This is a genomic window from Sodalis sp. RH24, from assembly GCF_047324145.1.
In the GTDB taxonomy this organism is placed as follows: Bacteria; Pseudomonadota; Gammaproteobacteria; order Enterobacterales; family Enterobacteriaceae; genus Acerihabitans.
Genome location: NZ_CP178729.1, coordinates 3675411 through 3790753, shown reverse-complemented (window position 1 = coordinate 3790753; position 115343 = coordinate 3675411). Strand labels below are relative to the sequence as shown.

Annotated in this window: 95 protein-coding genes and 1 tRNA gene (2 of these 96 cut by a window edge); 46 read left to right on the top strand and 50 right to left on the bottom strand. The window is 56.4% G+C overall.

What is annotated here, in order from left to right; genetic code table 11:
* Positions 1-291, bottom strand: the beginning of a protein-coding gene (locus ACL2XG_RS17170; RefSeq protein ID WP_413723511.1) for an ATP-binding protein. The gene continues 2325 nt to the left of window position 1, outside the view; 291 of the gene's 2616 nt are visible here — the first part of the coding sequence; its start codon is at positions 289-291; its stop codon lies beyond the left edge, outside the window.
* Between the two features lie 152 nt (positions 292-443).
* Between ACL2XG_RS17170 and ACL2XG_RS17165 the strand changes: the two genes are divergently transcribed.
* The 4 genes from ACL2XG_RS17165 (at position 444) to ACL2XG_RS17150 (ending at position 4710) form a co-directional block, all read left to right on the top strand.
* Positions 444-1955, top strand: a complete 1512-nt coding sequence (locus tag ACL2XG_RS17165) for a sugar ABC transporter ATP-binding protein (protein ID WP_413721667.1) — start codon at positions 444-446, stop codon at positions 1953-1955.
* Between the two features lie 9 nt (positions 1956-1964).
* A complete protein-coding gene (locus ACL2XG_RS17160) occupies positions 1965-2954 on the top strand; it encodes an ABC transporter permease subunit (RefSeq protein ID WP_410013036.1) in 990 nt (329 codons plus the stop codon).
* Positions 2955-2973: 19 nt separating this feature from the next.
* Positions 2974-3915: an ABC transporter substrate-binding protein gene (locus ACL2XG_RS17155; protein WP_413721668.1), complete on the top strand. Its 942-nt coding sequence runs from the start codon at positions 2974-2976 to the stop codon at positions 3913-3915.
* A gap of 108 nt (positions 3916-4023) precedes the next feature.
* A complete protein-coding gene (locus ACL2XG_RS17150) occupies positions 4024-4710 on the top strand; it encodes a D-lyxose/D-mannose family sugar isomerase (protein ID WP_410013034.1) in 687 nt (228 codons plus the stop codon).
* A 5-nt stretch (positions 4711-4715) separates the two neighbouring features.
* On the opposite strand, the gene ACL2XG_RS17145 is transcribed toward ACL2XG_RS17150, so the two are convergent.
* Positions 4716-5462, bottom strand: coding sequence for a response regulator (locus ACL2XG_RS17145; RefSeq protein ID WP_410013033.1), 747 nt, complete (start codon positions 5460-5462; stop codon positions 4716-4718).
* A 148-nt stretch (positions 5463-5610) separates the two neighbouring features.
* Between ACL2XG_RS17145 and mak the strand changes: the two genes are divergently transcribed.
* The 4 genes from mak (at position 5611) to ACL2XG_RS17125 (ending at position 10268) form a co-directional block, all read left to right on the top strand.
* Positions 5611-6516 carry a fructokinase gene (mak, locus tag ACL2XG_RS17140; RefSeq protein WP_410013032.1) on the top strand — a complete coding sequence of 302 codons (906 nt, stop codon included), beginning with the start codon at positions 5611-5613 and terminating at the stop codon, positions 6514-6516.
* Between the two features lie 80 nt (positions 6517-6596).
* The gene (yhjD, locus tag ACL2XG_RS17135) at positions 6597-7793 is read left to right on the top strand and encodes an inner membrane protein YhjD (protein ID WP_413721669.1); all 1197 of its coding nucleotides are present in this window, start codon (positions 6597-6599) and stop codon (positions 7791-7793) included.
* 267 nt (positions 7794-8060) lie between these two features.
* Positions 8061-9383, top strand: a complete 1323-nt coding sequence (locus ACL2XG_RS17130; RefSeq protein ID WP_410013031.1) for an MFS transporter — start codon at positions 8061-8063, stop codon at positions 9381-9383.
* Positions 9384-9509: 126 nt separating this feature from the next.
* Positions 9510-10268 (top strand): CDP-diacylglycerol diphosphatase, encoded by a 759-nt coding sequence (locus ACL2XG_RS17125; protein ID WP_413723512.1) that lies wholly within the window; start codon positions 9510-9512, stop codon positions 10266-10268.
* A 1810-nt stretch (positions 10269-12078) separates the two neighbouring features.
* Here the strand turns inward: ACL2XG_RS17125 and ACL2XG_RS17120 are convergent.
* Positions 12079-14442 carry an AsmA family protein gene (locus ACL2XG_RS17120; RefSeq protein ID WP_413721670.1) on the bottom strand — a complete coding sequence of 788 codons (2364 nt, stop codon included), beginning with the start codon at positions 14440-14442 and terminating at the stop codon, positions 12079-12081.
* A gap of 252 nt (positions 14443-14694) precedes the next feature.
* Between ACL2XG_RS17120 and ACL2XG_RS17115 the strand changes: the two genes are divergently transcribed.
* Positions 14695-15636, top strand: a complete 942-nt coding sequence (locus ACL2XG_RS17115) for a sugar kinase (protein WP_413721671.1) — start codon at positions 14695-14697, stop codon at positions 15634-15636.
* Positions 15637-15731: 95 nt separating this feature from the next.
* Here the strand turns inward: ACL2XG_RS17115 and ACL2XG_RS17110 are convergent, their stop codons facing one another.
* From ACL2XG_RS17110 to hmsP, 3 genes are all read right to left on the bottom strand, one after another.
* The gene (locus tag ACL2XG_RS17110) at positions 15732-17216 is read right to left on the bottom strand and encodes a M16 family metallopeptidase (RefSeq protein ID WP_413721672.1); all 1485 of its coding nucleotides are present in this window, start codon (positions 17214-17216) and stop codon (positions 15732-15734) included.
* A 273-nt stretch (positions 17217-17489) separates the two neighbouring features.
* On the bottom strand, positions 17490-18764 hold the full coding sequence (locus ACL2XG_RS17105; protein WP_410013027.1) for a dicarboxylate/amino acid:cation symporter: 1275 nt from the start codon (positions 18762-18764) through the stop codon (positions 17490-17492).
* A gap of 220 nt (positions 18765-18984) precedes the next feature.
* Entirely contained in the window at positions 18985-20991 is a 2007-nt protein-coding gene (gene hmsP / locus ACL2XG_RS17100) for a biofilm formation regulator HmsP (RefSeq protein ID WP_410013026.1), read from the bottom strand.
* A gap of 805 nt (positions 20992-21796) precedes the next feature.
* Between hmsP and ACL2XG_RS17095 the strand changes: the two genes are divergently transcribed.
* Genes ACL2XG_RS17095 through ACL2XG_RS17065 form a run of 7 tightly spaced genes read left to right on the top strand, consistent with a single transcriptional unit; the run spans position 21797 to position 33582 of the window.
* Positions 21797-22639, top strand: a complete 843-nt coding sequence (locus ACL2XG_RS17095; protein WP_410013025.1) for a hypothetical protein — start codon at positions 21797-21799, stop codon at positions 22637-22639.
* Positions 22630-23433: a cellulose biosynthesis protein BcsQ gene (gene bcsQ / locus ACL2XG_RS17090; RefSeq protein ID WP_410013024.1), complete on the top strand. Its 804-nt coding sequence runs from the start codon at positions 22630-22632 to the stop codon at positions 23431-23433. Before ACL2XG_RS17095 ends, bcsQ begins: the two co-directional genes overlap by 10 nt.
* A 17-nt stretch (positions 23434-23450) precedes the next feature.
* Complete coding sequence (gene bcsA, locus ACL2XG_RS17085; RefSeq protein WP_413721673.1) at positions 23451-25550, top strand: UDP-forming cellulose synthase catalytic subunit; 2100 nt, start codon at positions 23451-23453, stop codon at positions 25548-25550.
* A gap of 20 nt (positions 25551-25570) precedes the next feature.
* Positions 25571-28099, top strand: coding sequence for a cellulose biosynthesis cyclic di-GMP-binding regulatory protein BcsB (gene bcsB / locus ACL2XG_RS17080; RefSeq protein WP_413721674.1), 2529 nt, complete (start codon positions 25571-25573; stop codon positions 28097-28099).
* Between the two features lie 49 nt (positions 28100-28148).
* Positions 28149-32084 carry a cellulose synthase subunit BcsC-related outer membrane protein gene (locus tag ACL2XG_RS17075; RefSeq protein ID WP_413721675.1) on the top strand — a complete coding sequence of 1312 codons (3936 nt, stop codon included), beginning with the start codon at positions 28149-28151 and terminating at the stop codon, positions 32082-32084.
* Between the two features lie 2 nt (positions 32085-32086).
* Positions 32087-32566, top strand: coding sequence for a cellulose biosynthesis protein BcsD (gene bcsD / locus ACL2XG_RS17070; protein WP_410013020.1), 480 nt, complete (start codon positions 32087-32089; stop codon positions 32564-32566).
* A gap of 14 nt (positions 32567-32580) precedes the next feature.
* A complete protein-coding gene (locus tag ACL2XG_RS17065; protein WP_410013019.1) occupies positions 32581-33582 on the top strand; it encodes a glycosyl hydrolase family 8 in 1002 nt (333 codons plus the stop codon).
* Between the two features lie 61 nt (positions 33583-33643).
* Here the strand turns inward: ACL2XG_RS17065 and ACL2XG_RS17060 are convergent, their stop codons facing one another.
* Both ACL2XG_RS17060 and ACL2XG_RS17055 read right to left on the bottom strand, forming a co-directional pair.
* On the bottom strand, positions 33644-34360 hold the full coding sequence (locus ACL2XG_RS17060; RefSeq protein WP_410013018.1) for a VUT family protein: 717 nt from the start codon (positions 34358-34360) through the stop codon (positions 33644-33646).
* A 464-nt stretch (positions 34361-34824) separates the two neighbouring features.
* Positions 34825-35460: a hypothetical protein gene (locus ACL2XG_RS17055; RefSeq protein ID WP_410013017.1), complete on the bottom strand. Its 636-nt coding sequence runs from the start codon at positions 35458-35460 to the stop codon at positions 34825-34827.
* Positions 35461-35820: 360 nt separating this feature from the next.
* On the opposite strand from ACL2XG_RS17055, the gene ACL2XG_RS17050 reads away from it, so the two are divergent.
* Positions 35821-36474, top strand: a complete 654-nt coding sequence (locus ACL2XG_RS17050) for a S24 family peptidase (protein WP_410013016.1) — start codon at positions 35821-35823, stop codon at positions 36472-36474.
* A gap of 1398 nt (positions 36475-37872) precedes the next feature.
* On the opposite strand, the gene dppF is transcribed toward ACL2XG_RS17050, so the two are convergent.
* The 7 genes from dppF to ACL2XG_RS17015 all read right to left on the bottom strand — a co-directional run bounded on the left by dppF (position 37873) and on the right by ACL2XG_RS17015 (position 47274).
* Complete coding sequence (dppF, locus tag ACL2XG_RS17045) at positions 37873-38883, bottom strand: dipeptide ABC transporter ATP-binding subunit DppF (RefSeq protein WP_410013014.1); 1011 nt, start codon at positions 38881-38883, stop codon at positions 37873-37875.
* Positions 38880-39860, bottom strand: a complete 981-nt coding sequence (gene dppD, locus ACL2XG_RS17040; protein WP_410013013.1) for a dipeptide ABC transporter ATP-binding protein — start codon at positions 39858-39860, stop codon at positions 38880-38882. Before dppD ends, dppF begins: the two co-directional genes overlap by 4 nt.
* 10 nt (positions 39861-39870) lie before the next feature.
* A complete protein-coding gene (gene dppC, locus ACL2XG_RS17035; RefSeq protein WP_410013012.1) occupies positions 39871-40773 on the bottom strand; it encodes a dipeptide ABC transporter permease DppC in 903 nt (300 codons plus the stop codon).
* Positions 40774-40784: 11 nt separating this feature from the next.
* Entirely contained in the window at positions 40785-41804 is a 1020-nt protein-coding gene (gene dppB / locus ACL2XG_RS17030) for a dipeptide ABC transporter permease DppB (RefSeq protein WP_410013011.1), read from the bottom strand.
* A gap of 195 nt (positions 41805-41999) precedes the next feature.
* The gene (gene dppA, locus ACL2XG_RS17025) at positions 42000-43607 is read right to left on the bottom strand and encodes a dipeptide ABC transporter periplasmic-binding protein DppA (RefSeq protein WP_410016688.1); all 1608 of its coding nucleotides are present in this window, start codon (positions 43605-43607) and stop codon (positions 42000-42002) included.
* A gap of 894 nt (positions 43608-44501) precedes the next feature.
* Complete coding sequence (locus ACL2XG_RS17020; RefSeq protein WP_413721676.1) at positions 44502-45659, bottom strand: sigma 54-interacting transcriptional regulator; 1158 nt, start codon at positions 45657-45659, stop codon at positions 44502-44504.
* Position 45660: 1 nt separating this feature from the next.
* Entirely contained in the window at positions 45661-47274 is a 1614-nt protein-coding gene (locus tag ACL2XG_RS17015; RefSeq protein ID WP_410013009.1) for a sigma 54-interacting transcriptional regulator, read from the bottom strand.
* A gap of 1039 nt (positions 47275-48313) precedes the next feature.
* Between ACL2XG_RS17015 and ACL2XG_RS17010 the strand changes: the two genes are divergently transcribed.
* Together ACL2XG_RS17010 and ACL2XG_RS17005 are read left to right on the top strand one after the other, a co-directional pair.
* Positions 48314-50257 (top strand): hypothetical protein, encoded by a 1944-nt coding sequence (locus ACL2XG_RS17010; RefSeq protein WP_413721677.1) that lies wholly within the window; start codon positions 48314-48316, stop codon positions 50255-50257.
* Positions 50254-50754 carry an immunity 42 family protein gene (locus tag ACL2XG_RS17005; protein WP_413721678.1) on the top strand — a complete coding sequence of 167 codons (501 nt, stop codon included), beginning with the start codon at positions 50254-50256 and terminating at the stop codon, positions 50752-50754. Before ACL2XG_RS17010 ends, ACL2XG_RS17005 begins: the two co-directional genes overlap by 4 nt.
* Positions 50755-50941: 187 nt before the next feature.
* Here the strand turns inward: ACL2XG_RS17005 and ACL2XG_RS17000 are convergent, their stop codons facing one another.
* On the bottom strand, positions 50942-51298 hold the full coding sequence (locus tag ACL2XG_RS17000; RefSeq protein WP_413721679.1) for a Fe-only nitrogenase accessory AnfO family protein: 357 nt from the start codon (positions 51296-51298) through the stop codon (positions 50942-50944).
* 195 nt (positions 51299-51493) lie between these two features.
* On the opposite strand from ACL2XG_RS17000, the gene ACL2XG_RS16995 reads away from it, so the two are divergent.
* From ACL2XG_RS16995 to ACL2XG_RS16985, 3 genes are all read left to right on the top strand, one after another.
* Positions 51494-52117 (top strand): hypothetical protein, encoded by a 624-nt coding sequence (locus ACL2XG_RS16995; RefSeq protein ID WP_413721680.1) that lies wholly within the window; start codon positions 51494-51496, stop codon positions 52115-52117.
* Between the two features lie 6 nt (positions 52118-52123).
* Positions 52124-52501 (top strand): hypothetical protein, encoded by a 378-nt coding sequence (locus ACL2XG_RS16990; RefSeq protein ID WP_413721681.1) that lies wholly within the window; start codon positions 52124-52126, stop codon positions 52499-52501.
* A 526-nt stretch (positions 52502-53027) separates the two neighbouring features.
* On the top strand, positions 53028-53228 hold the full coding sequence (locus tag ACL2XG_RS16985; RefSeq protein WP_413723513.1) for a hypothetical protein: 201 nt from the start codon (positions 53028-53030) through the stop codon (positions 53226-53228).
* A gap of 213 nt (positions 53229-53441) precedes the next feature.
* On the opposite strand, the gene anfO is transcribed toward ACL2XG_RS16985, so the two are convergent.
* The 7 genes from anfO to nifH form a co-directional block, all read right to left on the bottom strand.
* Complete coding sequence (gene anfO, locus ACL2XG_RS16980) at positions 53442-54062, bottom strand: Fe-only nitrogenase accessory protein AnfO (protein WP_413721682.1); 621 nt, start codon at positions 54060-54062, stop codon at positions 53442-53444.
* 10 nt (positions 54063-54072) lie between these two features.
* Complete coding sequence (locus ACL2XG_RS16975; protein ID WP_410013005.1) at positions 54073-54579, bottom strand: pyridoxamine 5'-phosphate oxidase family protein; 507 nt, start codon at positions 54577-54579, stop codon at positions 54073-54075.
* A 15-nt stretch (positions 54580-54594) separates the two neighbouring features.
* Complete coding sequence (locus ACL2XG_RS16970; RefSeq protein ID WP_410013004.1) at positions 54595-55014, bottom strand: hypothetical protein; 420 nt, start codon at positions 55012-55014, stop codon at positions 54595-54597.
* Positions 55015-55049: 35 nt separating this feature from the next.
* The gene (anfK, locus tag ACL2XG_RS16965) at positions 55050-56438 is read right to left on the bottom strand and encodes a Fe-only nitrogenase subunit beta (RefSeq protein WP_410013003.1); all 1389 of its coding nucleotides are present in this window, start codon (positions 56436-56438) and stop codon (positions 55050-55052) included.
* 11 nt (positions 56439-56449) lie between these two features.
* Entirely contained in the window at positions 56450-56800 is a 351-nt protein-coding gene (gene anfG / locus ACL2XG_RS16960) for a Fe-only nitrogenase subunit delta (RefSeq protein WP_410013002.1), read from the bottom strand.
* A 12-nt stretch (positions 56801-56812) separates the two neighbouring features.
* Positions 56813-58378 (bottom strand): nitrogenase iron-iron protein, alpha chain, encoded by a 1566-nt coding sequence (anfD, locus tag ACL2XG_RS16955; RefSeq protein WP_413721683.1) that lies wholly within the window; start codon positions 58376-58378, stop codon positions 56813-56815.
* 78 nt (positions 58379-58456) lie between these two features.
* Positions 58457-59284 carry a nitrogenase iron protein gene (nifH, locus tag ACL2XG_RS16950; protein ID WP_410013000.1) on the bottom strand — a complete coding sequence of 276 codons (828 nt, stop codon included), beginning with the start codon at positions 59282-59284 and terminating at the stop codon, positions 58457-58459.
* A 421-nt stretch (positions 59285-59705) separates the two neighbouring features.
* On the opposite strand from nifH, the gene modD reads away from it, so the two are divergent.
* Complete coding sequence (gene modD / locus ACL2XG_RS16945) at positions 59706-60554, top strand: ModD protein (protein ID WP_413721684.1); 849 nt, start codon at positions 59706-59708, stop codon at positions 60552-60554.
* Positions 60555-60601: 47 nt separating this feature from the next.
* On the opposite strand, the gene ACL2XG_RS16940 is transcribed toward modD, so the two are convergent.
* Positions 60602-61057, bottom strand: coding sequence for a TOBE domain-containing protein (locus tag ACL2XG_RS16940; RefSeq protein ID WP_413721685.1), 456 nt, complete (start codon positions 61055-61057; stop codon positions 60602-60604).
* Between the two features lie 428 nt (positions 61058-61485).
* Between ACL2XG_RS16940 and ACL2XG_RS16935 the strand changes: the two genes are divergently transcribed.
* Genes ACL2XG_RS16935 through ACL2XG_RS16915 form a run of 5 tightly spaced genes read left to right on the top strand, consistent with a single transcriptional unit; the run spans position 61486 to position 66729 of the window.
* Positions 61486-62052, top strand: coding sequence for a spore coat U domain-containing protein (locus ACL2XG_RS16935; protein ID WP_410012997.1), 567 nt, complete (start codon positions 61486-61488; stop codon positions 62050-62052).
* An 18-nt stretch (positions 62053-62070) separates the two neighbouring features.
* Entirely contained in the window at positions 62071-62601 is a 531-nt protein-coding gene (locus ACL2XG_RS16930) for a spore coat U domain-containing protein (RefSeq protein ID WP_410012996.1), read from the top strand.
* Positions 62602-62621: 20 nt separating this feature from the next.
* Positions 62622-63347, top strand: a complete 726-nt coding sequence (locus ACL2XG_RS16925; RefSeq protein ID WP_413721686.1) for a molecular chaperone — start codon at positions 62622-62624, stop codon at positions 63345-63347.
* Between the two features lie 3 nt (positions 63348-63350).
* The gene (locus ACL2XG_RS16920; RefSeq protein ID WP_413721687.1) at positions 63351-65741 is read left to right on the top strand and encodes a fimbria/pilus outer membrane usher protein; all 2391 of its coding nucleotides are present in this window, start codon (positions 63351-63353) and stop codon (positions 65739-65741) included.
* 10 nt (positions 65742-65751) lie between these two features.
* Entirely contained in the window at positions 65752-66729 is a 978-nt protein-coding gene (locus tag ACL2XG_RS16915) for a spore coat protein U domain-containing protein (RefSeq protein ID WP_413721688.1), read from the top strand.
* A 135-nt stretch (positions 66730-66864) separates the two neighbouring features.
* On the opposite strand, the gene ACL2XG_RS16910 is transcribed toward ACL2XG_RS16915, so the two are convergent.
* The 5 genes from ACL2XG_RS16910 to ACL2XG_RS16890 form a co-directional block, all read right to left on the bottom strand.
* Positions 66865-67149 carry a hypothetical protein gene (locus ACL2XG_RS16910; protein ID WP_410012992.1) on the bottom strand — a complete coding sequence of 95 codons (285 nt, stop codon included), beginning with the start codon at positions 67147-67149 and terminating at the stop codon, positions 66865-66867.
* A gap of 704 nt (positions 67150-67853) precedes the next feature.
* A tRNA-Pro gene (locus tag ACL2XG_RS16905) sits at positions 67854-67930 on the bottom strand.
* A gap of 100 nt (positions 67931-68030) precedes the next feature.
* Positions 68031-69719, bottom strand: coding sequence for a kdo(2)-lipid A phosphoethanolamine 7''-transferase (eptB, locus tag ACL2XG_RS16900; protein ID WP_413723514.1), 1689 nt, complete (start codon positions 69717-69719; stop codon positions 68031-68033).
* A gap of 291 nt (positions 69720-70010) precedes the next feature.
* Positions 70011-70439 (bottom strand): organic hydroperoxide resistance protein, encoded by a 429-nt coding sequence (locus ACL2XG_RS16895; RefSeq protein WP_410012991.1) that lies wholly within the window; start codon positions 70437-70439, stop codon positions 70011-70013.
* Positions 70440-70599: 160 nt separating this feature from the next.
* Positions 70600-71061 carry a MarR family winged helix-turn-helix transcriptional regulator gene (locus ACL2XG_RS16890; protein WP_410012990.1) on the bottom strand — a complete coding sequence of 154 codons (462 nt, stop codon included), beginning with the start codon at positions 71059-71061 and terminating at the stop codon, positions 70600-70602.
* Between the two features lie 195 nt (positions 71062-71256).
* Here ACL2XG_RS16890 and ACL2XG_RS16885 point away from each other — a divergent pair, with 195 nt between their 5' ends.
* Positions 71257-72453, top strand: a complete 1197-nt coding sequence (locus ACL2XG_RS16885) for a multidrug efflux MFS transporter (RefSeq protein WP_410012989.1) — start codon at positions 71257-71259, stop codon at positions 72451-72453.
* A 324-nt stretch (positions 72454-72777) separates the two neighbouring features.
* Here the strand turns inward: ACL2XG_RS16885 and ACL2XG_RS16880 are convergent, their stop codons facing one another.
* Positions 72778-73377 carry a nitroreductase family protein gene (locus ACL2XG_RS16880; protein ID WP_410012988.1) on the bottom strand — a complete coding sequence of 200 codons (600 nt, stop codon included), beginning with the start codon at positions 73375-73377 and terminating at the stop codon, positions 72778-72780.
* A gap of 194 nt (positions 73378-73571) precedes the next feature.
* Between ACL2XG_RS16880 and ACL2XG_RS16875 the strand changes: the two genes are divergently transcribed.
* From ACL2XG_RS16875 to ACL2XG_RS16850, 6 genes are all read left to right on the top strand, one after another.
* Positions 73572-74090 (top strand): cupin, encoded by a 519-nt coding sequence (locus ACL2XG_RS16875; RefSeq protein WP_413721689.1) that lies wholly within the window; start codon positions 73572-73574, stop codon positions 74088-74090.
* Between the two features lie 24 nt (positions 74091-74114).
* Positions 74115-74516, top strand: a complete 402-nt coding sequence (locus ACL2XG_RS16870) for a VOC family protein (RefSeq protein ID WP_413721690.1) — start codon at positions 74115-74117, stop codon at positions 74514-74516.
* Positions 74517-74602: 86 nt separating this feature from the next.
* Positions 74603-74959 (top strand): VOC family protein, encoded by a 357-nt coding sequence (locus ACL2XG_RS16865; RefSeq protein WP_410012985.1) that lies wholly within the window; start codon positions 74603-74605, stop codon positions 74957-74959.
* Between the two features lie 117 nt (positions 74960-75076).
* Positions 75077-75676 carry a DJ-1/PfpI family protein gene (locus ACL2XG_RS16860; RefSeq protein WP_410012984.1) on the top strand — a complete coding sequence of 200 codons (600 nt, stop codon included), beginning with the start codon at positions 75077-75079 and terminating at the stop codon, positions 75674-75676.
* Between the two features lie 82 nt (positions 75677-75758).
* Complete coding sequence (locus tag ACL2XG_RS16855) at positions 75759-76307, top strand: isochorismatase family protein (RefSeq protein WP_410012983.1); 549 nt, start codon at positions 75759-75761, stop codon at positions 76305-76307.
* Positions 76304-77221, top strand: a complete 918-nt coding sequence (locus ACL2XG_RS16850) for a GlxA family transcriptional regulator (protein WP_410012982.1) — start codon at positions 76304-76306, stop codon at positions 77219-77221. The genes ACL2XG_RS16855 and ACL2XG_RS16850 overlap by 4 nt, the downstream gene beginning before the upstream one ends.
* Positions 77222-77256: 35 nt before the next feature.
* On the opposite strand, the gene ACL2XG_RS16845 is transcribed toward ACL2XG_RS16850, so the two are convergent.
* Complete coding sequence (locus ACL2XG_RS16845; protein ID WP_413721691.1) at positions 77257-78258, bottom strand: acyltransferase; 1002 nt, start codon at positions 78256-78258, stop codon at positions 77257-77259.
* A gap of 229 nt (positions 78259-78487) precedes the next feature.
* On the opposite strand from ACL2XG_RS16845, the gene ACL2XG_RS16840 reads away from it, so the two are divergent.
* On the top strand, positions 78488-79732 hold the full coding sequence (locus ACL2XG_RS16840; RefSeq protein WP_410012980.1) for an MFS transporter: 1245 nt from the start codon (positions 78488-78490) through the stop codon (positions 79730-79732).
* Positions 79733-79781: 49 nt separating this feature from the next.
* Here the strand turns inward: ACL2XG_RS16840 and ACL2XG_RS16835 are convergent, their stop codons facing one another.
* From ACL2XG_RS16835 to ACL2XG_RS16825, 3 genes are all read right to left on the bottom strand, one after another.
* The gene (locus tag ACL2XG_RS16835; protein ID WP_413721692.1) at positions 79782-81320 is read right to left on the bottom strand and encodes an aldehyde dehydrogenase family protein; all 1539 of its coding nucleotides are present in this window, start codon (positions 81318-81320) and stop codon (positions 79782-79784) included.
* 140 nt (positions 81321-81460) lie between these two features.
* The gene (locus tag ACL2XG_RS16830; protein WP_413721693.1) at positions 81461-82096 is read right to left on the bottom strand and encodes a glutathione S-transferase; all 636 of its coding nucleotides are present in this window, start codon (positions 82094-82096) and stop codon (positions 81461-81463) included.
* A 77-nt stretch (positions 82097-82173) separates the two neighbouring features.
* Positions 82174-82776, bottom strand: coding sequence for a hypothetical protein (locus tag ACL2XG_RS16825; RefSeq protein ID WP_413721694.1), 603 nt, complete (start codon positions 82774-82776; stop codon positions 82174-82176).
* 237 nt (positions 82777-83013) lie between these two features.
* Between ACL2XG_RS16825 and fdhD the strand changes: the two genes are divergently transcribed.
* Together fdhD and sodA are read left to right on the top strand one after the other, a co-directional pair.
* Positions 83014-83799 carry a formate dehydrogenase accessory sulfurtransferase FdhD gene (gene fdhD, locus ACL2XG_RS16820; protein ID WP_413723515.1) on the top strand — a complete coding sequence of 262 codons (786 nt, stop codon included), beginning with the start codon at positions 83014-83016 and terminating at the stop codon, positions 83797-83799.
* Between the two features lie 125 nt (positions 83800-83924).
* Positions 83925-84545, top strand: coding sequence for a superoxide dismutase [Mn] (gene sodA, locus ACL2XG_RS16815; RefSeq protein WP_413721695.1), 621 nt, complete (start codon positions 83925-83927; stop codon positions 84543-84545).
* 115 nt (positions 84546-84660) lie between these two features.
* Here the strand turns inward: sodA and ACL2XG_RS16810 are convergent, their stop codons facing one another.
* The 8 genes from ACL2XG_RS16810 to glyQ form a co-directional block, all read right to left on the bottom strand.
* A complete protein-coding gene (locus tag ACL2XG_RS16810; RefSeq protein ID WP_410012975.1) occupies positions 84661-85209 on the bottom strand; it encodes an MltR family transcriptional regulator in 549 nt (182 codons plus the stop codon).
* Positions 85210-85267: 58 nt separating this feature from the next.
* Positions 85268-86416, bottom strand: a complete 1149-nt coding sequence (locus ACL2XG_RS16805) for a mannitol-1-phosphate 5-dehydrogenase (RefSeq protein ID WP_413721696.1) — start codon at positions 86414-86416, stop codon at positions 85268-85270.
* A gap of 86 nt (positions 86417-86502) precedes the next feature.
* The gene (locus ACL2XG_RS16800) at positions 86503-88425 is read right to left on the bottom strand and encodes a PTS mannitol transporter subunit IICBA (protein WP_413721697.1); all 1923 of its coding nucleotides are present in this window, start codon (positions 88423-88425) and stop codon (positions 86503-86505) included.
* Positions 88426-88949: 524 nt separating this feature from the next.
* Complete coding sequence (locus tag ACL2XG_RS16795; protein WP_410016685.1) at positions 88950-89666, bottom strand: DUF3053 domain-containing protein; 717 nt, start codon at positions 89664-89666, stop codon at positions 88950-88952.
* A 567-nt stretch (positions 89667-90233) separates the two neighbouring features.
* Positions 90234-94793 carry an RHS repeat-associated core domain-containing protein gene (locus ACL2XG_RS16790; protein ID WP_413721698.1) on the bottom strand — a complete coding sequence of 1520 codons (4560 nt, stop codon included), beginning with the start codon at positions 94791-94793 and terminating at the stop codon, positions 90234-90236.
* Positions 94794-95163: 370 nt separating this feature from the next.
* Complete coding sequence (locus ACL2XG_RS16785) at positions 95164-96492, bottom strand: hypothetical protein (RefSeq protein WP_413721699.1); 1329 nt, start codon at positions 96490-96492, stop codon at positions 95164-95166.
* A gap of 582 nt (positions 96493-97074) precedes the next feature.
* Positions 97075-99144: a glycine--tRNA ligase subunit beta gene (gene glyS / locus ACL2XG_RS16780; RefSeq protein ID WP_413721700.1), complete on the bottom strand. Its 2070-nt coding sequence runs from the start codon at positions 99142-99144 to the stop codon at positions 97075-97077.
* Between the two features lie 10 nt (positions 99145-99154).
* Positions 99155-100069, bottom strand: coding sequence for a glycine--tRNA ligase subunit alpha (gene glyQ, locus ACL2XG_RS16775; RefSeq protein ID WP_410012968.1), 915 nt, complete (start codon positions 100067-100069; stop codon positions 99155-99157).
* Between the two features lie 93 nt (positions 100070-100162).
* Between glyQ and ACL2XG_RS16770 the strand changes: the two genes are divergently transcribed.
* The 7 genes from ACL2XG_RS16770 to ACL2XG_RS16740 all read left to right on the top strand — a co-directional run bounded on the left by ACL2XG_RS16770 (position 100163) and on the right by ACL2XG_RS16740 (position 107981).
* The gene (locus ACL2XG_RS16770) at positions 100163-100594 is read left to right on the top strand and encodes an N-acetyltransferase (protein ID WP_413721701.1); all 432 of its coding nucleotides are present in this window, start codon (positions 100163-100165) and stop codon (positions 100592-100594) included.
* A gap of 236 nt (positions 100595-100830) precedes the next feature.
* Positions 100831-101865, top strand: coding sequence for a LacI family DNA-binding transcriptional regulator (locus ACL2XG_RS16765; RefSeq protein ID WP_410012966.1), 1035 nt, complete (start codon positions 100831-100833; stop codon positions 101863-101865).
* Positions 101866-102101: 236 nt separating this feature from the next.
* Positions 102102-102845, top strand: coding sequence for a sugar phosphate isomerase/epimerase family protein (locus tag ACL2XG_RS16760; protein ID WP_413721702.1), 744 nt, complete (start codon positions 102102-102104; stop codon positions 102843-102845).
* A gap of 295 nt (positions 102846-103140) precedes the next feature.
* A complete protein-coding gene (locus tag ACL2XG_RS16755) occupies positions 103141-104406 on the top strand; it encodes an MFS transporter (RefSeq protein ID WP_413721703.1) in 1266 nt (421 codons plus the stop codon).
* Between the two features lie 86 nt (positions 104407-104492).
* Entirely contained in the window at positions 104493-105467 is a 975-nt protein-coding gene (gene ghrB, locus ACL2XG_RS16750; protein WP_413723516.1) for a glyoxylate/hydroxypyruvate reductase GhrB, read from the top strand.
* A gap of 158 nt (positions 105468-105625) precedes the next feature.
* The gene (locus ACL2XG_RS16745; protein WP_410012963.1) at positions 105626-106624 is read left to right on the top strand and encodes an AI-2E family transporter; all 999 of its coding nucleotides are present in this window, start codon (positions 105626-105628) and stop codon (positions 106622-106624) included.
* An 88-nt stretch (positions 106625-106712) separates the two neighbouring features.
* Positions 106713-107981 carry a valine--pyruvate transaminase gene (locus ACL2XG_RS16740; protein WP_410012959.1) on the top strand — a complete coding sequence of 423 codons (1269 nt, stop codon included), beginning with the start codon at positions 106713-106715 and terminating at the stop codon, positions 107979-107981.
* A 77-nt stretch (positions 107982-108058) separates the two neighbouring features.
* On the opposite strand, the gene ibpB is transcribed toward ACL2XG_RS16740, so the two are convergent.
* Both ibpB and ibpA read right to left on the bottom strand, forming a co-directional pair.
* Entirely contained in the window at positions 108059-108520 is a 462-nt protein-coding gene (ibpB, locus tag ACL2XG_RS16735) for a small heat shock chaperone IbpB (protein ID WP_410012958.1), read from the bottom strand.
* A gap of 114 nt (positions 108521-108634) precedes the next feature.
* Positions 108635-109048 carry a small heat shock chaperone IbpA gene (gene ibpA / locus ACL2XG_RS16730; protein WP_410012957.1) on the bottom strand — a complete coding sequence of 138 codons (414 nt, stop codon included), beginning with the start codon at positions 109046-109048 and terminating at the stop codon, positions 108635-108637.
* Between the two features lie 288 nt (positions 109049-109336).
* Between ibpA and ACL2XG_RS16725 the strand changes: the two genes are divergently transcribed.
* On the top strand, positions 109337-109687 hold the full coding sequence (locus ACL2XG_RS16725) for a YceK/YidQ family lipoprotein (protein ID WP_413721704.1): 351 nt from the start codon (positions 109337-109339) through the stop codon (positions 109685-109687).
* 26 nt (positions 109688-109713) lie between these two features.
* On the opposite strand, the gene ACL2XG_RS16720 is transcribed toward ACL2XG_RS16725, so the two are convergent.
* From ACL2XG_RS16720 to ACL2XG_RS16695, 6 genes are all read right to left on the bottom strand, one after another.
* The gene (locus ACL2XG_RS16720; protein ID WP_413721705.1) at positions 109714-110763 is read right to left on the bottom strand and encodes a LacI family DNA-binding transcriptional regulator; all 1050 of its coding nucleotides are present in this window, start codon (positions 110761-110763) and stop codon (positions 109714-109716) included.
* A 152-nt stretch (positions 110764-110915) separates the two neighbouring features.
* Positions 110916-111071: a hypothetical protein gene (locus ACL2XG_RS16715; RefSeq protein ID WP_413721706.1), complete on the bottom strand. Its 156-nt coding sequence runs from the start codon at positions 111069-111071 to the stop codon at positions 110916-110918.
* A gap of 11 nt (positions 111072-111082) precedes the next feature.
* Entirely contained in the window at positions 111083-112429 is a 1347-nt protein-coding gene (locus tag ACL2XG_RS16710; protein WP_410012954.1) for an MFS transporter, read from the bottom strand.
* A gap of 377 nt (positions 112430-112806) precedes the next feature.
* Entirely contained in the window at positions 112807-114156 is a 1350-nt protein-coding gene (locus ACL2XG_RS16705) for an MFS transporter (protein WP_410012953.1), read from the bottom strand.
* Positions 114157-114279: 123 nt separating this feature from the next.
* Positions 114280-115224, bottom strand: a complete 945-nt coding sequence (locus ACL2XG_RS16700) for a dihydrodipicolinate synthase family protein (RefSeq protein WP_410012952.1) — start codon at positions 115222-115224, stop codon at positions 114280-114282.
* Positions 115221-115343, bottom strand: partial view of a signal transduction protein gene (locus ACL2XG_RS16695; RefSeq protein WP_413721707.1) — the 3' end only. 1539 nt of this gene lie beyond the right edge of the window; 123 of the gene's 1662 nt are visible here — the last part of the coding sequence; its start codon lies beyond the right edge, outside the window; it ends in the stop codon at positions 115221-115223. Before ACL2XG_RS16695 ends, ACL2XG_RS16700 begins: the two co-directional genes overlap by 4 nt.

Below are 115343 nucleotides of genomic sequence, written 5' to 3'. Positions count from 1 at the left end.
CGCCAGCTGCGTTTGCGCCAGTCGCATAGCCTCGCTCTGGTATTCCAGCGCGCCCACCACCTGGGACAGGCGGATGGCGGCAATGGCCACGTTGGCGGTATCGCGTCCCAGCTCCATGCTGCCGGTCATTTCACTGAGGGTACGGGCCTGCATTTGTTCCTGCAGGTTGCCGGCATGGCGGAACCCCACGATCGCCACCACGCTGACCATCAGCGTCACCGCCACCACCAGCAGGTTAAACATCAGCAGGCGGCCCCGGGCGCCTGCCAGGATCGGCCTTGGGGAGAACAACGACGTCATATCAGGGCTCCGCGACGGGCAGGGCGCCAGTATAAAACCCATGCCGTGGCTAATTATGACAAACATGAACGACCGCTGACATTTTGCATTTATCTGCGCCTGCTTTACTGCGCCTATGACGGCTTAACGAAGGCGCCAACCGGATGACAGCTACCCCGATTCTCGAAATGCGCGATATCGGCAAACGTTTCGGCCATTTCCATGCCCTGAAGTCGGTCAACCTCAAAGTCTGGCTGGGCGAAATCCATGCCTTGATGGGGGAAAACGGCGCGGGCAAAAGCACCTTGATGAAAATCCTGGCCGGCGCTTACACCGCCACCAGCGGCGAGATCGTCATCGACGGCGAGCCCAGGCCGATTAAAAGCCCGAAAGACGCCCTGGCGGCGGGCATTACGCTTATCTACCAGGAAATGAATCTGGCGCCCAACCTGACGGTGGCGGAAAACATCTTCCTCGGCAGTGAGCTGGCGCGCGGCGGCCTGGTGCAGCGCGGCAAAATGGTCCAGGAGGCCCAGCAGGTTATCGATCGCCTGGGCGCCCAGTTTCACGCCACCGACCTGGTCATGTCGCTGACCATCGCTGAACAGCAGCAGGTGGAAATCGGCCGCGCGCTGCACCGCAACAGCCGCATCCTGGTGATGGACGAACCCACCGCCGCGCTTTCGTCCCGCGAAACGCAGCGCCTGTTCGAGCTGATAAAACGGCTGCGCCAGGAAGGGATGGCCATTATCTATATCAGCCATCGCATGGCGGAAGTCTATGAGCTGTCCGATCGGGTCAGCGTGCTGCGCGACGGCCAGTATGTCGGCAGCCTGACGCGCGAGCAGCTTTCCGCCGCCGAGCTGGTGCGCATGATGGTCGGGCGGCCGCTAAGCGATCTGTTTAATAAGGACGTCCATATCCCGGTGGGCGATGTGCGCCTGGAGCTGCGGGACCTTACCGACGGCAAAAAGGTCAAGCCCGTCAGCCTGACGGTGCGTTCCGGCGAGATCGTCGCGCTGTCCGGACTGGTGGGCGCCGGCCGATCCGAGCTGGCGCAGCTGGTGTTCGGCGTCCATAAACCCACCGGCGGCGTCGTGCGTGTGGACGGCAATCCCGTCGCCATCCGCTCGCCGCGCGACGCCATTGCGCTGGGCATCGGCTTTTTGCCCGAGAACCGTAAGGAACAGGGGCTGTTCCTGGATATGGCCGCCCATGAAAATATCGTTATGCCGATCCTGGAGCGCGACGCGCGCTTCGGCCTGCTTAACCGGCGCAAGGGACTGTCGATTTCGTCCGAGGCCATCCGCGCGCTCAATATCCGCGTGCCCCACGCTCAGGTGCGCGCCGGCGGGCTGTCCGGCGGCAACCAGCAAAAGCTGCTGGTGTCGCGCTGGGTGGCGATCCATCCGCGCATCCTGATCCTTGACGAGCCGACGCGCGGGGTGGACGTGGGCGCCAAAAGCGAGATCTATCGCATGATGGGACAAATGGCGCAGCAGGGCGTAGCCATTTTAATGATCTCCAGCGAACTGCCTGAGGTGGTCGGGATGAGCGATCGCGTATACGTGATGTGTGAGGGCCGACTGGCAGGGGAGCTCAGCCGCGGCGAGATTTCGCAGGAAAATATCATGACGCTGGCCACCGGCGTCGCACTGACACCGACGTCCGTTTAAGGAGCCGCCATGGCCACCAATTCCGCTACCCCCGACGCCACGCCGGCCGCCGCCAAACGGCCCTGGCTGAACGACCTGATGCAAACTGTCGGCATCCTGCCGATACTGGTGCTGATCGTGGCGATTTTCGGCTTTGTCGCGCCCAATTTCTTCACCGACAGCAACCTGCTGAATATCGCCCGCCAGGCTTCCATAAACATCGTCCTGGCGGCCGGGATGACCTTTATTATCCTGACCGGCGGCATCGATCTGTCGGTGGGGTCAATGCTTGGCGCCACGGCGGTGGTGGCCATGGTGGTCTCGCTCAATCCGGCGCTGGCCTGGCTGTCGATTCCGCTGGCGCTGCTGGCGGGGCTGGGCATGGGGCTGTTCAACGGCATCCTGGTGGCCTACGCCGGCCTGCCGCCGTTTATCGTCACCCTCGGCACCTATACCGCGCTGCGCGGCGCCGCCTACCTGCTGGCGGACGGCACCACGGTGATCAATTCCTATATCAATTTCGAATGGATCGGCAATTCCTACCTGGGGCCGGTGCCCTGGCTGATTATCATTGCCCTGGCGGTGATTGCGGTGTGCTGGTTTATCCTCAGGCGCACCACCCTCGGCGTGCATATCTACGCGGTGGGCGGCAATATGCAGGCGGCGCGCCTGACCGGCATCCGGGTCAGCTTTGTGCTGCTGTTCGTCTATGCCGCCAGCGGCCTGCTTTCCGGCCTGGGCGGATTGATGAGCGCCTCCAGGCTCTACAGCGCCAACGGCAACCTGGGCATGGGGTATGAGCTGGACGCCATTGCCGCGGTGATCCTCGGCGGCACCAGCTTTGTCGGCGGCATCGGCACCATCACCGGCACGCTGGTGGGGGCGCTGATTATCGCCACGCTTAACAACGGCATGACGCTGATGGGCGTCTCCTATTTCTGGCAGCTGGTGATCAAAGGGGCGGTGATCATCATAGCGGTGCTGATTGACAAATACCGTACCCGACATCATCAGGCATAACCCATACCGGAGAGAAACCATGCGATTTAATCCTGTTTATACCGCGTTGCTGACGGCGGCCATGCTGACCGTCGCCCCCCTGGCGCAGGCCAAGGATCTGAAGGCCATCGGCGTAACGGTGGGCGATCTCGCCAACCCGTTTTTTGTCCAGATAACCAAAGGGGCGGAAATGAAAGCCCGGGAACTGGCCGGCGATAAAGTTAACGTGACGCTGGTGTCCAGCGGCTACGATCTGGGCCAGCAGGTGGGGCAAATCGATAATTTCATCGCCGCCAAGGTCGATATGATTATCCTGAACGCGGCGGATTCCAAAGGCATAGGTCCGGCGGTGAAACGCGCCCAGGCCGCGGGCATCGTGGTGGTGGCGGTCGATGTGGCGGCCGAGGGGGCCGACGCCACCATCACTTCCAACAATACGCAGGCCGGAGAACTGGCCTGCCAATACATTACCGATAAGCTGAAAGGCAAAGGCCAGGTGGTGATTGTTAACGGCCCGCCGGTGTCCGCGGTGCAAAACAGGGTGGAAGGCTGTATGAACGAGCTGAAAAAACACCCGGATATCAAACTGCTGTCCTATAACCAGAATGCCAAGGGCAGCCGCGAGGGAGGATTGGAAGTGATGACCTCGCTGCTGGCGGCCAACCCGCATATCGACGCGGTCTTCGCCATTAACGACCCGACGGCCATCGGCGCCGATCTGGCCGCCAAGCAGGCCCAGCGTAAAGAGTTCTTTATCGTCGGCGTCGACGGCTCGCCGGACGGCGAGGAAGCGCTGAAACGCGAAAACTCGCTGTTTGTCGCCACGCCGGCCCAGGATCCGCAGGTCATGGCCGCCAAGGCGGTGGAAATCGGTTATGACATTTTACAAGGCAAGCCGGCACCCAAGGACCCGGTGCTGATCCCGGTGAAAATGATCGATCGCAACAATGTCGGCAGCTACAAGGGCTGGACGGTGAAATAATCCACAGCGCCGGCGGGCCGGCGCGGTCGACTCCGCGCCGGCCCGCCATCATCCTCCTATGGGCGGCGAGGTATCGCGCCGCCCGCTCCCGATGACAGCGGAGGCGATATGAAACGCTCTCAGGTCAACAGTATCCTGCAGCAGACCCAGCAATTTTTTGCCCGCAACGGCATGCATCTGCCGCCGTTTGCCCGTTTTTCCCCCCCGGACTGGCTGGCCCTGGAGCGCCGGCACTGGCGCGAGGTGTTTGATCTGCGCCTGGGCTGGGATGTCACCGATTTCGGCGGCGATGATTTTAGCCATACCGGCCTGACGCTGTTCACCTTGCGCAACGGCTCCCCCGACGGCGCGCCTTATGCCAAAACCTATGCCGAAAAAGCCATCCATTGCCGGGAAGCGCAAATCACGCCGCTGCATTTTCATTGGCATAAGCGCGAGGATATCATCAACCGGGGCGGCGGCAACCTGATGGTGGAAATGTATAACAGCGACGAGGGGGAACAGCTCGCCGCCTCGAAAGTGACGGTCGTCATCGACGGTTGCCGGCAAACCCACGCCGCCGGCTCCCGGGTGCGGCTGGCGCCCGGGGAAAGCATTTGCCTCACGCCCGGTATTTACCACAGTTTCTGGGGGGAGGAGGGTTATGGCGATGTGCTGGTGGGCGAAGTCTCCATGACCAATGACGACCAGCATGATAACCGTTTCCTGCGGGGACAGGCGCGTTTTAGCCCGATAACCGAAGACGAGGCGCCGCGCTGGCTGCTATGCAACGACTACCCCCTCTTACCGGCCTGACGCGCTCAGGCGGTCTGGGCGATGGCGGTATCGGCGCGCACCACATCGGCCGCAAACACATATCCCAGCCGGCGGATGGTGCGGATAAGCGTCGGCTGGTGGGGATTGGATTCTATCTTACGGCGCAGCCGCATGATCAGCACGTCGACGGTGCGATCGAAGACGTCCAGGGTTTCGCTGTGGGTCAGTTCCAGCAGTTGATCGCGGGTGAGCACTTTACGGGCGTGCGCAATCAGCGCCAGCAGCAGGCTGTATTCGCCCTGCGTCAGGACCACCGGATCCCCGCCGGGATTAAACAGCGTGCAGCTGTCGCTGTCGAGCCGCCAGCCGTTAAACAGCCAGCCGTTGTGACGGCCGGCGGCCGGCGGCGCCATGGACGGCGAACCGCCGCGGCGCAGCACCGCCTTGATGCGCGCAATCACCACGCGCGGATGAAAGGGTTTGACGATATAATCATCGGCGCCCATTTCCAGACCGACGATGATATCGGATTCCGATCCCATGCCGGTGAGCATCACCACCGGCAAATGCGGCCGCAGGCGCTGGATCTGCTGCAATACCAGCAGGCCGTTGGTATCCGGCAGCATCAGGTCCAGCAGCACCAGCGCAATCTCCGGCGATTGCTCAAGCAGCGCCAGCGCCGACCGGCCCTGATGGCGGACGTGCACGGTAAATACATGCTCGCTGAGCATGTCGTTTAACAGTTCACAGATGGCGGGGTCGTCGTCCACGACAAGAATACTGGGTTTCATATGCCGTCTTCGCTGTGTTACGGGAATGATAATAGAGTGTACATTAAGCCAAATCGATAGCATGGTTCAGGATGTGGATGTGTGAGACGTCTCTCATGCCGCATCGGGGACGCGATGGCCGGCGGTGGATTAAATGGAGGAGGTGACAATGCGTATTGGCATAGATCTGGGCGGGACCAAAACAGAAGTGGTGGCGCTGGGCGAGGACGGACAGGCGATATATCGCCAGCGTATCCCCACGCCGCGCGACGATTATGACCAGACCCTACGCGCCATCGCCTCGCTGGTGGCCGGCGCCGAACAGGCCGCCGGCCGGCAGGGCAGCGTCGGCATCGGCATCCCGGGCACCCTGTCGCCGTATACCCAACGGGTGAAAAATGCCAATTCGGTCTGGCTCAACGGCCGGGAGATCGATAAGGATTTAACGGCGCTGCTGGGACGACCGGTACGCATCGCCAACGACGCCAATTGCCTGGCGGTATCCGAGGCCACCGACGGCGCGGCCGCCGGCGCCGCCACCGTGTTTGCGGTGATTATCGGCACCGGCTGCGGCGCGGGGCTTGCGATCAACGGCCGGGTTCATGCCGGCGGCAACGGCATCGCCGGAGAGTGGGGCCATAATCCCCTGCCCTGGCAGGACGGGGACGAACAGCGCCATGCCCGGGAAGTACCCTGCTACTGCGGCAAAACGGGCTGTATCGAGACCTTTGTGTCCGGCACCGGTTTTGCCGGCGACTACACCCGCCTGGGCGGGCCGCCGTCCACCGGCGCGGAGATTATGCAGCGGGCGGCGGCGGGGGACGCGCTGGCCGGCATGGCCGTCAGCCGCTATGAGCAGCGGCTGGCCAAGTCGCTGGCCCATGTGATCAATATCCTCGACCCCGACGTGGTGGTGCTGGGCGGCGGCATGAGCAACGTCGACCGCTTATACCGTACCCTGCCGGCGTTGATTAAAGGCTGGACGTTCGGCGGCGAGTGCGAAACGCCGGTGCGCAAGGCGGCCCACGGCGATTCCAGCGGGGTGCGCGGCGCCGCCTGGCTGTGGCCGGATTGATCCGCCCGTGCCGTTTTTAGCGATCCTTATCTATAATCAATTGCATGGCGAACTAATATCGCGATAGAGATGAGAGGATCATGGCTGAAAAATCGACGACATCAACCCCGTCCCCCGGGCAATCCGGCAGTTCGCTGTTCGGCAATATCCATACCGGCAACGAAAAGATTGATAAGGTGGCGTTACGTTCCGGCCGCCTGATCGGGAAAGTCAGCGCCTATCCGGCTGTGGCGCACGTGATCCGCGCCGTGGAGCGTTTTAACGACCGTATGGGCAGCCAGTTCGGCGCGGCGATCACCTATTTTTCCTTCCTGTCCCTGATACCCATTTTAATGGTGTCCTTCGCCGGGGTGGGGTTTTTCCTGGCGTCCAATCCGGATATCCTGACCAACCTGATTAACAAGATTGCCGACAGCATCAGCGACCGGACCCTGGCGGATACGCTGAAAACCACGGTCAAGACCGCCATCGCACAGCGTACCACGGTGGGTATTACCGGGCTGCTGATAGCGCTGTATTCCGGCCTGAACTGGATGGGCAACCTGCGCGAGGCCATCCGCGCCCAGCTGCGCGACGAATGGGAGCGCAATCCCCAGGATGAGGAAAAATTCTATCTTAAATACCTGCGCGATCTGATTTCGCTGATTGGACTTATCGTGGCGCTGATTGTCACCCTGTCCCTGACCTCCATCGCCGGCGCCGCCCAGGAAAGTATCGTCAAAGCCCTGGGGCTGGATACCGTTGAATGGCTGCGGCCGGTCATGACGGTGGTCACGCTGATAGTCTCGGTGCTGGCCAATTACCTGCTGTTTTTGTGGATCTACTGGGTCATCCCCCGCCATAAGCCGCACAGCAAAGCCATGTTCCGCGGGGCGCTCCTGGCGGCGGTGGGTTTTGAAATCATCAAAATTATCATGACCCTGACGCTGCCCAAGCTGGCCACCTCGCCTTCGGGGGCGGCGTTTGGCTCGGTGATCGGGCTGATGGCGTTTTTCTACTTTTTTGCCCGCCTGACATTGTTTTGCGCCGCCTGGATAGCCACGGCAAAATACCGCGACGACGACACCCCCACGCCGCCGGGGACGAAAGCGCCTCCCGCGGCGAATCGCGGCCGGGACAATACCGGCGCCGGCATATCTTACGGCGCGCCTGGAAAACCGCCGGCGGCCCGGCGCCTCTGCGCCGCCCAGGCGGCATCGGGACAGGACCGCCTATTGCCCTATCTAATGGTGCTTACCGCTGGTATAGCAGTGTATTATTTCAATAAAATGCGCTAAAGGCAGTTTATATTGCTGCTTTTAACAAAAATATAACCATAAACCAGCATATAACACTTACCCCGCCCTTTTATTTGCCCCCGGGGCAGGGTTAAACTCTGCCGGTTGGCGCTTATCACGGTGTTCTCTCTGCAAACAAGCGCCTGCGTCACATAATCTGCTTTTTGGCAGGCAAAGACGCCGGGTGGTCAAAAATACGCCATTGAAAATGCTTTTTTCTATGTCTAAGATGCCTTTCTTTTACGCATTTGATCAATAAGAAACAACATGCCAGCCTCCATCGCACCAGCCATCGAACCCAATGCGCCATCCGTCCCGGTAAACTCCCGGGGTAAAGTGATTGTGGCGTCGTTAATCGGTACCGCCATCGAATTTTTCGACTTCTATATTTACGCTACCGCGGCGGTCATCGTTTTCCCGCATATTTTCTTTCCGCAGGGCGATGCTACCGCCGCCACGCTGCAATCGCTGGCGACGTTCGCGCTGGCCTTCGTCGCCCGGCCCATCGGCTCCGCCCTGTTCGGGCATTTTGGCGATCGCGTCGGACGCAAGGTGACGCTGGTGGCCTCGCTGCTGACCATGGGTATTTCCACCGTGCTCATCGGCCTGCTGCCGGGTTACCAAACCATCGGCATCGCGGCGCCGATACTGCTGGCGGTGGCCCGTTTCGGCCAGGGCCTGGGGCTGGGCGGCGAATGGGGCGGCGCGGCGCTGCTGGCCACGGAAAACGCGCCGGCGCATAAGCGCGCGCTGTACGGCTCGTTCCCGCAACTGGGGGCGCCCATCGGCTTCTTTTTCGCCAACGCCATGTTTTTAGCCCTGTCCTGGCTACTGACCGACGAGCAGTTCCTGAGCTGGGGCTGGCGTGTGCCTTTTATCCTGTCGGCGGTACTGGTGCTGATCGGCCTATATGTGCGCGTCTCGCTGCACGAAACGCCGGTATTCGCTAAGATAGCCCTGGCCAAGGCGCAGGTGCGCATGCCCATCGGCACGCTGTTTAGCAAGCATCTGAAAGCCACCGTGCTCGGCACCTTTATCATGGTGGCGACCTATACGCTGTTTTATATCATGACCGTCTATTCGCTGACCTACGGCACGACCCCCAAGCCGATTGGCCTGGGGATCCCCCGCAATGATTTTCTGCTGATGCTGATGGTCGGGGTCATCGGTTTCGGGCTGCTGGTGCCGGTGTCGGGCCAGCTGGCCGACAGCTTCGGCCGCCGGCGGACCATGATCACCGTAACCCTGATTATCATCCTGTTCGCGCTGGTTTTCCCGTCCATGCTTGGCTCGGGCAATATCTGGCTGGTAATGGCGTTCCTGCTGTGCGGTTTTACCGTTATGGGCCTCACCTTCGGGCCCATGGGCGCGCTGCTGCCCGAGCTGTTCCCCACCGAGGTGCGTTATACCGGCGCGTCGTTCTCCTATAACGTTTCCTCGATTATCGGGGCTTCGGTCGCGCCCTATATCGCCACCTGGCTGACCGCCAATTATGGTCTGTTCTATGTCGGCATCTACCTGGCCTCAATGGCGACCCTGACGCTGCTGGCGCTGCTGGCCACGCACGAGACTCGGCATCGGTCATTGTAGCTGTTAAAATAAGCGCGCCGGCAGTCAGGGGCCATCCCCCGGCCGGCTGGAGAATGACGGGCCGGATCCCCAGTGGTGCGGCCCGTTTTTTTTGATCATGCGAAAATAATGAGGGCTGTAATGAATATGCGGCGTAACCGATATTTCCTGCCGATACTGTTGCTGGTTATCGCGGCCCTTGGCGCCGGCGTCTATTACAGCCGCTTGCCCGGCGGCAACCCCGATGCGCTGTGGAAGATCGTCAGCCAGAAATGCGTACCCGGACAGCAAAAAACCGGACAGCCGGCGCCTTGTGCGCAAGTCAACCTGGCGGCGGGGTACGTGATACTTAAGGACCTGAACGGCCCCCTGCAGTATTTGTTGATGCCGACCGAAAAAATAACCGGTATGGAAAGCCCGCAGTTGTTACAGCCCCAGACCCCCAACTTCTTTTATGACGCCTGGCGGGCGCGGCACTATCTCGCCGAAAAACGCGGTGCCCCAATCCCGGACAGCGCCCTCTCCCTGGCGATTAATTCCGCCTCGGGCCGCACGCAGAACCAGTTGCATATCCATATCTCCTGCCTGCGTCCCGATGTGCGGCGCCGGCTTGACGGCGAAGCCGCCGCCCTCGGCAATGCCTGGCGCCCCCTGGGCGAACCGCTGATGGGGCATCCGTACCTGGCAATGCACGTTACCACCGCCGAACTGGCGGCGCAGAGCCCGTTTCTGATGCTGGCGCGCGGGGTGCCGGACGCGGCGGATAACATGGGGCATTTTACGCTGGCCCTGGTGCCGCTGGCCGACGGCGGCTTCGCGCTGCTGGCCGGCGAGCGCAACCTGCTGCGCGGTAATCTGGCTTCCAGCGAGGAGATCCAGGATCACAACTGCGCCATCCTGCGCTAAGCGGCCATGTCCGGGTCGCCCTTGGCGGGATTTTCGCGTACGGCTTGCGGGGGAGGTTTATGTTGCCGCGGCGAGGGTTTCGCTGATGCTTGCGGGTAGGGTTTATGTTGCCGCGGCGGGATTTTCGCGTACGGCTTGCGGGTGGGGTTTATGTTGCCGCGGCGGGATTTTCGCGTACGGCTTGCGGGTGAGGTTTATGTTGCCGCGGCGAGGGTTTTCGCGTACGGCTTGCGGGTGGGGTTTATGTTGCCGCGGCGAGGGTTTCGCTTGCCATGCGTTAGGTTGTTTTATGCAGTGCCGGGTGCCGGCAAGCGACAAAGAGGCCGTACCGCGACGGCCTCCTTGACCTCCGCGCGTCCGGCAGATCGTGCGCCGCTGCGCGGTGCCCGGCATCACCCATCCCGGCTTTTGGACCGCCCGGCATGCGTTCCAGACGCAAGCCGGGCTTTCGCCGCTCCCGGCGGCTCATCCAGCCGTGACGTGCGCCGCCGGCGCACTCTATGCCGGCACCACGTCAACACCATCGCCTGCCAGCAAAACAGCGTTTTGGGGTTCTTAGCGGTATGCGCTTACCGGGAAAGGTCTCAGTATTCATTTTACGCTAATGTTTACAGGCTGATGGCTAATGGCTGGAAGCGTAATGCTTAATGTTAAAACTCAAAACTCAAAATTGAATGATGAATGTCATATGGCATAACTGCATGACTGCATGACTGCATGACTGATAAGTCTCTTTCGGTATGCCTGCTTTTCGCTATGTCAGCGGCATTCCAGACCCGTTGCATTCTGTAATGGTTAACCGTATCCCGGCGCCAGACCTTATCCCAAGCATCAGCGCCGCTGTTGTTTCATAATATGCGGTGCGAACCGCGACATAGGGACCGGCATAAAGCGCGCTGACGGCGCCTGTGACCCCGGCATGAGCCGCCGGGAGCGGCGAAAGGCCCGGTAGCGCCGGGAGCGCATACCGGGCCGGTGCATCACGGGGGCACGGGCGGCGGAAGGCATCGCGCAGCGACGCGCGATCTGCCGGGCGCGCGGAGGTCAAGGAGGCCGTCGCGCTACGGCCTCTTTGTCGCTTGCCGGCACCCGGCAATACATAAAGCAACCCGACGCATGGCAAGCGAAACCTTCGCCACGGCGACATAAATCGCCCCGCACACGACAAGCGAAACCTTCGCCATGGCGACATAAATCGCCCCGCACACGACAAGCGAAACCTCCGCCACGGCGACATAAATCGCCCCGCACACGACAAGCGAAACCTCGCCACGGCGACATAAATCGCCCCGCACACGACAAGCGAAACCTTCACCATGGCGACATAAATCGCCCCGCACACGACAAGCGAAACCTCCGCCATGGCGACATAAATCGCCCCGCACACGACAAGCGAAACCTCCGCCATGGCGACATAAATCGCCCCGCACACGACAAGCGAAACCTTCGCCACGGCGACATAAATCGCCCCGCACACGACAAGCGAAACCTCCGCCATGGCGACATAAATCGCCCCGCACACGACAAGCGAAACCTCCGCCACGGCGACATAAATCGCCTCGCACACGACAAGCGAAACCTCCGCCACGGCGACATAAATCGCCCCGCACACGACAAGCGAAACTCACACCGCGGCGACATAAATCGCCCCGCCAGCCGCAAACGAAGCCCCTAACGAGGCGACATAAACAGCGCGACATTTACTTCCCGGGGCGGCCAATATTGCCGGACCGCATCAGCCCCATCACGCATCAGGACCGCGATCGCAAAATCTCCACTCGGCATATTAAAGGGAGAGCGTGCCGCCCTGTTATTTTTTGTTTTTCATTTCCTGCAAAATCGGACCGCACTGATTCTCTTCACCGCCGCTGGGCGAAATCAACGCCAGCAGCGCCGCCGCCGGCGCCAGAACCGCGCCAAGCGCCACCGCCGCCGCCCCGCGCGCAATCAGCGGGCCGGGTTTTACCCCGGCGTCGGGGTTCTTAAAGGTGCCGCGCACATACAACGGCGAGCGCAATGTCACGATACGCATCCCTTTACTGTCCGGATTGATGGATAAATCCAGCCGTTCGCTGGAAAAATTAGTCGTGCCGGCAATATTAATGACCGCATTCTCCGTATCAAACACAAACAAGCGCGGCGTAGCCAACCCGTTACGCACCCCCAGGTCCGCCGCCGCGCAGTTAATCTTCACCTGTTCGTCGCCAAACAGTTTGCCGACCACATAGTTACCCACGTTCAGGCCGGCGATTTCCATCAGATTACGGCTGATAACGCCGTCGTTCATCAGAATACGCACATCGCCATTGGCGCTGCCCAACAGCGCGGCCACGGAATTACCGGTGCCGGTAAACTGTGCATCGCCGTTCAACTGCCCCATGCTGCTGCGCATGGCTTCCACGTCGGGGAACAACGCCTTAAGCTGCAGTCCGCGCGCGTGCAAATCCGCCCGGCCCCGCATCGGCGTCTTGTTGCCCTCAAGCTTAATGGTGGAATTCAGGTTGCCGCGCGCCATGCCAAAACGCAGCGGGTCAAGCAGCAGCACGCCGTCATCTAGCTTAACGTGGGTATAAAGATCGCTGATTGGCAGGTTTTTGCCGTGTTCGATGCGCTTGCCAGTGAATTTCACATCCGCGTCCATGGTATCCCACTTGGCGGTATCGAATTTATCGTAGGGCAGCACCTTATCCGCCGGCTGTACCGACTGGGTTTTGGCTTTCTGCTTACCGCTTTCCGTGCCGGAATCTGCGCCGATAAGCGGCCCCAAATCGGCAAAGCGCAGTTCATTCGACACCACTTCCCCGGTCAGGGAAGGTCGCGGTTTACCCTGCACGAACTCCAGCGTGCCGTGGATATCGCTTGAGCCGATTTTGCCGTTAAATTTCTCATAGCGATAATGCCCGGCCTCCTTGCCCTGGAAATGGGCAATCAGGTGCCCGTCCGTTGAATACGGCGGTGAATCCGGCAATACGACACCGGTCAGGGCATGCAGATCCCCCAGGTTATCGCCCGCCAGCCGCAGCCGCAAATCCAGGCCGCCCAGGTTCATCGGATCTTCCAGCGTCCCCTGGATAGCGACCCGGGTCGCGCCGGAGCGCACGTCCGCCTGCAAAGGGAAGGGCCGGCTGGCGCTGCGCAGCGCCAGCATGCCGCCGATTTTACCGTCGCCGCTCAGGGGCTCGTTGTTATATTTCCCCGTCACCTTCCAGCCGAAGATATAGTCGTCGGTACGCCGCGCCGCGCCGCTGCCATCCGGATTGACGGCGGTATCGTCCTTGGCCGTTTTTTCATCGCCGCCGGACTTGGCCGCGGTATCGGCCTTGGCCGTTTTTTCATCACCACTGGACTTGGCCGCTGTATCGGCCTTGGCCGTTTTTTCATCACCACTGGACTTGGCCGCGGTATCGGCCTTGGCCGTTTTTTCATCACCACTGGACTTGGCGGCGGTATCGGCCTTAGCCGTTTTATCATCACCGCCGGATTTGGCCGAGGTATCATCGGCCTTGGCCGTTTTGTCGCCGCCCGCGCTGGAAGCGTCGCCCCGGGTGGTATTATCCTTGGTGCTGGCGCCGGCCAGCTCCGCGTAAGGGATAGGCTTGCCCAGCGGATTGACCGTCATATGAATGTCGGCCTTGGTTATCGGGTCGAGAAAGTCAATTTTCCCCTGGTCAAAGGCAATATCGTCCACCTTGAATGACCAGGCGGAAGGCGGCGTGTCCTGCTGCGGCTGATCGCTGTTGGCCAGGTTAAAGGTCCAGTTGTTCTTACCGTTGGCCAAACGCTTTAACGCGGCGTCGGGGCTGAAAAGAGTAATGCGCGGGAGGTAGATCTCCTTATGCAGCAACGCCAGCGGCGACAGACTGGCCTCCACCCGTTTCAGCCGGGCGGTATAATCGCCGGGCACGTCGGGCGGGTTGCCGAGTACCACGTCTTCCGCATGCAGATGCGGCCAGGGGATCCATGCCCGCCATCCCGCCTCGTCCCGCTGGCGCGACCACTGTACGCCCAGGTCGCCGTTAATGGCGAAGGGCCGGTGCAGCTCGGCGGTAACCTTTTCATTGATCGTGGGCTTCAGGCGATTCAGGTCGTAGATGGCGATAAAAATAACGATGGCAATCAATACCACCACTAAGAATAATACAATGCCTAAGATCGCCTTTTTCGTCCGGGTCATGGTGATAACATTCCTCATTAAACGGCCTTATGTCATTAATCATAGTTGAGGATTTCGGACCTGAGGCAGGATAATGATTGAATTTGTTACTGAAAATAGTGATTATCCCTGAACAAGGGCCCCCGCAGGGCGCGATCTAAGTCATGAAAAATTAAAACAACGTTTCAGTGCTATTGACGGCGGCGACCAATCTAGTGAGACTAAGTGCGTTAACCCCTTTCTATTCACTTTATTCATACAGGCTCGCAGTAAATGACAACCAAAAACATTGCCGTTATCGGCGAATGCATGATTGAACTGTCCGAAAAAGGCACCGATGTTAAACGCGGGTTTGGCGGCGATACGCTCAATACCTCGGTGTATATTGCGCGGCTGGTCACATCGGGCGAGCTGGACGTACATTACGTCACCGCGCTCGGCACCGACACCTTCAGTGAAGACATGATCGGCGCATGGCGGCAGGAAGGGGTGAAAACCGATCTTATCCAGCGCCTGGATAACCGTTTGCCGGGCTTATATTATATCGAGACCGACGCCACCGGCGAGCGCACCTTCTATTACTGGCGTAATGAAGCCGCCGCGCGCTACTGGCTGGAAAGCGCGGATTCAGAGCGTATCTGCCGGGAGCTGGCGGGTTTTGATTATCTTTATTTGAGCGGCATCAGCATCGCCATCCTCAGCGCCGAAAGCCGCCAGCGCCTGCTGGCGCTGCTGAAAACCTGCCGGGATAACGGCGGCAAGGTCATCTTTGACAATAACTATCGTCCGCGCCTGTGGGCGAGCAGGGAAGAAACCCAAAGCGCATATCGGGATATCCTCACCCACACCGATATCGCCTTCCTGACCCTGGACGATGAAGATATGCTGTGGGGCAAACAGCCGGTGGACGAGGTCATTAAGCGCACCCGCGGCTGGGGCGTGCAGGAAATTGTCATCAAACGCGGCGCCGAGTCCTGTCTGGTAACGACCCGGGAAGGGGAACTGCTGGACGTGCCGGCGATCAAACTGCCGAAGGACAAGGTGGTCGATACCACCGCCGCGGGCGACTCGTTCAGCGCCGGCTATCTGGCGGTGCGCCTGACCGGCGGCGACGCGGTCTCTGCGGCCAAATGCGGCCACCTGACCGCCAGCACGGTGATCCAATATCGCGGCGCCATCATTCCACGCGACGCAATGCCCGCAATACCTGCATAAGCCCATGATGCGTGAGGCGGCGAATGCCCTTTCCTGGCTATCGCCGCCATCATGCCCGCCGTTATTGCGTTGAAACCAGCCCCGCCCAGCCCGCATCAAGACGGCGGCGGGATATCCGTGACTTCCGGTTTGCTCTCATCGACGGCTGCCGGCTGCGGTCCCGGCGCCATGATATGCTCGTAGGTTTCCTGCAGCGCCTTCATATTCATTTCCGGCTCGCCCTTGGGCTGCATCAGCACCAGCGTGGCGTTTTGCGATAGCTGCGAGCGCAACTCTTCATTAAGCATCTGCAGCGTCAGCTTGGACAAAAACGCGTTGCGCAGCTTCTGGTACTGCTCCGGCGCGATATCCACCACGTCATTTTGCTGTGAACGCAGACGCTGGCTCATTAATATGTCGGTATCGGTACGGGCGTAAGTGGCGAACAGCGTGCCCAGCTCGCCGGTCTTGCGCGCCATAAGCGCGTCGAACTCCGCCTTGCTCAGGCCGTTATTGCGCAGGTTCGCCAGCTCATGGGAAACGAAGGTCAACGCGGCCGCCAGGTTGTCCATGGCGGTGTCCATATGCACGGCGCACTGGGAGCGCTGGTAATGCACGTTACAATCGAAACGCAGGTTGGTCTGCTTCAGGTTGCTGTCTTGCATGGCCTGCTGGACATGCCAGAACAGCGCCTCGCGGGCCAGATCGCTGCGCCAGTAGCGATCCAGGGAGCGCGAATCGCGGATAGGCTGCCAGGGAGTATCCCATACCAGCTTCAGGCTATCTTCTTTGGCGTCCTCGCTCATCAGGCTGACCGGCTGCGCCACCAGCGGCGACAGCGCCGGCAGGGTGGAAGGCGTATCACGCTTGCCCTTCAGCGATGAGAACGTTTTGACGATCTGCTCGTTCAGCCCGCGATTGTCGACGTTGCCCACCACATACAGCGTCATGGCGTCCGGCGTATACCAGCGCTGATAGAATTGCTGCAACTGCTGGCCGCTCACCGGCGCGGCCGCCTGCCGGCTCGGATCGTGGGCCAGCAAGACCGACCCTTTAAGGCGGTAATGCCACCAGGGGCTGCCGGCATTGGCGGGGGCGGTCGCCACCGGATCGGCCCCTTCCAGGGCGGCATGCAGCGTGGTGGGATTAATGGTTAAATGGCCGCCGGTGTTCATCATCCATTTCAGCGCCTCTTTCAACAGCTCGGGGCGGCCGTTGGGCAGGCTCAGGCTGTAAAGCGTGTAATCGTAGGAGATGACGGCCGGAGGCTGCGGACGTTCGCGGTCCACGCCCTGTTGCCAGAGTGATTTCAGCTGCGCGGAGGAAAAGTTTTCACTGTGTGTCAACGCCAGGCGCGGAAGCAGGCGCGCAAAACCGGTCTGCTGCGCGTTTTCAGCCAGCGAACCGGTATTCACCATTAAGCGTAATTCAATACGATCGTTCGGCCGTTGCGGTGTTGCCAACACTTGCCAGGAGAAGCCATTACTGAGTTTACCCTGTTGCCAGGCGGGATCGGGTTGTAATGCTTCTGCCTGAACATTGCCACCCACCGTCGCCAGTAACACTCCACTCATGAAAAGACGAATTCCGGTGCCCTGCATGTGAACCCCTACTCAATAACTGCCTATTAAAATATGTAATCTCACTCAGACGGTTTACCGTGCGTTCCATCGATTAGTACTTTTTCCGTCGGAAAAAAGCGTGGCGCAAAGTGTACCATGTTGTTAGACCGCAGACCTTTGCGGATGTCACGGCACGGCATAAAATAGTACCGCCTGGGGTATAAACGAGATAAAAATAGGCGTAACAGGGCATTACCGGCCGTATCGCCATGCATCGGCCGGTAAAAGGGGGGCAAAAACAGCAGGAAATGATCAGGTTCCGGAGGCGGCCGTTTTCGTGGGTTTAAGCACCGCGTTCAGCTGTTTTTCATCCAGTTGATCACACCACTTGGCCACGACGATAGTGGCGACGCCATTGCCCACCAGGTTGGTCAGCGCGCGGGCCTCGGACATAAACCGGTCAATGCCGAGGATAAGCGCCAGCCCGGCCACCGGCAGGTGCCCGACCGCCGACAGGGTCGCGGCCAGGACGATAAAGCCGCTGCCGGTGACGCCCGCCGCCCCCTTGCTTGACAGCAGCAATACCACCAGCAGGGTCACCTGATGGATGATGTCCATATGGCTATTGGTGGCCTGGGCGATAAACACCGCCGCCATGGTCAGGTAGATGGACGTGCCATCAAGGTTAAAGGAATAGCCGGTGGGGATCACCAGGCCCACCACCGATTTTTCGCAGCCGGCGCGCTCCATTTTATCAAGCATGCGCGGCAGCGCCGACTCGGAAGAAGAGGTGCCGAGCACAATCAGCAGTTCTTCTTTGATATAGTTGATAAAACGGAAGATATTAAAGCCGGTGACCCGCGCAATCAGCCCCAGCACCACCACCACGAACAGGATGCAGGTCAGATAGAAACAGGCGATAAGCTGCCCCAGCTGTATCAGCGACCCCAGGCCATACTTGCCGATGGTAAAGGCCATGGCCCCGAATGCGCCAATCGGCGCCAGGCGCATGATCATATTGATAATGCCGAAAATCACCTTGGCGAAGCTGTCGATAACGTTAAAAATCACCTGGCCCTTTTCGCCCAGGCGGTGGAGGGCGAAACCGAACAACACCGCGAACAGAAGCACCTGCAGGATATTGCCGCTGGCGAAAGCGCCGATTACGCTCGCCGGGATGATATCCATCAGAAACGCCACCAGTCCCTGCTGCTCGGCCTGCTGCGCATAGATAGCCACCGCCTTGGCATCCAGGGTGGCCGGATCGATATTCATGCCGGCGCCCGGTTGCACCACGTTAACGATAATCAGGCCGATAATCAGCGCTATGGTGCTGACGATCTCAAAATACAGCAGCGCCACCGCCCCGGTGCGGCCCACCTCTTTCAGGCTTTCCATGCCCGCGATACCGGTGACCACGGTACAAAAGATAACCGGTGCAATGATCATCTTGATCAATTTAACAAAACCATCGCCCAGGGGTTTCATGTCCGCGCCCAGTTCCGGATAGAAATGCCCGAGCAGGATCCCTGCCGCAATGGCCACCAGGACCTGAAGATAAAGGCTTTTAAACGGGTTGAATGTCATACGCCAACCTTATTCATTAGTTATACGCGTTTAAGTGGGTTGAATATGTAGCAAGGATATTAATGATTTGATAATGAATTACATATCTCGAAATACCAATACACCACCGCGCGGGGGTTGTCGGCAGGCAACGGAGAGAAATTAGAATTGAAACGCTTCAGTTGGACTTTAGAAACTATAGTAACCGGCCATGGGAAGCGGCACACGGCCGCACCGGCGATCAAACGGCGGCGAGATGCAGGAAACGCTGCTCGAAATCCTCCTGGGGCAGAGGCTCGGAAAACAGGTAGCCCTGTCCCCAGCTGATGTTATGATCCAGCAGGCATTGCAGCTGCGCCTGGGTTTCCACGCCTTCAGCGATAACCGGCAGCGACAGCACCTCGGCAATGGCGCTGACAATACGCAGCATCACCAAATCCTCCGGCAGTTTTTCGATAAAACTCCGGTCGATTTTCAGCAAATCAATGGGCAGGTTGCGCAACCGGTCCAGATAATAAAGGCTGGAGTAGCCCATGCCGAAGTCATCCAGCGCAATCAAAATCCCCAGCTCGCGCATTTGCCGCAGCAGGCCGAGGGAGTGCTCGAATTCAGTAATGCGCGCGGTCTCGGTGATTTCCAGCACCAGTTGTGCGGGCGCGATCTCGTAGCGGGCCAGCAGCACTTTGAGAAACGGCACCAGATTGGATTCCTGCAGTTGTTTGGCCGAGAGGTTCACCGCCAGCTGGAGATGGATACCGCGTTTACGCCATTGCGCCAGAATGCGGCAGGAGGCTTCCAAGACCCAGTTGCCCAGCGGCACCATCGCGCCGATTTCTTCGGCGCCGCTGATGAAATCCGACGGCAGCGAGTAGCTGCCGTCATCCTGGCGCCAGCGCAGCAAGACCTCCGCGCCAATCAGCCGCCGGTCGCGAATATCCACCTGCGGCTGGAAGAACAGTGCGCAGCGTTCCTGCTCTATGCCTTCCAGGATGGTGCTTTCCAGCGTCATGCGCCGGTGAACCATGGCGGTGAGCTTGGGCTCGAAGAATAAGATCTGGTTTTTGCCGTTGTCATGGGCCAGCATCATGGCGGACGTGGCGCGCCGCAGCAGTTGATGCGCGGACTCGTCGTTGCGCAGCCTCAGGGCAATGCCGATGCTGGCGGCGGGACGCAGCGACAGGCTACCGATGGCCAGGGGGGCATTAATGCTTTTCATGATGCCCTGCGCCAGCTGCATTCCTTCGTAAGCGTTCTGGATTCCGTGATCGAACAACGCGAATTCATTGTGATTGAGCTGGCCGAGAAAACGATGATCGTTAAGGTGCCGCTTAAGCTGCCGGGTCAGCGTCATCAGCAGGATGCCCCGTTGCGCCTCGGTAAGAATGCCGGTGGCTTCCTGTAGCGTGCTGATACTGATGACCAGCAGGCAATATTGCTGCATATCCCGGCACAGGGCCATGCGCGAATCCAGCATGGCGGTAAACAGGTTTTTATTCGGCAGCGCGGTCTCGGCATGGCGGGTCGACAGCCGGTTAAGATCGTCGAACATGCCGGCCAGTATCTGCTGGTTGCGATTATAGCTGCGCACCAGCACGCCAAGCTCGTCGTCGCGGTGCATATCCGGCAGCGAAAGCTGGTGGCGGGGAATGTCCTGCGCCGGCAGCGTTTCCAGACTGCGGGCGATTTCACGCAGGGGATGGACCATCAGGCGGTTAATACACCAGGTGATCGCAATCGTCAGCACCAGCGCCAGCAGGAGATAGGTGGACATCATGGTGGAAAACGCGCTGGCGATAAACTGGTACAACCGGTAGGAGTCGGCTTGCAATACCAGCGACGCCAGGGCCCGTGGATGCGAAGGCCGCGGAAGCGCGTACAGCGGCACCGAGATTTCCACCGGCAGCCGGAACAGGCGCTCTATCAGCGCCGGCACCGGCCGCTCCGGCGGAAAATCCGCGTGCAGCACCTGGAAATCATCCGGCAGCACCACATCCGCCCGGCTCAGGATGCCCACCGGCTTCAGGGTGGCGAGAATCCGCTCGGCCTGCGGCACGTCTCCCTTTAATACCGCGCTGGATAAAGGCTGACGCACCGACATGGCTATATTTTGCAGCTGCTGGGCGTAATCCTCACGGCGCTGCTGCACAAAATGGAACAGCTGGATCACAATGAAAATGCAAATAGTCACCAGCGCCACGCCTGACACCGTAGCCATTTGTTTAATCGTTAATGAACGTCTGATCCGCAAACTGTTCTCCAAGGCGTTTTTCAGCTCGACCCGTTACGCTCCCTAACCCGGCGGACGGTTACCCGGCTCACCCCGGCCCCGGCCATGACGAAGGACAGCGCATATTTTCGCGATTCGGGCAGCAAAAGTTGCCGGGCGGGCCGCAGAGCGATTTTGTGCATACTAATATATACTATCTCACGCCGGGTTTTATTTTTTAAAACAGGCATTTCGTCTCTTTAACGCTTATCGGCGACACTCGGTTATAATGACGACGTTTTACCTAGGAATATTCTGATTCATGGCGGTCCTGGCGCGCGCCGGTGGGGTAGATAGGGCATTAATCCCCGCGCATCCCTGACGTTGCGGCGCTGGCGTGAAGAACAACAGCTGTGTAAAATGCAATCAGCGCCTTACATCAGTTTTGTTGCAGTTTGAAATGCCATTATTTTAACAAGACATTACGTTTTCTTTATAATTTTTCGCAGGCATCACGAATGGGATAGCATGAGCAGAGGATAATGGCATTTCCCAGGCTATCGCTTTTATTCATAGCCGCCCCATGCCGGCGTTGAAGATTTACATTTTCACTGCTTCGGCACTCAAGACGGGACTATAATTTTACCGCAGCTCAATGTGTTTCATTTGATTTAACTTTGTAAAAAATTGAAACTTGTATTAGTTTGTCTTGAGGACCTTCTCATTCATTTCATTGTGCCAGGCTCGAGGCCCATTACCATCCCTAACATAACCCGCGGGCGCCGTCTTGTTCATAAGATAATGCGGTCCGCAGAGTGGTCGCGCAAATTTATCCGGTGAGGTAGGAATGAATAATTACGATGATATTAAGCGGTTTAAAGAAAAACTCAATATGGAAGGCATTGATTATAAAGAAATCGCTGAAAGCAATCCTAATATTACCGCGCATAACTGGGCGATTATAAAACAAGTGGCCACGGCCGATGAACCTTTTCATCCCCTGGAGCAGGGGCGCCCCACACAGCCCACCCCCGCTCCCGTCTCGGATAAAGAATTCAGCGCATCGCCGCTGGGGCAACCGCTGGCGGCCCAGCAGCCGCGCGCGGGCGGAAATATTAATCGGGACATTGGCGCCATAAACGCCCACTATCAGCCGCAGGCCTCAACAGCGGCGGAGTCTTTTGCTTCCCCCCTGATGAGCGCGGTCGGCAAGGCGCTGCCGGCGATAGGCCCCGTGGCGCCCGTCGCCACGCCCCAGGACGGCAATGCGCCCGCGGGCGCCGCGTTTCTTAACGCCATACAGCAGGAATTTGCCGCTCCGCCCGCCGCCGTGCCCACGCGGTCACAGGAACCCGCCGCGGCATCGCCCTTCGACGCCGGGCAACATGGCCGCCCCGCCGCGGCATCGCCTTTCGACGCCGGGCAACACGGCCGCCCCGCCGCGGCATCGCTTTTCGACGCCGGGCAACACGGCCGCCCCGCCGCGGCATCGCTCTTTGACGCAGCGCGGCATGACCAACCCGCCCGGACGTCTTCTACGGCGGCGTCATCGGTCCGGGCGCCGGCCAATGCCGCCGGTACCATGCGCTTTAATAGTCTGTTTAACCGGAAATCCCAGTCATCGGCAATGCCGTCGGGTCGGGATACGCCCCTTTCACTTCTTTTAGAGAATATTGCGTTATGCCGTTAGTCTGTGTCTGTTCGCCGAAGGGCGGCGTGGGTAAAACAACCGTCAGCGCCAATCTTGCCTACGCCCTGGCCCGCAGCGGCAGCAAGGTGCTGGTTATCGATTTCGATGTGCAAAACGCGCTGCGGCTGCATTTCGGCGTACCGATTTCCGATACCCGCGGCTACGTGGCACAGGCCACCACCGCCGTGGACTGGAGTCAGTTTATCCTGAAAGCCGACGCCAATCTGTTTGTCCTGCCCTATGGCGAGGTGGAGGAAGAACAGCGTCTGGCGTTTGAAAACGCCATCAGCCGCGATCCGCATTTCCTGCTGCGCGGATTAAACACGGTATTAAATTACCCCGGCCTGGTGGTCATCGCCGATTTTCCTCCCGGCCCGGTGGCGGCGTTAAAAGCCGTGCAACCCTTCGCGGATATGCACATTGTGGTCATGCTGGCGGATACCGCCTCGCTTTCCTTATTACCGCAAATGGAAAACCACAAATTCCTCGGCGCGCCGATGAATAACCGCCTTGGGGAATATTATGTGGTTAATCAAAGCGATATGCGCCGCAACTTAAGCCGCGACGTATCGCAGTTTTTTGAACAGCGTCTGGGCGACCGGTTATTAGGCACCATACACCGCGATGAGTGCGTACCCGAAGCCAACGCGTCGCAGCGTTCAATCATTGAATTCAGCCCGGTGTCCGCCGCCGCGTTCGATATAGAACTCATCAGCAAAAAAGTCGCCGCCATTGTCGGCGTGAAAGTGGGCGATGGCGAGTTTTATGCCATGCCTAATCACGGCATCAAATAATAAGCACAGGAACAGGCATGAATAAGTTTCTATTTTCTATACTGCTTTTACTGTTACTGCCTGTTGCCGTGCTTATCATCATCACGCCGATGGACAGCGACAAACAATACATCTTCGGCCTGTTCAGTATCGGACTGATGTTGCTGCTGGGCGTAAGTAAAAGCCATTTAATCAGCGTCATCATGATAGTGATGTCTTTTTTGATGTCCACCCGCTATATCTATTGGCGCGCTACCGAAACGCTGCACTTTAATTCGGTGATTGAAGCGGTATTGGGGATCGGCCTGTTTATTGCCGAAATGTATGCCTGGGTTATCCTGGTGCTGGGTTACCTGCAAACCACCTGGCCGTTAAAGCGCAAAATTGAACCTATGCCGGACGACCCGGCCACCTGGCCGACGGTGGATGTCTACGTCCCGTCCTATAACGAGAGCCTGGACGTGGTGCGTGATACCGTCCTTGCGGCGCAGTGTATCGACTACCCGCGCGACAAGATGAAAATCTATATTCTGGACGACGGTAAACGCAATGAATTCGCGGTGTTTGCCGCCGATGCCGGGGTGGGTTATATCACCCGTAACGATAATAAGCATGCCAAGGCCGGCAACCTTAACCATGCGATGACCGTGACCAAAGGCGAGTTTATCTGCGTATTCGACTGCGATCATGTCGCCACCCGTGGTTTCCTGCAGGCCACCGTGGGCAGCTTTTTGATTGACGATCGCCTGGCGCTGATCCAAACGCCCCACCACTTCTATTCTCCCGATCCGTTCGAGCGCAACCTGTCGGCGGCGCGCGATATCCCCAACGAAGGCGCGCTGTTCTACGGGCCGGTGCAGCAAGGCAACGATAACTGGAACGCCACCTTTTTTTGCGGGTCCTGTGCGGTGATCCGGCGCAGCGCGCTGGAAGAAATCGGCGGATTCGCGGTGGAAACCGTCACCGAGGACGCCCATACCGCGCTGAAGCTGCAGCGGCTGGGCTGGAACTCCGCCTTTCTGTCCATTCCGCTGGCGGCGGGTCTTGCCACCGAGCGCCTGGGGCTGCATGTTATCCAGCGTACCCGCTGGGCGCGGGGCATGACCCAGATTTTTCGTCTGGACAATCCGTTATTCGGCCGCGGCCTCAAGTGGCAACAGCGTTTGTGTTATCTCAACGCCATGCTGCATTTCCAATACGGCCTGCCGCGCGTGGCGTTCCTGACCGCGCCGCTGGCGTATTTATTGTTTAACCAAAATATTATCGCCTCTTCCGCCAGCGCCATATTTGCCTATGTTTTGCCGCATTTGTTCCTGGCCATCTATATCAATTCCCGCATGAACGGGCGTTTCCGCTATACCTTCTGGGGTGAAATTTACGAAACGACCATGGCGTTCCATTTGATTATCCCCACCCTGCTGACCCTGATTTCCCCCCGGCACGGTAAGTTTAACGTCACCGATAAAGGCGGGTTACTGGATGTCGGCTTCTTTGATTTCCATATCGTCAAACCGCATCTGATCGTGGCGGTGCTTCTGGGCATGGGTATTGCCGCCGGGGTAGTGCGCGCGATCATGCATGACTATTTTAACGTCGATCCCCGGGTGATTTTGCTCAATATCGTCTGGGCGTCCCTGAGCGTCATCATTTTGCTGGCGGCGATTGCGGTGGCCAAGGAAACGCGCCAGATCCGCAAGACTATCCGTATCGATGTCAGCATCCCGGCCATTATCCACTACGCCAGCGGTATTTCGGTGCGCACCGAAACCCTGGACCTCTCCATGGGCGGGATGAAGCTGGTAACCCCCGACGACCGCTATCAAACCGATCGCATCGAGGAAGTGGAACTGCGGCTGCAGTCCGGCGCGGTCTGTATCCCGGTCAGCCTGATTGGCGCCGACGCCAGCGTTATTCGCCTGATGTTTGAAGCGATGCCGCTGGAAAAACGACGTGAGCTGGTGCGCGTGGTGCTGGCACGCGCGGATGCCTGGATTGTGCCGCCCTATCCGAAAGATCGGCCGCTGCACTCATTTGCCAGCATTGTCCGCTGCGTCTTCGAGCTCTTTTACAACACCTGGAAAGAGCGCGGCCAAAAAAGAAAGAATGCCAAGTCCGCAGGACCTGGCGAAGCGACCTAAGCTCACGCGGAAAAAATTGCATGCCATTTCGTATCAGGAAGATAGCCCATTGTGTATTACTGATCGCCGCCTTGGGCGGCCTCGGCGCCACGGCATGCGTCGGGGCGGCCTTTGCCGCCGATCCGCAGGCCGCGCCGGTTTATCACCTGCCGCCGCTTCCGGCGGCGCAGGATACTGACGGCGCGGGCGCCCAGTCCGCTGACGATACGCGCCAATCCCCGGCCGCCGACCCGGCGGCAACCGGCGCCGGCGCGCCGGCCGATGGCAGCGCGCCACCAACCGCAAGCGCCGTCGGCACACCTGCCGGCGGCCTGCCGATGGATTTTCCCCCGCCGGTAATAAGCGTAGCGCCGCAGGCCGCCGCGCCGGGCCAGGGCGTCGATAGCCAACTGGCGCAGGTGACCCCCCTCAACGATGACACTATCAGTGTTGCCGGCATGGGCCAGCCGAACGGCCTCACGCTGAGCGGCGGCCAGCTCCAGTCCGGCATTGTGTTTACCCTGCCCCGCGATCAGGTGGCGACCACCGCCCGGCTATACCTGGCGCTGAAAGTCTCCCCGGCCCTGGCCGCGCGGGACACCAGCCTGCGCCTGATGCTCAATGGCCAGGAACTGGGCAATGTGGCGCTTAGCCAGGCCAGCGCCACGGATAATGTCTATGAGCTGGATATTCCGGCGGCAATGATCGTCAGTAACAACAACCTTAGCTTTAGCGTGAATGACGACAATACCCTGACGTGCGAGCGGGATCTGTCGGATAAATATTGGGTGACCGTCCTGCCCACCAGCCATTTGCAGTTGAGCAGCCAGATACTGGATATCGGCCGCGACTTAAGCCATTTCCCGCGCCCGTTTTACGATCCGCTGTCGATGAAGGGCTCGTCGGTGGCGTTTATCTTCGGCCAGACGGTCAAATCCGACGCGGTGGCGGCCGCCAGCATGCTGGCGTCCTATTTTGGCCTGCTGTCCAGCTACCGTAATATGGAATTCCCGGTGCACCTGAACGAGCTGCCGGCGCAAAACGGCATCCTGTTCGGCCAGCCCGGCGATAAAATCGCCGATATCACCCTGCCGCAGGTAACCGGCCCCACGCTGCAGATGATCGATAATCCGCTCAATCCGGTGTATAAGCTGTTGCTGGTGGTGGGGCGCAACGGTAATGAAATGCGCCAGGCCGCCTATCGCCTGATTTCGTCGCCGCTGCCGGCCAGGCAGGATGTCATCCAGGTGCAGAACCAGACTATCCCGTTACGCCAGCCCTACGACGCGCCGCGCTGGATTGACACCACCAAGCCGGTCTATCTGAAGGATCTGGCGCAAAACCCGGAATCGCTGACCGCCAACGGCCTGTATCACGACGGCATACGCATCGGCTTTCGCGCCGCCCCGGATCTGTTTATGTGGGATGGCGATTTCATCCCGGTAAAAATTGATTACCGCTTTCCGACCGAAAACTGGATAGACGAAGATTCGTCGCAATTGAGCATTACGCTTAACGGCACCTTCCTGCACAGTTTACCGGTCAATAAGCACGGGCTGGTGGAAACCGCCTGGCGCAAGCTGGGCGGCGATACCCGCCAGGAAACCTTTACCCTGCAGCTGGCGCCTTATCTGATTTACGGCGATAACCAAATGGAATTTTATTTCGCCCTGAAGCCTAAGGCCGACGCGCCCTGCAGCCTGCTGACCAGCAATAATATCAAAAGCCGCATCGACCCGGACTCAACCATCGACCTGAGCCGGACGCACCATTTTACGCTATTGCCCAACCTGTCCTATTACGTCGGCGCGTCATTTCCCTTTAGCCGGCTGGCGGATTTCTCCCAAACGGTGATGCTGCTGCCCGCCAAACCGGAGGCCGGTGAAATCGCCACGCTGCTGGCGATGGCCGCCCGCGCCGGCAATGCCACCGGCATCGCCCTCAATCATGTGGATGTACGCCTGGGCCTGCAAGACCATGCCGCCGGCGGCATTCCCCTGGCGGATAAGGATATCCTCGCCTTCGCCTCGCTTAAACAGACCGATCTGGTGCGCGATTTGCTGGCCGGTTCGCCGTATGAAATGCGCAACGGCCTGCTGTCGGTCAAGGAAGAAACGCTTACCGCCCGCCTGAAAGGCTATTTTACCGGGCGTTTTTTCCGTCAGGGCGTGGAAGCGGACCGTTATCTGGCCTCCACCGACGCCTGGCGGGGATTCCTGAGTTTCGCCTCGCCCTGGGCCGGCAAACGGGTAGTGGTACTGGCCACGGCCACCGACAGCGATCAGTTGTCGCATATTAACGCTGATTTACAGGTACCGGCCATTAATGCCGGCGTTCGCGGCGATATAGCGGTGATCAATGCGGAAAACGGCGTAAAAAGTTTTACCGTGGGCAGCCAGTTCCCCAGCGGGGAGATGCCCTGGTACATGATGATAATCTGGTACGCCAATCAGCATATTATTTTCCTTTCCTTAAGCGGCCTGGTGTTCGCGGTACTGATAGGAAGTTGTATTTACGTTCTGCTGGCGCGGCATGCGGCTAAACGCCTGGCCAATAGCGCGAACAAATAACCGTATCGATAAGATGCGTTGCCTGACTGGGCCATATGGGTAAAAGAAAATGAAACGGCAAATAAAAAAAGACTTAAAAACGCTGTATGTCGCCGGCCTGGCGGGCCTGTCGCTGTTTTCCGCCCTGGCGCAGGCAGCGGATAATAGCCCGGCCATTAACGCGTTGCTGCAGCAGGCAGCCTATTGGCACGAAAAAGCCCATAACGATTTGGCCCAGGAATCGTTACAGAAAATCCTGGCGGTGGATGAAAATAACGCCGATGCCCTGTATCTGCTCTCGCTCTACGCGTTACGCGACGGACAAAAGGCCGAGGCCCAAAAATGGCGCCAGCGGCTGGTCAAGGCCTCGCCAGGCGACGCGCGCCTGCAGAACCTCGACAGCGCCAGCGTACTGCAAACCATCTCGCCGACCCAATTAGCCAATGCGCGCCAACTGGCGGCGCAGGGCAACACGGCGCGCGCCATCGAAAGCTACCGCACCCTGTTCCAGGGCAACCAGCCGCTGGACAGCCTGGCGGTAGAGTATTACGAAACCCTGGCAGGCGTTCCGGCCTCGCGCCCGGACGCTATCGCCGGCCTGCGCAGCCGCGTCAGCCAGCAGCCGTCCGATACGGCCGCCAGGATGGCGCTGGGCAGGATCCTGACCTATGACGAAAACACCCGTCGCGAAGGCGTCGGGCTGCTGGCGCCGATGGCGGCCAATAACAAGGCGGCGGACAACGCCCTGCGCCAGGCGCTCATCTGGATGGCGCCGCAGCCCGGGGATAAAACCGTCTATGACGATTATATGCAACGCCACCCCAGCGACGGCGCGGTATTACGCCATTTTCAGGAAAGCGTGGGCGGCGCTGAAAAGGGACAGGGCTATTCAGCCCTGAACAGCGGCGATCTTACGGCGGCGCGCAGCCGGTTCGAGGCGGTGCTGACCACCAACCCCAACGACGGCGACGCCTTGGCCGGGCTGGGTTATATCGCTATGCGCGGCGGTGATTTCAGCGCGGCGGAAAACTACCTTAACCAGGCAATGAAGCAAGGCGGTCCGAACAGCGCCCAATGGGCGGCGCTGGCCAAGGACGCGCATTTTTACGGCGAACTGAACAAAGCCAAAGGCGCCGTCTCGTCCGGCGACCTGAACGCGGCGCTGGCGCTCAGCGAGCCGCTGGCGCAGGCGGAAGGCAGCAAAGGCGTCTCGGCGGAGCTGTTCCGCGCCGACGTCTTGCGCCGCAGGGGCGACCTGGCCGGCGCGGAGCAAGCCTATCGCACCGCGCTGTCGAGCGATCCGCAGAATACCGATACCAAGCTGGGACTCTACTATACCCTGCGCCAGGCCAATAAGACCGCCGACGCGCAGCAGGTGCTGGAAACAATACCGGCGGATAAGCGCCCGCAGGTGGCGGCGGGCGGCGTCAACGTCGAGCCGTTGCGCCGCCAGGCCGCGCAGGCAATGCAAGCCAACGATCCGCAGCGGGCATTGAATTTGCTGCAGCAGGCGCTGGAAAAACAACCGTCCAATATCTGGGTGCGCCTGGATATGGCGCGCATCCTGCAAAAGCAGGGAGACAGCGCGCAGGCCCAGGCCTTGATGGCCGCCGCCGGCCAGCGCGGCGCGCCGGCGGACAACCTTTACGCCGCCGCCCTGTTCGCCAGCGAAACTCAGCGCTGGGCCGCCGCGGCGCAGCTGCTGGCCTATATTCCCGACAGCCGGCGCAACCGCGCCATGCGCGATCTGGCCGTGCGGGTAAACTTTAACCAGCAGATGGCGGGCGCCGAACGTTATATCCAGGAGGGCAACCGCACGGCGGCGTTAAACACCTTGCGCGCCCTGGCGCAAACGCCACCCGCCGCGCCGGCAGATGTGGGCAAACTGGCGCAGGATCTGATGACCCTGGGCGACAGCGCCGCCGCGGTGGCGCTGGTACGTAATAATATGCGCGCCGGCGTTAACGGCAATGCCGGTGATTATGCGGCCCAGGTCGGCGTGCTCAACCAGGCCGGCCTGACCGCGGAGGCGGAGGCCTGGATGAATAATCCGCGCATCGTGGCCAGCAGCACGCCGGCCGAACTGAGCCGCATTCGCCAGGGCTCGGTGATTAACCAGGCGGATGAACTGCGCGAACGCGGACAATACGCGGCGGCCTACGATAAGCTCATCGTGGCGATGCAAAGCGATCCGCAAAACGTCGATCTGATGCTGGCCATGGCGCGTCTTTACCAGTCCGGCAAAATGAACGAACAGGCGGCGCGGGTCTATGATTATGTGCTGGTGCGCGAACCGCAAAACGAAGGCGCCCGCGAAGGCGCCGCCAACGCGGCCCTGGCCCAGGGCGATATCGCCCGCGCCAAACGGCTGGTGGCCGGCATGCAGGGACCGCGTTCGGTAGATCGCATGGTGCTCGAGGCGCGCATTGCGGAAGCGGCGGGGGATCATGAGCAGGCCATCGCCCTGCTGCGCTCCGCCAAAGGCCGGGTCATCGGCCTGAATACCGCCGGCCCCGGCGGCGCGCCGGTTGTCGGTGGGCTGGAAACCGCCGACAATCCCTTCGTTAATAAAACCGTGGCCGCGGCCGCGCCGCGCACCGCTTCCGCCTACGGCACCATATTGCCGTGGCAGCGCTCCGATAGCCCGGCGCCGCTGCCGCTGACCGGCTTGACGCTGGCAACCGCCAGCGCCGAAACGCCGGAAGACCGTACGCTTAAACAAATCAATCAGTTGCTTGATCAGGAACAGCAAAAAACCGCCACCTGGGTGGAAGGCGATGTGGGGATCCGCAGCCGCGACGGCGAAAGCGGCCTGAGCGGCCTGACGGAAATCAAGGCGCCGCTGGTGCTCTCCGGCGTGCCGTTCGACAGCTCGCGGCTGAAACTATCGGTCACGCCGGTTTCGTTAAATTCCGGCTCCACCAGCGGCACGGTCAGCAACCGTTTCGGCACCGGCGCGCTGCAGCAGGGACGCATGGTAGAAAACGCCACCAATAACGCCACCGCCGCCGCCGGCGCCACCACGTCGACCACCACCACGTCCACCACCACCAACTCCGACGGCACCCAGAGCAGCACCACCACCACCACGTCCTCGACCGCGGATGCCGCCTCCACCGTCAATCCCGGCGATTACGCCGCCGATTCCTCCGGTTCGCAGCAGGCCTCCGGCGTGGAGGTCAACCTGGCGCTCAGCGGCGACAGCTACAAGGCCGATGTCGGCACCACGCCTCTGGGCGAGGATCTGAGCTCGCTGGTGGGCGGTCTTCAATGGTCCCCCAGCCTGACCACCTTCAGTAAGCTTATCTTTACCGCCGAACGGCGCGCGGTCACCGACAGCCTGCTTTCCTACGTGGGCACGCGGGATAAGATTAGCGGTAAAAAATGGGGGCAGGTCACCAAAAACGGCGGCGGCGTCCAGTACTCCTACGACGACGGCGACGCGGGCCTGTATGCCGGCGTCGGTGGTTACAGTTACCAGGGCGACAATATTCCCGGCAATACCGGCATCACCTCATCGGCGGGATTTTATGTCCGCCCGCTACGCGAGGACCATAGCGAGGTGAAGACCGGTATTAACATTACCTTTATGGATTATGATAAAAACCTCAGCTATTACAGCTACGGCCAGGGAGGCTATTTCAGTCCGCAAAACTATATCAGCGTCTCGCTGCCGGTGGATTACACCCAAAAATATGACGACTGGGACCTGACGCTGGGCGGCTCGGTGGGCTATCAGTCCTATTCACAGGATAAAAGCGCCTACTATCCGAATAATCCGGCGCTGCAAACCGCCCTGGAATCACTGGTGGCCGGCGGATATGTCGATTCGGCCTATTACGACGCCCGTAATGAAAACGGCGTCAGCTATAATGTGCACGCCAACGGCAGCTATAAAATCAATCCCAATATGTCCGTGGGCGGGCAGGTGGGCTACGACACCTTTGGCGACTACTCCGAGAGCACCGCGCTGGTGTACTTTAAATATTTATTGGGTGGTAAATAAGTATGCAGGATATATCTGACGCAACGTCCGAGCTGGTTTACTTCCGCCGGCGGCAATATCAGCCCGGCTGGCAGGATCTGCTCGATATCATGATCTCCGGCATCGCCGCCAATGCCGGCGACGAAGATCGCCGCCAGTTCCTTAACCTGATGGGTAGCCAACTGGCCGGGCGCTTTCCTTTACCCCATGCCGAAACGGTCGGGGATCTGGAAGATGGCTTTAACCGGCTCTGGTCGGAATTCAATTGGGGCTTTGTGCGGCTGCAGCCGGGTGAAACCCATCTCACGTTGATACATCATGCCGTTCCTCCCGCGGCTACGGGCGCTGAGCCGGAGGAGTGGACCGCCGGGCTGGCGGCGATCCTGGAAGGCGCCTATGCTGAATGGATATTAGCCCAGGGCGGACAGCCTCATGTCGCGCTGCGTTGGCAGCAGGACAGCGCGGAAGGCATAATGACTTTTAGTTATCAAAACACTATTTAAGGGATTGAAGCGTTATGAAATTTGCCCGCCATTTGCCGCTGCTGCTCGCTATGTTTTTCGCCCTGCTGACGGGCGCGGCGCAGGCCGACAGCGCCGGCTGGCAACATTATAAAAGCCGCTATATGCTGCCGGAAGGCCGCATTATCGATACCGGCAACCACAATGTCAGCCATACCGAGGGGCAGGGCTACGCCATGCTGCTGGCGGTAAACTATAACGACCGCGCCGCCTTCGATACCCTGTTGAATTGGACCAACCAGCATCTGTACCGTAAAGACATCGGCCTGTACTCCTGGCGCTACGATCCCGCCGCTACCCCGCCGGTGGCCGACATCAACAATGCCTCCGACGGCGACACCCTGATCGCCTGGGCGCTGCTCCAGGCCGGGGACAAGTGGAAACTGCCGAACTATACCGCGGCGTCGAACGCGCTGCAGGCGGCGATAATCAAACACAATGTGATTAAGTTCGCCGGCTTCAACCTGCTGTTGCCGGGGGCGTCGGGCTTTAACCAGACCAGCTCGGTGACGCTCAATCCGTCATACTTTATCTTCCCCGCCTGGCAGGCGTTTTACCAGGCCGGCCATTTGAAGATCTGGAACGATTTAACCGCCGATTCCCTTAAAATCCTGGGGCTGATGCGCTTTGGCGACCCCCGGCTGCCCACCGATTGGGTCACCCTGCGGGCGGATGGCTCCTTGACGCCTTCCGATCGCTGGCCGTCGCGCTTTAGCTTTGACGCGGTGCGCATACCGCTGTATATCAACTGGGCGCAGCGCAACAGCCTGGCGCTTGGGCCGTACGTCGCCTACTGGCGCCAGTTCGACCGGCTGGCCACTCCCGCCTGGGTCGATGTGCTGACCGGCGCCAAGGCCGATTTCATGCTATCGCCGGGCATGCTGGCCATTCGTGACGCCATCATGGGCAACGGCGCGCAGGTCAATGACAATATCCAGCCGCAGGAAGACTACTATTCCGCCAGCCTGCGGATGCTGACGTACTGGTCGCTGAAATAATTACCCGAACTACAAGTGCAGTCGCGTGCGGCCCTCGACAGGGCCACATGCATAAAAAATGTTACCCTTTATCATCGAATTTATTCCTCTTAACATCATCATTGGTCCCCTTGAATACAGTTAACGGATTATAAGAGATTCCCCAGTCGTAATAGTCCGTTTTTTCAATCTTTTTAATTTTGTGTACGATGTAAATGCCAACGGGTAAAAGTATAATTGACATAACCACTTTATAGCACCACGTAGTAGATATGATATTAACTAATTCATAAAATGAATATTTAGATGATAAACTGATTGGATAATCGGTAATCAGCAATACCGCCTGGGCCATCATGGCGGATAAGGTATAGCGGATGATGAAAAAGCGGCCGTTGAAATACACTTTAAGCTTGGATATTAAAAAGCTATTGCAAAAATAAGATGCCGGCATCGAGACCCAGGTCGCAACGGTTACCCGCCAAAAGTCATTGTAGAGGCCATAATAGTGCTGGGAATAGGCATTCGAATCAACTTGAATAACTGCACATATATTTATTAAAAAAACATATATTGTTTGGCATAAAACCACAATCCAAACCGTACGCCCCCCTAATTTATAACCATAAACTTCCGTGGAAATAGTTGATAATAAATAAAATAATGAAAATATAATGCCGCTAGCGGTAATTCTAAAGTCGCCTAAATTAAATACCTTAAACATCAATGTGTCGCACATCACCATGATGGTAACAGTTAATCCGACAAATAATCCGTATAGCTTGTAATCTGTATTCATAAAATCCCTTTTAAAAATTATCGTCTGTTAACGTGTACATACTTGTATTGGAAAAGATCTTCATCTTTAAGGCCTTTAGACTTTTTAGTAGTGCTTTAATAGTTTTAACATTTAGAGCGAACAGGTCATAATCTTAATTTCAAAATTTCAATAAGTCATGCTTTTTTATTACTTCGTTTAATTGAATAATTTACTTTTTATACAAATTGAAAAATATAGCATATTTATTATTAGAAATTATTTCTTCCTGGTTAATTATTAAAGTGTACCTATAATGTCAGAAATATTTTAAAATATCACTATTAACGAATAGCTTAAAGTTATAAAAGATGAAAAGTACTATTTTTTTAAAATTTAACATCAATATTAATCTGGAAATTAGAGTAAAAATTCAGTTTCTCCTCTCAGTATATTGCCGAAGTACCGGAGGAGAATATCTGCTATAATAATTATATTCGATATACTTATTTTTTTATCTTTTCGTCTAATTCTTGTACACATTCAAACATAATTTCTTTAATTATCTCTGAATCATGAATAGCCACGAATTGCTCCATTGTCCCATAAAAATCCAAGAATGAAATCCTGATTGTTCTGGATACCCATACTGCAAAAAAAATCTGAGAGCAATTATCTAACCTTTGCGATAAAAGCATGGCACTTTTAGGCTTATGATTGTGTTCTGCTTCAAAAGCTAAGGCCGCAGTATCTACACTACGCCAAGCAAAATGATTTTGCAGATTTTCTAAATCAACAAGTAGAGGGCCCCCTATCAATAAATCATCTCTTAATTCAGTAATCAAGGTTCCTTTTATATTTAAATACCCATTTACACGTAGGTTTGTGGGCAGTTTATCGATAGGCGTATTTTCAAGATCTAATGAATCATTACAATGAAAATCATCAGGTAGGGCTTCAATATTAGTGTTTTCCATGAAGATAGATTGTCCAACCTCTATGTCTATTGGTAATATCCGAACCTTCGTATCTTTAGCGTCAAGATTATCATAAACCTTGAGTTTATTGGGTAGCTTATTAATAGCACAACCTTTTAAAATCAATGATCCCATGACAATTAAATATTCAGGTAGATGAGTCACACCACTATCGCTAAGGTCAAGGGTATCGTTGATTATGATTAATCCGCCCGGTGTACGGGAAAACTCAACTTTTTTTGAGAGAAGATAATCGAAAAAATTAATTTTATGTCTCCTTCGTTATATGGTGATTGTGTCAATGTAAACTAGCATGTGATTTTCAAGGGAAAAATATACTTTGATAGACAATCATTTTGAATAAAATATATTTAAATATCTATATAACTCAGCTTAATATTAATTATTCTAACCACTAGGAAAATAAACAATAGAGCAATATCTAACGGACATAAATTACTCGTTTTTAGTTCTGAGTGACAATATACTGTATTTTTTTCAATATATCATCACAGAGACAATATAATGCATAAAATTGACTTAAAAAATCAAAATGGTGAGCATGAAGCACTTCTTACTATTGGGAAAAATTTGGTTTATTTGATGTCAACAAGAAATGTTGACAGTACAGAATTAAGCACCTTAACCGGTCTTGGCACAGCAACTATCAATAGTATGCGGCGAGGTATCGGAAATCCTACGCTCGCAACGATTGTCGCGTTGGCTCAATTTTTTGAAGTTAGCCTAAGCGAGTTCACAGACATTAATATAGAAAGGCAGGCAATAAGTCATAAAAAAATTAAAACACTGCCATTAATAAAACTTAATGAATTAAATATATTTTTGGATAACGTGTTGGATACATATGATACTTATACTACAGAATTATGTGTATTTGGAAATAATGATTGTTTTGCTATTAATATAAATAATGATTCTCTATACCCACAATTCTCTAGCGGAACAATTTGCATAGTAAAAAAAGATAACACACCCCATGACGGAGATATTGTTTTAGTAAAAATAAACAATTGCACTCCTTGTTTTAGACGTGTATTTATTGAAGATACAGGTTATTTGTTCACTGCGGTATCGATAGATCAGGATTTAGTCCCTTCGGCATATAAATCTTATTCTATAGTTGGTATTATAATCAAAACCATTAAATATTTTTCTTGATATTAAATATTCTGAGGTGATTAATGCATTGGCGTTTAGTTATAAAATGGGTTAAGGCAGTTTTTACCCCTCAGTATCAATTAACTTTAAGTGAAGTAATAAAATCCAGGATCCCCTATAAATCCAAATACATGTTTAAAGAATTTGGTAGTCATGAATATATTAGTTTAACATTCGAGGATATAAAAAAAGTGAAAACTTACTACATATCATTAACCCTAACAACCTAATTGAAATAAGCCTAATTGAATCTAAAATACAAAAAGATTACGAAGCTTATTACATAACTGAAATGACAATTGGCAATAACTATAAGCTGAAAGCACTGGATCAGGAAGTTTGTTTTTCAGGCGAGTACATACATAAAAATATTGATGTTTTTCAGAACTTTCACTCGAAAGATCTTTGTGAAATTATGTATGCGACCGGTTTTAATAAAGGCCGAAGGGTTTCTCTTGCTCTAAAAGATGTCAGCGATAGTAGAAAGCTTAAACCAGCTAAAACGAACACAGATAATATTTACAACTTTAAGCCTATGGAGTAAGTAGGCAGCATCAACATCTAAACTGTGGGACAGAAGTCATGGTCCCACCTCCACCGGATGATATTTACCAATGTTCATACCCTGTATGTCTGCTTTGCTGCCAAATATCTATGTCTTTAACCGGTGTTTCGTCTAGATCTCGTTTCGTAGTAAGTTCTGCAGGAATACATCGGCTCGACGCCGATTTTAAAAACAGCTTATCCCCAGCGAATTATCGCATCAAGATCCTCACGACTAGCAAGATACGATTGATTGGGCATCGACGCAGGAAGAAATACTGTGGCAAAATTGTTCTCCTTTTTTGAGAGATAATTCATTATATTCGCCTTAAAAACGGATGTGGCAGACACATAGATAATACCTTCAAATCAAGCCATAATGATCATCATCAGTAAAATTTCCTACATCCTGAAAACATTTTAAAAACTTGGGCCCGCGCTTTATTGTTTTCTTGATTCTGCTGCCTTTTTTTTGCCTTCGCGGTGGCGGCAAACTCGCCCTCAAACATGTTTGAAAAATTGTTATCTATCTCTTGCCTCTTCTGTCACAGCTTTGATCAGATTAATAGTGATACAATTTTTAGCATTTGCTAGTTTAATGGCTGGGCTTTCGTATTTAAGAAGGTCGGTTTCATCGTTTCACTGTGCGCACGTTTATGTGCATAACGAAAACGCATATATCTGAGAATAAACAATAACAAAAATCTATTATGGACTGTTGGCGTAACCGGTCATCAGGTTAGGATGACACTGAGGTAATAAGGGTACGAAGGCATAATTGCACATACGTTTGAAGCGGTCATGATAGGCAGGAAAAATCCCATCATGCCCGCAGGCACGGTCTTGTTATCAAACTCAGCGAATGCCCTGCGCCTCGTCCTGATCGACGGCAAAGCAGGCCACCAGTTGGTCGCCGTAGCGCTTAAGCTGCGGCTGCAGTTCGGTACAGGTACCGAAACGGCGGCGGCAGCGGGCGCTGAAGGCGCATCCCGGGGGCGGGTTCAGCGGGCTTGGCAGCTCGCCGGTCAGCTTGATGCGTTCGCGGCGCAGATCCGGGTTCAGCCTGGGTGTGGCCGACAGCAGCGCCTGGGTATAGGGATGGCGCGGATTACTGAAAATCGCCTCTTTGCTGCCCTTCTCCACGCAGCGGCCCAGGTACATCACCATCACTTCGTCGGCAATGTGTTCCACCACCGACAGGTCATGGGAAATAAACACATACGACAGCCCCATATCCTGCTGCAGGTCCATCATCAGGTTCAGTACCTGGGCGCGCACCGATACGTCCAGGGCCGATACCGGCTCATCGGCGATGACCACGTCGGGGTCGAGCATCAGCCCGCGGGCAATGGCGATACGCTGGCGCTGGCCGCCGGAAAACATATGCGGATAACGATCATAGTATTCGGTACGCAGTCCCACCTTCGCCATCATCGCCAGCGCTTTCTCACGCCGTTCGGCGCGGTTGAGCGAGGTATTGATTTGCAGCGGCTCCTCGAGGATTTGCCCCACCTTCTTGCGCGGGTTCAGCGAGCCGTAGGGGTTCTGGAACACGATCTGGATCTTCTGGCGCCGCAGGTGCGCGGCGGTCACATCAGGTTTCAGCAGATCCTGGCCCAGGTAATGCAACTGCCCGCCCGTGGGCGTTTCAATCATGGTCAGCAGACGGCCGAGGGTGGACTTGCCGCAGCCGGATTCGCCGACCACCGCCAGCGTCTTGCCGCGCTCCAGGGTAAAGGATACCCCGTCCAGGGCCTTGACCATGACCTCCTTGCCGAACAACCCTTTTTTCACCGGGTAGTATTTCTTTAAATCCACCGCGTGCAGCAAGGCGGTTGCCTGCGGATCGTAAATAGTCTCGCTCATCGGGTGGGTCTCCCCGCATCATCCAGCGGATAGTGACATTTAGACTGACGATCCGGCAAATCCCGCAGCTCCGGCTCTACCTGGCGGCAATAATCGGTGGCATAGGGACAGCGCGGGTTCAGCAGGCAGCCGGTGGGGCGATCGTATTTGCCTGGCACCATGCCCGGCAGCGAGGCCAGCCTGGCCTTGTCGGTGGCAAATTCCGGCAGGGAGCGCAGCAGCGCCTGGGTATAGGGGTGGCGCGGCGCGCGGAAGATTTCCGTCGCCTTGCCGGTTTCCACCACCTGGCCGGCGTACATGACGATAATATGATGCGCGGCTTCCGCCACCAGCGCCAGGTCATGGGTAATCAGCACCAGCGCCATATTTTCCCGCTGCTGCAAATCCAGCAGCAGCTCGATGATCTGCGCCTGGATGGTCACATCCAGCGCGGTGGTGGGCTCATCGGCAATCAGCAGCTTGGGACGGCAGGCAATCGCCATGGCGATCATCACGCGCTGGCTCATGCCGCCGGACAGCTGGTGCGGATAGACATCCAGCCTGGATGCCGGCGCGGGAATGCCCACCAGGGTCAGCAGATCGATGGCGCGCTGGCGCCGGGTCCTGCGGTTGCCGCCCTGGTGCACCTTGATGGCTTCCATAATCTGGTAGCCTACGGTGTAGCAAGGGTTAAGGCTGGTCATCGGGTCCTGGAAAATCATGGCGATGTCGGCGCCAATCAGCTGACGGCGCTCGCTGTTGGAGATTTTCTGCAAATCCCGGCCGTTGAATACCAGGTTTTCCGCCATGACGCGGCCGGGAAAATCAATCAGGCCCATAATGGCCAGCGAGCTGACGGACTTGCCGGAGCCGGACTCACCGACGATGCCCACGACCTGGCCCTGTTCCACCTGGTAGCTGATGCGGTCGACGGCACGAAACGGTGTTCCTTCATCACCGAAATGTACCGATAATTTATCTATGGTTAATAACGCCATTGCTTCCTCGTTACTGCTTGAGTTTGGGGTCGAGCGCGTCACGCAGTCCGTCCCCCATCAAATTAAAGGCTAACACGGTGAGCAGGATAATGACCCCCGGGAAGGTCACCACCCACCAGGCACTCTGCGCAAACTGCAGCACATCGGAGAGCATGGTGCCCCACTCCGGTGTCGGCGGCTGCGCGCCCATGCCCAGGAAGCCCAACGCGGCCATGTCAAGGATGGCATTGGAGAAGCCCAGCGACGCCTGCACGATCAAGGGTGCCAGGCAGTTGGGAAGGATGTTGATAAACATCTGGCGCAGGGGTCCGGCGCCGGCCACGCCCGAGGCGGTCACATAGTCGCGGTTCACCTCGCCCAGCACCGCCGCGCGCGTCAGGCGCACGTAATGCGGCAGGGCGACGAACGTCAGCGCCAGCGAGGCGTTGACGATGGAGGGGCCGAAGATGGCCACCAGCACCAGCGCCAGCAGCAGGCTGGGCAGCGCCAGCATGATATCCACCACGCGCATGATGACCACGTCCACCAATCCGCCGATATAACCGGATAACAGCCCGAATATCACGCCGAATATCAGCGACAGGACCACCACCAGGCAACCGACCAGTAGCGAAAGGCGCGCGCCGTACATCAGGCGGGTCATGATATCGCGCCCGACGTCATCGGTGCCCAGGATAAACTGCCAGCTACCGCCCTCCATCCATACCGGCGGGCGCAGCAAGGCCTCGCGGAATTGCTCCGCCGGGCCATGGGGCGCGATGACCCCGGCGCCGATGGCGACGACGAACATCAGGACGATATAGCCCAGGCCGATGACCGCGCCCTTGTTGCGTTTAAAATAGTGCCAGAACTCCTGGAGCGGGGTCATGGGCTTCGGTGCGCCGGTTATTACCGGCTCAGAGATTTCAGTCATTTTCCATTCCCCTATTTCTTGTGGCGAATACGCGGGTTAACCACGCCATACAGCACGTCCACCAGCAGGTTCACCACAATAATCAGGATCGCCACCAATAACACCCCGCCCTGTACCACCGGATAATCACGGCGCTGCAAGGCCTCGACCAGCCAGCGGCCCAGGCCCGGCCAGGAGAAAATCGTTTCCGTCAGGATAGCGCCCGCCAACAGGGTGCCGACCTGCAGCCCGATAACCGTCACCACCGGCAACAGGGCGTTGCGCAGGGCATGGACAATAATGACGCGCATGCGGCTCAGGCCTTTGGCGCGGGCGGTGCGGATATAATCCTCGCTCAGCACTTCCAGCATCGCCGAACGGGTCATGCGCACAATCACCGCCAGCGGGATAGTGCCAAGCACGATGGCCGGCAGCACCATATGCATCACGGCGTCTTTAAAATCCCCCGGCTGGCCCCAAATCAGGGTATCGATCAGCATAAAGCCGGTAAGCGGCATGCTGTCGTCCAGGAAGACCGTGTCGCCCACCCTCCCGGACACCGGGGTGAGGTTAAAGTGCACCGACACCAGCATGATGAGCATCATGCCCCACCAGAAAATAGGCATCGAATAGCCGGCCAGCGAAATACTGACGGCGGTATGATCAAACAGCGAACCACGTTTGACCGCCGCCAGCACCCCGGCCGGGATACCGACCAGCACGGCAAAAATCATTGCGCAAACACCCAGTTCCAGGGTTGCCTGGAAACGCGGCACGAATTCCTGCCAAACGGGGATGCGGCTTTTAAGCGAAATGCCCAGGTCACCGTGCATAATGCCGACGACATAATGAACATATTGCTGAAATAAGGGTTTATCCAGGCCCAGCGCCGCCATCATCTCTGCGTGGCGCTCGGGGGACATTCCGCGTTCACCCGCCATGATCAGCACCGGATCGCCGGGAATCAAATGGACAAACGCAAACGTCAGCAAGGTAATACCAATAAACGTCGGGATTACGAGTCCCAAACGTCGGAGTATGAACTGCAACATATTCCGAACTCTCTGTTTCTGTAGATAGTTTACCCGGGCGCATTACGCGCCCGGGTTATCAAAGCTCACATCTTCAGGATTCCCCCCTGGCCTCGCTGGCGCGATTCCTTCCCCGGTGCGGCACCGGGGAACACTCCCGCTTCCCCGCATGGGTGGGGGAAGCTCCCTTTAGGGATATGGGGGGTTAATTGACCTTTAGTCTAAAGATACGTTCTCGAAATGATGTTTACCCAGTGGATCGACCACATACCCTTTCACTTCCTTACGCACAGGCTCGTATACCGTGGAATGGGCAACGATAAGCGCGGGCGCCTGATCGTGCATGACCACCTGGGCCTGTTTGTACAGATCCACGCGTTTCGCATGATCGGACGTGCTGCGCGCCGGCTGGATCAGGTCTTCAAACGGCTTGTAGCACCACCTTGAGTAGTTGGAGCCGTCTTTTGCCGCATCGCAGCTGAACAGGGTGGCGAAGAAGTTATCCGGATCCCCATTGTCCCCGGTCCAGCCCATCATAACAGACTGATGCTCGCCGGCCTTGGCGCGTTTGAGGTATTCGCCCCATTCGTAGCTGACGATCTTGGCCTTAACGCCGATTTTAGCCCAGTCGGACTGAATCATTTCCGCCATGCGCCTGGCGTTCGGGTTGTAGGGACGCTGTACCGGCATAGCCCACAAATCGATGGAGAAACCCTCCGGCAAGCCCGCTTCCTTCAGCAGTTCTTTCGCTTTGGCCGGATCGTAAGCGTAATCCTGCACCGCGTCGTTATAGCTCCACATGGTCGGCGGAATCAGGTTTTTCGCCGGCTGGCCCGCGCCCTGGTATACCGCGTCGATGATGGCGGATTTGTTTACCGCGGTGATCAGCGCCTGGCGAACCTTCAGGTTATCCAGCGGTTTTTTCTCGACGTTAAACGCCAGGTAGCCCACGTTCAGGCCCGGCTGTTCCATCAGGTTGATGGTTTTGTCTTCTTTCATGCGCGCGATGTCGGCCGGATTAGGATACGGCATGATCTGGCATTCGTTTTTCTGCAGCTTGGCATAACGTACGGACGCGTCCGGCGTAATGGAGAACACCAGGCGGTCGATTTTCGGCTTGGTGCCCCAGTAGTTTTCAAACGCTTTGTACAGGATGCGGGAATCTTTCTGGTACTGCAGCAGCTGGAAGGGGCCAGTACCGATCGGGTTGAGATCGATTTTTTCCGGCGTGCCCGCTTTTTGCATCAGATCGGCATACTGGGCGGACATGATGGAGGCGAAGTCCATGGCCAGGTCGGCCAGGAATGGCGATTCCTCACGGGTCAGGTTGAAGCGCACGGTGTAGTCGTCGACTTTTTCCACGCTGGCGATCAAATCGCCCATGCCCATGCCGTCAAAGTACTCGTAATTGCCGCCGGAGACTTTATGGTAAGGATGGTTGGCGTCTTTCTGCCGCATAAAGGAGAAGATCACGTCGTCTGCGTTGAAATCGCGGGTCGGTTTGAAATCCTTGCTTTCCTGCCACTTCACGCCTTTACGCAGATGGAAAGTATAGGTTTTGCCGTCGGCGCTGACTTCCCACTTTTCGGCCAGGCTCGGAATCACTTCCGTGGTGCCCAGCTTGAAATCGACCAGACGATTGTAGATCGGCACGGAACTGGCATCAAAACTGGTGCCGGACGTGAATAACTGCGGGTTGAACCCTTCAGGCGAGCCCTCTGAACAATATACCAGAGTCTTTGCCTGAACGCTGGCCGCCACGGCTAATGCCGCCAGGCTAATGCCGACCTTCAGTATCCCTGATTTGGTCAAGGAAATTGTCATCATTCTGCTCCATTGTGTGATGTGATGTTGTGTGTTGTACGGCCAGACGCTGTTTTTTTTAATGCTGCGGTCTGTGCAGTGCGCCTTGCGGCATCAGAACCAAAGAAGGGAATATATGCCGGGATGCCCATGAGGCAGCACCCCCCGACGCGTTGAATGCGTGGGACCATTCAAACAATCCATTGCCCCTCCTGAATTCCGAGGCTCCCAATTTGGCAACTGTTTGCCAATACGTCAATATAACCCGTAGGGATTTACACATTTTGTGAGACGCAGCAAACGAAAACAATCCACAGGTGTTTGGCCAAAAATGAAGCACGATCGCCAGTCAATATAGCTAAACTGTGAAGTAATTCACTTTATGACAATGAGTAAGCAGTCATACATACTATTTAAAAACTAAAAAAAAATTTGATCGTGTGGCGAATATATGAACTGTTATTTCAGAATTTCCGGATGAAAGCAGGTAAAAATGCTGACATTGGTTCGCCTTGATGACCATATCGACAACCTTTCCGTCCAGTCTGCCATACTATCTGCGCGCTATCCATCAGCCATAAACAAAGGTTATGACCGACCATAAGAAAACCTTGTTTATTGACGCCGGAAATAAGGATAACTTTGTAATGTACTGATAATTATGCTTATTTTTAACGCTAATCGCTCTCTGCAGTATTGACTCCGCAGGACGTTTTATCGGGGGGCGTAAAATGAGGCGCAATGCAACAAACCGCTTTATCGGCTATACATCGCGATAAGATAAAATAACGGTGTCATATTTTCCCTGATAAAAACAAAATAAATAAATTAACTATTTGCTGCCATAAAATAAATAAGTTATTAACCTTAGAGAGAATATGCGCTTGCCGGGAAATCAGTACCATGACGGCGCAGTTAAAATTTCTTGACCTCAATGTGCAGTTTTTTCAAGGCATAATAAAGCTGCCGGGGGGTGATATGGAGCAAACGGGCGGCTTTGGCCTTGACCCCACCGCTTTTTTCCAGGGCGGCGACCAGGCGATAGCGCAGCTCCTCATCGGCGTCGTCAGGGGCGCCGGCCGTCGCGGTCATGGCGCTCATCATTATTTCCGCCGGCCATAGCGGCGTAGCCGGGCCATACCCCGCCTCGTGGCCCGCCTCCTGCGGCACCGTCTCCTGCTGCCGGCTAATTTCCTGGTTCAAACGCTGGCGCAGGCAGCGCCCGGACAGGCAGGGCAATTGCTGGATAACGCCATCCCGGGCCTGGATGGCGGCATGCTCAAGGCAATTCTCGATATCGCGCACATTCCCCGGCCAATGGCACAGATAGAGTGGCGCCTGGGCCGCCTCGGTCAGCGTGAGCGTCCTGTGATTATCGCGGTTATAACGTTCGAAAAAATAGTTAACCAGGCCGGGAATGTCTTCTTTACGCTCGCGCAGGGCCGGCAGGGCAATGGTGGCGATATGGATGCGATAATAGAGTTCGGCTAAAAAGGTCCCCTGCGCCATCCTCTGCTCCAGGTTTTTCTCGGTGGCGCAAATTATGCGCACATCGCAGGCCAGGGTGCGGGAGCCGCCGAGCGGCTTATACCGCTGTTCTTGTAAAATGCGCAGCAGCCGCTTTTGCAATAACAGGGAAAAATGGCCGATTTCGCTGATAAACAGCGTTCCGCCCGCCGCCAGGGCAATATCGCCGGGATAGCCGGCGACGCTGCCGGAAAAGCCCGCTTCACAACCGAACAATTCGCGCATGATATCGTCGCTGGCAAGGTAATCGCAGCACACTTTAATAAACGGACCGGCGCGATGTTGCGACTGGAGGTGAATCGCCCGGGCGATAACATCCTTACCGGTACCCGGCTCGCCGCGCAATAATACCGCTGAGCGGGTGGGCGCAATGTTTGCCACCGCCGCCAGGGTGCGTTTCATGGCATGGGAATGGGCAATGATCTGATCGACCGCATGGCCGCCGCGTCCTTTACGTGAGCGCGCTTTTCCCGCCGGCCCGCAAAGGTCGATGGCGCAGCGCGGAATGGCTAACCGCCCCGCGGCGAGATCCCCGGTGCCGGCCATATCAGTCTCCGCTCCGGTAATCTTTATAGTTCAGCTGATATTTCGCCATGCGCAGGCCGAGCATGCGCCGGGTCAGGCCCAGCTGCGCCGCCGCCCTGGACATATTGCCCTGGAAGCGGGCCAGCGCCTCGACGATCAGTTCATACTCCATCATGGATAAACGGGCCTCCAGGCCCGACTGTTCGCCAAGCGTGCCCAGCACGGCCGGTTGCAGGGCGGCGGGCAGATGATAGCTGTGGACCACCCCCTCTTCCGCCAGCAATACCGCACGCTCCATCATATTTTCCAGCTCCCGCACGTTGCCCGGCCAGTCGTAGTTGAGCATTAAATTCAGCGCGGGCGTGGAAATGGCAGGGACATCAACCCCCTGTTCCCGGGCAAACCAGGCGTTGAAATGTTCGGCCAGGATCAGGATATCGTTGCCCCGCTCACGCAGCGCTGGAATAGTAATAGGGAAGACATTCAGACGATAGTACAGATCCTCGCGAAAGGTGCCGTTGGTGACCATGGCGGTTAAATCGCAGTGCGTCGCCGCCAGGATGCGCACGTTGACCTTAATTGACTCGTTGCTGCCCAGGCGTTCAAAGCACCGTTCCTGGATCACCCGCAATAGCTTGGCCTGGGCCGAAAGAGATAATTCGCCCACTTCATCCAGGAAAATCGTGCCGCCATCCGCCTCCTCGAACCTTCCGGCCCGGCGCGCGACGGCACCGGTAAAGGCGCCTTTTTCATGGCCGAACAGCTCACTTTCGATGACGCTTTCCGGCAGCGAGGCGCAGTTGAATTTGACAAACGGCCCGCTGCCGCAGCTGCTGTTATAGTGGATGGCGCTGGCGACCCGTTCCTTGCCGACCCCGCTTTCACCGAGGATCAGCACCGTGGTGCGGGCGTGGCTGACTTTGTCAATCATCAGGTAAACCGACTGCATCGCCCTGGAGTTGCCGATGATATTCGCCGGCTTGAATTTTTCCTTCAGCTCTTTATCCAGCCGGGCGCTTTGAGCCTGCAATACCTGCTTATGGGCGCGCTCCAGCAGATGCAGCTCCACCGCCTGGGCAATAGTGGTGGCGATAATGGCCAGCACCTCCAAATCCAGATTTAACAGTTGCCGGTTATTGTATAAACGTTCCACCCCAATGGTGCCCATCACTTTCATGCCGCGCATGATGGGCACGCAAATAAAGGAAAGATGGCCATCGACCGTTTTATCCCAACTGCCGGTGCGATTGAGAAACAACGGCTCTTCGGCAATGATCGGGACAATAATGGGCTGGCGGGTTTCCACCACCCTGCCGGTGATGCCCTCGCCGGGATAATAGACGCCCTTTTCGATTTCATCCTTGGATAAACCGTAGCTTTCATGGATAAAAATCTGGTCGCAGCTGGCATCGTAGAGCGAGATCATCGCCCGGGTAACCTGCAAATGTTTTTGCATCAGCTCCAGCACCAGCTTGAGCGTCTTGGATAAAGAGCCTTCCCTGCTGACCACCTTGCTGACCTCGGACAGCAGGGGCAGCAGTTCGGAGCGGCACTCGCCCAGTTGGCAGGTAAAGGATAACGAATCCGCCAGCGTCGGATGGGCGGATGCGGTGTCATTAAGCATGGCCGGTGGCATAAAGCGCGCCTCCCTTTGGCGCCCAATGGGCGGTGAAGGTCAAAAAACCGATGTGCCGGCATAGGTTTTCCGGCCCGAGTGAGAGTGGTGCAAGTTGCCGGCCATCTATCGTTATATAATTAAATATATAACGATATGATTTGACGTCGTTTTCCCATTGGCGCATTGACGCCAGTGGCTTTTTTGTCTTGTATGTGACAACGGATAATCAACAATGTACGTTTCACGCCGGAGTCAGGCGCCCGGCTGAAGCGGCGCGCCCTGCAGCAGCCTGAGTCCGCATCATCATGTTGATAAAAACCGGGATGGGGACACTCATACCGCGCTGTGGACAAACCGCAGCGATAATGGGATAGCAGGCTGATTATCCCGATAGGTGGTGCCGGCACGCGTTTTAACACATTATTATTAGACCATCCGCCTTCAGCATCTTAGAGAATACGCAGTATTTTTTACTGCTCACACAGGAATAATGCTAATCAGGAAGGTTAAAATTTTTAATAAAAAAATAAATATGCCAAAATGCTGGCTAACTCGTTTATCTTATTTAAGCAAAGATAATGATTTAGGAAATTAAAAAAATAATATCATCCGTGCCGCTGAATTTGTTATTCAACAAATACATTCATAGACAATAACCTGTCGCCAGCAACCCAAAAAATATTGCGGCAATATAGCTTTCAATTGACTTTCAATTAATAATATTTTCACCCATGGACAACAATGCCGGTTTTAAAAAGGTTTCTCTTTGATATTGCCGTTTAACTCTTTGTTAACTTTTTCATGCTTTACTTGCCCTATTAGCACACCCCTATCCGCGTCTTATGTGATGAACCAAATTAATCGGGAATAATTTATTATCATTCAAATAAGGGAATAAATGAATATCGGCGGCTGTGGCAGTTCATCGGGCAACAGATGCGGCAGCTCATCCAGGGGCTGTGGCGGCGGCAATTCCCGTGGAGCATGCGCGACGAACAGCGGCGGGGGTGGCGGTGATTATGCCGGCCGGGTCACCTCGTCGAGAAATGAAGATGTCATGACCGTAACCGCCACCCCTGGCAGACACCACTCCGCTAATCATCATTTTCGTCTGCATGGCGGCGGCAACGGCGGTAATACCAGCGGGAGCGGAGGTTTTAATAATACACAGCAATTAGAGACGGCGAGAAGAAGGGATTTTCAAGCACTTACGGAACAATTTCAATATCACATTAATTTATCAAAAGAAGTGTTGGATAAAGCCCTGGCGGAATGCCAGGAAGATCATGATGGCTATCACTCCCAGCCAAGGCCTGCCACATTGGCGGCGGCGGAGGCGCTGGACAATGATATGCGGGCGCAGGTGTTTTCCGCCCAGCATAAAAAGCAATCCGCCTACCAAGCGCTGAGTGAGATTAACGACCGCCTTTGCCATCTCAGTACCGGCGTTATCGCATTACATAAAGAACTAAGCACTAACCCGAGTACGTCTGTTCGGGAACGCTATTTACGGCAAGAACATCAGCTCAATCTAGAAAAGACCAAACGGAATAATCTTGACCATGCCGCCCGGGCAAGGGCTGGACAGGTGGATAACGCGCTCAAACGGAAAAATGAAACCGGGCAAATTTTAGCGGCAATAAGAAACTCTATTGCAGAACAAAAGGCTGCGGGAGCTCCCCCTGAAGCGCGGAAAGCTGTTGTCAACGCTGAAAACGCCGCAAACTCCCGTAGCGAACCCTTGGCGGATAAAAGTGCTATACCCGCATCGGCAACGCCCTCCATGGTGGGCAATACTGCTATTCCCGCATCGGTATCGCCGTCCATGGTGGACCGTAATGCCATTCCCACATCGGTAATGCCCTCCATGGCGCAGGTTAACGCGCGGCGCGCCATAGCGTTATCCGGTATGGCAGTGGCCCCATCGCCCAGGATGGCGCTGGCGCCGGTCGCCGCCGGCGTAAATGGCGGTATGGCAAACGCCGCCGCCGGCGGGGTTAATGGTCTCGCGCTACGCACCGCGATAAGCGAATTAGGCGCGGCCACGCTCGGGCTGGCAAAACATCCCCTTGGCCTGGGGGTGGGGTTGTTAGCCTACAGCGGCAACGTGGGCGAAGGTAGCGACAAGGTGCCGGGGCGCGACCTGGCGCAACGCTTCGCCACTGCTCCGTTAGATCCGTCTGAACTGGCGTCTGCGCCAGGGGTCAGCTGTGCCGCAGGTAACGCTGTAAAAAATAACCTGCTGGGCGCTGTCGCCGGGGCTGCAGTGGAAAGCGCACCGGTGGCCGGAGCTGCTTGCGATGCTGCCAAAGAAGGCAAAAAAGACGCAGCGCTGGCGCTTGGTAAGGCTGCAACCGAGGTTCAGGCCGCTGTTTGTCGCGACAGCCTGCTGTGTGTGGCGAAACTTATCCTGACTGGACAAAGCGGTAGTACAACGGAAACTGTGCCTGTTGCGGATGATTTGACGGGCGGTAAACTTGAAAACCCATCGTCAAATCAGGATAATAAGAACGTATTTATCTCACCGGATCAGCGAGGAGATCAGAGATTCCGTCACACCGGCAATATCGAACGCAAACCGTATACGGATGAGAGTACGACGGTAACGCCGATACCGGAACATAGTAAAGATAAATTCATTTATCTGTCTAATGGCAAAGATAATAGATTACCCATTTCAGAACCTACGGTGGCAAATAATGGATTGAAAGTTGAATCTAATGCTAAACATACACCTGGAGCACAAGGATCTAGGCCTAATGCCGGGGTGGAGCCGAGAAATTCTTTAGAACTATTTGACCATTCTATTGCTACGAAAGATCCGAAGATAAGGCTAGCCATTGATAATAATGGGAATATTCATCGGTTCTTCAACACTAGCAAAGATGGAAAGGGCAATTTTCACTGGAGTGGCAGCTCGGGAGATGAAAAAAATGCTTTAGGTAACAGGGAATTGGGGAACTTTAACAGAGAAATCAAAGAGCTGAAGGATAAAAAATGATTTTCGGACAACCTTTTGTATTTGCTGTTTTTTACGAATTACTGGAAAAAACAGAGGACAATTACTGGAAATATGGACTTTTTAGTTTTTTTATTGAGGACGAAATATATCCAGCAAAGGGATCTAATTATACATTGTCAATGGCTATTGATTATCTAAAGGATTGTGAGCCTGAAATAACTAATTGCAAAAATAATGAGCTCCTTTTTCCCGACAGCGATTTAGAACTGTTAAGAAAACTGGCACATTCGCATGGAATGCTTCTTGATAGTGATCCTCAAGATTTGGAATTGCCTGACGCAAAGCCGTTAGGCGTTTTTTTAAGCCCACTTGAAGTATCAGACGTTGGCTTTTATTTGTTTTATTATCCTAAAGATGAAGATGAAGAATACTTGATATACACAGCGGATTACGGTAATACAGCTAAAAAAGCCATATTTAAGAAAGGTACTATCAGTAATGTGTTCGCACAACTCCCAATCAAAGATGCTATATAGTTGACTAAAATTCCGGCACCTACGCCGGTATTTTTAACTTATATGCCAGTCCGTATCCGATGATTTAGGAGCGTTACTTGGCTCAATGGATTGGACGATATGGCGTGATTCATCCAAACCTGCCGATCCAGCGGTATGGGAAAACTGGATAGCAGCAGTTAAAAAAGTGGATTGAACAAGAACCCGTTCAACTCTTACCTATGTTGAGTACCCGCGCCCGGCAACGCCCGTCCGGTTGTTGCGCCACCGTAAGCGCCAGCTTTAATGCCGGCAGTTCATGTTTAAACCATTTCGGCACATGATCGCAGGTAATGTCGATTTGTTTAAAGGCTCCCGCGCGGAAAAATGGCAGCAGCACCTGTTTCGAGGTTAAGGCGCCATCGCTTTTCAGCGCGTCGATAAGGTTAAGGCAATATTCCCCCGCGCCCTGGCCGGGCTTGATAACGCTTTGGGCCGCCGCTGCCTGCTCCCGCGGCGCGTTCTCTTCCACAAACTGCCGGATACGCGTCAGGAAACCGGCGGGTTCCCCGGTCAGCCGCCACAATTAGGCGCGGCCGCGCTCGGGCTGGCAAAACATCCCCTCGGCCTGGGGGTGGGGCTGTTAGCCTACAGCGGCAACGTGGGCGAAGGCAGCGATAAAGTGCCGGGGCGCGACCTGGCGCAACGCTTTTCATCTGCTCCAGCGGCTCCGTCTGGACCGGCGTCTGCGCCAGGGATCAGCTTTTCCGCAGGTAACGCTGTGGAGAATAACCTGCTGGGCGCGATCGTAGGTGGTGCGGCGGAAAGTGCAGCGATAGCGGGAGCAGTAGGTCATGGCAGCCAGTCGGAGTCGAACGATGACGACGGCTTCGATATGGGTGGAGACATCTGTGAAGGCACGCGCGAACAGTGTTCGGTACGTGATGGAACGCGCGGGCCGGGACGGATGGAAAGTCGCAACGAAGAGGGCGGCGAGGCTAAACCGAATCTGGGCAAAGACATAGCCAAAGCCGCCGATGCGCAAAAAGCCGAGCTGGGCGGAGTGGGATCGGGAACACCGGGAGGTTGGGGGCCGGAAGACGAAGAGAAAGCCAGAAATAATGACCGAAAAGTTATTACTGTTGAAGAGCTGAGGTCCACCTCCTCAAGGGGGCAAGAAACTTTAGGCAGATCAAAGCTTTTTGAACGAGCAGGTGGAAAAAACGCAGCTAATAAAGAATTTGATGCCTTAGCGCCTGATAATGTTAAACAAATTCCCGGTGGCAGGGTCGGTTCATTGTCTGATGGACGGACAGTCATTATCCGCGAACGTAGTACTGACGGCAGACCTACATTAGAGATACAATCTGGCAGGAATAGAATAAAATTCAGATATGAGGAGTGATTATATATGAAGGAAAAATTAGTTAAACTTGCATATGATGAATGCTCCACGCTGGTTGGTAGCCAATTGATTAATTGTAACTATGCTTCTGGGGCGCTTTTTTTATCTTTACTTGCAAACAATAAAAAAATAAAAATTGCCTTTGATTGGATTTATTGTTTCCGCGTTATTGACGAGGGTGATTTATTGAAAATGCAAGAAGAACAAAAAGGTGAAATGGTCGCTGGCATTTATACTATTTTACATTCACCATATTTGAAGTGGTTTAATGAACAGAGTGCTGATATCCATGCGAAAGAAGGTGTTGTTCACTATTCAATAGTTACAATTGAAGATGTGATAGATGTACTATCGTTAGTTCCACCGGTGATCTCCAGTGAGTAATTTTTTGATTAAAACCCCGGCCTAGCACCGGGGTTCTCCCTCGAGCCAGGACGGTAAAACGGCACTGATATCGCCTGATCAACGCCGTGAGCAAGGTTCTAGGCATACCGGCAACATAGGCGGTAAACCGGTAAGGGGCGGAAATATTTTTGCAAATCCTGGTGCGGATCCTCTTACTATGAGAGATCTGGTTTACCTTTCTCAATAATCTAACAGTAAAATTGAAAACGTCATCACTGAAACATTATCGGGTAAAAAAAACTTCACCAGCTCGACGACGTTAACTACTGACAAAGCATTAGCTGCGGGTTTGAAGTTTTTAGGCTCAAATTACAAGGAAATTGGCAAGACTGGTTCAGGGGTCTACCATAGTGCAGACGGAACAAAAGAATTTAGAATAGATTCAGGTTCTATAAGCGGCATGCATGCTCCCGGTATTCCGCATGTTCATTTTAGTGTAAAAGACCCGGTAACGGGTAAGTATAGTTCGAATAACCATGTTCCTTACGAAGATTAAGGAAAGATGATGATTATGAAAAATGGAACCATAGTTAGTGGAGAGTATAATGGATGGGAAATACAGGTTGTAGATGATACCCTGGGTGATACTGGTGGCTATTATTTAATATTTCAGAACAGTGATAAGGTGGTCTTTGATTATTGGTTTGAAAAAAGAGAATATCTTGATAATCAATTAACCGATTACAGTATCAAATGGAATGATTAGAGGCAGCTTACCCCGACTACTGCCGGGGTTATCACCAGCACCCAAATAGGCATTTAGCATGGGCGATACCTGCGGAAAATCATCCCCTGGACAATGACGGCGCAAGGAACGGAGGTCGAGGACACCTGATTGATTGCCGAGCCACAGGCAGGTCAAGTGCCCAGAATTTGCGCCAGAAGCGGGCTTGACTTTTTAAACGCCCAAGCAGGCAACTCAAGCGTTGCCTGCGATATTGAGCACCAACGCCCGGCAACGCCCGTCCGGTTGTTGCGCCACCGTAAGCGCCAGCTTTAATGCCGGCAGTTCATGTTTAAACCATTTCGGCACATGATCGCAGGTAATGTCGATTTGTTTAAAGGCTCCCGCGCGGAAAAATGGCAGCAGCACCTGTTTCGAGGTTAAGGCGCCATCGCTTTTCAGCGCGTCGATAAGGTTAAGGCAATATTCCCCCGCGCCCTGGCCGGGCTTGATAACGCTTTGGGCCGCCGCTGCCTGCTCCCGCGGTGCGTTTTCTTCCACAAACTGCCGGATACGCGTCAGGAAACCGGCGGGTTCCCCGGTCAGCCGCCACATAGTGATGCCCATGCCGTCAAAATAGGACAGCAGCGCGCCGTGAATAGCGGCGGCGACAAAATGGCGGCAGCCGTCGAGGGACGTCAGCATCTCCAGGGTGCGGGTTCTGATTTCGCTTAATCCCATTTGCGGGCGCAGGGTAAACGGAATATCCGCAACCGGCCGCCAACCGTCGGCGGTTGATTCATACACCCGCACCGCGCCTGGCTGGTACAGCGAGGCGGCCCGGCCGCCGGCATCGATAAATACCGCTATCTTCATTTTCCACTCCCTAAAATCCGTGCTGTTTACCCTTCATTGAAATGATATCAATACGCAGCACCAGGGTGGCGCGCACATTGGCGGCGGGAAAGGTCCAGGCTTTGTCGCTGAAGCGGGCGACAATCAGGTTAAGCGCGGCGATCTTTTCCGCCTCGTCCCGGATAAACACCGCGTTGCCCAGACCGATGACCGTACGGTGCCTGGCCTCGAAATTACAGATCACCTCGTCTTCCACCACGCCCTGTTCGGTGGAAACCGCAAAACACAGGGTGCTGTTTTTTTTCAGCATCGCTATTTTTGTGCCGGCCCTGGCGGAATGGAAATAAAGCGACGTGCCGTCCCAGGCGTAAAATACCGGTACCATAAAAGGGATATTGTCCTGCGCCAGGGCGATATACATCACCCTGGCGGAGTCCAGGATCGCCGCTATTTCGGCCGGTTGCGTTATTTCCCGTTCATCGCGACGCATGGCGCCGTGCGGATGTCCCGGGGCCGCGCGCGGTTCTGTCGACTGCATAGGTCGTGCCCTCCTTTATCGCGCCTGGGAACCCTGGGTGCCCAAAGCGGTTAAAATCCCCGATAATTCCCGGCAAATGGCGATAATGCCGACCGAATCCGCCAGGGTTGGGGTGCCGTGGTGGTAGTTTTCCAGCGAACAGAGACCAAAGATGTCATCCAGCGCGCGGATTTTGCCGCTTAATGCCGGCGAAAAGAGAATAACCTCCTCCGCCGTATCCATGAGACTGCCATAGTTGTGGTTATACGGCATGCTGCCGTACCAGGCGCAGAGTGCGATGAGATAACACTCCACGGCAATGGACGCCACGTTGAAAACCAGACCGGGCGACTGCGCCTGTTCGGCGAACAGTTCCGCCCGCCGGTGATAGCCTTCGGCATCATGGGAAAGCCGGATAAACTTTTGCCGATCGGATTCAAATAACAGTTTTGACATTGGTTTTATCCTTATGAATGACAGGCCGATACCCATTACCAGACGTTAAGGATCCACTCTTTGTTTTTCTTGTATTCCATATCGGTGAACAGCGCGTTGGCAAACTGCTCCGCCAGCCAGATGGCCCCCGCATAGCCCACCACCGGATGGCGCCATAATCCGGCGCGGTCATAGGTGGGAAACCCAACCCGGACCATGGGGATCTGATTGTCGATGGCGGTAAAGCGCCCTTTGGAATGGCCGAGGATCAAATCCAGTTCCAGCCCTTGGTGGGTAATGCGGTTTTCCAGTTCCCACAGGTCGGCATTGGTAATGATCTCCATGCCGTGATCCACCTGCTCCTGTAGGGCGATAATGCGGGGATCGGTATCATAAAACGCATTATCGTCGCCCAGCAGCAGCAGTACCGGCTTCATTTCCAGATCCAGGCAAAACTCGGCCAGGCCGATGACCAGATCGGGATTGCCGTAAATCGCCACCCGCTTATCGGCCAGGAACATATGCACCAGATCGGTCAAGGCGTCGATGGCGATGCCGCGCTCGCGCACCAGCGATTCCGGAATTGCCTTGCCGGTCAGCTGCCGCAGGTTTTGCAGGAACGTGTCGGTATTACGGATACCAATGGGCGTAGGCCCGATAATGGTGGGGATGGCGAATTGTTCCGCCAGGTAATCCGCCGCCTTGCGTCCTTCATAACGGTTCAGCGCGAGGGTGCCCAGGGCGTTGGCCGTTCCCACCAGGTCCTCGACGGTGGTATTGCCGTGGGAAACAGTGTTGCCGCTGGGCATCACCGGGGAGTCGAAATTTTCAATTTCAAACAGCACGGTGGCATCGATGCGCATTTCCGCCAGCAGATGTTTCAGCGCCGTCACGTCGCCGGGGTTAACCCAGCCGGTGAACAGGTTAATCTTGCCGTTGGGTTCGCTTTTCTTGGCAAAATATTTGATGAAATCCCGCACCGTCACATCGTAGCCGCTTATCATGCTGCCGACAAAACTCGGGGTATGGATCGGGATCAGATAGACCTCGCGGCCGGGAAATTTCTCTTTCAACAGCCCATCGTTAAGCTTGCGCACCACGCCGTCCACGTCGTCGCCGATCACCTCGGTGGAGCAGGTGGTGATAATCGGCACCACCCTGACATGGGGATAGCGCATCAGCAGCACGTCCACCGCCTGCTCCACGCGATCGAGCGCGCCGAATACCGCGCCGTCCTCATGCACCGAGGAAGAGGCGATTTCAAAGCTCTCCTTTAAATGCTGGGAAATCAGCAAACGCACGAACATCACGCAGCCCTGGCCGCCGTGCACGATGCCGATACAATCCTTGACGCCGATGCTGACATATTGCGCCCCCGCCGGCTGGCAGGTGAATATCGGATTGATAACGCCGGTACGATCTTTCTTTCTTAATTCACACGACATGCTAGTGCCCTCTAATAGCGCCGATCGGTTAATTCCGCGTTTAGCGATCCGGTAATCGTCAGGTAGTTCAGCCGTTCATGGAGCGCGGTGATAAGCGCGGCGATCTCCGCCTTACCCATCATGCCCAGCCAGGAAAAGCGCGTTTTATACGCCTCCACCAGTACCACGGCGTCGGCCCAGTAGCAGCGATTGGCCGGGGTACTGAGATCCACCGGTTCGTCACACAGCAATTGCGCGACGATATGCAAAATGCCTTCATTCTGCTTTTCCCGGTCCCAGACGCGGGAATGAAACTGCCAGAGGCAATTTTTCATGATGTAATCCACCAGCGGCTCGATACGGTCTTCAATCTGGTTTGCCATCGATGGTTCTCCTTATTCCGCCGGAATGACCGTCTGGCCGGGAAAGGTGGGATAAACGCGCTCACGCAGCCTGGAAACGCTGTCATAACCGCCGCTATACTGGCGCAGGGTGGTGGACGCCAGGGTCTGATCGTCAAGGCCTGCGGCCGCGAGCATTTTCTGTGTGGCGAAACCCCGGTCGGTGGGGATGGCATCCTTGCTGATATCCAGCAGGGCCAGCTGATGGATGGGTGAATAAATGGCGTTATAGATATCGCGCGCAAAACGCACCCAGCCTTCGTACCCCTTATAGGGACCGTTATGGTACGCATGGGCGTTCAGGTAGGGGACGCGGATTTTTTTCGCCACTTCGCCCGGGCGCTTGCCGGTAAAGATGACATCCGGCTTGAGCTGGTACATTGCTTCCAGGGTTTCCAGTTCATTGGGATCGTCGATGGCCATGGCGCCGGCCTCGCAGCGGGCAATGCCTTTTTCCATATCGCCCTGATGGCCGAATTTGGTATAGACCGACACCACTTCCACGCCCATTTCCGCATGGATCACGTGCGCCCAGTGCCAGAGTTTGGAACCGCCCGGCCATAAGCAGACTTTTTTGCCTTTCAGGCGCGCCATATACCAGTCAAGCTCCGGTTTCCAGCGGGCGGTTTCCTCGTCGATAATGGCCTGCGCGCGGTCTTCGATACCAAAAAACAGCCCGATCTTGCGCAGGGAATCCGATAAGGGGCCAAAACCAAAACCGTCGATATCCAGGCGCGGAATGCCGTAGCGCACCCGCAGTTCATTGGCGATATATTCCGCCGAGCGCGCGCATTCCAGCACATTAAGGTGGGCTTTATGCATGCCGCGCAAATCATCGTAGGAGCCGTTGCCGGTAAACGTGGACAGCACCTGGATACCCATGCGCTTAAAGTAATCCACCATCACTTCTTGATCGCCCTGGATATTGTATTCGCCCACATAGTTGATGACATGATCGCTGGTGATTTTCGGCTCGACGGTGCCGACCTTCTGGTTAATCCAGGCGATATTGATTTTATGATGGCCTCCGGACTGGCTGGGGCCGGAGAAACCCGGCGAATTGCAGACAAAAATATCCACATCCGGCAATTCGTCCATCACGTCCTGCGCCACGGCGGCGATATCGTCGCCGATCAGCGCCGACGCGCAGGTTTGGTAAATGGTCATGCGCTTAATGGTGGGCTGGGCCTTAAACGCCTCCAGGATATTCTGCTTCAGCACCCCTTCCGCGCCGAACACGATATGTTTTTCCTTCATATCGGTGGCAAAGGTATATTTCAGCTGGAAGTTGTCGTTATCACTGATGTAGCGTTTGGTTTGCCAGGTATCGTAAGTACATCCCACCGGCCCGTGGCTGATATGGATGACATCCTTCATCGGCGTGCCGATAACATGCTTGGCGCCGCAATAGGCGCAGCCGCGTTCGGACAATGTTCCCGGGATGGTATTCAGATAGCCCAGGGGCAGCACCGAGGTTAAGTCCTCCCCGGCGCCTTTGACTACGGCATGGAGTTTCCGCTCCGGTATACACTTGCTAACCTCAAACTCATGATGTGGCATGGTTCATTCCCCGATTAAGTAACTGGTCATCTTGCCGGCCGGCGGCGATCCGGTCCTTTAGCCCTTGGCGCTGTTCAATCAATCGGCCAGACCGTATTTGACCACCATGGCTTCCAGCGCTTCCATGGTCATGGGTTTAGGGATAACCAGGTTTTTATTTTCAATAATCTTACGTCCCAGCTCGCTGTATTCATGGGCCTGGTTAGATTCCGGATCAAATTCAGTAACGGTTTTTTTATTGAATTCCGCTTTCTGCACGATATTATCCCGCGGTACAAAATGCAGTAATTGCGTGCCGATGGCCGCGGTGAACTCTTCAACAAATTCCCGCTCCCCGTCAACCTTGCGGCTATTACAAATAATACCGCCGAGACGGACACCGCTTTGCTTGGCATATTTCACCAAGCCTTTGCAAATATTATTGGCGGCATAGATCGCCATCATTTCCCCCGAGGCGACAATATAGACTTCCTGGGCCTTGCCTTCGCGGATCGGCATGGCGAACCCGCCGCAGACCACGTCGCCCAAAACGTCAAAGAAGATAAAATCCAGATCTTCGGAGTAGGCGCGATTATTTTCCATCAGGTCGATGGCGGTGATGACGCCTCGTCCGGCGCAGCCTACGCCCGGCTCAGGGCCGCCGGACTCAACGCAGCTGATGCCGAACACGCCGGTTTTCACCACCATGTCATTGGTGATCTTTTCGGCGCCCCGATCGCGCAGCACGTCCATCAGGGTTTCCTGATGCATGCCGCCTAATATCAGCCGCGTGGAATCCGCCTTTGGATCACAGCCATGAATAAACACTTTTTGACCATGATAATAGGCTAATGCGGCGGCGGTATTTTGTGTGGTGGTCGATTTACCAATACCACCCTTGCCATAGATTGCCAGTTTGCGAGTCACAATAAAGAACTCCTCTGATGAATAATGTATAATGAATAAAAAATAGTAAAGACAGCATGAATAGAGCAATCCCCATGCCAAGGCATAAAACAGTCCGTACGGCCGCGATAATAATGCGTATTTTTTTGTAGCGGGAATACGTTACCGCCTGTATTTATTGGCAATATCACCATGCGGCGAAATCGTATTTTACATACCGCCGGTTGCTGACGGGAAAATGCATATCCGCGCATTTAGTACATTCGCGAACATTATTAAAAATAAAAGTTCACGACGGTGTTTTATCCGGTGGGAGGACCCGACCGGCCCGGCGCTTGATCCGTATCATTCACGTTTTAGCGCCGGTTGTGTTATTGGTGATCCAGCAGGAAGTGGCGACGGCGCATTTACATCATCTCTCTCAACACGACGAGGCACGATCATGCTTTATCTTTCCGATCAGGAACTGGATTCGCTACTGCAGGAAGATATCCGCTACGGCGACCTGACTACCCGCGCCCTGGGCATCGGCAACCGTCAGGGCGTCATGAGCTTTAGCCGGCGCACCGCCGGGAAAGTCAGCGGGCTGGACGCCGCAGCAAGGGTCCTGCAACGGCTGGGGCTCAGCGTGGTGATGGCGATGGCCGACGGGCAGATGGCGCAGGCCGGCGATGTGCTGTTAACCGCAGCCGGGCCGGCCGAAAGATTACACCAGGGCTGGAAAGTGGCGCAAAACCTCTTGGAATGGTGCAGCGGCGTCGCCCAGGCCACTCATGAGATGGTCGCCATGGCGCAAGCGGTAAACCCCAGGATGCGCATCGCCTGCACCCGCAAAACCATTCCCGGCACCAAAACGCTGGCGCTGGGCGCGGTGATTGACGGCGGCGGCATCCTGCATCGCTGCGGAACCGCGGATACGGTACTGTTGTTCGCCAACCACCGTCATTTCTGCGCCGATCCGGTGGATTGGCGCCAGCATGTGGCCACCCTGCGCGGCGCGGCGCCGGACCGGTTAATCGTGGTGGAAGCGGATAATGAAACCGAAGCCATGGCGGCTATAGACGCCGGCCCGGACCTGGTGCAACTGGATAAATTCAGTCCCGCCGCGGTAAGCCGGGCGCTGGCCTATGCCAACAGCCAGGCTACCGGTTGCCGGCTGGCGGCGGCGGGCGGGATCCATTCCGGCAATATCGGGGAATACGCCCGCACCGGCATTGAGCTGGCAATCACCTCGATGCCTTACTACAGTCCGCCCGCCGATATCGGCGTCCGGCTGTATCCCGCCAAGTGATACCGCCGTCATCCGCTTCGCGTCTCAACAGCGCACGCCGTAAGGTATTAGGGATTTCCGGCCGTTATTGGCGGTGAGTCGTGGGTCGCCAGCACAATGCTGGACGCCTTGACCAGGGCAATCACTTCATCACCGTCCTTGAGGCGCATGCCGGCGACGCTCTCATTGGTAATGACCGAAACCAATGACATGCTGGCATCGACGGCGACCGTGACTTCGCTGTTGATGGCGCCTTTGACGATGTTGGTGATGCTGCCGGTAAATTGATTGCGCGCCGAAAAACGCAGGCCGGTGCCGGCGGTCGTCAGGATCACCCAGGGCGCTTTGATAAACGCGCTGGCTTCGCCGCCAAGGCGCAGGTCGAGATAGTGCACGCTGCTATGGGTAATGGTGGCGACCAGCTTCTTGCCGCCCGCCAGGGTGATTTCTATTTCATCATTGACCGCGCCGGCGACAATGGCCGTTACGGTGCCGGTAAGATGGTTTCTTGCGGATGTCAGCATAGTCTTCTCCAGAAGGTAAAAGGAAGCCTGGGCAAAAAGTCACTATCCCTGCCAATACGCAGCAACTTTTATGCCATATATCCCGGACGGCGTTTATTTAAGTTATGACTCACCAGGAAAATGACCGGGCCGGCGCGGCCTGTTTCCCCAGGATACCTGATAAAGGCCCGCCGTTCATCTTAACAACCCCCTTGCGCTTCTGGGGATACCCGACGTTTCGCAATGTGCTCGCCAAGGGAAGGAAAAAGTTATTATCCGTCGCCGGATTTATTTATGACTACTATAAAACATCGGCCATCTAGCCATGGCTTATTAACATTGATTCATCGAACCTTTAATTATTATTCAATATATTTTTCAAAAAATAATGTTTTAATTTTAATAAATATCCCGTTGAGTATTCTCTAAGATTCCTTTGAGGTAAGGATATGAATAAGAAGTTTTTTTTCCTGGCGTGCTGGCTGGGCTGTGGCCTGGCGGGTGTTGCCCGGGCGGTAACCACCACCGGAGCCATTAACGCCTCGCTGACCTTAACCAACGGTTGCCTGATCAACGGCGACCCGGCCACCAGCAATGTTAACTTCGGCACGCTCGATTTCGGTACCCATCCCGCCACTTTCGAGGAGCTGAGCGCGACACTGAGCGGCGCCACCGGCGACGGCATCCGTGTTCGTTGTACCACCGGGGCAACCTTTAGCGTGCAGATAACCGGCAGCAACCCCGCGCCGGTGAATGTGTATGGCGCGGAAACCGCCAGCCCGCGTTATCTGGTGCTCGGCAGCGACGCATCACAGGGCATTGCGTATACGCTGTATAACGACGCCGCGTTTACCACGCCTATTGCCAACAATACCGGCCTGAGGGCTACCGGTGTCCCGGATCCGGTAAACGGCAATATTTATCCGGTATATGGTCGGGTCACCCAGGGCGGGAATAATACCAGCGTGCCGGCGGGTACTTATAGCGACGTGATTAATGTCCAGGTCATTTATTGATAGCGGAATGCTTAAGGGATGTCAGTACTCAACCGACGGCAACGGCCTCATTGCCTGGGCGTGGCGCTCGGGTCGCTGCTGGCGCTGTATCCAGGACCGCTGTCCGCCTTGCCGACGCAAAATTTTCAGATATCGGCGTCGGTGGTGTCGGGCTGCCAGATCCAGGGCGGCGGTGTGCTCGGGACGCTGGATTTCGGTACCTTGTCCGGTATCGATACCCGGGCCGCCAATGCCGCGCTGGTGCAAAGCGCCTCGTTTGCCATCGCCTGCACCCCGGGCACGACCTTAACCATGAATCTGGGCGGCGGTAATCATTTCACCACAACGCGTCATCTTCAGCGATTGAATAATACCGATCTGATTGCCTACCGCCTTTTCACCAGCGCCAGTTTATCGCCGGCCAGTGAAATTCCGGTTAACCAGGATATCGCCATCAGCCACGGCGATGGCGACCACATCCAGCTGCCGGTTTACGGACAGCTGCAGTTGGATGGCTTTCACCCGGCAGGAACCTATACCGATAGCATTACGGTAACCCTGTCCTGGTAACGATTTAGAAGGATCTGAATATGACCATTCTCGCCGTCGGGCGCTTTCTGTTGTCGCTGCTGCTGGGCCTGTGGCTGCCCATCGCCTGGGCGGGGCACGCCGTCCTGATCTGGCCGGTGGATCCCTTTTTGGCCGGCACGCAAAAAGCCACCGAGCTGTGGGTGGAAAACAAGGGCGCCGCCGCCACCTTGCTGCAGGTGCGGATCTTTTCCTGGGATCAGACGGAGGGCGGGGAGCGCTTTCATACGCAACAGGATATTATCGCCAGCCCGCCCATGCTCAGGCTGGATGCCGGACAAAAACAGCTGATCCGCATTATCAGGCAAGCGCCGCCGGCTTCCGGCCCGGAACAAGCCTTTCGCATCCTGCTCGACGAAATTCCCACCCCTAACGACCGGGCCGACGATCCCGCCAATTCGCTGATGTTCCAGATGCGTTACTCCATTCCGCTGTTTGTCTACGGCGGCCAATCGTCGCCGGACAGCGGCATGCCGCTGTTAAGCTGGCGTCTGGTCCAGGTACGGGGCGAGCCTTATCTGGAGATCCGCAACCAAGGACCGGTACACGCCCGGCTCAGCAAAACGCGGCTGGGGAAATATCAGCTCACCGACGGATTGTTCGGTTACGTACTGGCCAACGCCCGCCATCGCTGGCCGCTTAACGCCGGCGTTGACGCTCACGCGGTGCTGGAGACCCGGGTCGATAACCGCAACAAGGTATGGCGCGGCACGTCTTCCGCGCGCTAGATAATGGACCGTCCTGCGCCGACCTTTCTCCGCCGTTGCGCCGTTACCCTGTTAAGTTATTGGGCTTGCGGGTTTTCCATGGACGGCAACGCGGAAACGTTCTCTTCGCTGCCGCCGCCGCCGGGGATGGCGCCCGGGCAGGCGCAGCGTCAATATATGCTGGAGCTGGTGGTGAATGAATCCGCCGTCGGCCGGATCGTGCCGGTGGCGTTTCGCGACGGGCATTATACCGTGCCCACCGCCGATCTGGTGCAAGCCGGGCTGCCGGCCGATCGGCTAAACGCGCAGCAAACGGATGTCACCGCCCTGCCCGGCGTAACGGCGACTTATGACCGGCCGCGGCAGCGGCTGTTGCTGGCGGTGCCAGCCAGTTGGCTGCCGGAACAATCGATAAGCCTGGAGCCGGGCGGCCGGCGCCATCCTGCACGCGTCAGCCCCGGCGCGTTGTTCAACTATGATATTTATGGCAGTCGCATCAGCGGCGACGTGCGCTTAGCCGTATGGCATGAATTGCGTACCTTTGGCGATGCCGGCCACTTTTCCATTGACGGCGTGGCGCAGCGCCAGATAACCGGCGCGCCCGGCGGCGGCGGCTATATGCGCTACGATACCTATTGGGCCAGCCAGAACGAGGAGCATGCCCTGCGCTGGGCGGCGGGCGATGTGATCACCGACGCGCTATCGTGGAGCAGCAGCGTGCGTATCGGCGGCATCCAGCTCGCACGTGATTTTTCGGTACGCCCGGATATCGTGACCTATCCTCTGCCTTCGTTCGCGGGACAGGCGGCGGTGCCCACCACCGTCGATATGTTTATCAACGGTTATAAAACCAGCAGCAACAACCTCCAGCCAGGTCCTTACTCGCTCAACAATATGCCTTTTATCAACGGCGCCGGCGAGGCGGTTATCGTCACCACGGACGCGGTAGGCCGCCAGGTGATCACTACCCTGCCGTTCTATGTGTCCAGTACCCTGCTCAAACCCGGCTTATCCGATTATTCCGTGGGCGCCGGCGCGCTGCGCCGCGCGTATGGCGTAAAAAACGCCGATTACGGCCCGCCGGTGGCCAGCGGTTCCTACCGCCGGGGAACAACGGACTGGCTGACGCTGGAAGGCCATGCCGAGGGCGCGCAAAACCTGGCCCTGGCCGGCGCGGGCAGCCTGTTGCGGGTGGGACGCGCGGGAGTGATCAACGGCTCCTGGACCCACAGCCGTTTTGGCGGATGGACCGGAGAACAATATGGCTGCGGTTATCAATACAGTAACCGGGTCGCCAGCATCGGCACGCAGCATACCTGGCGCAGCAGTCACTTTGCCCATCTGGCGCTCTATGATGCCGGCGCCCGTCATCGGCCGCGCACCGCCTCGACGTTAAGCCGGGCCAGCGCGCAATATAACGCCGGCGTCACGCTGCATCGTTATGGCAGCCTCGGCGCGGCAATGATCGATATCCGCGGCCGGAGGGGCGATCGTACCCGCTTATGGAATCTGTCATGGAGCAGGAATCTGTGGGGCGACGCCAGCCTGTTTGCGACCGCGGGTTTCGATCGGCAACAGCGGGACTATTCCGGCGCCCTCTCGTTGATCATGCCCTTTGGCGGCCTGGCCAGCGCCAGCGTCGGCCTGGAGCGCGACAGGCCCGGCGGCGACGCCCAGCGCCTGACGGTGTCCCGCGCCATGCCCTCCGACGGCGGTTTCAGCTGGGACGCCTCCTATGCCCGCCAGCAAAGAGACAAAGATTATCGCCAGGCCACGCTCGACTGGCGTAACCGTTATGTCGACGCCTCCGGCGGCTTTTACGGCGTCAGCGGCAGCGACGTGCAATGGGCGGATATCAGCGGCGCGCTGGTGACGATGGATGGGCGGCTGCTGGCGGCAAACCAGTTAAATAATGCGTTTGTGCTGATAAAAACCGGGCAGCCGCAAGTGCTGGTGCGTTATGAAAACCAGCCGGCGGGCGTGACCGACCAAGCGGGCTACCTGCTGATTCCCAATGTTATCGCCTACTACCCGGCTAAATACGGCATCGATATCTTAAATATCCCCGCTGATTTGACGGCGCCCGCTATCGAGCAACGTTTCTCGGTGCCCCGCCAGAGCGGCTACCTGCTCCATTTCCCTATCGAGCCGCTGCGCGCGGCCAGCATCATCCTGCATGACGGCCAGGGCCGGCCGCTGCCCGTAGGCACCCGGGTCGTGCGCGACGGGCTGCCCGATGATTATGTGGGCTGGGAAGGCCTTGCCTGGCTGGAAAACCTGGCAACCGACAACCGGCTGCGCGCCGTCACCCCGGACGGACGGCGCTGCGCCGCCCGCCTGACGCTGCCGGACGGCAGGCCCCGGGCTTTACATACCTACGGGCCGTTGCCATGCCCGCTGTCCGCGACACCTTAAGGAACGCTTGATGAAAACCCTTTCCCCGGGATTGCTGTTGCTCGCATTATTATGCCAGTCCGCCCTTGCCGCCTGCGCCTTGCCCGGCCGTACCGTCGCCTTTGGCAAGGCAAGCTCTTTCAGCATTAACAGCACCGTCAGCACGTCCAGCAACAGTATCGAGGTTAACTGCGGCGCCGGCAGCACGCTTGCCCTGCTGAGCACCGACCATATTGATCTGCAGCTCTATTCCGCCAATGCCACCAGCAGCGGACAGGCGGCGCTGAAAGCCATCGACGGCGGCGATGTTATCCCCATCCAGGTATGCACCGCCGCCAACTGCGCCACGCAACTGGCGCTTAACGGCGCCCCGGTGAGATACCATTCCGCCGAGCTGGTAAACCTGGTCGGGCTGATGGGGGGGGCGAACTTCAGTATCCCGCTGTATCTGCACACCATGACGGGCCAGAACGTGGCGGCGGGAACCTATACCGTCACCCTGAATATCCTGGTGAACTACGCTATCTGCACCGGTATAGGCGCGCTGGGACAATGTATGCCGGGCAGCAGCCAGATGGGTTCCGCCATGGTGCCGCTGACGGTTAACCTGGTCATCACCAACGACTGCGTCACTATTACCGCCCCCGACATCAGCTTTGGCGCCGCGCCGCTGGTGAGCGGTTTTAATCCGGTATCGCAGACGATCGGCATCGTCTGTACCAAAGGCAGCACGTATACGGTGGGGATGAATAACGGCAATCATGCGGTCGGCAACGTCAGGCACATGGCCAGCGGCGGCAGTCTGCTCGGCTATGAGATCTCTAAATCCAACGGCGCCGAGTCCTGGCGTGACAACGGCAATGACCGTTGGTCCAGCGCGCTATCCAATAGCGTCAGCAGCGACGGCACCCTGCGTACCTACAATTATGTCGCGCGGATTTTGCCAAACCAGCCTACGCCGCCGCCGGGCAATTATACCGATAATGTGGTTATCGATCTGTCGTTCTAGGCCGTGCGGCAGGCGTTAAACAATAAAGAGTGGAAAGGGCTTAATTTCACGAATATCGCTATTATCAATAACCAATCCATTGACGTTTTTTAAAGAGTGGATTTTTGCGGCACCCTGGGCGGGCGTTAGCGGACGCTACGCCAGAGGCGTGGGTTTTGGCACCGACTTCCTGATCAATTCATCCGTTTCGAACGCCGGAATAGCCTCGCCGGAAAAGGCGACGGCATACCTTTGTCCCCCTGAACTGATATGCACAACAGTATCGTAGCTTTTACCAGAGGTTTCTTTTCTCCGCTTTGTCCTGCGAGACATCAGCTGAAGCGTTGTTTTTGGCATGACCAGAATACGTCCAAGCCTGAATTCATCATGATAAATAGACGTTTTCCTGTCATTTTCAATCAAAAAGAAATCAACTTTCATATCATCCCCGCATCGCTTGTTATATCGTTTAAAAATGCCCCCAGGGCCTGACTTTATTATACGAATTCATCGTCTCCCTAAAATAGCATCCAATGCCGACAGCAAAACAATATCCAGACTAATTTATAACATGCGCCGTCAAGCCGGCAGATACAAGCTTTTTTAACATTTATTTGACATATCCAGGCAATACCAATGCTAATTTCCTGTTGTAAAGGTAAATTTATTCAAAGAGTTGTTCAGCAATTCATCAGCAATGCTTAAGAAAAAATGCAGCTTTGCCACTTAAGATAATGCGTTAGCGACAAGAGAATTTACGGGCATGATTTATCGATGCCAATTGATTGCCTTTTATAGAAGTGTATTTTAGCCCGCCGCGTGCTTTTTATATTTTCACCCGCAGATAAACATATAATCTCAAATGCCAGTCAGGTAAATTTTTATAATTAATATATTTTGTAAAACGAATGATGGATTTGCTTATCCCCACCCGGGCCTCAAATCCTTGCCGGCCGTCGTGCCGCGGTTATTTTTACACAGGAAATCACCTGTTCCCGATAATATCGGCTGGCGGGGCTGAAGTGTTTTTCCCAAAACGGGCGCGCTGGTCAGGGACGAGGTTTGCTGCAAAAAAAAAAGCACGTCCTAAGACGTGCTTTTTTTCTGCCTTGTCTGGACTGCTGGAGACAAGACCTTGAAGAGGTTGGTCGGTGAGAGAGGATTTGAACCTCCGACCCATACGTCCCGAACGTATTGCGCTACCAGGCTGCGCCACTCACCGAATGCGGGCGCATCTTACTGCGGCCGTCTTTTTGCGTCAATCCCTTTTTCAAGAAATACTGCCGACTGTTTACAAAAGCGCCGCCGGCGGTACCTGTCGCTTACAGGGCCATCCCCTTGGCCGCAGGCTTGGCGCACCAGTTGTTCCGCGGGTTGATGCCGCCGTTCGGCGACGTATAGCCCAGGCAGCCGAGAATGGTATCAAACAGCTCTTCATGGCGATGGGTGGCGCCGATACGCTGCTGGGCCTGCAGGCGGTCGAACGCCTCCCGATGGGGCTGGTCGGCCAGGAACGCATCCGACGCCCAGACCATCATCGGTACGCGGAACTGTTCCGGCGGCGCCATATCGCGCGGCGTGCCGTGTAAATGGTAGTTTTCATCAATGGACTCGCCATGGTCGGAGGCGTAGAACACCAGGGCTTTTTTATTGCGCATCCTGTCGATGACGCTTGCGATAAAACTATCGGTATACAACACGCTGTTATCGAAGGCATTGATAAGCTGCGCTTTGGAGCAGGCATGATCCACGCCCATGCATTCAGGCTGGTAGCGGGCAAAATCCCGCGGATAACGCTGCGAATAGAGGTAATGCGAGCCTTTGGTATGCAACACCATCAGGTGCTTGCCTTTGGGGTAGCGTTTAAGCGATTCGCTCATCTCATCCACCAGCAGCATATCATCCACGGATTTGCCGTCGTTGCGTTTTTCCGCGGCGATCATCTCGCGAAACGAGAAGTTATTGGCATAGGTATTTTTATAAAACCACACCTCGCTCTGCATGGCGAACAGCTCCGAGGTAAAGCCGAGCGAACGCATTACCGCAAAGATATTCTGCTCTTTTAACGTCCGCTGCTGGTTATCCGCTGTCCCGCCCTCGCGCACGAACATGCAGCGCAGGGAGAGTTTGGTGGAGGTATCGCAGGATTGCCCGCGAAACGCCACCAGGTTTTTCTCGCGGGATAATTTGGGCGTGGTATCGCGGTGATAGCCCAGCAGCCCCATATGGTCCCAGCGGGTGGTTTCGCCGATGATAAAAACCACATAGGTATCATCGATACCGGCCGGAGTCACATAGGTAAACTGCTTGGCGGGATCGAACAGCGTGTCATTGTCCTGGTTTTCGTCGAAATGGGTGTAGGCGAACAGGCCAAGGGCCGCCATCCAGTTAACCGGCAGGTAGGAATGCGCGATAACGCCGCCGTAGCTGGGCAGATCGATATTGGTGATTTTTTCGCGCACGTTCTGCGCCTTATCCTGATAGCGCACCGGCAGCCAGATCAGCGCCAACGTAACCAGTAGGATCAACAGAGGCTTAATGCGCTGGCCGGGGGTCTTCATCTGCTGGATCAGGGTACCGCTCACCGAGTGTTTCCAGATCAAAAACAACGGCAAGGCGCTGACCGCCACCATCCACAGGACAAAATAAAACCCGACCACCTCTTTTGATAAATCAATATCCGTGGTCATGACAGAGGCAATAATGCCGTAGCCAATAACGACATTAAAATAGGTCATGTAATAACTGGCGGCAACCGAGATTAACAACAATACTGTAGCCACAGTACGGTAGAAATGACGCCCGCCCAGCGAAATCAGCCGCAGCAAAAAGAAGGTGGATAGCACCGTCACCATAATTTCGGTAAGGGCGATAACCATGTGGCCGACGGTGGTAACCGGATGAAGCACATCGAAACGCCGGATAAAAACCGACAGGTTAAGAAAAAAACCCACATAAACAGCGATTATTATCGATAGTTTTTGCTGCGACAGCTGTTTGACTAATTTAATCAAGGCAATAGTCCATGATAATCAATAAATTAAGGTCTCGCTGCCGGCGATTTGGCTAGCGGATTCGCACCCGACTTATGCCGCCATGGCTAACAACGAATGGATAAGCATACCTTTAATGTGCGAAACCATTTTGACAAATTTCATATTAAAAAGTTTTGGGTAGTAACGGTTTATCCTGCGGCGGACGCGCCGGGCAAAAAAAAACGCCGCAAGCAAAGGCTCGCGGCGTTATCCAACCGGTTTCACCGGCAGCCGCGCTGAGCGGCGGCACCGGTTTAACGCTGAAAACTAATTAATGACGTTAAGTTTAACATCAATGTTATTGCGGGTCGCGTTGGAATACGGGCAGACCACATGCGCTTTCTGCACTAACGACTCGGCCAGGCCGCGATCCATGCCGGCTAAATGAATATCCAGCTGGGCTTCAATGGCAAAACCGGTCGGCACCGCGCCGATGCCGACCGTGCCTTCGATAAACGCGTCCGCCGGCAGCTTCACTTTCTCCTGCGCGGCGACATGTTTTAACGCACCCAGAAAGCAGGCGGAATAGCCGGCGGCGAACAGTTGCTCCGGGTTGGTGAATTCCCCGCCCGGGCCGCCCATTTCTTTCGGCACGCCCAGTTTGACATCCAGCACGCCGTCGGATGAGGTGGCCCGGCCATCACGCCCGCCGGTGGCTTTGGCTTTTGCGCGGTACACAACTTTTTCAATAGACATGGTTATTTCCCTCTTACGTTGTTGGATGATGCCTTCGCCGGACCGAGTGCCGGACGAAGATATATTGCAAGCGATTAAATCGCTTGCAACTTAAAAGCAGGGGCTTTATCCAGTATAGCCCATCGCGGTAGCCTGGTCGCCGCTCAGGCCCCCAGGGCGGTTACCACTGCGCCAGCTGGGCGCGCAGGGTTTGCAACTGCCGTTTTAAGTCGTTAAGCTTTTCTTCACTGCAGGCCGTGGCGCACAGGATATCGTCCGGCACAGTGCGCGCGGTTTCCCGTAATGCCCGGCCCTTGTCGGTCAGACGGATAATCACCTGGCGTTCGTCCGCCGCGGAGCGAAAGCGTCCGAGCAGGCCGGCGGTTTCCAGGCGCTTGAGCAGCGGGGTCAGCGTGGCGGAATCGAGATACAGCCGTTCGCCGATATCCGATACCATTACCTCGTCACGCTCCCACAGTACCAGCATAACCAGATATTGCGGGTAAGTGAGATCCAGCTTGACCAATAATTTGCGATAGACCTTGTTCAAGGCCAGGTTCGCCGAGTACAGGGCAAAGCAGAACTGCTGGTCAAGGGCTAAAGGCGTAGCCGTCGCTTTTGGGTCATCATGTTTCGTTTTCATGGTGTTATTATAAATAGCGCGCGATAGAATCGCAAGTTATTTTTTTGCCCACCTTCCCCCGTCTGGACTGGCGGCGCGGAAAACATACCGTGCGTTTTTGCTACACTTTTTATCGGTAAGTCGTTACCGTAACTTTTCACATCGATGATATCATTAGCAAACTTGCTATTAATCCTTACCTACTGCGTGTGACCCATGGAAGCCTGGAAGATCAATATCTTTTCCGTTTGGTTAGGCTGTTTTTTCACCGGCCTGGCCATGAGCCAAATCCTGCCTTTTTTGCCGCTGTACGTTGAGCAACTTGGCGTGCGATCCCATGAGGCGCTCAGCATCTGGTCGGGATTGGTATTCAGCGCGACGTTCCTGGTTTCCGCGGTAGTGGCGCCGCTGTGGGGCAGCCTGGCGGACCGGCGGGGGCGCAAGCTGATGCTGTTGCGCGCGTCGCTTGGCATGGCGGTGGTGATTGCGCTGCAGGGTTTTGCCAGTAATGTCTATCAGTTATTCCTGCTGCGGGCGCTGATGGGCCTGACATCAGGTTATATTCCCAACGCCATGGCGCTGGTGGCATCGCAGGTGCCGCGCGAGAAAAGCGGTTGGGCGCTCGGCACCCTTTCCACCGGCCAGGTGGCCGGCGTGATTGTCGGCCCGCTGCTCGGCGGCTTTATGGCCGATCACCTGGGTCTGCGGGTGGTATTCCTGGTGACGTCGGCACTGATGTTTACCAGCTTTCTGGTGACGCTGTTCTTGATTAAAGAGAAAACGGTTAACATCAAAAAAGCCGATCAGCTCAAGGGCCGGGCAATCTTTCATTCATTGCCCTATCCAGGCCTGATTTTCAGCCTGTTTATTACCACCATGATGATCCAGCTGACCAACAGCTCGATAAGCCCTATTCTGACTTTGTTTATCAAAGATATCTACAACGATACCGGCAATCTGGCGTTTATCAGCGGCGTGATCGCCGCCGTGCCGGGCGTGTCGGCGCTGCTGGCCGCGCCGCGCCTGGGCCAGTTGGGCGACCGCATCGGCACCTCGCGTATCTTGATGGCGGCGATGATGGCAAGCATAGCGCTGTTTTGTTGCATGGCCCTGGTGAAGACGCCCTTGCAACTGGGCGTGTTGCGCTTCTTGCTCGGGTTCACCGACGGCGCGCTGATGCCCGCCGTCCAGACGCTGCTGGTAAAATATTCCAGCGATAAAGTCACCGGCCGTATCTTCGGTTATAACCAGTCGTTTATGTATATGGGGAATGTGGTAGGGCCGCTCATCGGCTCCAGCGTCTCGGCGGTACTGGGCTTTCGCTGGGTGTTTTTATTCACGGCCTTGATGGTGCTGATCAATACGGTGCAGCTCTGGTCGGGCTTTCGCAAGATCCCCGCCAGGAACAGTTAAATCCAGGGATAACGGCCGCCCATTTGTACCACCATGATACCGGCGCAGATTGCCACAAAGAATAAAAATACCAGCAGAATTCGGGTCATCGCTTCGCTCCTTATCAATAGATTGCCTGTTTTTTGACCAGCCCTGTTATACTATAGCCGCGCCGGCCGAACCTGAAAAACATCTGTGCAAAAAAAAACGTTCGCCATCCCGTGCCCGTGCCGGCAGACATGCAAACAAGCTGGAGGCGGGAGCGATGGACGCATGTCCGCCACTCCCGCAAGCCGGGTTTTGCCATCAGACCCGTCTTAGCCCAAGCACAACATGCCCGGGATGTTATTTAAAAATGCGGAAACGTTCTTCATCGTCGATAAATGTTTTTTCGCCCGCCGCCTGCTCAATGGAGCCAAACGGCATTTGCGCGCGCAGTTTCCAGCTGTCCGGCAATTCCCAGGTGCGTTTAACCTCATCGTCAATCAGGGGATTATAATGCTGCAAGGTCGCGCCGATACGCTCCTGAGCCAGGGCCGTCCATACTGAAAATTGCGCAATGCCGGTGGAATGTTCCGACCAGATGGGGAAGTTATCGGCATAGGCGGCAAATTGCTTTTGCAAAACATCAATGACCTTGGTGTCTTCAAAAAACAGCACCGTCCCTTTGCCTGCGGCAAATGAGGCCAGTTTGGTTTCAGTGGCGGCGAAGGATTGCGCGGGCACAATCTTCCTCAGCGTTTCTTTAATGATATTCCATAATTTTTCATGCTGTTCACCAAAGAGCACGACAACACGGGAGCTTTGAGAATTAAAGGACGAGGGGCTATGTTTGACCGCGTCTTTCACCAGCGAGGCGATCTGGTCTTCCGATAGCGCGACATTCCTGCCGATGGCGTAAATTGACCGGCGGGCTTTGATGACGTCCAGAAATGCATTGCTCATAGATCTACTCCTGTTAAAGGGAAATTAATGAACGGCGGCTACATGCGGTTCATCGCACCGGCTAGCTTATGCCTTGTCGGTGTAATCTGTAAATCATTCGCATCATTCTCTCGATTAACTATGCTGATAAGACTTATTGCGGATCTTCATGGCATTAGCCCATGACCTACCAGACGAGCAGGAGCGATGATCTTATGACCATAGAAACCCTCGAGTTAAATGAAGCGGTGGGCGGCGTTCCCAACAGTCCGCTGCCCCTGGTCATCTATCGCCGCGTGATACCAGCGCAAACGCCCGATCCGGCGGCCTGGCTGGAACGTCATTTTGCCGCCAATGATTGGCCGGCCCAGTGGCGGTATATTATCTATAACTTCACCCATTTCCATTCCAATTGCCACGAGCTGCTAGGTGTTTACGCCGGCGAATCCCAGGTGCAGTTCGGCGGTGAAAGCGGGCCGGTCGTCACTTTGTCCCTAGGCGATGTGGTGCTGATCCCAGCCGGCGTCGGCCATAAAGCGCTGCAATCAAGCGAGGATTTTATGGTGGTCGGCGCTTATCCCAACGGCATGAACGCCGATTTATGCCGCGACGATCCCGCCAGGCTGGCCTCGGTGCAACAGCATATCGGGCAGGTGCCGTTACCGGCCACCGATCCGATCAGCGGCGATCGGGGCGGCATTACCACGCTATGGCATAATCCGGAACAAGCATAAGCCGGCGCAGAACAGGAGGAAACTATGTCTCGAGTCCAGGCAGTCGATCATTTGGTTATCAGCGTTAGCGATATTGCCGTTTCCAAGAAATTCTACAGCGGATTGTTTACGTTCCTGGGTTTTGACGTGATGGACGAAATGCCCGCGGCGATGGGCTGGAGCAACGGCACGACGCGCTTTTGGATTTACCAGGCGGACGAGCAGGGTAAAAAGCATCCTTATCGTAAAGGCGACGTGGGATTCCACCATTATGCCTGGTCGCTGAACAGCCGGCGGGACGTCGATGAGCTGCAGGCATGGCTGGAACACAACGGCGCCAGCATCGTCGACCCGGCCGGCGAATATTATGCGGACTATTATGCGGTCTTTTTCCTCGATCCCGACGGCCTGAAGCTGGAAGGCATGCATTACGGCAAACAGGAGTAATACGCGGCCGGGCAATGGACCCGCCTGTCATATAGCGGAACCTGGGCCATACTTAGGTGACCCCCACTCACAAGGAGAAATTCCTGATGAAAGAGATCGGCGCAAACGGCCAGGTGGATTACGTTGAGTTCAACGTCAGCGATATCCAGCGTGCCAAACAGTTCTATGGTTCGGCGTTCGGTTGGGCGTTTACGGATTACGGCCCGACCTATACCGAATTCTACGATGGCAGGATTACCGGCGGCTTTACCTCCACCGAGGCGATTACCCCGGGCGGCGGCCCGCTGGTCATTTTCTACGCCAGCGATCTGCCCGGCACGCTGAAAAAGCTGGAAGCCGCCGGCGCGGAAATCGTCAAGCCGATATTCGCCTTCCCCGGCGGGCAACGCTTTCATTTCAAGGATCCCGACGGCTACATATTAGGCGTTTGGACGGAAGATTAGCCGGCGCGGAAAATCTGCGATCCTCCTGTCAAAAATAAAACAGCGTTCTATTTTTGCGACGCCGTCATGCTACCCTATGGCATCAGGTCATGACTTCATAGGATAACAGGAGGAATTATGTCCAAGACAGTCGCCGTATTGCTGGCGAAGGGTTTTGAGGAAGCGGAAGCCATCATCGTAATTGATGTGCTGCGCCGCTTGGATATCAAGGTTGAAACCCTCTCATGTCAGGATAGGCTTGAGCTGGTGAGCTATCACCAGATCCGGATGTTCGCCGACGCCCTGCTTGAGCATCGCCGGGAGACGCTCTATGACGCGGTGGTGATCCCCGGCGGCCTTGAGGGTACGGTCAACCTGGCCGCCAATCCGCTGGTAACGGATTTTATCCGCCGCCACGATGAGGCTGGCAAATGGATTTGTCCGTTATGCTCGGCCGCGGCCCGGGTGCTGGGCGGCAACGATTTACTCAAGGGACGCCGCTATGTGTGCTCCGGCGATCTGCACCGGGGAGTCAGCGACGGCCGCTTTATTGATGAGAAAGTGGTCGAGGACGGCAACCTGCTCAGCGGTAAAGGACTGGGCGTCGCCTTTGATTTTGCCTTTTCCCTGGCCTATCGCCTCACCGGCGATCAACAAAAGACCGACTTCCAGGTTGAGCATATCTATTACGATTACTGGCGCACGTCAGCGCCGTTAGGCGGTATTGTCCCGAATTAGCCCGATCATGGCCGGATTTAGCCTGTTTATGTGCCCTACCCATGGGCACTATAGTGCTACAGCATTATCACGGAGTCCGGAAATGGCACAAAGCGCGTTATTGATTATCGATGTCCAGCAATCTTTCCTGCAGCGTCCCTTCTGGTCGGAAGACGACGTGCCCGCCTTTCAACAGGCGCTGCTGTCCCTTATCGCCGGGTGCCGGCAGCGCGGCGCGGCGCTGGTGGATATTTTCCATAACAGCGGCGACGGCCCCTTTAGCCCGCAGTCCGGCCTGGTAAAACCGCTGCCGTTCCTGACCCATACCGCCGACGCCACGTTCCACAAACATGTCCATAACGCCCTGACCGAATCCGGCCTGCGCGCATGGCTGGATGAGCGGGACATCAAGCACGTGATCATCGCCGGCATCCGCACCGAGCAGTGTTGCGAAACCACGGCCCGGGTGGCGTCGGACCTGGGGTATCGCGTCACTTTCGTGACCGAGGCGACGCTGACGTTTCCCATGACCCATGACGGCCGGACCCTGAGCAGCGCGGATCTCAAGCACCACACCGAAACGGTGCTTATCGACCGTTTCGCCGCTATCCGCACCGTGGCCGGCTGCCTGGAGGAACTGGAGCAAGCGTGATGCGTGATGTTTATTTCCTGGTATTGCCCCAGGTCATGGCGCTGGATCTCACCGGCCCGGCGGAGGTGCTGGCGCTGTCCGGCGCCTTCAGGCTGCACTACATCGGCCCACAGGAGGAGATTACCACCTCCATCGGCATGACCGTCAGCCGGATTGCGCCGCTGCCGGCCTCCCTGCCGCCGGACAGCATCGTGGTGCTGGCGGGTGTCGCCGACTCCCGCCAGCAGCTGGACAGCGCGCCGGCGCTGGAGGCGCAGCGGTGGCTGCGTGAGCGCCGATCATCCTTTCAGGATCGAACATGGACGCTGGTGTGCGTTTGCTCCGGGTCGCTGCTGGCCGGGCGGGCCGGCCTGCTGGACGGGTATCGCTGCACCACCCACCATGACGTGATGGAGCGCCTGCGCCAGCAGGCTCCCGCGGCCCTGGTCAAGGACAACCGGATTTTTGTCGAGGATCGGGGGGTATTTACCAGCGCCGGCATTACCGCCGGTATTGACCTGGCCCTGTACCTGGTCAGCCTGTATGTCGGGCCGCAGCAGGCCATGGCCACTGCCCGGGAAATGGTGGTTTATTTCCGCCGCGGCGGCGACGACCCGCAGCTTTCGCCCTGGCTGCGCCACCGTAATCACCTGCACCCGGCGGTACACCGCGCCCAGGACATCCTGGCCCATGAGCCGGAGGCGGAATGGCGCCTTGACGCGCTGGCGCGGCAGGTATTTATGAGCAGCCGCCATTTGACCCGGCTGTTCCGGGAACATCTAGGGCTTAGCGTCAGGGAATATCACGAACAGCTGCGACTGGCGGTGGCGCAGCAGCGTTTACAGCAGGGCCAGGGCATCGAGAAATCGGCGCTGGCCGCCGGTTTTTCCTCCAGCCGCCAGTTGCGCCGGGCGCAGCAGCGCTGGCAGGAATAACGCCCTGCCGGCATATCAACCCCGGATCCGGGATTTCAGCTGACCCAGCGGCGCACATCAACGCGCCGTAGCCCCGCCGCCAGCAGCAGGCTCACCAACAGCGTGGCGATAAACACATACATGATATCCAGCGGCGGCGCCGCTTTAAAATCCAGGCCATGGGTGCGGATAAAATGAATGATAAACGCATGAAAGCCATAAATAGCCAGCGAATAGCGCGAGATCAGGCGTAGCGGCGGCCACCATTGCCGCCGGCAGGCCTGTTTAAAAAATACAAACAGGCTGACGGCGCCAATACATACCAGGGGGCCGCAATAAAGGTAATAGGTATCGGCGAAGTCGCCATTAACGATCAGCTGCTTTTTCGTGCCCACCGCCACCAGCACGACACTGATAATAAACAGCGCCGCGGCGATCACGGGGATTTTTTTACCGCGCAGATCAAGCATACCCACGGCCCGGCCCAGCACCGCATACAAGATGTAATAAAACATATCGCCGCTGATAAACAGGTTTACCGGCAGCAAGGTTATATGGCCGCGATTGAACGTTACGGTGTTGGGATTGGCCATCACCGCCAGCAGCACTATTATCGTCGCCAGAAAACCGGCGGACACCGGTTTGATTTCGATCAGCGGCGACAGCAGATAAATGACCATCACCGCGTAGAAAAACCAAAGATGGTAGAAAACCGGCTTCTGCAAAGCCCCTTCCAGCGCCCGCGCCGCGTTGATGGGGGTAAAAAGCGCCATATACAGCAGCCCGATCAGGCTGTAAAACAGCAGGCATAGCCCCATGCGCAGGAAATGTCTGGCGCCGGCGCGCCTGGCGCCGAAAAAAAGAAAGCCCGATATCATAAAAAATAGCGGAACGGCAACCCGCGACGCGGAGTTAAGCACATTGGCCAGCAGCCAGTTGTGCTCACCGATGTCCAGGCCATGGGTAACATAAAACGAGGTGGTGTGGATCATTATCACCATCATGCAGGCCAGCGCACGCAGATTATCTATCCAGTCAATTCTTTTATCTTCGTCCACTCACTTCATCCCTATCCGCATTTTGTATGCATACGCTTAATCTTCAATATCTTAAAAATAGGCTATATATCTACAAATGAGGAAGCAAAGTAAAAAATGAATTATCCGGATGAAGGATAATTTCGGCCGGGGTTGCGTGGGATTTAAAATAAATGCAAAATAGCCGGCCAATGTTAAAAACATTGACGGATTATTTTGTTTTTAACTCTATATTTCAGCTGGTTATAATATGCAAAGCTCATTATCTCCCTCCGTTCGTTTAGGCCGGAGGGCGTTGCTATTTCCGTTATGCCTGGTGCTGTTCGAATTTGCCGTCTATATCGGCAACGACATGATCCAGCCGGGCATGATGGCGGTGGTCGCATCCTTTAATGCGGGCCGGGAATGGGTTCCGACCTCCATGACCGCCTACCTGGGCGGCGGCATGGTGCTGCAATGGCTGCTGGGGCCATTGTCGGATCGCCGTGGCCGGCGCCCGGTAATGCTGGCCGGGGTGATGTTTTTTATTGCCGCCTGCCTCGGCATTCTGCTGGCGCAAACCATTGAGCAATTTATGGCGCTGCGTTTTTTACAAGGGTTCGGACTGTGTTTTATCGGCGCGGTGGGCTATGCCACCATCCAGGAGTCGTTCGATGAAGCCACCTGCATCAAAATTACCGCGCTGATGGCCAACGTCGCGCTGATTGCCCCGTTATTAGGCCCGCTGGCCGGCTCCATTATTATCCAGCTGGCTTCCTGGCAGGTCATGTTCGTGCTGTTTGCCGGCCTCTCGGCCATCGCGCTGGCGGGCTTGTGGCGCGCCATGCCCGAAACCGCCTCGCGCCTGGGGGAGTCGTTTTCTCCGGGCGGCCTGTGGCGCGACTATAAGGTGGTGCTGACCAACCGCCAGTTCCTGTACGGCGCCATGGCCATCGGACTGGCCTGCCTGCCGTTGCTGTCCTGGCTGGCCCAGTCGCCGGTGATCCTGATGGGCGACGGGGGGATGACGCCGATGGAATACGGCTTGCTGCAGATGCCGGTGTTCGGCGCGCTGATCCTGGGCAACATCACCCTGGCGCGATTAAGCGGCCGGCGTACCGTGGATCGGCTGATCAAGCTCGGCGCCGCGCCGATCATCGGCGGGCTGGTGCTGGCCACCGCGGCCACCCTGTTCTCGCCCCACGCCTATCTGTGGATGACCGCCGGCATGAGCCTGTACGCCTACGGCATCGGCGTCGCCAACGCCGGCCTGTACCGGCTGACGCTGTTTTCCTGCGCCATGAGCAAGGGCACCGTGTCCGCCGCGCTGGGCATGCTGAACATTATGGTCTATACCCTGGGCATCGAACTGGCAAAAACGCTGTACGCCCAGGGTGGCAGCGGCCTGTTCAACCTGTTTAACCTGATAAGCGTGCTGGGCTGGTATACGCTGGTGCGGCTGTTTATCCGCCGCCGCGCATCCACGCTGACGTCCATTCCCACGCCCGCGCTATAAGCGTCAGCAAGAGAAAGGCCGGCAAAGGCCGGCCTTTGTCACCCTGGGGTTAAAACAGCCCCATCGGCTGATCGGAGTAGCTGACCAGCAGGCATTTGGTCTGCTGGTAATGCTCGAGCATCATCTTATGGGTTTCGCGCCCGATACCGGACTGCTTATAACCGCCGAAGGCGGCATGGGCGGGATAGGCATGGTAGCAATTGGTCCATACCCGGCCGGCCTGGATGCCGCGGCCCATTTTATAGGCCACGTTGCCGTCGCGGCTCCAGACCCCGGCGCCCAAGCCGTAATCCGTATCGTTGGCCAGCGCCAGCGCCTCATCCATATCCTTAAAGGTGGTTACCGCCAGCACCGGACCGAAGATTTCCTCCTGGAAGACGCGCATACTGTTTTTGCCGAACAAAATGGTCGGCTCCAGGTAGTAGCCCTCGGACAGTTGCCCCTCCATCTGTTTGCGCCGCCCGCCGGTGAGGATCTCGGCGCCTTCTTTTTTGCCGATATCAATATAGTTGAGAATGGTGTCCATTTGCCCCGAGGATACCTGCGCCCCCAGCTGGGTCCGGGCATCAAGGGGATTGCCGCTGCGGATGGCCTCGACGCGTTTTACCGCCCGCTCCATAAACCGCTCGTAAATCGATTCCTGCACCAGCGCCCGGCTTGGGCAGGTGCAGACTTCGCCCTGGTTAAAGGCAAACAGGGCAAACCCTTCCAGCGCCTTATCAAAAAACGCATCTTCCTGGCTCATGACGTCGGCAAAAAAGATATTCGGCGATTTGCCGCCCAGTTCCAGCGTGACGGGAATGATGTTTTGCGCCGCATAGCTCATGATGCGCTGGCCTACTTCCGTGGAGCCGGTAAAGGCCACTTTGGCCACCCGTTTTGAGGTGGCGAGGTATTCGCCGATTTCGGCGCCCGCCCCGTTGACCACGTTAATCACCCCCGCCGGCAGCAAATCCTGAATCAGCTCCATCATCACCAGGATGGAAAGCGGGGTCAGCTTGGCCGGCTTAAGGACGATACAGTTGCCGGCGGCCAGCGCCGGGGCCATTTTCCAGCAGGCCATCAGCAGCGGGAAATTCCAAGGAATAATTTGCGCCACCACGCCCAGCGGTTCATGAAAATGGTAGGCGACCGTATCGCCGTCGATTTCACTGATGCCCCCTTCCTGGGCGCGCGCGCAGGAGGCGAAATAACGAAAATGGTCGATAGCCAGGGGCACGTCGGCGGCGCTGGTCTCACGAATCGGCTTGCCGTTGTCCCAGGTTTCCACCGCCGCCAGCAGCTCGACGTTTTGCTCCAGGCGATCGGCGATACGCAGCATGATATTGGCGCGGGTCTGTACCGACATCGCGCCCCACTCCGCTTTCGCCTTATGGGCGGCATCCAGCGCAAGGTCGACGTCGTCAGAGCTGGAACTGGCGATTTCGCACAGCGGCAGGCCGGTTACCGGCGTCAGGTTGACAAAATAATCACCTTTTACCGGCGCGACCCAAGCACCGCCGATAAAGTTGTCGTAACGGGGTTTAAGTTCGAGCGGATAACCATATTCGCCGGGTATTAACCGGCTTGAGGGGGGATTGTAAGCCATGTTTTCTCCTAGACACTGTGACTTTACCAAGAGTGGGCTGGGCTGATAAACGCTATCCTTTAACGTTAGCCGCAGCGGACACCACGAGACAGGTAAGGAGGGAATGAATTTTAACTATTCGAGAGGGTTCACAGTTTGTGTCATAACATTTCAGTGCCATACAGTGCCGCTGCTACTGGCGGCGCAGTACGGGCAAAACTGGTGCGCGCAAACAGCCGTTCCGCCAGCGCCACCAGCATAGGCCGATTCACGCACCAGTTGGGCATCACGCGGCGATAATTGATAAACCCCAGCGTGCAGGCCACGGCAATATCGGCAAGCGTCAGGGTGGGGCCGTTAAGCCGCCTGCCCTCGTGGGCATGTTCCTCCAGCGCGTCCAGGCCGCGGCAGATTTTTGCGCGCTGGTTCAACAGCACGTTTTCATCGGGGCCGCCGCCGCGCCCGCATTCGCGGACGATGGCCATGGCCGCATCCGTCACGCCGTCGGCCAGCGCTTCAATTTGCCTCACCCGCAGCGCTTCCAGGCGATCGGCCGGCAGCAGCGGCGGTTCGGGATGGGCCAACTCCAGATATTCCGCGATGATGGGCGAATCAAAGATACCCTCGCCCCGCTCGTTAAGCAGTACCGGCACCTTGCCCAACGGGTTCACCGCCGTGACGCAGGCATCACGACCGTTAGGAGAGGCGCTGACCAATTCAAAGGCAATATCCTTTTCCAGCAGGATAACTGAGATTTTCCGCACGTAAGGACTGGTATAGCTGCCTAACAGTTTCATTGGTTCGCCTCCGGTGGCCGTGGTCGCACAAATCAGTATGGCTCATGACACAGAAGTTTAAGTTAGAGAAGCCGTATTTAATGGAATGACAACGTGCCCAAGATGTTGCCTACCAGGTCGTCATGAACGGCTGCGCCGGAGGTCGGCGTCAATACCTGGATGGTGATGACGCGATCCAGGTAAGGCGTTATCAGCAAGGTGCCCAGCATGGCTTTGCCCTGCATTTCTTGTTGGGAGTCGATGCGCAGGAATTTATGCTTATCCACCATTACCGGGACCTGGCCGGTTTTCCTGACATTCTTGAACTGGGTTTTCAGGCCCGACAGCGCGCCCTGCGCCATTTTATTAAATGCCGCGTCGCTGGTGTCGTTGGCATCGCCGTTGACCGTGCGCACCTCGCTGATGCCCACCGCCTGCGAATGCGCCCGGTTGGCGAACAGCTGGACCACCACGCCGGTATTTTGCGCGTTGGCGTCCTCCCGCGTCTGGTTAACAAAATCCTGCGGCAGTTGTAAGGTTATCTTGCCGTCCAGCAACGCGACCCGGACACTGTTTTTCAGTTCCGGCGCCGGCGCGGCGGCAGAAGAGGACGCCGCCGGCGCCGATGCCGCCGTAACGCCCAGCACCGATACGCCCGCCAGGGCGATCGCGGTCATAATCCTGATAATACGCCTTGCCATGTCAAACATCCTTCTCGCAATCAACGGAGTGGCCGCCAACGGCAGCCTGCTGTGAAAACATCGTTAAGCAAAAGCATAGCCCCTTTTTAAGCGCAGCGGCGCGCCACATGCGCATTTTGTTACCGCGCCGCCGGTGGAGTAGACTAGGGACATCAGGCCCACCAGCACAACGGCGAGTAAACCATCGTGACCGACCCTCTTCCCATACAGGATACCGACCCCACCACCCTTGCCGGGATAAGCCGGCTCGGCGTTCGCAAACGGGGGCAGCTCGACCAGGAGCTACCCGACTGGCTGGCCGAGGAAGTGCCGGTGGCGCTGGTCTACAACGGCATTTCCCATGTGGTCATGATGGCCTCGCCAAAAGAGCTGGAGCAATTTGCCCTGGGCTTCTCGCTGTCCGAAGGCATTATCAGCGCGCCGGGCGAGATTTACGGTATGGACGTGGTGACGGCCTGCAACGGCCTGGAGGTGCATATCGAACTGTCCAGCCGCCGTTTTATGGCGCTGAAAGAGCATCGGCGCGCCATGGCCGGACGCACCGGCTGCGGTGTCTGCGGCGTCGAGCAGCTTGAGGAGATAGGCAAACCCATCGCCCCGCTGCCCTTTACCCAAACCTGGCCGCTGGCGCGGCTGGACCATGCGCTGGCGCAGTTGAAAAGCGTGCAGCCCATCGGCAGGCTGACCGGTTGTACCCACGCGGCGGCCTGGATCACGCCCGACGGCGAACTGACGCTGGGCTGCGAAGACGTCGGCCGCCACGTGGCGCTGGACAAGCTGCTCGGCTGCCGGGCGCGCCAGGGCGCCGCGCCCGGCGCGGTGCTGGTCTCCAGCCGGGCTAGTTATGAAATGGTGCAGAAATCCGCCATGTGCGGCGTGGAAATCCTGTTCGCCGTCTCGGCCGCCACCGCCCTGGCGGTAGACGTGGCCGAACGCTGCGGGCTGACGCTGGTGGGATTCAGCAAGCCGGGGCGGGCCGCGGTTTATACGCATCCCTGCCGAATCGTTGACAGCAAAAGCTAAACATGTTCTTTAAAAGGGACTGATAAACGTTTTAATAAACGTTTAATTAACTATAATGATCGGATTGCTTACGCGGCACTAACATTCATTCAGGGTGCCGCTCACCTAAAATGGAGAAGATAAATATGAGCTATACTCTGCCATCCTTGCCTTATGCTTATGACGCCCTGGAACCGCATTTCGACAAACAAACGATGGAAATCCATCACACCAAGCATCATCAAACCTATGTCAACAATGCCAACGCCGCGCTCGAAAGCCTGCCTGAACTCGCCAGCCTGCCGGTTGACGAACTGATCCAAAAACTCGATCAGGTGCCGGCGGACAAAAAAACCGTACTGCGCAACAACGCCGGCGGTCACGCCAACCACAGCCTATTCTGGAAAGGCCTGAAGCTGGGCACCACCCTTTCGGGCGATCTGAAAACCGCCATTGAGCGCGATCTGGGTTCCGTCGACGCGTTCAAGGAAGCGTTTGAAAAAGCCGCCGCCACCCGTTTTGGTTCCGGCTGGGCCTGGCTGGTATTGAAAGACGGTAAACTGGCCGTGGTCTCCACCGCCAACCAGGACAACCCGCTGATGGGCGAAGCCATCGCCGGCACCTCCGGCTACCCGATCCTGGGCCTGGACGTGTGGGAACATGCCTACTACCTGAAATATCAAAACCGTCGCCCGGACTATATCAAGGCCTTCTGGAACGTGGTGAACTGGGACGAAGCGGCCAAACGTTTCGGCGAAGCCAAATAACCGGCGTCCGTTAAATGTAAAAACCATCCCGCGGGATGGTTCGGTTGATCGCAAACGTCCCGGCCTTACGGCCGGGACGTTTGCATTTCAGGTACCGTTGCTCCCTGAAGCAGGCTTATTTCAGTAACAACTTGTCAGTGAAGGCTTTTTTCGCGCTGATGCGGACTAAATACTCGGTGGTCGACAGCACCATGGTGGAACGGACAATCTGCTGGTAGCGCTGCTGCTGCATACGCACCAGCGCGTCATCCGCCGGTACGCGGGAAAATTCCGGCAACGGCGGGAACGCCGCGACGCAGTGCAGTTCGCTGAACGGGCCGAGGATTTCATCGTCGGTAAACCGGTATTCCTTGGGATCGTCCTGCAAGGCCTCGTGCAAGGCCATCAGCAGCTCGGCGTCCTCATACTCCTGTCGGCTGATAACGCCCAGGGCGTATACCAGCTTCAGGCGCACCGGTAGTTCGCCCAGCGGACCGGCGCCAATCAGTAGCGGCTCCACGGCATATTTTACCGCGTAATCATCCTTGCGAAAGATTTGCAGCACCAGAATATTGACCGCCTCGGCCAATAATTCCACCGCCGCGCCCATCAAATCCCTGACCGTTGTGCCGGCGTTCAGTTGTTCGAGGACCTGGTTTTCGTACAGTTGAGTATTTTCCGTCATCACCGAACACCATGTAACCCCCGGAGGCGGGATATTGCCCGCCGCCGGATCTTCATCATCATTGCATGGCGTTATAAAGATCCACCACCTGCGCTACCACCTCGCCGTCTTCCTCAAGACCGGAGACCTGCGCCAGCGCCGCTCCGGGGCCTGATTTTTCCAGCAATGCCGCCCATTCCTGCGCCTGGGGATCCTGCTCGCTATGATAATGCATGGCGGCGGCGATGCCCTTAAGCAGGTTGTCGTGGCGCAGGCCGTATTCCATGGTGCCGCGCAGCGGTTTGATCAACCGGTCGCCGGCGCTGAGCTTACGCAGCGGCTGGCGGCCGACGCGCTCTACGTCGTCATGTAAATAGGGATTCTCAAAGCGCTGCAGGATCTTATTGATATAGGCGGCGTGTTTCGCGGCTTCAAAACCGTAACGGTTAATCAGCACCGCGCCGCTTTCTTCCATGGCGCCTTTCACCACCTGGCGGATGTCGGGGTCGAGGATCGCGTCGCGGATGGTCTTATGCCCGGCATGCTGGCCCAGATAGGCGGTGATGGCATGGCCGGTGTTAAGCGTAAACAGCTTACGTTCGACAAACGCCATCAGGTTATCGGTCAGCTCCATGCCGGCGATAGCCGGCGGCTCGCCGATGAACTGGGTTTTATCCACAATCCATTCGCTAAAGGTTTCCACCGTCACCGCCAGCGGATCCTGGGTTCCGGCTTCGGCCGGGGGTACGATGCGATCCACCGCGGAATCGACGAAACCGACGTGCTGCGCCACCCAGGCGTGATACTGCTCGGGCAGTGCCTTTAAGACATGCTGTTTCAACTGGCTGGTGCCGCGCACCATATTTTCACAGGCGATAATATTCAGCGGCCGGGTATTGCCCGCGTCATGGCGCGCGATCAACCCTTTGGCGACGGTACCGGCGATGCGTTCCAGGATCTGCGGCCCTACGGCGGTGGTTACCAAATCAACGTCGGCTATCAATGCCACCACTTCCGCGCCGGTGCTGTTAACGGCGCTGACGCCCCGGACCCTTTCCACATGGGACTGCTCGCCCACGACATGGACCTCGTATTCATGCCTGGCGTTCAAGGCGTCAAGCACCGTTTGGTTAACGTCGGCAAACACCACGTCCACCCCGGCATCGGCCAATAATTTACCGATAAAGCCGCGTCCGATATTACCTGCTCCGAAATGTAATGCTTTCATAGATTTAACCTTGGATTCTCTTAGTTAAAAAGGGGCCAACGCAGGCCCCCTCTCAAATACAACCGTTTCCATCGCCCGCGCTGTGGTTAGGCCGTTTTGCCGCCTTTGAGCAGCTCAAGCACTTCATCTACGTCGGTGGTGTTGATCAGGCGTTGGATAACCGCATCGTCGTCCAGCGCGTTGGTCAGGCTGGTAATGACCTGGATGTGCTCGTTATTGCGCGCGGCGATACCAATCACCAGACGGGCAATATCGTCTTCCTCATCACCGAAACGCACGCCCGCCGGATACTGGCAGAATACCACGCCGGTGCGCAGCACCTTATCCTTGGCCTCGATGGTGCCATGGGGAACCGCAATGGACTCGCCCAGGTAGGTGGAGGTCAGCTTTTCACGATCCAGCATCGCTTCCACATACTCCGGCAGCACGTAACCGCCGTTGACCAGTTGCTCACCGGCAAAACGGATTGCCTGTTCCTTATTGTCGGCCTGACGTCCGAGGAAGATATTGGCCGCGGTCAGGCGGAACAGGTTCTGCTCGCTGTCTTCGAAGCTGTCGTCCAGGGTGGTGATGACTTTATTCTGATTGGTTTCGGTCTTTTGCACCGCAACCAGACGCGCCACCAGATCGGTATACAGCCCGCTGTCCAGGAAGTTGGTCAGCGAGATATGCTGCGCCTGCGGGGCGTGGCGCATGGCCCGCTCGGTCAGGTCGCGGTGGGTGATCACCAGGTCAACATCCTCAGGCAGGCTGTTGATGGCCGTGTTGGTCACGCTGATATTGGTCAGCCCGGCTTCCTTGACTTTTTTACGCAGTACCCCGGCGCCCATGGCGCTGGAGCCCATGCCGGCATCGCAGGCCACGATGATTTTACGTACCGAAGCCAGGTCGCCGGTGGCGCCGGCGGTAACCGGCGCGGCCATGCCTTTGGACTGCGCTTTCATATCTTTTATACGACGGGTGGCGTCTTCAAGGTCGTCCCCTTCCTTGGCCTTCATGCTTTTCAGCAGGATCGAGGCGATAACGAAGGACACGGCAAACGCCGCGACTACCGCGGTAATATTGGCAAAATAGGCGCCTTTAGGCGTCATGGCCAGCACCGCCAGGATGGAACCCGGCGACGCGGGGGAAACCAGGCCGCCGTGCAGCACGCTCAGGGTAAACACGCCGGTCATGCCGCCGAGGATTACCGCTATCAGCAGACGCGGGTTCATCAGCACGTAAGGGAAATAGATTTCGTGGATACCACCCAGGAAATGGATGATGGCCGCGCCGCCGGCGGACTGTTTGGCGTTGCCGCGACCGAAAATCATGTAGGCAATCAGCACGCCCATGCCCGGACCCGGGTTGGCTTCAATCAGGAAGAAAATTGATTTGCCGGTGGCGGTAGCCTGCTGGATGCCCAACGGCGAGAAGATGCCGTGGTTGATGGCGTTATTCAGGAACAGGATTTTTGCCGGTTCGACAAAGATCGAGGCCAGCGGCAATAAATCGTGGCGTACCATCAGGTTCACGCCCGCCGCCAGGATATGGGACAGGATTTCAACCAGCGGCCCGATGGCCAGGAAGGCGATAATCGCCAGGATCATGCCGATGATGCCGGCGGAGAAGTTGTTGACCAACATCTCGAAGCCGCTTTTGATCTTGCCGTCCACCATACGGTCAAAACGTTTAATCGCCCAGCCGCCCAACGGACCGGCCAGCATGGCGCCGAGGAACATCGGCATATCCGCCCCGGCAATCACGCCCATGGTGGTAATGGCGCCCACCACGCCGCCGCGTTCGCCGCCGGCCAGCCGTCCGCCGGTATAACCGATCAGCAACGGCAGCAGGTAGGTGATCATCGGGCCGACTAATTTAGCCAGCGTCGCGTTGGGTGTCCACCCGGTGGGGATGAACAGCGCGGTGATAATCCCCCAGGCAATAAAGGCGCCGATATTCGGCATCACCATATTGCTCAGGAAACGGCCAAAATTTTGTACTCTGACCTTGATATCCGAAGAAGACATAAAAAACACCCCTATTGATACGCGCCGGACAATAAGGGCGCGTGAAAATTGTTGCGACAGTGTTGCATTCTCTGTCGGTAGTTCTATAAGCAGCGGGACTCTACCACGCTGCGTGCCGAATGCGTACTCAGCGGCGTAACTGTGACGAATATCACCATGTCACCCCCTGTTTATCCCCTATATCGGTGATATTCATCACAAATTCCGTATGAAAAAAAACCACAATTATAACTTCAGGGAGTTAACGGCGGGTAAATTGTGATAGAGATCACTCTTGCTTGCTGGGTATTTGTTTGATAAATGTGATTTGTATCACAAATTATTTATCATCCCAGCCGGGCATCGGCGAAGAGAGGGCGATAGCGGCTGATTTAGACGCTAAAAGGCGGAATTGCGTAGCTAAAGCTGTAAGAAAATTACCGCTGTAATACCTGCGTTTTCTCGCACGCACGACAGCCATCATGACGCGGATATGTTACAAAAAGGTGACCCGGCGGGCCACCTTGGTGTAACGCGGCGCGTCATTAGCGCAGGGCCGTCCCTGCGGCGGTCTGCGCCTGCATCAGCTGCTGGTGCTGGCTTTGCAGGCCGGCCATCAGCTCATTATATTGCGTCGCCTGCAGCCGGGTGGGAAAGGCCACCGACGTGGGGCTGTAGGTCACCTGGCTGCCCTGCATATTCAGGAAATTGCCCACCTGGATCAGGGTTTCCGCAAGCTGCGCCGCGCTGGTCACCACCGGCGTCACCTGCTGTGCCGGCTGAATCACCAGCTTGGTATAGGCCTGTTCGTATACCGCCTTCAGGTCGTCGGGCTGCTTTAGCGCGGCGCGGGAGTCATCCGCCTGTTTTTTCAGGCGTTCTATCTGCGGCCCCAGCAGATTCAGTGCCCCTGCGGACTGCTGCAAATCCACCCGGTGGGTAAGATAATCCTGCGGCACGCGGATCTGGCTGACCTGATCCAGCACCGGCAGCAGGCTGGCATTGACCGCCTGGGTATATTGCTGGGTAAAGGTCAGCAGGATCTGGTAGTCGGCCACATAGGTGCCGAACTGTTTTTTCTGATCGTCGGTCAGCGTCGGCAGGCGCTCGCCGCCCGGCAGCACGGTGGTTTGTAAAAACGCCATAAACGCCTTGCGCTGCTCCGGCTCCTTGTCGCCGCAGGCGGTAATCTGCAGCGCCAGCATCAATAGCACTGGAATCATCAGCGCATAGCGCAACTGCGCCAGTCTGTCCCTTAACATCATGACCAACTACTCCTGTAAAATAGCTCACCCCTTTCCCTGGTTACCCAATTAACGCGTCCTGTTTGCAGAGTAAGGATAGTCCACTTTGCGAGGAATAAATATGCTCAAAGCCCTACCGATGGTCTCATTTTTTTACAAAACCCGCGGCGCATCGAACCCATCCACGGCATCAAGGGTAAGGGAGGCACATCCGCTATTGCCATAGCGGTCCGTCAACCGCAACGGCAAGGCCGGAGGAATAAAGCCGTTGCCGGTCAGACTGAAGCCCCAAACGTTATCACCAGCCGGCGAGGGGCCGGCAGACGCATCGTAAACATCGGTCTCGATAATAAAATCAATAAGATTACTTTATTGCATCAGGTCACTTACCTCTATCATGTGATCATTTTAACGAAATGAAATGGCACGACAGCAGCTCTTTTATGATACTTAAATCATTAACGCGGATTTTCTTAGGTTTTATCAAGATGAAAACATGCTAATAAAACACCACATTTATAGTCATGCCGCGCACACAATTATTACTGTATATAAACGATGACTTGATTCAGATATTCCGTCGCTTTATTTAAGACTGAATTTCTTGGTCAAGTGAAAGCGCATGGGATCTTTGATTACGAAGGTATTCGGGGCGTCCCACTCCCATACGCGGCAAAAAATACCGTCAATAGTTTTATAACGCAATCCTTTGTCCTCCAAGTTTTTTAACAAGGTACGTATTGTAACCATTTCAAAATCTTGCGAGGCATGAGAACGCACGGTGATAATATCCACTTTATACTCACTTGCAAGGCGGGACGCAAAAAGATCGTCATCCTTAGGGAATCGCTCTAACCGGTAATTGTGCTGAAAATCACGGCGAGTGACCTCTGCGGGCGTAAAGCTATTGTCGGCTGCTTGCCGCAATCCCAACCTTAGCCTTCTTCCCTCTTTTATACCATACCTCACTTGAGTCCCTTGCGGCGGCGTGAAAAAACCCGCCTCTTGGTGATATTTTCCATGGGACGAAATAATAAGGCGTTCTGAATTTTCAGACCCTTTAAATAAATACAGATCGTCGCCCAACTCTATCCTGTTGCCAAGCGCGATATCTTCAAGACCTCCTCCCCTGGCGGTGTTAGCGCGTCTGGCCGCCAATTTGCCGACGCCCGCCCCCGCCCCCGCGCCTAATCCCAGAGCCAGCGATGCCCATCCCAGCGCCGCCGAGGCCTGCGGATTCTTTTCCTCCAGCGCGATGGAGGCAATGCCTGTCGCCGCCGCCGCCGCTTCAAGGGTAATCAAGACGCCCGCGACCAATGATAGTGAGGCGCCGCCGGTGGGGATGCTCAAGGCAAAGCCTACGACAGCCAAAACGATACCCAGAATGCCCTGCCAGCTGATATGGCCGCTCGGATCGGCGTTATTGACCGGGTCGCCGGCGCAATAGACATAGGCATTGATACCGCCCGCGCCGAACGGACTTAACGAATCCGGCGTATTAAAACGCATCAGCACCGGGTTATAAGCGCGATAGCCGTTGCCCAGGTGATAAGCGCCGCTCACCGGATCGGGACGCTCGCCGGTAAAACCGGGCAACGACGGGCGGAAGGCAGGACTAAAGCCCCAGGGGGTATAACGGACCAGCTCCGAGGTCTGATTTTCGGCCCGTGACCACAGCAGGCTGTTCTGATCATTGGTGGCCGTCAGTCGCAAGTGGGTACCGTCATGCACCGCTGCAGTGGCGCCGCCCAGTTTGGCTAGCCGCACCGGCCGCAACGCGCCGGGTTGCTGCTCGTTGACCCTCTCATCACTGCGGTAATAAAGCGCATGCGCGCCGCGCCCGGTTACCGATTGTCCGACCAATCGATTGAGGGCGTCATAGCCATAACCGCCGCCCGGAGCGGGGCCGTCCGTCACCGAAATCAAACGGCCCAGCGGGTCATAAGCAAGCCGGCGTCCGGCCTCGTCCAGCGTCATCTGGCCGTTGGCGTCATACGTCAGCGCTATCACGGCGGGATAATCCGGATGGCTGTGCTGCACCCGGCTGAGCTGAGTGGGATCGCTGGGGTTATTAAATTGAAACAGCGCATTGTCCACGCCGCCGGGAAACGTGGTGCCGCATTGGGTAATGTTGTCGATGGCGTCATAGACAAAGGTCTGTAACGAGATAGACTTGCCGTAGGGGTCTACCGGCGGCGCGGCGCCGGTGCAGGTATAGCGTTCCAGCCGGTTGCGGCTGTCGTAAAACCAGGCTTCCTGGCGCAGTATTACATTATTGTGCCGTGTTTCGCTGCTGCGCCGCTGGTCGTTGGCATACCAGGTCTGGCTTATGGTCAGCGTTTCGTTATTGGCCGCTGTGACCGAGCGGGCAATCTCGCGGTCAAACTGATCGTAGCCCAGCCTGATGGTGCAGCCATGCAGACCGCGTGGGTCGGCGGTGTGCCGCGTTTCCAGTCTGCCCAGCGCATCGTAGGTCAGTGTTATAACCATATCCGCATCGCTGACCCGAACCAGTTGCCCCACCGCATTATACTGATATTGGGTCTGCGTGCCGGTGACATCGGTATACTGCGTCTGGCTGCCCATCAGGCTCCAGGCGTGGTTTACCCCACGCAACGGCTGGCCCGGCACGGTAAAGGTTTCTCCCTGCAACTGGCCGGAGCGGGTAAACGCGCGCGTGGTAACCACGCCATTATCGCCCGTGGCTCGCGTCATTCTGCCGCTCAGGGGGTCCCAGGTAAAATCCTGGCGCAGGGTGCCGCTGGTCACGCTCCTGACGGCATTATCCAATTGGGGAATATATTCATAGCGCAGCACTTCGCCCATCGGCGTGGTCACAGTGGACGGCAGCGGGCTGGCGCCAGTCCAGCCAAAACGGGTCAGGCGACCGCCGCTGGTACTTTGCATGATGCGCCCACTGCTGTCATATGCCTGGGAGCCCAACTGAAAAATACGCGCAGCGGAATTAGTAACACGGATGGCGGTAGCCCATAGCTGGTCGCTAAACGGCACGTACATTTTACTCACCACGCTACCGTCGGGCAGACGTTGGCCCACTACCCGATCGAAGGCATCATACTGGTAATCGGTGGTGCGGCCCATTTCATCGGTTTCCTGACGCAAACGACCCAGGCCATCATAACGGCGGGTGACCTGCCCCAGCGTCACGCCCGACCGATCGCGCCGGACAATGGTCAACGGCAGCCCGCGGACGTCCAGAGTGGTCAGGGTCCAGCCGGCATATAGCGTCTGATTATTGGCGAAGCCCTCGCGGGTCTCAGCCTGGGTCAGTGCAATCGGGTCGCTTTGGGTTATCAACGTGGTTCCGTCGTTGAACGCGGTACGCAATAGGTTCCCCCAAATGTCATACGTGATCGCCGCCGTACGCGCCATACGGGCGACCTGGCCGCTACGGGGATAGTCAAACACGCTTTCGGCGACCCGCTCGCCAAAAGCATTATAGGCGGCGGTTTGCGCCTCAAACCACTGACCGTTTGTATCCGGATCGCTAACTTCCTGGCGCGTCACCCGCCCCAGGCCATCAAACCAGCTGCGCGTGGCATTGCCGAGCGGATCGGTGGTGGTGGTGTAAATAGCGGTGCCGCCGGTTACAGGCTGGGTTGCATAGGCAAGCATGGTCACCTGCTGGAACGCGCTGCCGGCATTGCGGGTGGAGCGGGTAGGGCGACCGAGATTATCATAGACATTTACCGTGCGGTTGCCCTGCTCATCGGTCTCGGCCAGCACCCGCCCACTTAATATCGATACTTCCCGGCTGGTAGTGAGCGTTAGCTTATCGTGACCGGTGACCCGCTCGCTGGTGGTCAGCACATTTGCGTTTAACGTATAAAGTTGTTCGAGGAAATTCGGATAACTCAGACTACTGTTGTTGAGGTCATAAAACCAGCGCACCGTGCGCGCAGGTCGCCCATGCATCGTCGGGCTGGCGCGCTGGTTAAGGTAGAACTGCTGGGTATGCAGTATCCGGGTTGCGCCGCTGGCGTCAAAGCGGTCTTCCATCAGCACGCTATAAGGGGCGGGGGCGCCGGCCATGGCGGGCAGGGAAATATAGTTGTAGTTCTCGTCGCGCGCGGGGGTGGAGAACGCCGAGGGGGCCGGGATTGTATTTTTCCGCCGTATAAAGCGTGTAAATCCCCATGGGTCGGGCGGGCAGCCGGGCTCCCCGGCGGGCGAATAATAAAACAGCTCGGTAACCATACCGTCCGGGGTTTGCGTGCGGGTGGGATTGCCTGAGGCATCGAATTCCGTCAGGGTAATTTCGCTACGCGGCGTACCGGAGAGATAGCGCCATATAACAGTCCGGCTGCGCGGCAGCTGAAACTGCGGGGGCTGATTGTCAAAAACCGTGCCCGGCAAGGCATAATACTCGGTAATGGTACGAGTGCTGGCACCCAGGCTTTGCGTTTCCTCTTCGATTTGCAGATGGAAGTTATTGTATGTGCAGATCGTCGCCCGCGAGACGCCGCCGCTGGTCACTGTTCTGCGCGACCAATAGGTATAGGCGTTGAGAACCCCGAAAAGGTTATCGCGGTCCGGCGACCAACTGCCGGCGGTGCCGTAGCCGAGGTAATTCGAGTTGGAGTAGGTATAAGTAGTGTCAATCCCCTCCTGACCGGCGCCGGGAGATTTTAAATGCCTTGATACCGCCGGCAGGGCCGGCAGGCCCGCACTGGTCGGAAACAACATCCGGGCGTTTTGATACCAGACCTGCTCCCTGAGCCCGGTGGGATAGTGAATACCGGTAATCGGATACCAAGACCCGACCGTTGTATAGTCAAACGTCCAGGTCAAGGGCGGCGTCACCGCGTTATTCGTCAACTGGTACAGATTATTATTACGGTAAATCATCGTCAGGACATAACTTTCGCTGCTCCCCGGCCAAAGGGTAAACGTGGAGGCGTTAGTGCCGGAGTAGACCGCCGACAGCAACAGTTTGCCGGTGCTATCGGTAATTCTTTCCAGGCGCGTCAGAGAGCCGAGGATGTTCCAATCAAACTTAAGCCACTGACCGGTGGGTGAATGAATATATTCCGGGACTTTCATCGACCGCGCGTCCTGTGGGCCGGTCAGCACTTCCACGGTGCCGTTTTTCCAGATAATAAAATAATTGGTACTGGTCCGCATAAAGCGAAAGCTGTCCAGCTTATGCTGAACAATGATCGGTTGATCTCCGGTTTCAATAATATTATATCGCTCGCCGGTATTAAGCACTAATAGCCGATTCGCGAAGTCATAATAGGAATAACCCAGTGAGATACCTATTCCGTAACCATCATTTCCAGTGCTAAGCGGTGAATATGTCAACCTGGCGTCAAATGCCGGGCCAACACCGCCGTTACCCACCAAATTGGCAATGGGAAGCGCGATTACAAACAGGCCCGTGCGGGGATCGACTCCGCCCTGCAGACCCTCGATAGAATTTGAGGCCTGGGAAGAAAATAAATTGCTCATAGATCAATCCTTGCGAGTTTATTTACTTTTTTCGTTTATACAATCATCGTAACTGAGGCACATCGAAGTAATCATTGGTATTAAAATACAGTGTGAGATTGCCTTTATTACCGTATTTATCAGTGAGACTAATAACACGCGTGCTCGCTTGGCCGCTACTCCAATAATGAGCCACAATGTCAGTCTCACCCCATATAGAAAACTGATACATGACCAACGTTGCCGGATTCGTAATATTATTATCTACGTCACCGGCATTTAAAGAGGTAAATAATTTAAACGCGAAACCAGAAGCATACCCCAAGAAATGGCCTTGAACTTCTGGATTAAATGGCTTTACATACCAAAAATTCACTTGATAATAAGAGCGGCCCCAGCCACGCTCCATCACAGAAAAAGGCCGACTATAAAGGTAACTAGAGCCTTGAGCAATTCCTGTAAATCCTGCCCCCCCCCAAGGGTCATTACCTAAATTCAAATCGGCGTCCGAAATAATATCCATAGGTTCTGCTAATAAAAAAGTTCCTCCTATTTTTGGATAAAGATTGATAGTTACACAATCGAGCGTTCCATTATAATGATAATAGGTAACTAGTCTATGGGACTCCCAATAAATATTATCCCGTAAAGTTTCTCTCGATCGTTGACTGAGAGTAACGTTTCTCGCGTCAGAATAATCAATGGGGTCCAAGGCATTAATTGTAACAGAACTGAAAAATCCGGGGGTACCGTATAAACCTGTACTTATCACCTTTGGCGAAGCGGCCGGATGGGTCAAGGTTAGTTGCACCGCGATTTCAATGGTTCTGGAAGGACTAGCTGCCCCACGTCCTACGAAATAACTAAACGTTCTGCCACTTGTCTCGATAAGTCCATCCACAGGCACCATTTGAGTTTCGGTTTCCCTGAACCTTTCGGACATGTTCATCTCATTGATATCACCTTGGTAATATCCCATTGATGAATAGCTGTTTTCCAACATATGATCTTTTTCAAATGTAGTCTGATGGGCATCTGCATTTGTCTCAGTATTGTCAGGCAGTATGTACGTAGACGGTGTATCCTGGACTGGCGCAAATGATGGTGCCGGAGGGAGAATATCGAACCCAAGGGAACCATAAACAACAAACCAAGTACTGTTGTTAGGATTCTGGCTTAGATGCGCTGTCCTAATAACCTCTATTAGATTTACATTACGTCGAAACTCGTCCAATGAATAATCCGTGAATTCCTGGCCGAATTCATCCAATGCTTTTATATAAATGATAACTTCTACGGTGTTGAAACCATTTCCATAGATATATGCAACACGGTTAGTTGTAGTAAATGAAACCTGCAAGGATTCAATAGATTTGATATCAGACCAAGCCATTTTTTACCTCCTATCATTATAAAATCACAATCGATACTCAAGAAGCTAAAATTATTTTTGTAAAATTCAAATTCCAATTACTGAATTTCATTAACTGAAACGAGAGAAGATTTTTTCATTAACATTATTTTTATATTTTTTCCTATATAAAACAATATGTATTTATTTTCATTAAAATTCCTTAATTATTGTTAAAGGAAAAGTAATTCAAAAGGATGTCAATAAATGGAATTCATAAACGCTACAAAATTCTTTTTTTCAATCATTTAAAGAATAAATAAGAGAGAGGTGCATACATTAAAAAACTTTATTCTAAGATAAAAACAGATCACATTGCTGTTATAAATTTTTCGCTCACTCGCTATATAACAACAGTACCCGCAGTAAATTGCCATCGGGCATTAATATTTTAATTTATGTCGAGTAAAAGTTAAAAAATGTCATATCAATAAGTTTCATCAATATTATCGATAACGAGGCGTCAGAGAAAAACCATTTGCTGGATTAAGCTCTTTGCTAAAAAAAACCGGCCAGTATTCACTGACCGGTTCTGTTACCCGCTACGCGGTTACGTCCGAAATGCTATTGCAGCAGCGAAATATCCGCCACCCGCAAAAACAGCTGTTGCAGCTGGCTGAGCAGCGTCAGGCGGTTGACCCGCACCTCGGCGTTGTCGTCCATCACCATCACTTTATCGAAAAACGCGTCCACCGGCTCGCGCAGGGTGGCCAGTTCCGCCAGCGCTTCCTGGTAGCGGCCCGCGGCAAACAGCGGCTCCAGCTTATCGCGCAACACCGTAAGATGCGTCGCCAGCTGGATCTCCGCCGCGTCTTTCAGCACCGCGGCGCGCACGTCGCCGTTCAGGGTGTCGGTGGCCTTGGCCAGGATATTGGACACGCGCTTGTTGGCGGCCGCCAACGCGGCGGCGGCGTCCAGGGTGCGGAAATAGGTGACCGCGCGCATGCGGGCGTCGAAATCCGCCGGTCGGGTAGGCCGGCGCGCCAGCACCGCCTGGATGGTGTCGACGCTGTGGCCCGCTTCCTGGTACCAGGCGCGGAAGCGGCCGAGCATAAAGTCGACCACATCGTCCACCACCCTGGCATTGGTGAGTTTTTCACCGTACAGGCGCGCGGCTTCGGCGGCCAGGGCCGATAAATCCAGCGGCAGGTTGTTCTCGACGATAATGCGCAGCACGCCCAGGGCGGCGCGCCTGAGGGCAAACGGATCTTTATCCCCTTTCGGATGCTGGCCGATGCCGAAAATACCGGCCAGGGTATCCATTTTCTCGGCGATGGCCACCGCCGAGGATACCGGCGTGGACGGCAGGGCATCGCCGGAGAAACGCGGCTGGTACTGTTCTTTTAGCGCCAGCGCCACGTCTTCCGGCTCGCCGTCGTGGCGGGCGTAGTGCATGCCCATCACGCCCTGGGTGTCGGTAAACTCAAACACCATATTGGTCACCAGGTCGCACTTGGACAGCAGCCCGGCGCGGGCGGCATGCTGCACGTCGGCGCCAATCCGGCCGGCAATCCAGCCGGCAAGCGACTCGATACGATCGCTTTTATCGCGCACGGTGCCCAGCTGCTGCTGGAATAATACGGTATCCAGCCGGGGCAGCCGGTCTTCCAGGCGTGTTTTCAAATCGGTGTTATAGAAAAATTCGGCGTCGGCCAAACGTGGGCGCACGACTTTTTCATTGCCGGATATCACCTGGCTTGGGTCTTTGGAGGCGATATTGGAAACAAAGATAAAGTGCGGCAGCAGTTTGCCCTGGGCGTCGTATACCGGGAAGTATTTTTGATCGCCCTTCATGGTGTAGACCAGGGCCTCGGGCGGTACGGCGAGGAATTTTTCCTCAAACCGCGCGGTGAGCACCACCGGCCATTCCACCAGCGAGGTCACTTCTTCCAGCAAACTGTCGGTCAAATCGGCAGTACCGCCGATTTCCCTGGCCGCCGCCTCGGCGTCGCGCTTGATCTGGGCCTTGCGCAGCTCGTAATCGGCCATCACCTTGCCGCGTTCCAGCAGCAGGGCCGGGTATTGGTCCGCGTTGTCCAGCGTCAGTTCGGACTCGCCCATAAAACGGTGGCCGCGCACGGTGCGGGCGGAATCTATGCCCAATACCCGCCCCGGGATCAGCTTGTCGCCCAGCAGCAGGACGACGGTATGCACCGGACGGATAAACTGCGTGTCGCTGTCGCCCCAGCGCATCATGCGCGGGATCGGCAGTTTAGCCAGCGCGGTGGTGACCATGCCCGGCAGCAGTTCCTGCGCGCGCTTGCCTTTAACCGACGCCCGGTAGAGCAGCCATTCGCCCTTGTCGGTCACCTGGCGTTCCGCCTGCTCGACGGTGATGCCGCAGCCGCGCGCCCAGCCCTCGGCCGCCTTGGTGGGTTTGCCCTCGGCGTCAAACGCCTGGGCAACGGCGGGACCGCGTTTTTCAATGTTGCTGTCGGCCTGGGCGGCGCCAAGGTTTAGCACCTTAAGCGCCAGGCGGCGGGGCGAGGCGAACCATTGCACCTCGCCGTGGGGCAGGTTGGCGCCGTCGAGTTCGGCGGTAAACAGGGTGGCGAACGACTGCGCCAGTTGGCGAAGCGCTTTTGGCGGCAGCTCTTCCGTGCCGATTTCCACCAGGAAAGTGTGTTGCGTCATGGCCGGCCTCTTATTTCTCGTTCTTTTTGCACATCGGAAAACCCAGGGCTTCCCGGGAAGCGTAGTAGGCTTCGGCGACCGCTTTGGTCAGGGTGCGGATCCGCAGAATATAACGCTGACGTTCGGTAACCGAGATGGCCTTGCGGGCATCCAATAAATTAAAGCTGTGCGCCGCCTTGAGAATACGTTCATACGCCGGCAGCGGCAGGGGTTTTTCCAGCGCCAGCAGCGTCTGCGCTTCTTTTTCGTACTGATCGAAACAAACAAACAGGAAGTCGACGTCGGCGTATTCGAAGTTATAGGTGGATTGCTCCACTTCGTTTTGATGGAATACATCGCCGTAGGTGGTCTTGCCCAGCGGGCCGTCGCTCCAGGTCAGGTCATAGACGCTGTCCACGCCCTGCAGGTACATGGCCAGGCGTTCCAGGCCATAGGTGATTTCGCCGGTCACCGGGCGGCATTCCAGCCCGCCCACCTGCTGGAAGTAGGTAAACTGCGTCACCTCCATGCCGTTAAGCCACACTTCCCAGCCGAGGCCCCAGGCGCCAAGCGTCGGGTTTTCCCAGTTGTCCTCGACAAAACGGATATCGTTAATGGTCGGATCCAGCCCGACTTCTTTCAGCGAGCCGAGGTATAATTCCTGGATATTGTCCGGGGAAGGCTTGATGATGACCTGAAACTGATAGTAGTGCTGCAGGCGGTTGGGATTTTCGCCGTACCGGCCGTCGGTGGGACGACGCGACGGCTGCACGTAGGCGGCGGCAATCGGCTCCGGTCCCAGCGCCCGCAGGCAGGTCATGGGATGGGAGGTGCCCGCGCCGACTTCCATATCCAGCGGTTGGACAATGGTGCAGCCTTGGCGCGCCCAGTAGTCCTGTAAGGTCAGGATCAGGCCCTGAAAGGTCTTGGGATCAAACTTTTGCATGTTGAATTCGCACGCGATAAAAGTGGATATATTAAGAATGCGCCAGTATACCCTCTGGCGGTAAGATATACAGCCCAATTAAGGAGTAAGGCGATGATCCGCCCGTTTGTGCCGGGCGATATGCCCGTGCTGCTGGCGCTGTGGCTGGACAGCACCACCCGCGCCCATCCCTTTATCCGCGCCGGCTACTGGCTTGAGAGCCTGCCGTTGGTGCGCGACGACTACCTGCCGCAAGCCCGGAGCTGGGTGGCTGAGCGCGACGGCGTCATCACCGGCTTTATCAGCGTGATGATGGCGCAGTTTGTCGGCGCGGTTTTTGTCGCGCCCCGCTACCATCGCCAGGGCATCGGCCAGGCGCTGATGGCGCGGGTAAAACAGCGCTACCCGGTGTTGACCCTTGAGGTCTACCAGTTAAACCGCGCCGCCTGTCATTTTTACTACCGCCAGGATTTCCGCGAAATCGGCAAGGCGTTTAACGCCGAAACCGGCCATATGCTGCTGACCCTGCAATGGCGCGCCGGTTAAAAGCGGTTGTTACCGCTTCAGGATTGGCTATGCTAACGCTGGTCAGCAGGTTATTTACCCGGGGCGAAACGTTGCCCATGCATGCGCTGGCGCGGCAAACAAACCAATGCCGCCGGGACGCAGGCACATAATCCGCACATGCACGTTGTTCAATGGTTTAATAATACGCGCCGCCGGGGCGCGGATACATTTATCAGCTGCTCAGGTGCATGAATTTCTATCAGGAGAGGTACGCCGTGAGCCAGCAAAAAGGGACCCGCGCATCGGGACGCGCCACCATCAGCGATGTGGCCAGAGCCGCAAACAGCGGCAAGACCAGCGTGTCGCGCTATTTGAACGGCGAGCTGCACCTGCTTTCCGACGACCTTAAGGCGCGCATCGAAGCGGCCATCGTGCAGCTCAATTACCGCCCCAGCCAGATGGCCCGCAGCCTGAAGGGGGGACAGACCAGGCTGATAGGCCTGATTATCGCCGATATTACCAATCCCTATTCCGTTGACGTGATGCGCGGCATCGAGGCCGCCTGCCGCCGGCACGGCTTCACCCTGCTGGTATGCAACACCAACAACGAAGTGAACCAGGAACGCCACTATCTTCAGCTGCTTAACGGCTATCAGGTGGAAGGGATCGTGGTCAACGCGGTGGGCATGCATGAGGATGCGCTTGCCATGCTGCAGCAGTCCTTGCTGCCGATGGTGCTGATTGACCGCAAAATTCCCGGTTTCGCCTGCGACATGGTGGGCCTGGACAACCGCGAGGCGGCGACCCGCGCCACCGGGCACCTGATCGCGCAGGGATTTGAAGCCATTATGTTCCTCAGCGAGCCCCTGGGCACGGTGAATACCCGCATCGAACGGCTGCAGGCCTTTCGCGCCTGCCTGGCGGCCCATCCGGATCTGGCGGCGGAAGAGGCGGAGTGCGCGCTGAACGATACCGACACCCTGGCCGCCGTTATCCAGGACTTTAACCGCCGCCACCGCGGCATGCGCAAGGCCATTCTGTCGGCCAACGGCGCGCTGACGCTGCACATCGCACGCGTACTGCGGCGCCAGGGCCTGAACTGGGGCAGCGATATCGGCCTGCTGGGATTTGACGAACTGGAATGGGCTGAGCTGGCGGGCGTGGGCATTACCACCTTTAAGCAGCCGACCTACCAAATCGGCTACGCCGCGCTGGAACAATTGTTAAAGCGCATCCAGGGGGCCGACGAACCGGTCAGCGAACAAGCGTTCAGCGGCGAGCTGATCGTGCGGGGGTCCACTACCCGTTAGCGAAGTGGATAAGACCGTAAGGCACCCTTAGGAAACGGAAAAGTCAGATAATAGTTTCCTCCCTGCGGCGACCACGCGCCGTTAATCGCCGCGCACCTCCCCGCCCCGCCCCGGATGCCAGTTGGCTAAATTAGTGACAGCGATCATAAATCTGACATAACGGACTTCTCAATGGAACCGGTACCATCTACCGTAAAACCATCACCGCGGAAAATGTCTCCGCATGGGAGTCCAAGATGAAACATGATGTGTTTGTGGTTACCGCCGCGTACGGCAATGACAATGTCCTCGCCATGGGCGGGCAGCAAAAACTGCTGCCGACCATCGCCGGGGCGGGCGCCGCCGGGGTGGAAATGCGCCGCGAGCTGCTGACGGAAACCGACCTGGCCCGCCTGCCGGAACTGGCCCGGGAGATAGCCGGCCTGGGGCTGCGCTGCTTCTATTCCGCGCCGGAGGCCTTATTTACCCGGGACGGCGCGCCCAACCCGTTGTTGCCGCAGCTGTTCGACGAAGCCGAACGCCTTGGCGCCGAGCGGCTAAAATTATCCTTAGGCCATTATTCCGCCACTGGGGATATGGCCGGCCTGGACGCGTTGCTGACATCCCGGCGCGTGCGGTTAATGGTGGAGAACGACCAGACCGAATGCGGCGCGCTGGCCCCCATCAGCGCGTTTTTGCACCGGGCGCGGGATGCGCGGCTGCCGGTCGGCATGACGTTTGATATGGGCAACTGGCGCTGGGTCGGGGAAGATCCGCAGGCGGCGGCCGCGGAGCTGGCCTCTTTTGTCAGCTATATCCATATCAAGGTCGCGCTCCCGTCGGATAACGGCTGGCGCGCCACGGCGCCGCAACACGACGGGCAGGACTGGCGGCGGTTGCTGGCAAGCCTGCCGGACGATGTGCCGCGCGCCATTGAGTTTCCGCTGGAAGGGGACGATCTGGCGGCGGTAACCCGCCGGTTCATCGCGCTATTGCAATAAGCGCGCCGCCTGGCCGGCTTATTACCGGGCCTCTTCCCGGCGGTAGCCGGGTCCGGCCGCCGGCGTCACGACGGCCCCGCCCCCGCGGTGTGCGCCCGGGCGCCGGGGTAATTTATTCGACATAGGGATGGAACCGATACCAAAGAACATGATGATGCCAGCGCGCGCGGCGGCGGATGGCCGGGCAGGCTATTGACGCACCGCGTCGAAACAATAACAACGACATCGGAACACCCGCCCCGGCCCTACCCTGCGGCGGTTGAGACAGCAGCGATATCAATGAAGGAATACATCTATGAGCTTAGCGAAATTAGCACCAAAACGTTGGTGGTATATTATGCCGATTGTATTTATCAGCTACAGTCTGGCATATCTCGACCGGGCCAACTTCAGTTTTGCCTCCGCCGCCGGTATTAACGATGACCTGGGAATAACCAAAGGGGTATCGTCATTATTGGGCGCGCTGTTCTTTCTCGGTTATTTCTTTTTTCAGATACCGGGCGCTATTTATGCCGAACGCCGCAGCGTCAAGACGCTGATTTTCTGGTGCCTGGTCTTATGGGGCGGTTTCGCCGCGCTCACCGGCATCGTCAGTAATATTCCCATGCTGATGGCGATCCGGTTTGCGCTGGGCGTGGTGGAAGCGGCGGTGATGCCGGCGTTGCTGATTTATATCAGCAACTGGTTTACCAAAGCCGAACGCTCACGTGCCAATACGTTCCTGATCCTCGGCAACCCGGTGACGGTACTGTGGATGTCGGTGGTTTCGGGGTATTTGATCAACGCCTTCGGCTGGCGGGAAATGTTTATCTTCGAAGGCATCCCGGCGGTTATCTGGGCTTTTTGCTGGTGGATGTTGGTTAACGATAAACCCGCCCAGGCAAAATGGCTGTCGGAGGAAGAAAAGCAGGCGCTGCAACGGCAACTGGCCAAGGAACAGGAAGGCATTAAAGCGGTGCATAATTACGCCGAGGCGTTCCGTTCGCGTAATGTGATTATTCTGTGCATCCAGTATTTCGCCTGGAGCATCGGCGTTTACGGGTTTGTATTATGGCTGCCGTCCATTCTGCGCAACGGCATGGAAATGGGCATGGTGCAGGCCGGCTGGTTATCCGCGGTGCCTTACCTGGCGGCCACCATTGCCATGATCATCGTCTCCTGGGCATCGGACAAGCTACAGAAACGCAAAATATTCGTCTGGCCGCTGCTGCTGATTGGCGCCCTGGCCTTTATCGGTTCCTACCTGCTGGGCGCCCACCATTTCTGGGGTTCCTATGCGCTGCTGGTTATCGCCGGCGCCGCCATGTATGCGCCTTATGGCCCGTTCTTCGCCATAGTGCCGGAAATGCTGCCGCGCAACGTCGCCGGCGGGGCGATGGCGCTGATTAACAGCATGGGCGCCCTCGGTTCCTTCGTCGGCTCGTGGGTGGTCGGCTACCTTAACGGCGCCACCGGTTCGCCCTCGGCGTCCTATGTCTTTATGGCGGTGGCGCTGCTGGTATCGGTGTGGTTGACGTTAATTGTCAAACCGGCGGAAAACGCCGTGCCGCGCATGGCCTAAAGCCGGCGCCGCCTGTTCCGTTAACAGGCAAAAATGGTATGCTGGTCTTTATCGCCAAATGACATAACCGACCAACGGAGATCATGATGAAACCTGCCGTAGTATTGTACAAAACGTTGCCCGACGACCTGCGCCAACGTCTGGATGAGCATTTTGACGTGACCGAAATCGGGGATGTGGGCGCAGAAAATGTGCGCAGGCATGCGGACATATTGCAACAGGCTCAGGGTATCATCGGCTCCGGCGGTAAATTCGATAAAACAATGCTCGACGCGCTGCCCAACCTCAGGGCCGCCTCCACCATTTCCGCCGGCTACGATCAGTTCGACGTCGACGAGATGAGCGCGCGCGGCATTGCGCTGATGCATACTCCCCACGCCCTGACGGAAACCGTGGCCGACCTGCTGATGGGGCTGGTGCTGGCCACCGCGCGGCGCCTGGTGGAACTGGCGGAGAGGACCAAGGCGGGCGAATGGCGTGAGAGCGTCGACAGCACCTGGTTTGGCACCGACGTGCATCATAAAACCCTGGGCGTGGTCGGCATGGGACGTATCGGCCTGGCGCTGGCGCAGCGCGCGAACCTGGGGTTTTCCATGCCGGTGCTCTATAACGCCCGTCGTCAGCACGCCGAGGCGGAAAGCCGTTTTGACGCCGAGTATTGCGATCTGGATACCCTGCTGGCCCGGTCTGATTTTGTCTGTATCATCCTGCCGCTGACGGATGAAACCCATCATCTGATCGGCCGCGAGAAGCTGGCCCTTATGAAACCCGGCGCTATCCTTATCAATGCCGGACGCGGTCCGGTAGTGGACGAAGCGGCGCTTATCGAGGCGCTGGAAAACCGTACCATCCGCGGCGCCGGCCTGGATGTCTACGAGCAGGAACCGCTGCCGGTGGATTCGCCGCTGCTGCGCCTGCCGAACGTGGTGGCCATGCCGCATGTGGGCTCCGCCACCGATGAAACCCGCTATCAAATGGCCGCCACCGCGGTGGATAATCTGATCAACGCCCTTACCGGCCGGATTAGGGAAAACTGCGTTAATCCCCAGGTCATCAAATAACCCTTGCTCCCATCGCCTTTACATAACGATTCCCCGTCCACCCGGGCGGGAAAAGCGTATCATGGCCGCTAAAATAAACGTTGCCGGCATCAGCGCTACGCTATGCTTTTTTATGGTATGCGATAAAATGGAATCAAGCGGTATGGAAAGGAACAATAATGACTATTAGTCATACTCACATCAAAATCAGCACCTTTGTGTTGATGTTGCTGTTTATTGCCATCATTATCCCTTTGCACTTATTTCCCTGTTTTGTCGCGGGGTTCCTGGCCTATGAAATCATTTTCGCCCTTACGCCCTGGTTTGAGCGCATCATCGGCGGCCGGGCGCGCTGGGTCGTGGTCAGCATCATCGCCGCCGTGGTAGTGATTGTCATGACGCTATCCATTGTCAGCCTGGTCAGTTTCCTGACCTCGAATATCCAGCGCGGCATTGATTTAACCGCCGAAACCAACCGCATTTTCTCCGGCGTCAAAAATCGTCTGCCCGATATATTGCCAGCCTACCTGCCGGACAGCGCGGAAGAGCTGAAAAACCAGGTTTTCGCCGTGGTGGAAAAAAACCTCATTACCATCCGCAATATGGGACGCAGTTTTTTGCACGGCTTAATCACCATCCTTATCGGGCTGATTATCGGCGCGATTATCTCATTGAATAAGCCATCGGGACGCACCACCTATTTTCGCGAGCAAATGCTGCAGCGCGTACAGAATTTATCCAGCTCTTTTCGTAATATCGTGTTTGCCCAGATCAAGATTTCGCTGGTCAATACCATCCTGACCTCTATCCTGCTGCTGGTGATTTTTCCGCTGTTCAAGGTGCATCTGCCGTTATCCAAGACGCTGGTGGTGGCCACCTTTATCTTTGGCCTGCTGCCGATTATCGGCAACCTGATATCCAATTTCCTGATGATTATCTCGGCGCTCTCCGTCTCGCTGCCGATAGCGGGCGTGGTGCTGGTATATTTGATGCTGATCCATAAGCTGGAATATTTCCTCAACGCCGAGATTGTCGGCAATCGCATCCAGGCCAAATCCTGGGAGCTGCTGCTGGCCATGCTGGTGTTTGAAGCGGCGTTTGGACTGGAAGGGCTGGTGGCCGCCCCCATCTATTACGCCTACCTGAAGACCGAATTGCGCGGTCTGGATCTTATCTGAAGCGCCGTCGCAAAATAGCGGTTGCCTGGCGTGACGCACACGGTATGGTAACACTCAGGCTTACGTTAATATTATCCGAACCCACTTTATGACCTACTCGCTTTTCGGTAAAAAATTCACCCGCCATTCCGGCATCACCCAGCTGATGGCCGATATGAACGATGGCCTGCGCGCACCGGACGCCATTATGCTCGGCGGCGGCAACCCCGCCGCCATCCCCGAAATGGAGCGTTATTTTCACGCGCTGTGCCAGTCCATGCTGGCCGACGGCACCCTGGGCGAAGCTCTGTGCAACTACGACGGCCCCCAGGGCAAAAACGCGCTGCTGACCGCGTTGGCGGCCATGCTGCGCCAGGAGCTGGGCTGGCCGGTGACCACGCGCAATATCGCGCTGACCAACGGCAGCCAAAGCGCTTTTTTCTACCTCTTCAACCTGTTTGCCGGGCGCGGCGCGGACGGCGGCCTGCGGCGGGTGTTGTTTCCCCTGGCGCCGGAATACCTGGGTTATGCCGATGCCGGGCTGGAGGAGGATATGTTTGTCGCCGCCAAGCCGACCATTGCGCAGTTGCCGGACGGCCAGTTCAAATATCATGTGGATTTCGAACATTTAAAAGTGGGCGGGGATATCGGGCTGATTTGTGTTTCCAGGCCGACCAACCCCACCGGCAACGTGATTACCGACCAGGAGCTGCTGCGCCTTGACGCGCTGGCACGCCAGCATCAGGTGCCCCTGCTGATTGATAATGCCTACGGCCTGCCGTTTCCCGGCATTATCTTCAGCCAGGCCGCGCCGTTGTGGAATCCCAATATTATCCTGTGCATGAGCCTGTCCAAGCTGGGCCTGCCGGGGGCGCGCTGCGGTATTATCATTGCCAATGAAGAGGTTATCGACGCCGTCAGCAATATGAACGGCATTATCAGCCTGGCGCCGGGCGGGCTCGGCCCGGCGCTGGCCGCCGAGATGATCCGGCGCGGCGATTTAATGCGCCTGTCGCAAACGGTGATCCGCCCGTTCTATCAACAACGGGTGCGGGAAACCATAGCCATCCTGCGCCGCTACCTGCCGCCGGAGCGTTGCCTTATCCACACGCCGGAAGGGGCGATTTTCCTCTGGCTATGGTTCCAGAACCTGCCGATTACCACCGAGACCCTCTACCAGCGGCTTAAACAGCGCGGTGTGCTGATGGTGCCGGGGCATTATTTTTTCCCCGGGCTGGAAACCGAGTGGCCGCATGCGCAGCAGTGTATGCGTATGAATTATGTGCCCGACGCCGATAAAATCGAGCGGGGCATCGCGATATTGGCGCAAGAGGTGGAGCGGGCGTTTCGGGAAACGGCGGGCAGCGCTGGCCAATAACCTGGCCGCGGTTTTTAATGAGCGAAAACGCCGCGCGGTAACTCCGCGCGGCGTTTTCACGATCAAGACCGGTGTTATTACTGGCCGGCCGCCGGGGCTTCAGCCTGATGCTCAAGCACCTGGGGCTGGGCGTCGCCGATGGCGATCTTGCGCGGCTGCAGGGATTCCGGCACATGGCGTTCCAGCGCAATATGCAGCAGCCCGTTAACGAACTCCGCCTGCGTTACCGTCATATGTTCCGCCAGGGTGAAGCTCAGGGAGAATTCTTTGCAGACCAGCCCCTGATGCAAATATTCAACCTCGCGTTCGGGCGGGGTGGGCTTGCCGGCAATGGTCAGGCGCGGCCCTTCCACTTCAAGCGTGAGCTCTTCTTGCTTAAAGCCCGCCAGCGCCAGGGTGATGCGATAATGGTTATCATCGCTTTTTTCAATATTATACGGCGGGAAGCTAAAGGCTTCCTGATTGCCCTGCATGGTGCTGGCTAATTTATCGAAACCGATCCACTGACGCAGTAAAGGTGACAGATCGTAATTACGCATGGTATTAACTCCTTCTATGAAGCGAGATTATTTTCCCCAACCCGTGGCTGGGTTAGCCCCCGGTTACGGCAGGCGGATGTTATTACATTATCGCGGCGATCGGCCGCGATCGGTTTAATTGATTTCGATACGCCGCGGCTTTAGTGTTTCCGGCACAACGCGTTCTAAATCAATATAGAGCAAGCCGTTTTCCAGATTGGCGCCTTTAATTTGAATATGCTCGGCCAATTGGAATTTGCGCTCGAAATTGCGTTCGGCAATCCCCTGGTATAAATAGTTCCGCTCGGCGGGTTCTTGCGCATGAGCGCCTTTAACCGTTAATAAATTATCATGGGCGGTAATATCCAGCTCATGTTCGGCGAAACCGGCTACGGCGATGGCAATGCGGTACTGGTTTTCATTAACCAGTTCAACATTGTAGGGGGGATAACCGCCATTGCCCTGGCTTTGTCCTGATTCAAGCAGATTTACCAGCCGATCAAAGCCAATAGCGGAACGGTACAGGGGTGACAGATCAAAATTACGCATACAACAGCCTCCAACATTCAGCGAGGTGACAAACAACCTTCCGGATGGACAGGTCAGTGACCTAAATACCCTTACGGCGTACTTATCTGGGGTCACATTAATAAAATGGAGCCGGCCGCGGCATTTTCAAGCGTCAATAAGAAAAAAATCTCCTTCATTTAGCAAAAACTGCAAGTCACGGGCTGAATATCCATTACACTGATAACGGCAGTAGGGAATACTTACCGCAATACCGGGCGGAATGCATAGCGTTAGTAAAATTACCACCCTAATGGATGTATAGGAATCATGTTGAAACAAGTATTATTCATTCTGACAACAGGCTGCGCGTTGCTGGCCAGCAACGGGTGCTCAAGCGTGATGAGCCACACCGGGCCCGACCAGGGTTATTATCCGGGTACCCGCGCCAGTGTGAATGTCATCCGGGATGAGGATACCAGTTGGGCCATGGTGCCGCTGGCGCTTATCGATCTGCCGTTCTCGGCGGTGCTGGATACCCTGCTGTTGCCGTATGATTATCTGCGCAAGGATAGCGATAAATCCGCCGATTCACCGCGCGAACGTATGCTGCACAGCGGCGCCAACAGCCCCGGCGGTTCCCGGCATAAAAACAAGGCCGGCGGCGCCCATACCCTATAAGCCGCCACGCCGGCAACCGGGGGCGTTTAAGCTTGCCCGGCCGGATCGGCCTTGCCCTGGGCCTGCTGACAGAACGCCGCCCGCTGGCGGTGCTTAAGCGTCATGGGAATGACCGACTTGACCGGCGCCGTTTCGCCCTCCATGGCCTGCGTCATCGCCTGGAATGCATGCTCGACCCAGGCATCCTCGTCCTGGCGCATCGACCAGGTGTTATTGGGTAAAAAACCCAACATGGGATGCTCATCGAAAGTACCGATATTCATCTCGGCGGGAATATAGCCATAATGTTCGCGCAAGACGTTAAGCGCGCCTTCCAGTACCGGCAGCGACGAGGCGATAAAGGCCGGCGGCGCATCCTGGTGCAATTCGAAAAAACGCTGCATCAGCAGCTGGCCGTCTTCGCGCCGGTTATGCTGGGCGGTCAGCACCCAGTCCGCGTTTTCGCTGATGCCATGGGCGGCCAGGGTCTCGGTAAAGCCCTGTAAGCGCTGTTTTATGGTCGGCTGCTGCATATCGCCGGCCATAAAAAACAGCGGCAATGTCCCGGCATCAATGATGGCATGGGTTAACGCCGCGCTGCCGTTGACGTTATCGCTGACCACCAGCGACACCGCGCTGTCGCTGAAATCGCGATCGAGAAAGACCAGGGGTTTGGTAAAACGCTTGATATGGTGATTTTGCGCCGGCAATGACGAGGGCACCACGAACAGCCCGTCGACATTGCGCTGCTGCATGGTTTCCACCAGGGTATTTTCGCGTTCGGTATCGCTATAGGTACAGCTGGTGGTCAGTTGATAGCCCGCCTCGCGGCAGCGGATTTCCAGTTTTTCCGCCAGGGTGGAGAAAAACAGATTGGATAACCTGGGAATAATCAGCCCCAGGGTATCGGTTTTGTTCAGCTTCAGGCTGCGGGCGGCATGATTAATGGTATAACCGTATTCGCCCACGTAGCTGGCAATCCTGCTTTGCGTTTTGGCGCTGATACGATATTGCCCGGCTTTACCGTTAAGCACCAGGCGAACGGTGGTGATTGAAATACCCAGCGCTTTAGCTATCTGCTCTACGGTCTTGGCCATCTTATCGGTTAATCCTGTTATCGAATTCTGTAGATAACGCAGTATAACGGACTGGCTAACTCGAATCAGCGGATAATTACGCCAAATACTCACGCCTTGCTCAATAAAAAGTGGTTTTTCCCCTCCTGACGGTGCGGATGCGTCCATTCCGGTCAGAGTGTCACGCCCTGTTGCCGCGCTTTCTGCGTCCGTTGCCGGGCAATGGGCCCGGCAACGAATGTCAAGATCGCCTCGCGCTCAGCGCTGCTTTGCAATAGCGACTCGCCGGTGGCGTAATGAAAATAGCGCTGCCGGGTTATTTTCGTCATGTTGATCAGGTTCAGCGCTCTTTTATCGCGGACAGATCCGCCCGATAGCTCTCCTTAGTAATACACACGCAGCAAATGGTAATCGTCGCCATGACGGCTAAGAATAGCGATACCGGCCAGGAATCGCCGCCGGACCAGGCAATCAGCAGGGTACCGATCATCGGCGTCAGGCCGCCGACAATATTGGCCAATTGGAACCCCAGCGACACGCCGGTATAACGCACATTGGTATCGAATAATTCGGAAAAAAAGGCCGGCTGCACGCTAAACATCATGCCCAGGCCGACGGAATAACAAAAGGTGGTGGCGAAATAGAACATTTTCACCGAGCCGGTATCGATCATCCAAAACAACGGAAACGCAAAAATCAGCGTAATAGCCGCGCCGGCCAGATACACCGGCCGCCGGCCGATTTTATCCGACAGATAACCGAAAAACGGGAAGGTAAAAATACCGACAAAACTGGCCAGCAATAAGCCGTTGAGGGCGGTTTCGCGGCTGAAGTTTAATTGCCGGGTGACATAGGACATAAAAAACGCCACGGTCAGCCAGCCGAGCACGATTTCGCCCATGCGCATGCCCATGGCGGTCAGCACCGCGCGCCAATGGTATTTCAGTACCGCGATAATCGGGAAATCATGTTTTTGTCCGGTGGCTTTGCCTTCGGTAAATACCGGCGTTTCTTCAATTTTGGAGCGGATATACAGGCCGACAAACAACAGGGCGACGCTGAGCAGGAACGGAATGCGCCAACCCCAGCTCATCAGCTGCGGTTCCGGCAGCCAGGCGACGATGGCAAACACCGCCGTGGCGATAAACAACCCCAGCACATTGCCCAACTGGACAAAGGTGCCGAAAAAACCGCGCCGGTGCACCGGGGCGTATTCCGTGACCAGCGTGGTGGCGCCGCCCCACTCGCCGCCGATGGCGAATCCCTGGCACAAGCGCAGGAAAATCAGCAGCAGCGGCGCCAGATTGCCGATGGCGGCGTAGCTGGGCACCAGGCCGATACAGAATGTCGAGGCGCCCATGATCATCAGCGACAGCACCAGCGATTTTTTACGGCCGATTTTATCGCCGTAATGACCAAAAACGATGGCGCCGATAGGCCGGCTGACAAAGGTAATCGACAGGGTAAGAAAAGAAACGATCAGACCCATAAACGGCGTGAGATTGGGAAAGAATAATTTCGGGAACACCAGCGCGGCGGCGGTGCCATAAATAAAAAAATCATAAAATTCGATGGTGGTGCCGCTCAGCCCCGAACCGAGCACCGTCATCAATTTTTTATTCTGCGCCTTTTTTGCCTCTGCGCTGGTGCCGGCGTCGGCCAATGTTGAATCAGTTAAGATAGACATAACTCATTCCTTATGGATAGAGGGAATCATTACCAGACGGACCCGCCGCCATCGACGTTCAGGCTGCAGCCCGTCATATAAAAGGAAGCATCGGGCGCCAGGAAGATAATGGCGCCGTGATATTCCTGCGGACGGCGTCAACGTCTCATTTCTTGCTAAGTCGAGTTAGCAATTTAGCTAACGGCAGATGGGCTGGCAAAGGGTTTTGTTATGAAGTGTGAGCAAGATCGAGGCGAAAGTGTTAACGCCATGATGACGTTACGATACAGCCAGGGGCAACGCCGCCGGCCGCCGGAAAAAACGGCGAACGGCGGACGGAAAATTAAACGGCGGGCAAACCCCCTGGCAGGGGAAGATCCGTTGCACCGCCCCGGCAATCAGTGATCGAGCGTCAGGTCGCGACGCGAGGTCTCCGGCGCGCGCCAGGCGGCGTAGGCAGCCACCAGCGCGGCAATCACCACGTACGTCGCCACATAGGTCCAGTCGTCATGATCCAGCGCGGTCAGTCCCTTGGCGATAAAAGGAGTAAACCCGCCGGCGACGATCGCGCCCAGCTGCGCGCCGATGGACGCGCCGCTGTAGCGCACCTTGGGGCCGAACAGTTCGGTAAAGAAGGCCGGCTGTACGGCGTTAATGGAATTATGGGCGATATTGATCAGCAGGATATACCCCAACACCATCAGGACAAACGAGCCGCTTTCGAGCAGCCAGAAAAACGGAAACGCCATGGCGGCGGCGAACAGCGCGCCGAAGATATAGATAGGACGACGGCCGACCCTGTCGGACAGCATGCCGAAGAACGCATGCATCGGAAACGCCAGCACGCAGGTGGTCATCACCACATTGAGCATGGTTTGCTTATCCACCCCCAACTGCGAGGTGGCGTACGAAACGGCAAATACCGTGGCCAGAAAGAACGGCACGCTTTCGGCAAAGCGCAACACCATGATCAGCAGAATGCTGCGCCATTGGTGACGCACCACCTCCACCACCGGGCTGCTGGCTTTTTCGCCGGGCGCGGTGGTGGGATTTTGCCGCTCGCGTCGTTGCACCGCTTGAAATACCGGCGTTTCTTCCAGACGGCGGCGCATATACAGGCCGACCAGCACCAGGGCGAAGCTCAGCATAAAGGGAATACGCCAGCCCCACGACATCAGTTGATCTTCCGGCAACAACGTGATGAGCGCAAAAATCCCGGTGGCCAGCAGCTGGCCGGAAAAGCCGCCGGTTTGCGGGATGGACCCCAACAGGCCGCGCCGGTTGGCCGGCGCGCTTTCCACCACCATCAGCATGGCGCCGCCCCACTCGCCGCCGACCAGGAAACCCTGGGTAAAGCGCAGCACGACGAGCAGAATGGGCGCCCAGACGCCGATTTGCGCCCAGGTAGGCAGGCAGCCGACCAGGAACGTCGCCACCCCCATGCCGCCCAGGGTAATCATCAGCGTGTATTTACGGCCCAGGGTATCGCCCATATGGCCGAAAAAAATACCGCCCAGCGGCCGGGCGATAAACCCGACGCCGAAGGTGGCGAACGACGCCAGCATCGCCGCCAGCGGGCTGATGGTCGGGAAAAATATTTTGCCGAACACCAGGGCGCTGGCCAGCCCGTACAGCAGGAAGTCATAAAATTCGATGGTATTGCCAATCCAGCTGGAGATCACCACCCGGCGAATATTCGACCTGTCGAGCAGTTTGCGGTCTTGGGTTATATCAAGAGAAATAGACATGGGTTCCTCATTATTTCTTATCTGTCCCGCCTGGGCCGGACAGGTTATAGGTTGTGGCGCGCAGCCGCGCGCCACGGGCGTAGGGCAAAGATCGTCTTAAAACTCTTGTGGCCGGCGTCGGGTTTACTGCGGGAGCACCAGTTGCCGTATTTCGTCGCCCAGGCGCGCCATGCTGTCCACCGCCGCCGGGAAAAAGCTGTCGTTGAACGCGCCGATGCCGCGCACCCGGCACTGCATGGTAGTGAAGTTGCCCAGTTCCCGCTGCCAGTATTTAGCGCAGGCGGGATAATCCAGGCTCTCGATCAGGGCGGCGGTGGCGAGATAATCAGCCACCCGCCGCGCCTGTTGCGGCTGGCCATGCCAGTTTTCATAGAGCCAGACATAGAGCTGCGGATGGAAATTGGCCATCACGCCGCTGTAGGCGTGGCAACCCGCCTGCCAGGATGCCAGCAGGGTTTGGCTGTTGGCGTTGGCCAGGTGCAGCCGGGAACCCTGCGTCAGCGCCAGCCGGCGCCGCATGGTGGGCAAATGGCAACTGGTGTCCTTGATAAAGGTGTAGCGATCGCTTAACGCGCACCAGCGGATAATCTCATCCGACAGCAGGCGTTTATACGGCCAGGGACATTCGTAAATACCTAAATCCAGCGTCGCCGGCAGCTGTTGCGTCAGTCGTTGCAGGGTAGCCAGCGTTTTTTCATCGCTCTCGCCTTGCAGCGCCAGACGGTTGCTTATCAGGATCAAAGCGTCAATGCCGGTCTGCGCCATGGCGCCGAGCTGTTCCACCTGCTGGCTCAGCCCGCTGGCGGTGTGTCCCGACGCCACGACCGGCACGCGTCCGTCCACCTGGGCGACGATGCGCCCGACCAGTTCGCGTGATTCTTTATCACTGAGGAAAAACATCTCGCTCGACTGGCAGTCGGCGAACAGGCCGTGCACCCCGGCCGCCAGATACCACTCCACCAGCTTTTCCAGCGACGCCCAGTCAATCTCGCCCCGTTCGTCAAAGGGCGTTAACATCACCGGCCAAATGCCGGCGTATTTTTGCCCATCCCGCGCCGATTGCGTCATGCCCGTGGCCCCGCCAGCAGATCAACCGCGCTGCCCGCCGCCCGTACCCGCACGCCGAGCGTCAAGGCCTGGGCGACAAACGCCTGATAGACCTCGCCCAGCAGATCCTGATCCACATA

Coding starts and splice junctions, on each gene's coding strand:
- ACL2XG_RS17165 (WP_413721667.1), top strand. CDS start 444: ATGACAGCTACCCCGATTCTCGAAATGCGCGATATCGGCAAACGTTTC.
- ACL2XG_RS17160 (WP_410013036.1), top strand. CDS start 1,965: ATGGCCACCAATTCCGCTACCCCCGACGCCACGCCGGCCGCCGCCAAA.
- ACL2XG_RS17155 (WP_413721668.1), top strand. CDS start 2,974: ATGCGATTTAATCCTGTTTATACCGCGTTGCTGACGGCGGCCATGCTG.
- ACL2XG_RS17150 (WP_410013034.1), top strand. CDS start 4,024: ATGAAACGCTCTCAGGTCAACAGTATCCTGCAGCAGACCCAGCAATTT.
- ACL2XG_RS17145 (WP_410013033.1), bottom strand. CDS start 5,462: ATGAAACCCAGTATTCTTGTCGTGGACGACGACCCCGCCATCTGTGAA.
- mak (WP_410013032.1), top strand. CDS start 5,611: ATGCGTATTGGCATAGATCTGGGCGGGACCAAAACAGAAGTGGTGGCG.
- yhjD (WP_413721669.1), top strand. CDS start 6,597: ATGGCTGAAAAATCGACGACATCAACCCCGTCCCCCGGGCAATCCGGC.
- ACL2XG_RS17130 (WP_410013031.1), top strand. CDS start 8,061: ATGCCAGCCTCCATCGCACCAGCCATCGAACCCAATGCGCCATCCGTC.
- ACL2XG_RS17125 (WP_413723512.1), top strand. CDS start 9,510: ATGCGGCGTAACCGATATTTCCTGCCGATACTGTTGCTGGTTATCGCG.
- ACL2XG_RS17120 (WP_413721670.1), bottom strand. CDS start 14,442: ATGACCCGGACGAAAAAGGCGATCTTAGGCATTGTATTATTCTTAGTG.
- ACL2XG_RS17115 (WP_413721671.1), top strand. CDS start 14,695: ATGACAACCAAAAACATTGCCGTTATCGGCGAATGCATGATTGAACTG.
- ACL2XG_RS17110 (WP_413721672.1), bottom strand. CDS start 17,216: ATGCAGGGCACCGGAATTCGTCTTTTCATGAGTGGAGTGTTACTGGCG.
- ACL2XG_RS17105 (WP_410013027.1), bottom strand. CDS start 18,764: ATGACATTCAACCCGTTTAAAAGCCTTTATCTTCAGGTCCTGGTGGCC.
- ACL2XG_RS17095 (WP_410013025.1), top strand. CDS start 21,797: ATGAATAATTACGATGATATTAAGCGGTTTAAAGAAAAACTCAATATG.
- bcsQ (WP_410013024.1), top strand. CDS start 22,630: ATGCCGTTAGTCTGTGTCTGTTCGCCGAAGGGCGGCGTGGGTAAAACA.
- bcsA (WP_413721673.1), top strand. CDS start 23,451: ATGAATAAGTTTCTATTTTCTATACTGCTTTTACTGTTACTGCCTGTT.
- bcsB (WP_413721674.1), top strand. CDS start 25,571: ATGCCATTTCGTATCAGGAAGATAGCCCATTGTGTATTACTGATCGCC.
- ACL2XG_RS17075 (WP_413721675.1), top strand. CDS start 28,149: ATGAAACGGCAAATAAAAAAAGACTTAAAAACGCTGTATGTCGCCGGC.
- bcsD (WP_410013020.1), top strand. CDS start 32,087: ATGCAGGATATATCTGACGCAACGTCCGAGCTGGTTTACTTCCGCCGG.
- ACL2XG_RS17065 (WP_410013019.1), top strand. CDS start 32,581: ATGAAATTTGCCCGCCATTTGCCGCTGCTGCTCGCTATGTTTTTCGCC.
- ACL2XG_RS17060 (WP_410013018.1), bottom strand. CDS start 34,360: ATGAATACAGATTACAAGCTATACGGATTATTTGTCGGATTAACTGTT.
- ACL2XG_RS17050 (WP_410013016.1), top strand. CDS start 35,821: ATGCATAAAATTGACTTAAAAAATCAAAATGGTGAGCATGAAGCACTT.
- dppF (WP_410013014.1), bottom strand. CDS start 38,883: ATGAGCGAGACTATTTACGATCCGCAGGCAACCGCCTTGCTGCACGCG.
- dppD (WP_410013013.1), bottom strand. CDS start 39,860: ATGGCGTTATTAACCATAGATAAATTATCGGTACATTTCGGTGATGAA.
- dppC (WP_410013012.1), bottom strand. CDS start 40,773: ATGACTGAAATCTCTGAGCCGGTAATAACCGGCGCACCGAAGCCCATG.
- dppB (WP_410013011.1), bottom strand. CDS start 41,804: ATGTTGCAGTTCATACTCCGACGTTTGGGACTCGTAATCCCGACGTTT.
- dppA (WP_410016688.1), bottom strand. CDS start 43,607: ATGACAATTTCCTTGACCAAATCAGGGATACTGAAGGTCGGCATTAGC.
- ACL2XG_RS17020 (WP_413721676.1), bottom strand. CDS start 45,659: ATGGCCGGCACCGGGGATCTCGCCGCGGGGCGGTTAGCCATTCCGCGC.
- ACL2XG_RS17015 (WP_410013009.1), bottom strand. CDS start 47,274: ATGCCACCGGCCATGCTTAATGACACCGCATCCGCCCATCCGACGCTG.
- ACL2XG_RS17010 (WP_413721677.1), top strand. CDS start 48,314: ATGACCGTAACCGCCACCCCTGGCAGACACCACTCCGCTAATCATCAT.
- ACL2XG_RS17005 (WP_413721678.1), top strand. CDS start 50,254: ATGATTTTCGGACAACCTTTTGTATTTGCTGTTTTTTACGAATTACTG.
- ACL2XG_RS16990 (WP_413721681.1), top strand. CDS start 52,124: ATGAAGGAAAAATTAGTTAAACTTGCATATGATGAATGCTCCACGCTG.
- ACL2XG_RS16985 (WP_413723513.1), top strand. CDS start 53,028: ATGATTATGAAAAATGGAACCATAGTTAGTGGAGAGTATAATGGATGG.
- anfO (WP_413721682.1), bottom strand. CDS start 54,062: ATGAAGATAGCGGTATTTATCGATGCCGGCGGCCGGGCCGCCTCGCTG.
- ACL2XG_RS16975 (WP_410013005.1), bottom strand. CDS start 54,579: ATGCAGTCGACAGAACCGCGCGCGGCCCCGGGACATCCGCACGGCGCC.
- ACL2XG_RS16970 (WP_410013004.1), bottom strand. CDS start 55,014: ATGTCAAAACTGTTATTTGAATCCGATCGGCAAAAGTTTATCCGGCTT.
- anfK (WP_410013003.1), bottom strand. CDS start 56,438: ATGTCGTGTGAATTAAGAAAGAAAGATCGTACCGGCGTTATCAATCCG.
- anfG (WP_410013002.1), bottom strand. CDS start 56,800: ATGGCAAACCAGATTGAAGACCGTATCGAGCCGCTGGTGGATTACATC.
- anfD (WP_413721683.1), bottom strand. CDS start 58,378: ATGCCACATCATGAGTTTGAGGTTAGCAAGTGTATACCGGAGCGGAAA.
- modD (WP_413721684.1), top strand. CDS start 59,706: ATGCTTTATCTTTCCGATCAGGAACTGGATTCGCTACTGCAGGAAGAT.
- ACL2XG_RS16940 (WP_413721685.1), bottom strand. CDS start 61,057: ATGCTGACATCCGCAAGAAACCATCTTACCGGCACCGTAACGGCCATT.
- ACL2XG_RS16935 (WP_410012997.1), top strand. CDS start 61,486: ATGAATAAGAAGTTTTTTTTCCTGGCGTGCTGGCTGGGCTGTGGCCTG.
- ACL2XG_RS16930 (WP_410012996.1), top strand. CDS start 62,071: ATGTCAGTACTCAACCGACGGCAACGGCCTCATTGCCTGGGCGTGGCG.
- ACL2XG_RS16925 (WP_413721686.1), top strand. CDS start 62,622: ATGACCATTCTCGCCGTCGGGCGCTTTCTGTTGTCGCTGCTGCTGGGC.
- ACL2XG_RS16920 (WP_413721687.1), top strand. CDS start 63,351: ATGGACCGTCCTGCGCCGACCTTTCTCCGCCGTTGCGCCGTTACCCTG.
- ACL2XG_RS16915 (WP_413721688.1), top strand. CDS start 65,752: ATGAAAACCCTTTCCCCGGGATTGCTGTTGCTCGCATTATTATGCCAG.
- ACL2XG_RS16910 (WP_410012992.1), bottom strand. CDS start 67,149: ATGAAAGTTGATTTCTTTTTGATTGAAAATGACAGGAAAACGTCTATT.
- ACL2XG_RS16895 (WP_410012991.1), bottom strand. CDS start 70,439: ATGTCTATTGAAAAAGTTGTGTACCGCGCAAAAGCCAAAGCCACCGGC.
- ACL2XG_RS16890 (WP_410012990.1), bottom strand. CDS start 71,061: ATGAAAACGAAACATGATGACCCAAAAGCGACGGCTACGCCTTTAGCC.
- ACL2XG_RS16885 (WP_410012989.1), top strand. CDS start 71,257: ATGGAAGCCTGGAAGATCAATATCTTTTCCGTTTGGTTAGGCTGTTTT.
- ACL2XG_RS16880 (WP_410012988.1), bottom strand. CDS start 73,377: ATGAGCAATGCATTTCTGGACGTCATCAAAGCCCGCCGGTCAATTTAC.
- ACL2XG_RS16875 (WP_413721689.1), top strand. CDS start 73,572: ATGACCATAGAAACCCTCGAGTTAAATGAAGCGGTGGGCGGCGTTCCC.
- ACL2XG_RS16870 (WP_413721690.1), top strand. CDS start 74,115: ATGTCTCGAGTCCAGGCAGTCGATCATTTGGTTATCAGCGTTAGCGAT.
- ACL2XG_RS16865 (WP_410012985.1), top strand. CDS start 74,603: ATGAAAGAGATCGGCGCAAACGGCCAGGTGGATTACGTTGAGTTCAAC.
- ACL2XG_RS16860 (WP_410012984.1), top strand. CDS start 75,077: ATGTCCAAGACAGTCGCCGTATTGCTGGCGAAGGGTTTTGAGGAAGCG.
- ACL2XG_RS16855 (WP_410012983.1), top strand. CDS start 75,759: ATGGCACAAAGCGCGTTATTGATTATCGATGTCCAGCAATCTTTCCTG.
- ACL2XG_RS16840 (WP_410012980.1), top strand. CDS start 78,488: ATGCAAAGCTCATTATCTCCCTCCGTTCGTTTAGGCCGGAGGGCGTTG.
- ACL2XG_RS16835 (WP_413721692.1), bottom strand. CDS start 81,320: ATGGCTTACAATCCCCCCTCAAGCCGGTTAATACCCGGCGAATATGGT.
- ACL2XG_RS16830 (WP_413721693.1), bottom strand. CDS start 82,096: ATGAAACTGTTAGGCAGCTATACCAGTCCTTACGTGCGGAAAATCTCA.
- ACL2XG_RS16825 (WP_413721694.1), bottom strand. CDS start 82,776: ATGGCAAGGCGTATTATCAGGATTATGACCGCGATCGCCCTGGCGGGC.
- sodA (WP_413721695.1), top strand. CDS start 83,925: ATGAGCTATACTCTGCCATCCTTGCCTTATGCTTATGACGCCCTGGAA.
- ACL2XG_RS16810 (WP_410012975.1), bottom strand. CDS start 85,209: ATGACGGAAAATACTCAACTGTACGAAAACCAGGTCCTCGAACAACTG.
- ACL2XG_RS16805 (WP_413721696.1), bottom strand. CDS start 86,416: ATGAAAGCATTACATTTCGGAGCAGGTAATATCGGACGCGGCTTTATC.
- ACL2XG_RS16800 (WP_413721697.1), bottom strand. CDS start 88,425: ATGTCTTCTTCGGATATCAAGGTCAGAGTACAAAATTTTGGCCGTTTC.
- ACL2XG_RS16795 (WP_410016685.1), bottom strand. CDS start 89,666: ATGTTAAGGGACAGACTGGCGCAGTTGCGCTATGCGCTGATGATTCCA.
- ACL2XG_RS16790 (WP_413721698.1), bottom strand. CDS start 94,793: ATGCGGACCAGTACCAATTATTTTATTATCTGGAAAAACGGCACCGTG.
- ACL2XG_RS16785 (WP_413721699.1), bottom strand. CDS start 96,492: ATGGCTTGGTCTGATATCAAATCTATTGAATCCTTGCAGGTTTCATTT.
- glyS (WP_413721700.1), bottom strand. CDS start 99,144: ATGACGCAACACACTTTCCTGGTGGAAATCGGCACGGAAGAGCTGCCG.
- glyQ (WP_410012968.1), bottom strand. CDS start 100,069: ATGCAAAAGTTTGATCCCAAGACCTTTCAGGGCCTGATCCTGACCTTA.
- ACL2XG_RS16770 (WP_413721701.1), top strand. CDS start 100,163: ATGATCCGCCCGTTTGTGCCGGGCGATATGCCCGTGCTGCTGGCGCTG.
- ACL2XG_RS16760 (WP_413721702.1), top strand. CDS start 102,102: ATGAAACATGATGTGTTTGTGGTTACCGCCGCGTACGGCAATGACAAT.
- ACL2XG_RS16755 (WP_413721703.1), top strand. CDS start 103,141: ATGAGCTTAGCGAAATTAGCACCAAAACGTTGGTGGTATATTATGCCG.
- ghrB (WP_413723516.1), top strand. CDS start 104,493: ATGAAACCTGCCGTAGTATTGTACAAAACGTTGCCCGACGACCTGCGC.
- ACL2XG_RS16745 (WP_410012963.1), top strand. CDS start 105,626: ATGACTATTAGTCATACTCACATCAAAATCAGCACCTTTGTGTTGATG.
- ACL2XG_RS16740 (WP_410012959.1), top strand. CDS start 106,713: ATGACCTACTCGCTTTTCGGTAAAAAATTCACCCGCCATTCCGGCATC.
- ibpB (WP_410012958.1), bottom strand. CDS start 108,520: ATGCGTAATTACGATCTGTCACCTTTACTGCGTCAGTGGATCGGTTTC.
- ibpA (WP_410012957.1), bottom strand. CDS start 109,048: ATGCGTAATTTTGATCTGTCACCCCTGTACCGTTCCGCTATTGGCTTT.
- ACL2XG_RS16725 (WP_413721704.1), top strand. CDS start 109,337: ATGTTGAAACAAGTATTATTCATTCTGACAACAGGCTGCGCGTTGCTG.
- ACL2XG_RS16720 (WP_413721705.1), bottom strand. CDS start 110,763: ATGGCCAAGACCGTAGAGCAGATAGCTAAAGCGCTGGGTATTTCAATC.
- ACL2XG_RS16715 (WP_413721706.1), bottom strand. CDS start 111,071: ATGACGAAAATAACCCGGCAGCGCTATTTTCATTACGCCACCGGCGAG.
- ACL2XG_RS16710 (WP_410012954.1), bottom strand. CDS start 112,429: ATGTCTATCTTAACTGATTCAACATTGGCCGACGCCGGCACCAGCGCA.
- ACL2XG_RS16705 (WP_410012953.1), bottom strand. CDS start 114,156: ATGTCTATTTCTCTTGATATAACCCAAGACCGCAAACTGCTCGACAGG.
- ACL2XG_RS16700 (WP_410012952.1), bottom strand. CDS start 115,224: ATGACGCAATCGGCGCGGGATGGGCAAAAATACGCCGGCATTTGGCCG.